Annotated in this window: 119 protein-coding genes, 2 tRNA genes and 1 other annotated feature; of the genes, 105 read left to right on the plus strand and 16 right to left on the minus strand. The window is 47.0% G+C overall.

Annotated features, from left to right (window positions below):
* Nucleotides 1-194 precede the first annotated feature (194 nt).
* From CHI10_RS14460 to CHI10_RS14555, 22 genes are all read left to right on the plus strand, one after another.
* Nucleotides 195-659 (plus strand): acyl-CoA thioesterase, encoded by a 465-nt coding sequence (locus CHI10_RS14460; RefSeq protein ID WP_095244943.1) that lies wholly within the window; start codon nucleotides 195-197, stop codon nucleotides 657-659.
* Nucleotides 660-806: 147 nt separating this feature from the next.
* A complete protein-coding gene (locus CHI10_RS14465) occupies nucleotides 807-1,031 on the plus strand; it encodes a helix-turn-helix domain-containing protein (RefSeq protein WP_009333184.1) in 225 nt (74 codons plus the stop codon).
* A 161-nt stretch (nucleotides 1,032-1,192) separates the two neighbouring features.
* A complete protein-coding gene (locus CHI10_RS14470; RefSeq protein ID WP_035330244.1) occupies nucleotides 1,193-1,651 on the plus strand; it encodes a MarR family winged helix-turn-helix transcriptional regulator in 459 nt (152 codons plus the stop codon).
* Between the two features lie 10 nt (nucleotides 1,652-1,661).
* A complete protein-coding gene (gene racE, locus CHI10_RS14475) occupies nucleotides 1,662-2,456 on the plus strand; it encodes a glutamate racemase (RefSeq protein WP_095244944.1) in 795 nt (264 codons plus the stop codon).
* A gap of 139 nt (nucleotides 2,457-2,595) precedes the next feature.
* Entirely contained in the window at nucleotides 2,596-4,737 is a 2,142-nt protein-coding gene (recQ, locus tag CHI10_RS14480) for a DNA helicase RecQ (protein WP_095244945.1), read from the plus strand.
* A gap of 160 nt (nucleotides 4,738-4,897) precedes the next feature.
* Nucleotides 4,898-5,965, plus strand: a complete 1,068-nt coding sequence (locus tag CHI10_RS14485) for a GerMN domain-containing protein (RefSeq protein WP_095244946.1) — start codon at nucleotides 4,898-4,900, stop codon at nucleotides 5,963-5,965.
* A 147-nt stretch (nucleotides 5,966-6,112) separates the two neighbouring features.
* The gene (gene rph, locus CHI10_RS14490; protein ID WP_095244947.1) at nucleotides 6,113-6,883 is read left to right on the plus strand and encodes a ribonuclease PH; all 771 of its coding nucleotides are present in this window, start codon (nucleotides 6,113-6,115) and stop codon (nucleotides 6,881-6,883) included.
* Between the two features lies 1 nt (nucleotide 6,884).
* Entirely contained in the window at nucleotides 6,885-7,496 is a 612-nt protein-coding gene (locus CHI10_RS14495) for an XTP/dITP diphosphatase (protein ID WP_095244948.1), read from the plus strand.
* Nucleotides 7,493-8,011 (plus strand): metallophosphoesterase family protein, encoded by a 519-nt coding sequence (locus tag CHI10_RS14500; protein WP_095244949.1) that lies wholly within the window; start codon nucleotides 7,493-7,495, stop codon nucleotides 8,009-8,011. The genes CHI10_RS14495 and CHI10_RS14500 overlap by 4 nt, the downstream gene beginning before the upstream one ends.
* Nucleotides 8,012-8,157: 146 nt before the next feature.
* Nucleotides 8,158-8,234: transfer RNA gene (locus CHI10_RS14505), tRNA-Arg, on the plus strand.
* A gap of 156 nt (nucleotides 8,235-8,390) precedes the next feature.
* Nucleotides 8,391-9,317 (plus strand): tyrosine-type recombinase/integrase, encoded by a 927-nt coding sequence (locus tag CHI10_RS14510; RefSeq protein ID WP_483294955.1) that lies wholly within the window; start codon nucleotides 8,391-8,393, stop codon nucleotides 9,315-9,317.
* 212 nt (nucleotides 9,318-9,529) lie between these two features.
* Nucleotides 9,530-9,757: a helix-turn-helix domain-containing protein gene (locus CHI10_RS22880; protein WP_353615973.1), complete on the plus strand. Its 228-nt coding sequence runs from the start codon at nucleotides 9,530-9,532 to the stop codon at nucleotides 9,755-9,757.
* Nucleotides 9,758-9,971: 214 nt separating this feature from the next.
* A complete protein-coding gene (locus CHI10_RS14520; protein ID WP_095244951.1) occupies nucleotides 9,972-10,370 on the plus strand; it encodes a hypothetical protein in 399 nt (132 codons plus the stop codon).
* Between the two features lie 112 nt (nucleotides 10,371-10,482).
* Nucleotides 10,483-11,355: a hypothetical protein gene (locus CHI10_RS14525; RefSeq protein ID WP_095244952.1), complete on the plus strand. Its 873-nt coding sequence runs from the start codon at nucleotides 10,483-10,485 to the stop codon at nucleotides 11,353-11,355.
* A gap of 26 nt (nucleotides 11,356-11,381) precedes the next feature.
* Nucleotides 11,382-12,164: a P-loop NTPase family protein gene (locus CHI10_RS14530; RefSeq protein ID WP_179289039.1), complete on the plus strand. Its 783-nt coding sequence runs from the start codon at nucleotides 11,382-11,384 to the stop codon at nucleotides 12,162-12,164.
* Nucleotides 12,165-12,168: 4 nt separating this feature from the next.
* Nucleotides 12,169-12,333 carry a hypothetical protein gene (locus CHI10_RS22400; protein ID WP_179289040.1) on the plus strand — a complete coding sequence of 55 codons (165 nt, stop codon included), beginning with the start codon at nucleotides 12,169-12,171 and terminating at the stop codon, nucleotides 12,331-12,333.
* Nucleotides 12,330-12,995, plus strand: a complete 666-nt coding sequence (locus CHI10_RS14535; protein WP_095244953.1) for a hypothetical protein — start codon at nucleotides 12,330-12,332, stop codon at nucleotides 12,993-12,995. Before CHI10_RS22400 ends, CHI10_RS14535 begins: the two co-directional genes overlap by 4 nt.
* Nucleotides 12,992-13,186, plus strand: coding sequence for a hypothetical protein (locus CHI10_RS14540; RefSeq protein WP_095244954.1), 195 nt, complete (start codon nucleotides 12,992-12,994; stop codon nucleotides 13,184-13,186). Before CHI10_RS14535 ends, CHI10_RS14540 begins: the two co-directional genes overlap by 4 nt.
* Nucleotides 13,187-13,307: 121 nt before the next feature.
* On the plus strand, nucleotides 13,308-13,517 hold the full coding sequence (locus CHI10_RS14545) for a hypothetical protein (protein ID WP_095244955.1): 210 nt from the start codon (nucleotides 13,308-13,310) through the stop codon (nucleotides 13,515-13,517).
* 50 nt (nucleotides 13,518-13,567) lie between these two features.
* Nucleotides 13,568-14,968, plus strand: a complete 1,401-nt coding sequence (locus CHI10_RS14550) for a DnaB-like helicase C-terminal domain-containing protein (RefSeq protein ID WP_095244956.1) — start codon at nucleotides 13,568-13,570, stop codon at nucleotides 14,966-14,968.
* Nucleotides 14,969-15,008: 40 nt separating this feature from the next.
* Entirely contained in the window at nucleotides 15,009-15,134 is a 126-nt protein-coding gene (locus CHI10_RS22705; protein WP_286137372.1) for a hypothetical protein, read from the plus strand.
* Between the two features lie 62 nt (nucleotides 15,135-15,196).
* The gene (locus CHI10_RS14555) at nucleotides 15,197-16,144 is read left to right on the plus strand and encodes a toprim domain-containing protein (RefSeq protein ID WP_095244957.1); all 948 of its coding nucleotides are present in this window, start codon (nucleotides 15,197-15,199) and stop codon (nucleotides 16,142-16,144) included.
* Here CHI10_RS14555 and CHI10_RS22885 read toward each other — a convergent pair.
* Complete coding sequence (locus CHI10_RS22885) at nucleotides 16,101-16,421, minus strand: helix-turn-helix domain-containing protein (protein ID WP_095244958.1); 321 nt, start codon at nucleotides 16,419-16,421, stop codon at nucleotides 16,101-16,103. The two genes, CHI10_RS14555 and CHI10_RS22885, sit on opposite strands and share 44 nt — an antisense overlap.
* Before the next feature lie 103 nt (nucleotides 16,422-16,524).
* Here CHI10_RS22885 and CHI10_RS14565 point away from each other — a divergent pair, with 103 nt between their 5' ends.
* From CHI10_RS14565 to dcm, 29 genes are all read left to right on the plus strand, one after another.
* Nucleotides 16,525-17,094 carry a hypothetical protein gene (locus tag CHI10_RS14565; RefSeq protein WP_095244959.1) on the plus strand — a complete coding sequence of 190 codons (570 nt, stop codon included), beginning with the start codon at nucleotides 16,525-16,527 and terminating at the stop codon, nucleotides 17,092-17,094.
* A gap of 280 nt (nucleotides 17,095-17,374) precedes the next feature.
* The gene (locus CHI10_RS14570; protein ID WP_095244960.1) at nucleotides 17,375-17,851 is read left to right on the plus strand and encodes a hypothetical protein; all 477 of its coding nucleotides are present in this window, start codon (nucleotides 17,375-17,377) and stop codon (nucleotides 17,849-17,851) included.
* Between the two features lie 203 nt (nucleotides 17,852-18,054).
* A complete protein-coding gene (locus CHI10_RS14575; protein WP_095244961.1) occupies nucleotides 18,055-18,861 on the plus strand; it encodes a single-stranded DNA-binding protein in 807 nt (268 codons plus the stop codon).
* Nucleotides 18,862-18,903: 42 nt separating this feature from the next.
* Complete coding sequence (locus tag CHI10_RS14580; protein ID WP_095244962.1) at nucleotides 18,904-19,302, plus strand: group I intron-associated PD-(D/E)XK endonuclease; 399 nt, start codon at nucleotides 18,904-18,906, stop codon at nucleotides 19,300-19,302.
* 242 nt (nucleotides 19,303-19,544) lie between these two features.
* Entirely contained in the window at nucleotides 19,545-20,570 is a 1,026-nt protein-coding gene (locus tag CHI10_RS14590; RefSeq protein ID WP_095244964.1) for a hypothetical protein, read from the plus strand.
* Between the two features lie 16 nt (nucleotides 20,571-20,586).
* Nucleotides 20,587-22,881 carry a DNA polymerase gene (locus CHI10_RS14595; protein WP_095244965.1) on the plus strand — a complete coding sequence of 765 codons (2,295 nt, stop codon included), beginning with the start codon at nucleotides 20,587-20,589 and terminating at the stop codon, nucleotides 22,879-22,881.
* Nucleotides 22,882-22,984: 103 nt separating this feature from the next.
* Nucleotides 22,985-23,239: a thioredoxin family protein gene (locus CHI10_RS14600; protein ID WP_095244966.1), complete on the plus strand. Its 255-nt coding sequence runs from the start codon at nucleotides 22,985-22,987 to the stop codon at nucleotides 23,237-23,239.
* 2 nt (nucleotides 23,240-23,241) lie between these two features.
* Nucleotides 23,242-23,421, plus strand: coding sequence for a hypothetical protein (locus tag CHI10_RS14605; RefSeq protein WP_142301777.1), 180 nt, complete (start codon nucleotides 23,242-23,244; stop codon nucleotides 23,419-23,421).
* On the plus strand, nucleotides 23,422-23,739 hold the full coding sequence (locus CHI10_RS14610; protein WP_286137373.1) for a hypothetical protein: 318 nt from the start codon (nucleotides 23,422-23,424) through the stop codon (nucleotides 23,737-23,739).
* A gap of 22 nt (nucleotides 23,740-23,761) precedes the next feature.
* Nucleotides 23,762-24,763 carry a hypothetical protein gene (locus tag CHI10_RS14615; protein ID WP_095244968.1) on the plus strand — a complete coding sequence of 334 codons (1,002 nt, stop codon included), beginning with the start codon at nucleotides 23,762-23,764 and terminating at the stop codon, nucleotides 24,761-24,763.
* Nucleotides 24,764-24,813: 50 nt separating this feature from the next.
* The gene (locus CHI10_RS14620) at nucleotides 24,814-25,341 is read left to right on the plus strand and encodes a RuvC family protein (RefSeq protein ID WP_286137374.1); all 528 of its coding nucleotides are present in this window, start codon (nucleotides 24,814-24,816) and stop codon (nucleotides 25,339-25,341) included.
* Nucleotides 25,341-25,562 carry a hypothetical protein gene (locus tag CHI10_RS14625; protein WP_095244970.1) on the plus strand — a complete coding sequence of 74 codons (222 nt, stop codon included), beginning with the start codon at nucleotides 25,341-25,343 and terminating at the stop codon, nucleotides 25,560-25,562. Before CHI10_RS14620 ends, CHI10_RS14625 begins: the two co-directional genes overlap by 1 nt.
* Nucleotides 25,559-25,726: a hypothetical protein gene (locus CHI10_RS22405; protein ID WP_179289042.1), complete on the plus strand. Its 168-nt coding sequence runs from the start codon at nucleotides 25,559-25,561 to the stop codon at nucleotides 25,724-25,726. The genes CHI10_RS14625 and CHI10_RS22405 overlap by 4 nt, the downstream gene beginning before the upstream one ends.
* Nucleotides 25,726-28,209, plus strand: coding sequence for a vitamin B12-dependent ribonucleotide reductase (locus tag CHI10_RS14630; protein ID WP_095244971.1), 2,484 nt, complete (start codon nucleotides 25,726-25,728; stop codon nucleotides 28,207-28,209). The genes CHI10_RS22405 and CHI10_RS14630 overlap by 1 nt, the downstream gene beginning before the upstream one ends.
* 241 nt (nucleotides 28,210-28,450) lie before the next feature.
* On the plus strand, nucleotides 28,451-29,152 hold the full coding sequence (locus CHI10_RS14640; RefSeq protein ID WP_095244973.1) for a PhoH family protein: 702 nt from the start codon (nucleotides 28,451-28,453) through the stop codon (nucleotides 29,150-29,152).
* On the plus strand, nucleotides 29,152-29,334 hold the full coding sequence (locus CHI10_RS14645; RefSeq protein ID WP_095244974.1) for a hypothetical protein: 183 nt from the start codon (nucleotides 29,152-29,154) through the stop codon (nucleotides 29,332-29,334). The genes CHI10_RS14640 and CHI10_RS14645 overlap by 1 nt, the downstream gene beginning before the upstream one ends.
* Before the next feature lie 16 nt (nucleotides 29,335-29,350).
* Nucleotides 29,351-29,539 carry a hypothetical protein gene (locus CHI10_RS14650; RefSeq protein ID WP_095244975.1) on the plus strand — a complete coding sequence of 63 codons (189 nt, stop codon included), beginning with the start codon at nucleotides 29,351-29,353 and terminating at the stop codon, nucleotides 29,537-29,539.
* Entirely contained in the window at nucleotides 29,536-29,730 is a 195-nt protein-coding gene (locus tag CHI10_RS14655) for a hypothetical protein (RefSeq protein ID WP_095244976.1), read from the plus strand. Before CHI10_RS14650 ends, CHI10_RS14655 begins: the two co-directional genes overlap by 4 nt.
* Nucleotides 29,730-29,927 (plus strand): hypothetical protein, encoded by a 198-nt coding sequence (locus CHI10_RS14660; protein ID WP_095244977.1) that lies wholly within the window; start codon nucleotides 29,730-29,732, stop codon nucleotides 29,925-29,927. Before CHI10_RS14655 ends, CHI10_RS14660 begins: the two co-directional genes overlap by 1 nt.
* Entirely contained in the window at nucleotides 29,928-30,185 is a 258-nt protein-coding gene (locus CHI10_RS14665; protein WP_095244978.1) for a hypothetical protein, read from the plus strand.
* A complete protein-coding gene (locus CHI10_RS22410) occupies nucleotides 30,186-30,362 on the plus strand; it encodes a hypothetical protein (protein ID WP_179289043.1) in 177 nt (58 codons plus the stop codon). It begins immediately after the preceding gene.
* Complete coding sequence (locus CHI10_RS14670) at nucleotides 30,359-30,910, plus strand: dUTP diphosphatase (RefSeq protein ID WP_095244979.1); 552 nt, start codon at nucleotides 30,359-30,361, stop codon at nucleotides 30,908-30,910. The genes CHI10_RS22410 and CHI10_RS14670 overlap by 4 nt, the downstream gene beginning before the upstream one ends.
* A gap of 124 nt (nucleotides 30,911-31,034) precedes the next feature.
* Nucleotides 31,035-31,310, plus strand: a complete 276-nt coding sequence (locus CHI10_RS14675) for a hypothetical protein (RefSeq protein WP_095244980.1) — start codon at nucleotides 31,035-31,037, stop codon at nucleotides 31,308-31,310.
* Nucleotides 31,307-31,531 (plus strand): hypothetical protein, encoded by a 225-nt coding sequence (locus tag CHI10_RS14680; protein WP_095244981.1) that lies wholly within the window; start codon nucleotides 31,307-31,309, stop codon nucleotides 31,529-31,531. The genes CHI10_RS14675 and CHI10_RS14680 overlap by 4 nt, the downstream gene beginning before the upstream one ends.
* Before the next feature lie 2 nt (nucleotides 31,532-31,533).
* Nucleotides 31,534-32,340, plus strand: coding sequence for an FAD-dependent thymidylate synthase (gene thyX, locus CHI10_RS14685; RefSeq protein ID WP_483294956.1), 807 nt, complete (start codon nucleotides 31,534-31,536; stop codon nucleotides 32,338-32,340).
* A 35-nt stretch (nucleotides 32,341-32,375) separates the two neighbouring features.
* Nucleotides 32,376-32,954, plus strand: a complete 579-nt coding sequence (locus CHI10_RS14690; protein ID WP_095244983.1) for a 3D domain-containing protein — start codon at nucleotides 32,376-32,378, stop codon at nucleotides 32,952-32,954.
* A gap of 18 nt (nucleotides 32,955-32,972) precedes the next feature.
* Nucleotides 32,973-33,683, plus strand: a complete 711-nt coding sequence (locus CHI10_RS14695; protein WP_095244984.1) for a DUF3310 domain-containing protein — start codon at nucleotides 32,973-32,975, stop codon at nucleotides 33,681-33,683.
* Nucleotides 33,684-33,862: 179 nt separating this feature from the next.
* Nucleotides 33,863-34,258, plus strand: a complete 396-nt coding sequence (locus CHI10_RS14700; protein WP_286137375.1) for an HNH endonuclease — start codon at nucleotides 33,863-33,865, stop codon at nucleotides 34,256-34,258.
* Nucleotides 34,259-35,620: a DNA (cytosine-5-)-methyltransferase gene (gene dcm / locus CHI10_RS14705; protein WP_095244985.1), complete on the plus strand. Its 1,362-nt coding sequence runs from the start codon at nucleotides 34,259-34,261 to the stop codon at nucleotides 35,618-35,620.
* On the opposite strand, the gene CHI10_RS14710 is transcribed toward dcm, so the two are convergent.
* Nucleotides 35,601-35,996, minus strand: coding sequence for a hypothetical protein (locus CHI10_RS14710; RefSeq protein WP_095244986.1), 396 nt, complete (start codon nucleotides 35,994-35,996; stop codon nucleotides 35,601-35,603). The genes dcm and CHI10_RS14710 overlap by 20 nt on opposite strands.
* A gap of 46 nt (nucleotides 35,997-36,042) precedes the next feature.
* Here CHI10_RS14710 and CHI10_RS14715 point away from each other — a divergent pair, with 46 nt between their 5' ends.
* Together CHI10_RS14715 and CHI10_RS14720 are read left to right on the plus strand one after the other, a co-directional pair.
* A complete protein-coding gene (locus tag CHI10_RS14715; RefSeq protein ID WP_095244987.1) occupies nucleotides 36,043-36,354 on the plus strand; it encodes a sigma factor-like helix-turn-helix DNA-binding protein in 312 nt (103 codons plus the stop codon).
* A complete protein-coding gene (locus CHI10_RS14720; protein WP_095244988.1) occupies nucleotides 36,344-36,766 on the plus strand; it encodes a hypothetical protein in 423 nt (140 codons plus the stop codon). The genes CHI10_RS14715 and CHI10_RS14720 overlap by 11 nt, the downstream gene beginning before the upstream one ends.
* A 43-nt stretch (nucleotides 36,767-36,809) precedes the next feature.
* Here the strand turns inward: CHI10_RS14720 and CHI10_RS14725 are convergent, their stop codons facing one another.
* The 13 genes from CHI10_RS14725 to CHI10_RS14785 form a co-directional block, all read right to left on the minus strand.
* The gene (locus CHI10_RS14725) at nucleotides 36,810-37,469 is read right to left on the minus strand and encodes a hypothetical protein (RefSeq protein WP_095244989.1); all 660 of its coding nucleotides are present in this window, start codon (nucleotides 37,467-37,469) and stop codon (nucleotides 36,810-36,812) included.
* Between the two features lie 135 nt (nucleotides 37,470-37,604).
* The gene (locus CHI10_RS14730; RefSeq protein WP_095244990.1) at nucleotides 37,605-37,802 is read right to left on the minus strand and encodes a hypothetical protein; all 198 of its coding nucleotides are present in this window, start codon (nucleotides 37,800-37,802) and stop codon (nucleotides 37,605-37,607) included.
* A gap of 379 nt (nucleotides 37,803-38,181) precedes the next feature.
* Nucleotides 38,182-38,418 carry a helix-turn-helix domain-containing protein gene (locus CHI10_RS14735; protein WP_286137376.1) on the minus strand — a complete coding sequence of 79 codons (237 nt, stop codon included), beginning with the start codon at nucleotides 38,416-38,418 and terminating at the stop codon, nucleotides 38,182-38,184.
* Nucleotides 38,419-38,658: 240 nt separating this feature from the next.
* Nucleotides 38,659-38,799 (minus strand): hypothetical protein, encoded by a 141-nt coding sequence (locus tag CHI10_RS22415; RefSeq protein ID WP_179289044.1) that lies wholly within the window; start codon nucleotides 38,797-38,799, stop codon nucleotides 38,659-38,661.
* A gap of 186 nt (nucleotides 38,800-38,985) precedes the next feature.
* Nucleotides 38,986-39,516 carry a hypothetical protein gene (locus CHI10_RS14745; protein WP_095244992.1) on the minus strand — a complete coding sequence of 177 codons (531 nt, stop codon included), beginning with the start codon at nucleotides 39,514-39,516 and terminating at the stop codon, nucleotides 38,986-38,988.
* Nucleotides 39,513-39,692 carry a hypothetical protein gene (locus CHI10_RS14750; RefSeq protein WP_095244993.1) on the minus strand — a complete coding sequence of 60 codons (180 nt, stop codon included), beginning with the start codon at nucleotides 39,690-39,692 and terminating at the stop codon, nucleotides 39,513-39,515. The genes CHI10_RS14745 and CHI10_RS14750 overlap by 4 nt, the downstream gene beginning before the upstream one ends.
* Nucleotides 39,693-39,718: 26 nt before the next feature.
* Nucleotides 39,719-40,255 carry a hypothetical protein gene (locus CHI10_RS14755; protein WP_095244994.1) on the minus strand — a complete coding sequence of 179 codons (537 nt, stop codon included), beginning with the start codon at nucleotides 40,253-40,255 and terminating at the stop codon, nucleotides 39,719-39,721.
* Nucleotides 40,252-40,455 (minus strand): hypothetical protein, encoded by a 204-nt coding sequence (locus CHI10_RS14760; RefSeq protein WP_095244995.1) that lies wholly within the window; start codon nucleotides 40,453-40,455, stop codon nucleotides 40,252-40,254. The genes CHI10_RS14755 and CHI10_RS14760 overlap by 4 nt, the downstream gene beginning before the upstream one ends.
* A 7-nt stretch (nucleotides 40,456-40,462) precedes the next feature.
* Nucleotides 40,463-40,654 (minus strand): hypothetical protein, encoded by a 192-nt coding sequence (locus CHI10_RS14765; protein ID WP_095244996.1) that lies wholly within the window; start codon nucleotides 40,652-40,654, stop codon nucleotides 40,463-40,465.
* A 107-nt stretch (nucleotides 40,655-40,761) separates the two neighbouring features.
* Nucleotides 40,762-41,328 (minus strand): antirestriction protein ArdA, encoded by a 567-nt coding sequence (locus CHI10_RS14770; protein WP_179289045.1) that lies wholly within the window; start codon nucleotides 41,326-41,328, stop codon nucleotides 40,762-40,764.
* 447 nt (nucleotides 41,329-41,775) lie between these two features.
* Nucleotides 41,776-42,033 (minus strand): hypothetical protein, encoded by a 258-nt coding sequence (locus CHI10_RS14775; protein ID WP_095244998.1) that lies wholly within the window; start codon nucleotides 42,031-42,033, stop codon nucleotides 41,776-41,778.
* A 103-nt stretch (nucleotides 42,034-42,136) separates the two neighbouring features.
* Nucleotides 42,137-42,625: a hypothetical protein gene (locus tag CHI10_RS14780; RefSeq protein WP_095244999.1), complete on the minus strand. Its 489-nt coding sequence runs from the start codon at nucleotides 42,623-42,625 to the stop codon at nucleotides 42,137-42,139.
* Nucleotides 42,626-42,713: 88 nt separating this feature from the next.
* On the minus strand, nucleotides 42,714-42,938 hold the full coding sequence (locus CHI10_RS14785) for a hypothetical protein (protein ID WP_142301778.1): 225 nt from the start codon (nucleotides 42,936-42,938) through the stop codon (nucleotides 42,714-42,716).
* 1,897 nt (nucleotides 42,939-44,835) lie between these two features.
* On the opposite strand from CHI10_RS14785, the gene CHI10_RS14790 reads away from it, so the two are divergent.
* The 45 genes from CHI10_RS14790 (at nucleotide 44,836) to CHI10_RS15005 (ending at nucleotide 90,846) form a co-directional block, all read left to right on the plus strand.
* Nucleotides 44,836-44,909 (plus strand) — tRNA-Trp (locus CHI10_RS14790).
* An 80-nt stretch (nucleotides 44,910-44,989) separates the two neighbouring features.
* Entirely contained in the window at nucleotides 44,990-45,340 is a 351-nt protein-coding gene (locus CHI10_RS14795; protein WP_095245001.1) for a hypothetical protein, read from the plus strand.
* Nucleotides 45,341-45,365: 25 nt separating this feature from the next.
* Nucleotides 45,366-45,800 (plus strand): phBC6A51 family helix-turn-helix protein, encoded by a 435-nt coding sequence (locus CHI10_RS14800; RefSeq protein WP_095245002.1) that lies wholly within the window; start codon nucleotides 45,366-45,368, stop codon nucleotides 45,798-45,800.
* Between the two features lie 27 nt (nucleotides 45,801-45,827).
* Complete coding sequence (locus CHI10_RS14805; protein WP_095245003.1) at nucleotides 45,828-46,094, plus strand: hypothetical protein; 267 nt, start codon at nucleotides 45,828-45,830, stop codon at nucleotides 46,092-46,094.
* Nucleotides 46,094-47,812: a phage terminase large subunit gene (gene terL / locus CHI10_RS14810; protein WP_095245004.1), complete on the plus strand. Its 1,719-nt coding sequence runs from the start codon at nucleotides 46,094-46,096 to the stop codon at nucleotides 47,810-47,812. The genes CHI10_RS14805 and terL overlap by 1 nt, the downstream gene beginning before the upstream one ends.
* 165 nt (nucleotides 47,813-47,977) lie before the next feature.
* The gene (locus tag CHI10_RS14815) at nucleotides 47,978-49,942 is read left to right on the plus strand and encodes a phage portal protein (protein WP_095245005.1); all 1,965 of its coding nucleotides are present in this window, start codon (nucleotides 47,978-47,980) and stop codon (nucleotides 49,940-49,942) included.
* Nucleotides 49,943-50,050: 108 nt separating this feature from the next.
* Nucleotides 50,051-50,671 (plus strand): DUF4355 domain-containing protein, encoded by a 621-nt coding sequence (locus CHI10_RS14820; RefSeq protein ID WP_095245006.1) that lies wholly within the window; start codon nucleotides 50,051-50,053, stop codon nucleotides 50,669-50,671.
* 26 nt (nucleotides 50,672-50,697) lie between these two features.
* On the plus strand, nucleotides 50,698-51,084 hold the full coding sequence (locus CHI10_RS14825; RefSeq protein ID WP_095245007.1) for a hypothetical protein: 387 nt from the start codon (nucleotides 50,698-50,700) through the stop codon (nucleotides 51,082-51,084).
* Between the two features lie 56 nt (nucleotides 51,085-51,140).
* A complete protein-coding gene (locus CHI10_RS14830; protein ID WP_095245008.1) occupies nucleotides 51,141-52,157 on the plus strand; it encodes a major capsid protein in 1,017 nt (338 codons plus the stop codon).
* A 6-nt stretch (nucleotides 52,158-52,163) separates the two neighbouring features.
* Nucleotides 52,164-52,379, plus strand: a complete 216-nt coding sequence (locus CHI10_RS14835) for a hypothetical protein (RefSeq protein WP_095245009.1) — start codon at nucleotides 52,164-52,166, stop codon at nucleotides 52,377-52,379.
* A gap of 17 nt (nucleotides 52,380-52,396) precedes the next feature.
* On the plus strand, nucleotides 52,397-52,783 hold the full coding sequence (locus CHI10_RS14840; RefSeq protein ID WP_095245010.1) for a hypothetical protein: 387 nt from the start codon (nucleotides 52,397-52,399) through the stop codon (nucleotides 52,781-52,783).
* Between the two features lie 13 nt (nucleotides 52,784-52,796).
* Nucleotides 52,797-53,684 (plus strand): hypothetical protein, encoded by an 888-nt coding sequence (locus CHI10_RS14845; RefSeq protein ID WP_095245011.1) that lies wholly within the window; start codon nucleotides 52,797-52,799, stop codon nucleotides 53,682-53,684.
* Nucleotides 53,685-54,077, plus strand: a complete 393-nt coding sequence (locus tag CHI10_RS14850) for a hypothetical protein (protein ID WP_095245012.1) — start codon at nucleotides 53,685-53,687, stop codon at nucleotides 54,075-54,077.
* A complete protein-coding gene (locus tag CHI10_RS14855) occupies nucleotides 54,077-54,442 on the plus strand; it encodes a hypothetical protein (protein ID WP_095245013.1) in 366 nt (121 codons plus the stop codon). Before CHI10_RS14850 ends, CHI10_RS14855 begins: the two co-directional genes overlap by 1 nt.
* Before the next feature lie 20 nt (nucleotides 54,443-54,462).
* The gene (locus tag CHI10_RS14860) at nucleotides 54,463-54,906 is read left to right on the plus strand and encodes a hypothetical protein (protein WP_095245014.1); all 444 of its coding nucleotides are present in this window, start codon (nucleotides 54,463-54,465) and stop codon (nucleotides 54,904-54,906) included.
* A gap of 23 nt (nucleotides 54,907-54,929) precedes the next feature.
* Nucleotides 54,930-55,316, plus strand: a complete 387-nt coding sequence (locus CHI10_RS14865) for a hypothetical protein (protein WP_095245015.1) — start codon at nucleotides 54,930-54,932, stop codon at nucleotides 55,314-55,316.
* Nucleotides 55,317-55,429: 113 nt separating this feature from the next.
* Nucleotides 55,430-55,777 carry a hypothetical protein gene (locus CHI10_RS14870; RefSeq protein ID WP_095245016.1) on the plus strand — a complete coding sequence of 116 codons (348 nt, stop codon included), beginning with the start codon at nucleotides 55,430-55,432 and terminating at the stop codon, nucleotides 55,775-55,777.
* Between the two features lie 269 nt (nucleotides 55,778-56,046).
* Entirely contained in the window at nucleotides 56,047-58,212 is a 2,166-nt protein-coding gene (locus CHI10_RS14875; RefSeq protein ID WP_095245017.1) for a phage tail protein, read from the plus strand.
* Nucleotides 58,212-59,075 carry a phage distal tail protein gene (locus CHI10_RS14880; RefSeq protein WP_095245018.1) on the plus strand — a complete coding sequence of 288 codons (864 nt, stop codon included), beginning with the start codon at nucleotides 58,212-58,214 and terminating at the stop codon, nucleotides 59,073-59,075. The genes CHI10_RS14875 and CHI10_RS14880 overlap by 1 nt, the downstream gene beginning before the upstream one ends.
* A 13-nt stretch (nucleotides 59,076-59,088) precedes the next feature.
* Nucleotides 59,089-60,048: a complement C1q domain-containing protein gene (locus tag CHI10_RS14885; RefSeq protein WP_095245019.1), complete on the plus strand. Its 960-nt coding sequence runs from the start codon at nucleotides 59,089-59,091 to the stop codon at nucleotides 60,046-60,048.
* Between the two features lie 13 nt (nucleotides 60,049-60,061).
* Nucleotides 60,062-65,563 (plus strand): Gp37-like protein, encoded by a 5,502-nt coding sequence (locus tag CHI10_RS14890; RefSeq protein ID WP_095245020.1) that lies wholly within the window; start codon nucleotides 60,062-60,064, stop codon nucleotides 65,561-65,563.
* On the plus strand, nucleotides 65,556-65,720 hold the full coding sequence (locus CHI10_RS22420; RefSeq protein WP_179289046.1) for a hypothetical protein: 165 nt from the start codon (nucleotides 65,556-65,558) through the stop codon (nucleotides 65,718-65,720). The genes CHI10_RS14890 and CHI10_RS22420 overlap by 8 nt, the downstream gene beginning before the upstream one ends.
* On the plus strand, nucleotides 65,713-65,994 hold the full coding sequence (locus CHI10_RS14895; protein WP_095245021.1) for a hypothetical protein: 282 nt from the start codon (nucleotides 65,713-65,715) through the stop codon (nucleotides 65,992-65,994). Before CHI10_RS22420 ends, CHI10_RS14895 begins: the two co-directional genes overlap by 8 nt.
* 12 nt (nucleotides 65,995-66,006) lie before the next feature.
* A complete protein-coding gene (locus CHI10_RS14900; protein ID WP_095245022.1) occupies nucleotides 66,007-66,237 on the plus strand; it encodes a holin in 231 nt (76 codons plus the stop codon).
* Nucleotides 66,237-67,034, plus strand: a complete 798-nt coding sequence (locus tag CHI10_RS14905; RefSeq protein ID WP_179289047.1) for an N-acetylmuramoyl-L-alanine amidase — start codon at nucleotides 66,237-66,239, stop codon at nucleotides 67,032-67,034. Before CHI10_RS14900 ends, CHI10_RS14905 begins: the two co-directional genes overlap by 1 nt.
* A 316-nt stretch (nucleotides 67,035-67,350) precedes the next feature.
* Nucleotides 67,351-67,536 carry a hypothetical protein gene (locus CHI10_RS14910; protein ID WP_095245023.1) on the plus strand — a complete coding sequence of 62 codons (186 nt, stop codon included), beginning with the start codon at nucleotides 67,351-67,353 and terminating at the stop codon, nucleotides 67,534-67,536.
* Between the two features lie 104 nt (nucleotides 67,537-67,640).
* Nucleotides 67,641-67,901: a hypothetical protein gene (locus CHI10_RS14915; protein ID WP_095245024.1), complete on the plus strand. Its 261-nt coding sequence runs from the start codon at nucleotides 67,641-67,643 to the stop codon at nucleotides 67,899-67,901.
* Nucleotide 67,902: 1 nt separating this feature from the next.
* Nucleotides 67,903-69,087 (plus strand): FtsK/SpoIIIE domain-containing protein, encoded by a 1,185-nt coding sequence (locus tag CHI10_RS14920; protein ID WP_095245025.1) that lies wholly within the window; start codon nucleotides 67,903-67,905, stop codon nucleotides 69,085-69,087.
* The gene (locus tag CHI10_RS22890) at nucleotides 69,002-69,619 is read left to right on the plus strand and encodes a replication-relaxation family protein (RefSeq protein WP_095245026.1); all 618 of its coding nucleotides are present in this window, start codon (nucleotides 69,002-69,004) and stop codon (nucleotides 69,617-69,619) included. Before CHI10_RS14920 ends, CHI10_RS22890 begins: the two co-directional genes overlap by 86 nt.
* A gap of 605 nt (nucleotides 69,620-70,224) precedes the next feature.
* Nucleotides 70,225-70,481 (plus strand) — a binding site (T-box leader).
* A 79-nt stretch (nucleotides 70,482-70,560) separates the two neighbouring features.
* Nucleotides 70,561-72,282: an acetolactate synthase large subunit gene (gene ilvB, locus CHI10_RS14930; RefSeq protein ID WP_095245027.1), complete on the plus strand. Its 1,722-nt coding sequence runs from the start codon at nucleotides 70,561-70,563 to the stop codon at nucleotides 72,280-72,282.
* Nucleotides 72,279-72,797, plus strand: a complete 519-nt coding sequence (gene ilvN / locus CHI10_RS14935) for an acetolactate synthase small subunit (RefSeq protein WP_095245028.1) — start codon at nucleotides 72,279-72,281, stop codon at nucleotides 72,795-72,797. The genes ilvB and ilvN overlap by 4 nt, the downstream gene beginning before the upstream one ends.
* Nucleotides 72,798-72,845: 48 nt before the next feature.
* Nucleotides 72,846-73,868, plus strand: a complete 1,023-nt coding sequence (gene ilvC / locus CHI10_RS14940) for a ketol-acid reductoisomerase (protein ID WP_076257316.1) — start codon at nucleotides 72,846-72,848, stop codon at nucleotides 73,866-73,868.
* Nucleotides 73,855-75,393: a 2-isopropylmalate synthase gene (locus CHI10_RS14945; RefSeq protein WP_095245029.1), complete on the plus strand. Its 1,539-nt coding sequence runs from the start codon at nucleotides 73,855-73,857 to the stop codon at nucleotides 75,391-75,393. Before ilvC ends, CHI10_RS14945 begins: the two co-directional genes overlap by 14 nt.
* A 127-nt stretch (nucleotides 75,394-75,520) precedes the next feature.
* Nucleotides 75,521-76,633 (plus strand): 3-isopropylmalate dehydrogenase, encoded by a 1,113-nt coding sequence (gene leuB / locus CHI10_RS14950; protein ID WP_095245030.1) that lies wholly within the window; start codon nucleotides 75,521-75,523, stop codon nucleotides 76,631-76,633.
* 90 nt (nucleotides 76,634-76,723) lie between these two features.
* The gene (leuC, locus tag CHI10_RS14955; protein WP_095245031.1) at nucleotides 76,724-78,139 is read left to right on the plus strand and encodes a 3-isopropylmalate dehydratase large subunit; all 1,416 of its coding nucleotides are present in this window, start codon (nucleotides 76,724-76,726) and stop codon (nucleotides 78,137-78,139) included.
* Nucleotides 78,140-78,155: 16 nt separating this feature from the next.
* Nucleotides 78,156-78,749 (plus strand): 3-isopropylmalate dehydratase small subunit, encoded by a 594-nt coding sequence (leuD, locus tag CHI10_RS14960; protein WP_095245032.1) that lies wholly within the window; start codon nucleotides 78,156-78,158, stop codon nucleotides 78,747-78,749.
* Nucleotides 78,750-78,850: 101 nt separating this feature from the next.
* Nucleotides 78,851-79,879 (plus strand): tetratricopeptide repeat protein, encoded by a 1,029-nt coding sequence (locus CHI10_RS14965; protein ID WP_095245033.1) that lies wholly within the window; start codon nucleotides 78,851-78,853, stop codon nucleotides 79,877-79,879.
* A 161-nt stretch (nucleotides 79,880-80,040) separates the two neighbouring features.
* Nucleotides 80,041-81,327: a trigger factor gene (gene tig, locus CHI10_RS14970; protein ID WP_095245034.1), complete on the plus strand. Its 1,287-nt coding sequence runs from the start codon at nucleotides 80,041-80,043 to the stop codon at nucleotides 81,325-81,327.
* A 670-nt stretch (nucleotides 81,328-81,997) separates the two neighbouring features.
* The gene (clpX, locus tag CHI10_RS14975; protein ID WP_095245035.1) at nucleotides 81,998-83,263 is read left to right on the plus strand and encodes an ATP-dependent protease ATP-binding subunit ClpX; all 1,266 of its coding nucleotides are present in this window, start codon (nucleotides 81,998-82,000) and stop codon (nucleotides 83,261-83,263) included.
* Nucleotides 83,264-83,421: 158 nt separating this feature from the next.
* Nucleotides 83,422-85,089 (plus strand): ATP-dependent protease LonB, encoded by a 1,668-nt coding sequence (lonB, locus tag CHI10_RS14980; RefSeq protein WP_095245036.1) that lies wholly within the window; start codon nucleotides 83,422-83,424, stop codon nucleotides 85,087-85,089.
* A 261-nt stretch (nucleotides 85,090-85,350) separates the two neighbouring features.
* Nucleotides 85,351-87,678, plus strand: coding sequence for an endopeptidase La (gene lon, locus CHI10_RS14985; protein ID WP_095245037.1), 2,328 nt, complete (start codon nucleotides 85,351-85,353; stop codon nucleotides 87,676-87,678).
* On the plus strand, nucleotides 87,675-88,256 hold the full coding sequence (gene yihA, locus CHI10_RS14990; RefSeq protein WP_095245038.1) for a ribosome biogenesis GTP-binding protein YihA/YsxC: 582 nt from the start codon (nucleotides 87,675-87,677) through the stop codon (nucleotides 88,254-88,256). Before lon ends, yihA begins: the two co-directional genes overlap by 4 nt.
* A gap of 326 nt (nucleotides 88,257-88,582) precedes the next feature.
* Complete coding sequence (locus CHI10_RS14995) at nucleotides 88,583-89,365, plus strand: transporter substrate-binding domain-containing protein (protein WP_095245039.1); 783 nt, start codon at nucleotides 88,583-88,585, stop codon at nucleotides 89,363-89,365.
* An 82-nt stretch (nucleotides 89,366-89,447) separates the two neighbouring features.
* Nucleotides 89,448-90,095 carry an amino acid ABC transporter permease gene (locus CHI10_RS15000; protein WP_076257328.1) on the plus strand — a complete coding sequence of 216 codons (648 nt, stop codon included), beginning with the start codon at nucleotides 89,448-89,450 and terminating at the stop codon, nucleotides 90,093-90,095.
* Nucleotides 90,096-90,108: 13 nt separating this feature from the next.
* Nucleotides 90,109-90,846, plus strand: a complete 738-nt coding sequence (locus CHI10_RS15005; RefSeq protein ID WP_095245040.1) for an amino acid ABC transporter ATP-binding protein — start codon at nucleotides 90,109-90,111, stop codon at nucleotides 90,844-90,846.
* A gap of 47 nt (nucleotides 90,847-90,893) precedes the next feature.
* Here CHI10_RS15005 and CHI10_RS15010 read toward each other — a convergent pair whose 3' ends face one another.
* Nucleotides 90,894-91,379 (minus strand): LiaI-LiaF-like domain-containing protein, encoded by a 486-nt coding sequence (locus CHI10_RS15010; RefSeq protein WP_095245041.1) that lies wholly within the window; start codon nucleotides 91,377-91,379, stop codon nucleotides 90,894-90,896.
* Nucleotides 91,380-91,606: 227 nt separating this feature from the next.
* Between CHI10_RS15010 and hemA the strand changes: the two genes are divergently transcribed.
* From hemA to spoVID, 7 genes are all read left to right on the plus strand, one after another.
* Entirely contained in the window at nucleotides 91,607-92,956 is a 1,350-nt protein-coding gene (gene hemA / locus CHI10_RS15015) for a glutamyl-tRNA reductase (protein ID WP_095245042.1), read from the plus strand.
* 14 nt (nucleotides 92,957-92,970) lie between these two features.
* Nucleotides 92,971-93,804: a cytochrome c biogenesis protein gene (locus tag CHI10_RS15020; protein ID WP_076257332.1), complete on the plus strand. Its 834-nt coding sequence runs from the start codon at nucleotides 92,971-92,973 to the stop codon at nucleotides 93,802-93,804.
* A 168-nt stretch (nucleotides 93,805-93,972) separates the two neighbouring features.
* Nucleotides 93,973-94,908, plus strand: a complete 936-nt coding sequence (hemC, locus tag CHI10_RS15025) for a hydroxymethylbilane synthase (RefSeq protein WP_095245043.1) — start codon at nucleotides 93,973-93,975, stop codon at nucleotides 94,906-94,908.
* A complete protein-coding gene (locus CHI10_RS15030; RefSeq protein ID WP_095245044.1) occupies nucleotides 94,905-95,684 on the plus strand; it encodes a uroporphyrinogen-III synthase in 780 nt (259 codons plus the stop codon). The genes hemC and CHI10_RS15030 overlap by 4 nt, the downstream gene beginning before the upstream one ends.
* Nucleotides 95,684-96,658: a porphobilinogen synthase gene (gene hemB / locus CHI10_RS15035; protein WP_095245045.1), complete on the plus strand. Its 975-nt coding sequence runs from the start codon at nucleotides 95,684-95,686 to the stop codon at nucleotides 96,656-96,658. The genes CHI10_RS15030 and hemB overlap by 1 nt, the downstream gene beginning before the upstream one ends.
* 60 nt (nucleotides 96,659-96,718) lie before the next feature.
* Nucleotides 96,719-98,005, plus strand: a complete 1,287-nt coding sequence (gene hemL / locus CHI10_RS15040) for a glutamate-1-semialdehyde 2,1-aminomutase (RefSeq protein ID WP_095245046.1) — start codon at nucleotides 96,719-96,721, stop codon at nucleotides 98,003-98,005.
* A 145-nt stretch (nucleotides 98,006-98,150) separates the two neighbouring features.
* Nucleotides 98,151-99,407, plus strand: a complete 1,257-nt coding sequence (gene spoVID / locus CHI10_RS15045) for a stage VI sporulation protein D (RefSeq protein ID WP_095245047.1) — start codon at nucleotides 98,151-98,153, stop codon at nucleotides 99,405-99,407.
* Nucleotides 99,408-99,467 lie beyond the last annotated feature (60 nt).

A 99,467-nucleotide genomic window follows, 5' to 3' on the forward strand; every position in this document is an offset into this window, starting at 1 on the left:
GCATCCATCCCTCCCCGCGGAAAGCAAGTGCCTGCAGCGGAAATCAACGGGCAGAATTCATAAACCAAAAACAACAATCATTGAAAAAAGATCCTTTATTTTACATGAGGAAAGGTTTTCAAACAATTCGAAAAACACTATAATGAAATTCAACAGAGTGAATGCTCATTCATAAATAACCGGGAGGCACCAGCATGAAAAAATTGAGCTATATAGACGATTTTAAAAAATGGGAAGAAGAATTCATTTTTTTTCATCCAGTAAAAGTCAGATTTTCCGAAACTGATATGTTTGGACATTTGAACAATACCATTCCATTTACATACTATGAAGAAGCAAGGATAGAATTTTTCAAAAGCAATGGCTTTATGCAGGACTGGGTAAAGCATGATAGTGGAACCATACCAGTCGTAGCAGACCTCCAATGCGATTTTATCAGCCAGGTTTTCTTTGATGAAGAGATACAAATATACGTAAAAGCTGCTTCAATAGGGAATTCTTCTGTTGATCTTCATTATATGGGCAGGAAATCAGACGGTTCAGTTTGCTTCACCGGCAGGGGGACGATGGTGCAGATATCAAAGGTGACGGGCAAGGGTGTGCCTTGGACCGAAAATATGAAAGAAATGCTGAAAAGCAGGGTTAAAGTCCGAGCCTAGCGGCACAATAGCACATTTCCTGAAAATAACTTTCTCCTTTCACTAAATATAGTCACTTCGGCTGTTTTGCTGACATATGATATGGTGACTAAATATATACCCATCCCGCGGTTCATAGCTGGCGAAAGGCAAGGAGGGTTACAATACTTGAAGGAGAATGAATATACTCACAAGCCGTTACTCACCAAACGAGAAAGAGAAGTATTCGAATTGTTAGTACAAGATAAAACAACAAGGGAAATCGCTGGTGAATTGTTTATAAGTGAAAAAACGGTTCGGAACCACATTTCTAATGCCATGCAAAAGCTTGGTGTAAAGGGGCGATCACAAGCTGTTGTAGAGCTCCTTCGAATGGGAGAGCTAGAACTTTAATTTAGACCGGCTATCCTTCTGGGAGGCCGGTTATCACATTTATATATAAGGAATATTTCATTATTGGATTTATTTCTGTCTTGAAATTTGTACGGAAAAAGGTGAAAATAAATGCACAAGGGCAGAAAACATCGTAAAAGCTTAAATGGGAGTGTTTATGAATGAAGCTGGAAGATCCTAAAACAAATGAAATAAATGATGTTGTAGCTGATATTGAAAAAGACTTAAGGTACATATCCGGCATTATTAAGCAAAAAGGAAGGGAAATTCTAAGTGACTTTACTATTACCCCTCCTCAGTTTGTGGCATTGCAATGGCTGTTTGAAGAAGGCGATATGACCATTGGCGAGCTGTCAAATAAAATGTATCTTGCTTGCAGCACGACAACCGATCTTGTTGACCGAATGGAGAAAAACAGCCTTGTGAAAAGAGTGAAAGACCCAAATGACCGAAGAGTAGTCCGGATTCATCTGCTTGATGAAGGAGAACGGATTATTGAAGAAGTTATTAAAAAACGCCAGGATTACCTAAAAGAGGTCCTTAAAAATTCTTCACATAATGAGGTCTTGTTCTTAAAAGATAACTTAATGAAATTACACCATGATATGCGCGGAGAATGAGGCGGTACTTTTGAAACAACCTATAGGAATAATTGACTCCGGAGTGGGGGGCTTAACGGTTGCAAAAGAAATCATGAGGCAGCTGCCAAATGAAGATATTGTATACCTCGGAGATACAGCACGATGCCCGTATGGCCCGCGGCCTGGTGAAGAGGTAAAATCCTTTACCTGGCAAATGACGGAGTTCCTGCTTAAAGAAAACATTAAAATGCTTGTTATAGCCTGTAATACAGCTACTGCTGTCGCTCTGGAGGAAATACGCAGGGAACTGCCGATACCGGTTATCGGTGTCATTTTCCCAGGCGCAAGAACAGCTATTAAAGTGACGAAAAATCATATAATTGGTGTCATTGGCACAGAGGGCACTGTCAAAAGCAAGGCATATGAAAATGCGCTGATCCAGATAAACAGCAGGTCTGCCGTGCATAGTCTGGCATGCCCAAAATTCGTTCCTCTGGTAGAGAGCGGGGAGTACGAAGGCTCAGTTGCCAAAAAAATAGTGGCTGAGACGCTTCAGCCCTTAAAAGGAAAAGGAATGGATACACTCATTCTTGGATGTACTCATTATCCTTTATTAGAACCAATTATTAAGAATGTAATGGGTAAAGAGGTAAAGGTCATCAGCTCAGGTGAGGAAACAGCAAGGGAAGCCAGTACCATTCTGCACCATCATGGCCTGCTTAAAGCTGTAGATGAAAATCCGGAATATAAATTCTGTACAACTGGCTCCACGGCTATTTTTTCTAAAATTGCCTCAAAGTGGCTTGGATTCTCTGTAAATGATGTTGAAAAAATTTCGCTTTAATAATTGCAGACACCTTCTGAACCTTTTCAGAAGGTGTTTTTTAAAGAAATTTGCACGATGCTTTTAGATTACTTTTTAAAAAAGCTCTGGTATCATGTAATTGAAAGAAAAACTATACTTAATTGAGTTGGTGGTCAATTTGCTGGCACAAGCCGAAAACTATTTAAAGAAATATTTTGGATATACTTCTTTCCGCCCAGGCCAACAGGAGATTATTCAAAATATCCTCTCACAAACCAATACTCTTGGAATTCTTCCAACTGGAGGCGGAAAGTCAATCTGCTTTCAAATACCCGCTCTTGTACTCCCCGGAACGGCCATTGTGATTTCTCCCTTAATTTCCCTGATGAAAGATCAAGTAGATGCCCTTAGCACTGCAGGCATCCCGGCTGCTTATATAAACAGCACATTGTCTTCTGCCGAGTATCAGCACATTGTGGCTGGAATACGCAATGAAGAATATAAGCTCGTGTATGTGGCGCCGGAACGATTTGGGTCCATTGCCTTTTTGCAATTATTAAACGATATTTCAATCAATGCGATCGTCTTTGATGAAGCCCATTGCATTTCACAGTGGGGGCATGATTTCCGCCCGAGTTATCGTTCCGTTGTCTCAGAGCTTAGCAATCTGCATCAGAAACCTGTAATTGCTGCTTTGACTGCAACAGCAACACAGGATGTCGCAGAGGACATCCGCAGGCTTCTAAACATCGGCGGGGAAAATACGTTTATAACTGGTTTCGCAAGGGACAACCTCTCCTTTCAGGTAGTGAAAGGTGTTAACAAAAGAGATTTTCTATTGCAGACCATAAACAAACATAAAAACGAAGCGGGAATCATTTATACTTCAAGCCGCAGGGAGACAGACCAGCTGTACCAGTTCTTAAAAGGCAAGAACTGCTCAGTTGCCAAATATCATGCAGGCTTAAAGGAAGAAGAACGAAAAAAAGCACAGGATGCCTTCGTATATGACGAATCAAATATTATGGTCGCAACAAATGCTTTTGGAATGGGGATTGATAAATCCAATGTCAGATATGTGATCCACTATAATCTTCCGCGGAACATTGAAGCTTATTATCAGGAAGCGGGAAGGGCAGGGAGAGATGGAGAGGATAGCATATGTTATTTGCTGTTTGCTCCTCAGGATATCCAGCTGCAGAAATTTTTGATTGAGGAGAGCAGTCTGGATCCGCGGAAAATGGAGCAGGAATACAGCAAGCTAAAGGATATGGTTAATTACTGCCACACAGAGAAATGCCTTCAATCCTATATCATTGATTATTTTGATGAGACTGCCGAACCTATCATCTGCGGCAAATGCAGCAGCTGTCTGGATGAACGGACAAGCATCGATATTACTCAGGAAGCTTTAATGATTTTTTCGTGCATTAAGCGGATGGAAGAAAGATTTGGCGTTACTTTGACTGCACAGGTTTTGAAAGGATCAAATAATAAAAGAATCCGCGAGCTTAATTTTAATAAACTTTCCACATTTGGGCTGATGAAAAATCGCAAAGAAAAAGAGATTGCCGAGATGATCAACTATCTGCTGGCTGAGGATTATCTGATTTTAACAGATGGTAAATATCCGACCGTAAGGCTGTCAGCAAATGCAATTCCTGTCTTAAAAGGACAGAAAAAACTATCTATGAAAATTAGTGTGCCTGTATCTGTTCAGGAAGAAGATGAAAATATCGAACTTTTTGAGATCCTGAGGAAGCTCAGGAAAAAGATTGCAGATGAAGAAAATGTTCCTCCCTTTGTTGTGTTTGCCGATACCGCATTAAAAGAAATGTGCCGTTATTTTCCCGTGAGCAAAGACATGATGTTAAATATTAAAGGTGTAGGGCAAATGAAATTTGATAAGTATGGGGAATATTTTATTCAGGCAATCAAAGAATTTGCTGAAGAACATAATATTCGCCCTATGCCTGCAGCAGGTATGCCTTCAATGTCAGAGGAAATACAAGATGACCGTCCAAGCTACCAGATTTCCTTTGATTATTATAAGAATGGAAATACTATAACGGAAATAGCCAAAAAGCGAAACTTTTCCCCTATAACGATTCAGGAGCATATCTTCCGCTCGATCAAAGAAGGCAATGAGATTGACTGGTCAGATATTTTCAATGAAACGGAAGAAAAGCTTATTTTACAGGCAGCTGAAAAAACTGGAAGGGATATGCTCAAGCCAATTAAAGAAGAACTTCCGGATGAAATAGATTATTTTAAAATCAAAGCTGTCCTGGTAAAAGACGAACTGCAGAAGCAATATTGAAGCTCCTTATTGGGGCTTTTTTTCTATGTTTTTATGGCAGCCGTACATCAGATTGTCCAAATTTGTCAAAAATCTATTCACACTTTTATCCCAAAAGACGGTCTAAATTACAGATAGGCTCGTATACATGTAGTACAAACTGTCTCAGGGGGGATTATGTATGTCTATAAATAAAAAAACGTCGATAGTGTCAGCGGTGCTGGTTTCATCTGTATTATTATCAGGCTGCGGATTGTTCGGAAGCCAGGGGAAAGAAAAGGTCGATCCGCCAAAAGCAGTATCTTACACCGATGAAGGCGAAAGTGTTGCTGAAGAAACAACAGGAAAAGAAACAGCTGAAAATGAAGAGGGTGTTACGGCAAATCTTAAAACAGAGCTTTACTTGATTGATAAAAATGGGTATGTTGTTCCCCAGACAATCGATCTTCCGAAAACGAACTCAGTTGCTACACAGGCGCTGGAGTACCTGGTGGAGAACGGTCCTGTTACAGAGCTTCTCCCTAATGATTTCAGAGCAGTCCTTCCGGCTGATACAAAAGTTTCTGTAAATATTAAAGATAAAGTGGCAACCGTCGATTTTTCAAAAGAATTTCAGGAATATGCTAAAGAGGATGAAAAGAAAATTCTCCAATCCGTTACCTGGACACTCACACAATTTGATTCCATTGATAAAGTTAAGCTGACATTAAACGGACATGAACTAAAAGAGATGCCAGTGAATGGAACTCCGGTCAGTTCGGCATTAACGAGAGCCAATGGAATAAACATGGATACAACGGAAGTAGTAGATATCACGAATACAAAGCCGGTGACCGTTTATTATCTGGGCGGGGATGAAGAAAACTATTATTACGTGCCCGTTACCAAGCGTGTAAGCAACGAGATGGAAAATAAAGTTGAAGCGGTTGTATCCGAATTGATTAAAGGGCCGAACTATGCTTCCAATCTGGTGACAGATTTCCTTCCGGATGTAGAGCTGCTTGAAGCTCCAAAAATTGAAGAAGGAAAAGTCACATTAAACTTCAATGAAAATGTGTTCAGCAGCTTCGAAGAGAAAATGATCTCCAAGCATTTGCTGAACGCACTTGTCCTTTCCCTAACTGAACAAAAGGGCATCGAAAGCGTGGCTGTTACTGTGGATGGCAAAGCAGAGATTGTTAATGAAGATGGGGAAAAACTATCAGAGCCTGTAACACGCCCTGAAAATGTGAATACAGGAAGTTTTTAATATATCAGATTTTGTTATACTATATAGTAACGGGAAAAAGAGGTTGGCATATAATGCCGCCTCTTCTTTGTTGGTAAAATAGGCATGCCAATATTACTGGGCAAATGCCCAGGTTCAATATAAGGAAATGAAGGGGGAAATCAGCTTATGCGCGCAGATGGACGTGAACCAAAGCAACTTAGGCCAATACATATTGAAACTGATTATTTAAAGCATCCTGAGGGCTCTGTACTCATTACGGTGGGAGACACAAAGGTGATTTGTACAGCAAGCATTGACGAAAGGGTCCCTCCTTTTATGAGAGGACAGGGGAAAGGCTGGATAACAGCTGAATATTCCATGCTTCCGAGGGCTACAGAACAGAGAAACATCAGGGAATCAGCAAAAGGAAAAATTTCAGGGAGAACAATGGAAATTCAGCGCCTGATCGGCCGTGCACTCCGCGCAGTAGTGGATCTTGATGCACTTGGCGAAAGAACGGTATGGCTTGATTGCGACGTGATACAGGCTGATGGAGGGACACGGACTGCTTCCATAACAGGAGCCTTTATTGCAATGGCGCAGGCGATGGATAAGCTTTACAGCAGCAAGAAGCTTTCAAGCTATCCAATCAATGATTTCCTTGCTGCCACAAGCGTGGGGATTCTTACTGATAAGCAGGCTGTTGTGGATTTGAATTATATTGAAGATTCCTCTGCTGAAGTGGATATGAATGTCGTCATGACCGGCAGCGGGGAATTTGTAGAGCTTCAGGGAACTGGAGAAGAAGCGACTTTTTCTTATGCGCAGTTGCAGGAAATGCTTAGTGCCGCACAGGGAGGGATATCAGAGCTGCTTGAACTTCAGAAATCGGCACTGGGAGAGAATATCTCAGGAAGCATTCAAAGCAAAAAAGAAAAGCTTGCGGGGAGGATATAGTATGCAGGAAGTCATAATTGCAACTAAAAATGCAGGCAAAGCGAGAGAATTTGAGCGGATGTTCAAGCCTCTTGGCTATCAAGTAAAAACCCTGCTGGATTATCCGGATTTTCAGGATGTTGAGGAGACAGGCAGCACGTTTGAAGAGAATGCCATTCTTAAAGCGGAAGCCGTGTCTAAAGCTTTTGGAAGAATGGTCATTGCCGATGATTCAGGCTTGATCATTGATGCGCTTGGAGGGAAGCCGGGCATCTATTCCGCCCGCTATGCAGGCGAGGAAAAAAATGATCAGAAAAATATGGACAAAGTTCTCGGTGAGCTCGAAGGCGTTCCGGATCATAAACGGCGGTCACGGTTCTATTGCGCTCTTGCCATCGCTGCTCCCGGTAAAACGACTGAAACCGTTGCAGGAACTTGTGAAGGGCATATTTTAAGAGAAAGAAGAGGGACTTATGGATTTGGCTATGATCCTATTTTCTTTGCAGAAGAAAAAAACAAAGCAATGGCTGAATTAATGCCTGAGGAAAAAAGCCAGATCAGTCACAGAGCGAATGCTCTCCAAAAACTTGAGGATCTGCTGCCTTCTTTCGTGGCAGGAGCTGAAAACTCATGAAAGTTCTGATTGTCAGCGATAGCCATGGATTAACTTCTGAACTCAGCCAAATTCGTGATACACATCCTGATATGGATCTAATGATTCACTGCGGAGATTCGGAGCTTCAAGCAGGTGATGAATCACTAAAGGGCTACGCTGCAGTAAGAGGAAATTGTGACTTTAACGCAGACTTTCCGGAGGACAGAATAGAAGAGGCTGGAGGATTCCGCTTTTTCGTCACACACGGTCATAAATATTCCGTTAAGTCCACATTAATGAATCTGTCATACAGGGCGCGTGAATTGAAGGCAGATATCGTATGTTTTGGCCATTCACATAGTCTGGGAGCTGAAATGTCTGAGGGGATATTATTTATCAATCCTGGAAGCATAAGGCTTCCAAGAGGAAGAAACGAAAAGACATATATCATACTGGAAAAACGGGGAAAAGATGTTACACTGGATGTGTATGACGTTTCCAATGGGAAAATTCCTGATCTGACACAAGAATTTTCTCTGGTAAAAAGCGATTAATTTGAATATAATAACTGAGGGAAGCCAGTCTTCCCTCAATAATAATAAAAAAAAATTTACAAAGTGTTGACTTCTTAACATTTGTTTAATATAATAAATCTTGTCGTTGAGTTAATAAATCTCAATCAGGTAAATAATTTCAAAATGTCCCAGTAGCTCAGCCGGATAGAGCAACGGCCTTCTAAGCCGTCGGTCGGGAGTTCGAATCTCTCCTGGGACGCCATTCGATTGCTAATAAACGTTGATATAGCGCCTTTTATACGTTTGGTTGATACGGTCAGTGATACGGTCAACTAACGGATAGGAGGCGTTTTTGCATTTGGGCAAACGGAAAGCATCATTACACGTTAAAACGGAGCTAGCGCATGGCTTAAAGGGGCTGTTCGGGGGCGGTGGCGTAGAGAGTACGAAGCCCGGTCGTAACATAACCGTTGAGCATGCGTTGAGCAACGTACTGCAGCAGATGGCCGCGCAAGGTATGCGACCGAGAACGATTAGCGATTACGAGATTCACGTTAAACACTTCGCTTCAATCGTAGGAGATAAAGAACTTGATACGGTCACCGCCGATGATATTTACGAGTGGCTGTCGTCAATGGACGTGAGCAACCAAACGAAGCTAACGCGTTTGAAGTGTTTAAAGGCATATTTAGGGCGTTGTTTTGACAACGGGTACTTACCCCTTAACTTCTGGAAATCGATTAAAATACGCGTGGATTCCCCGGTAAAACAAGGCGCAACAGACCGGGAAGTCATGACGCTGTTACAAATACTCGACTTAAGTAAATTCGTAGAGCTCCGGGACGCAACGGCTGTGCTGCTGATGTACCAAACGGGGATCCGTGTAGGCACGCTGACTCAGCTGAAAACGAAGCATGTCGACCTGCAGTCGAAGGTGCTCCGGATTGACGGCGGGCTGCTAAAGAACCATAACTCGCTACAGGTACCGTTTGACGATACGCTGACTCAACTGCTATCGGTGCTGATCGAGCAGAACGAGTTGATCCGCCAGGAGAACCGCGCGAACAATGACCTCGTGTTTATAACGAAGCAAGGAGGACCTATCGCAACTAGCCCGACCAATAATAACGTAATTAAACGGCTAGGCAAATACGCAAGGGAATACGGATTGCAAAATATTAACCCGCACGCATTACGTAGGGGATTCGCGAAGAATTTGCTCGCCAAAGGAGCGAACATAGCGCTAATATCGAAGGCACTCGGGCATAGCGACCTGGCCGTGACCACTCGATACTTACATTTAGATACGGAAGAAGTCGCGGATAGCCTTCGCGATTACTTATAATTAACGTCGGCCTTTCGGGGTCGGCGATTTTTTTTTGAAAAACTTTCGCAAAAATGTCCCACGAAATGTCCCTCGTGGTCTATTAGTAAGTGTAAGGCGAACACAACGAAAGGAGGAAACGGATGGAGGAGATAACGCTAATTGATTTTCGGGAAGCACGGTACACTCGAATCCACAACAAGGTACTCGAGGACACCGAGAGGCTAACGTTGATGTCGGACATAGCCGTTTACATTGCGATATGTAAGCACGCCGATAATCACGAGCCTAAGTGTAACCCGAAAATAAGCACGATAGCAAAATACGCAAGGTGTAGCGAGCGAACGGTGCGCAGGACAGTCGAGAGACTAGTGGCGGCCGGACTCCTAAAGGTGGAACATCGGTACAATAATCACGGTCATCGGGCATCGAGTATTTACTACTTATTGGAGCCTAAGTGACATGATGTCCATTACTACCGGTCATGGTGTCACAGCCTACCGGTCATGGTGACCGAATATAAACTAGACTTTAAAGTTAACTATACTTTAAAAGAACTAGACTTTAAAAACCTTTACGAGCTCATTCGCTAACGCTCAGCATAACCTTACTTCGTAAGAACATGCAAAAGTATTACCGAAGGTAATCTAACGAATATAAAGGAGTGAACGATTAATGCCGAAAATAAGCACGAAAGATTGGCGAAACCTATCGATTGAAAAATGGAACACTAGCACAATCCACGCTTACCTAATCGACCGTAACAAAGAACTGTATGGCGTAACTTACGAGCCGTTCGGTTCTGGTCCGGTCAGCAGGCGATGGGCAACCGAGAAAGGTCAGATAAAAAACGCGCTAACCACCTACGGTGCTCCGGTGGTTAAGGAGTACATCGACAGGTGTTTCGCTTCACATAAATTAAACCCGAAGTATCCCGTACTGTCATTCGGATTCATGTTCTCGTACTTGAGGACGGAACTACAGCAGGCGGAGCTATCGGTAAAGCGCAAGCAGCAACGGGCGGAAGCAGTAGAGGCCGAAGAGGCAAACGGAGTAGACGAGGAGTGGTTCTAACGGCCTGTAGGCGGTCATACTCGGTCGATAGCAACCGCCGAGGGTTATGGTAGCCAAACGAATTAAACACGAAAATACACGGCGAAACGCCGAGGAAATGGAGCGATGTAAAATGGCAAAGAAAATCGTAATCGAACGATTAGAAGGTAAAGGGATCAAAGCGAAGGTAATTAAGGCAGGAGAGCGCTACAGTACGTATGGTAAATTCGCGAATGCTGCGGGATACCCTAATTCCGTGAACAATAGCATTGTGTGTTCCGAAATACGCGGAGAAGTAGTTGACGTTCTTGCGAAAGGCAACCACGAACAATACAACGATACTATTTACGTGTGCCAACTAGAAGACGGACGTCAATTCCTTATCGGGGAAGACGGCATTGACTTGTTCTCTATCCCAACGTTGAAAACCGCAACATTCGAGGCTCTTTTGGATGAACTAATGGAGCGCATCAAAGGCGGCGAGGGTGAAATGCCTGCGGTTGGGCCGGTTCTTAATCGGGCTGATATCGTTGCCCAGGCGAAGGCAGACATCGAAGGGCTTAAAACCGGACGTTATTACGACTTACAGGACCCCGCAGATCCGATGTTTCCGTTCAACTGTAAAGTCGAGTTCATCGTCAATGCCGAGAAGAGAACGGTAGTTGCGTTACTGAGAGGCGCAGGCTCCGGAGTAATACGAGGTCGAGGCATCGCGAAGTGCGACCCGTCCGATTGCTTCAACGAGCACATAGGCAAGGCTATCGCGTTACGTAGGGCGCTCGGGCTTGACGTGCCAAGCGAATACCTAAACGCACCGGAACCGGAAGGCGTGCAGGTCGGTGACGTTGTCCGCGTACATTTCACCGGCGAAACTGAGTACTTCGAAGGTACCGTATCTGTAGCCTGCGACGTATTCGAAGGTATGCACCAACTTCACAACATAGGACCTACTTCGATGGATTCGAGAGACGGTGACCGAGTAATCAACGATTCCGCACGATACTAACCGAACACTCGAAAGGAGGCGACTAAATGCGCCATTGCTTATTACGAAATCTAAACGGCAATCACCTATGCGCCCCGACGAACCCTATTTACGTAGGCCTTCACGGGGTGGACGGCAAGGGCGGTAGGGTCGGTGCAGCAGGGGTGCCTCGGGATTACGCCGGGATCCTGCTCGCTGACTCGCCGGCAGCTACGGAACAAGCGAAGGTTTACGCTAAACTTGATGCTTACGTTAAGTCATTCGAAAAGCACTTTGACGATGTGCAATCGAAGCTGGCTGAGGCTGGCAAGACCGACGAGGAAATCCGTGTCAAGTCGCTGTACCTGTGGTCGGAGTCGCCAGGCACCGGCAAAACAACGACAGCTATTGCGTTGCTACACGAATGGCTGCTCCGGGTGTACATCGGATACCTCAAGCGCAAGCAAACGCCGCCTCAACGGCTGGGGTACTTCCTCGATGCTAACGGGTTGCAGACGGACTATAACAATTTTAATAGACCGAAGGTACCGGACTCTATCGCTGAGCCTGCTGCTGAACGTTACTACAGTAGCCTCGAGAAAGCCCGTCACACGCCGTTTGTTGTGATGGACGATATAGGCACTCGAGACGCCACGGAGGGGTTTAGAGACGACCTGAGAAGCGTTATAAACCATAGAGTCATGAACGAAATGCCAACGATTTACACGTCAAATATACCGATTTCCGAGTTGCACACGGTCTACAACCAAGCGAGTATGGTCGACCGTATTAGAGACATGACATCGTCGATGCACTTCACGGGCGAGTCAAAACGAGGAGCGAGGAGGTAACGGGATGATTTCGATCAATAAAATGCGCCTGATAACCGCTATTTACGAAGCCTCGGACCATTACGGAATAGATAAGGAAAACGAAAGTATCGGCTCATTAGTCGACCGTTTGCTACTCGACTACGCCGAGGAAATCACAGGCAAAAAGGCAGAGGGGGCGAAGCAATGAAACGACTTTTAATCGGTCTTGTATCGGCAGTTGCGTCATTCGCAGCCGTTCGGTGGGCTCGAAAAGAAAAGAAATTCGAGGAGGGATTCGAGTGGATCGACGCTGACGATGGCACCGAACTCAAGCCGGCATACTCGCCAGGCGGCAAGGTACTAACGTGGAACCCTTATACGGAAGATTACGTTGACTACGACATTGAGTCAGGTCCGTTCGTATACATCATCGAATCCGTACAATGGGACGACGAGGACAGTTGCTACCGATACAAGCTGCGACACAACGACGACTTAATCGCTGAGTGCTGGCTAATCGAATTGGAATATCCGACGATGACTGTTTGGGGTGAAGAAACCGAATCAAGCGAAAGGGGAGCGATGGAAATGTCAAATCAAAACGGTAAGCAAGTCCAGCCGAAGGGGCACAGAGCTGCGGAAAAGGCGGAGGTAGCGCGTAGGAAGGCGTGGGCAAAACGAGCTGACGAGCTACTCGACATTTTCAACGAGTATACGAAGGAAGGCGACGTCGAGGCCGCCGAGGCCACTATGAAACTGTACAAATCGGAGCAGGCGCTGTTTAACGCAGGCACAGCGATTCGTGAAGCAGGCGGAGATCTCGGGGGCGAACGGCCTGAGCCGGAGTTAATCGAGGAGGACGGGGCATGAAGAAGGTATTTATCGTGGAAGTAGAGTACGAGGAGCTTCCGGAGAATGTAGAACGAGATGCCCACGTATTTAACGAGACTGCGCTAGAATGCGCCATCGAGGACTTGATGTTCGGGTACCATCAGTACAAATCGATAATCCAAGGAAACTACGAGGTAAACGTTAGGCAGATCGAAGGTGACGGGGCCTGACCGCGCTAATCGTTATCGCTTGCCTCGCCGCCGTCGGGTGGGGGCTCGCGTGGGCCGTCGATAAGGCTAACGGATTTAAAATGTGACGTAGTAGACATAAAATGCGAAGGAGCGAAAAACGATGAATTGTTATGAATCAGAAAGAATAATTAAACCTTTTGATTTACTTGTTGCGGAAGATACTGATTTTGATTTAACTCGCAATAGAGTTTATGTGGCAAAGGATATGGGTTACGGAAATTTTGTAAATGTCGTAAACGACAAAGGTGTTGAGGAAACTTATAGTACAGAATATTTCCGATTTTATGATGGTGAAACAATAGGCTTTTAATGTCGCAGTACGAACATACTTTGCAGCAAAACGAAAAGGAGGGCGATTAGATGCCGGCATATGGCGAGCAGTTTTTATCACGCTTACTAGACGATGGTTCAACGATGGCGGTACGGGAGTTCAACGTGGATCGCACGGACTTCCCTACCGACCTTGAGCGTCAAGTATACGATTTTATCATGGAATACTCGAAATCAAACCGACATAAAACACCAGATTATCGAACAGTTGTCGAAAAGTACCCGGACTTCTACTACCGTGAAAATGTTACCGACTCGTATCGTTACATGGTCCAGGAGCTCAAGTCGTTCTCGGCGAAAAAGGGTATTATCGATATTATCGAGGGGCAGCCGGACGCAAAGGGAAAATCGAAGAAGCCGACGCTTGAAGACGTTATCAATGAAAAAGATGGAAATGTTGCCATCGACTACTTGATTTCGGAACTCGAGCAGGTTAAAATGAGAACAAGCGTTCGAGGGCAATCGGGAATTGACGTTAAGAAAGATGCCGAAAAGATTATCGAGGAGTACAAAAGTCGCAAGTCGGGCGAGTCTTTCAAAGTGTGGAACTCGGTGCTGCCGACCATTAACGAGGCGTCAGGCGGGTATGTTTCGTCCAATGTGTACGTTATCTACGGCAAGTCAGGCCGAGGCAAGTCCGCATTCTCACTGAGGGAAGCGCTGTACCTCGCGGAGCAGGGCGCTAACGTGCTTATCTGGTCGATGGAAATGGGATGGTACGAGGTAATCGTTCGCTTGTTCACGATGTACTCGCAGTCCGTAGGGGACGTTGCTACTGCCGAAATCAACGGGGTTAATATGGATGTAGGGTTTAACTCCCGTGACATGCGTATGGGCCAGCTGAGCGAGGCATTCGAAGAAAAGCTATTCGACTTTATCCGGTCGCTCAACGATACTCTGGCCGGAAACATCATCGTAAAGGGCGTTGACGACGAGGACTTTGACGACCGCAGTTTGCGAGCATTAGAGTCCGATATTATCCAAAATGAAGCCGACGTTGTGCTACTCGATCCTTTCTATTACCTCGATTACGAAGTGAACACCTCGAAGACGAAAGGCGGGGATGCAGCGAAGACATCCGAATTATTGCGTAAGTTAGCCGGCCGTACAGGCATCACGGTACTAACGATCACCCAGGCGGACGAAACAGAAGAAACCGAAGATGACGCAGGTAACCGGGAACTACGCTTACCTAAACGTAAGGAAGTATCGAAGACAAAGCAACTACTGCAGGACGCGGCGTTATTGATCGCAGTTGATACGAACTATATGGAAGGACGCGGACTTGTCGGATTAAACAAGGGACGTGACGGCGGAGAAGGCGTAGTCGCCGAAATCATGTACCTACCGCAATACGGGATCATTAAAGAGCTCGAAATCGACGAGCGTGAAGCGATGGACCTTGCGGAACAAATCGAAGGGGCGTTCTAGTGCGCCCTTGACATAAAATACGAAACAAGGAGGAATTATTATGGAACCTTTGGATTTATTGATGGAAATCGGTAGGTTTATGGATAATAAAGGTTTGAATAGCTATGATACATCGGTTTTAGACTTAGAAAACTTACTAATCGAGGAAATGAACAAAGAAGATTAATACACTATCCGAACAAAATACGCAACAAGGTATCCTATTTTGCGGCAAGGGAGGTAAAAATTGTGAATAAAGTAAGTATTGACGGGCACTTACTAAATATGGATATAATAGAATTGCTTACAAATTTTACTTGGCACAGAGCAACGTGGAAATCCGACAGGCTAATCGCGGCTTCCCCGTTCCGAGACGAGCATCATCCGTCCTTCTTCGTATTCTACGAGAATGGAGCGTGGGGAGACTCGGGTGCGTTCGATGAAAACTACGCGTCTGGCAATCTCGCAAAGCTCCTCGCTTTCCTGCGAAATGAAACCTATGACGAAACTATTGAATACCTATGCAATACTTACGGAGTGCGGGATCTGCGCCCAGGTGAGCGTATTGAGGTCCCCTCCGTATCTTTGCGCACTCAACGTAGTCGAATAGTCTTAGAGGAAAAGTACCTCGAACCGTATCGCTACCGGAACCCGTACCTGAGAGGGCGGGGAATCACCGAGCAGATACAACGGTTTGCAGGTATCGGTTACTGCCGAGATTCGAAAGCGATCACAATACCGTGGAGACACGCCGATGGATCCCTCGCCAACACAAAGTTCCGTACTATTAACGGTAAGCTGTTTTGGTACGTTCAGGGCGGGGCACCTATCGGCACACTCGTCTATGGAATCGATAAGGCATACGCCCGCAATTGGAAAACGGTCGTAGCGTGTGAGGCAGAAATCGACGCACTTAGTTGGCTCAGCTGCGGAGTGCCTGCGATTGCCCTCGGTGGTACAGCAGTAACTCGTGAGCAAATCGATATCATTCGGCGCAGCCCGATTGAGCGAATCATTAAAGCCGAAGACAACGACGGTCCTGGCGCTAAGATGGGACGTCTGCTACGGGCAGGATTACGGGGCTACATGGCAGTAGAATCCGTTAAGATCCCCGACCCGTACAACGACTCTAATGAAGCGTATGTAAAGGGCGTCAATCTTCGTCAGTTAGTAGAACCTCGACTACTTGCTCGATAGGCACGTCGAGGAACTTACATATCTTAGCGATAGATTCGAGATTCATAGTTTTATCGTTACGTAACTTCGAAACTGTGCGCGTGTTTAACGGTCCGCCTTTAACGCTGTCCAGGTCGGTCATCGTCATCCCCTTGTGAACAAGAGTCAATCTTAAAGGTTTATAACTAATCACCGGAAAATATTCTCCTCCTTTGGAACTATTTTCATTAATTGGGTCTTTGTCCTCATTACGAACATACCTGTTTACCTGTACTATCGTAAGTGTGAAGGACAACATTTTCCATCCCAGGAAAACTTCTTCAAAAAAGTTAAAATTAAATGTCCCACACGGTGGCTGAATTGGTCTATTAGTAAGTGTAGGACAAAAGGAGACGATGAATATGAACAAAACAAAGCTAAACGAATTGGTATTGGCGTACCAAAACGGAAGCGAACTAGCATTAGCCGATCTTTTCAACGCAGTTAACCCGTTAATCGAGCGAGCATCAAAAGAGGTTGAGCCGTTTGTAGACGATTTCACCAAGTTTGACTGCCGGGTAGTAAGAGAGATTCAACGACAAATTGACAGCTTCGAATACGGAAAACACGATTTCCTCGCAGCTGTTAAAACAATTATTTCTCAAAGTAAAGCACGATTCATCCGACGAAACAGTCGAAAGAAAGATAATTATGTATCGATGGTAGCCCTCGAAGGAAATGGAGACGAGGATCTCGGCTATCAATTCGAAGCTGACGGACGAACCGAAGATTATGTAATGTTCAAAGAAAGAGTCACCCTGTTGGCGCAGGGCAACCCGAAAAAGGAAACCATTCTACTACAGTGGTCACGAGGCGCAGAAGATAAATCAATCTCCGAACTGTTGGCGCAGTTATACGGAGGTAAGGCGGAATCTCACCGCAAATTTATTCAACGCTTCAAGACCGATTGCAAAGAATTATTATCAATATGAGACCACGAGGGGCTAGCGCTCCTCCGGTTCATCTACTATTATAACCTAATTATACAAAACGTAAACAATAAATATGCTTAAAATGCAAGCAAAACTCATTACATTTTTGTTACAAAATCGTGAAGGAAGTGGCGGACATGAACAATTTAAACGCAAGTAAGGCGATTTTAGACGAAGAGTTATCGAAAAGTCAACCGGATTACCTGTACGAAGGCGAGATTCCAGCCGATAATGACGCGATGGACTACGTAACTTTACCGTTGAAAGGAGTTCGATTAGCATGACGATGAAGCTACGTATCTCTGACCACGCTAAAACTAGATTAAGACAACGATTCGGTATCGACTCTGAACGGGCGGCGTATTCTTGGGCACAGTCGAAGATGACCGATGGGACATTAGTCAAAACGGAGCCAAATGGAAAGTTGTACTACCGATGCGGAAACGCTGAGCTAATCGTAGCTAACGGGGTGCTAATCACGGTACAGTTCTCGGATGGCGAGCAAAAGTTCCTAGAAAAGTTCGGTAACGTATTAGCGAAGGAAGTATCGAAGCTACTAGCGGTCAATGAACGAGCATTGCGTAAGGCCGAAATTACGGTCGCTGAAATCAACCTTAACATGCTAAAGGCGCGTAATCCGAAAATAAAGGCGATGTTGGGCGATAAGTTAACGAAAGCCATCGATGAAAAAGATAAAATCGTTACGGAACTAAAATTGATTCGTAAAGCTGCGAGTCAGTACGGGGTGGAAGTGTAATGGACCTGGCGAGTTAACCTCGCCCGCCTGCCGGAGAACACGAGGACAGTCGTTAAGTAAACAAGTCGCTATGACGCTGTGCATCACTTAAGTCGCCGTTGTAGTTTCGGCTGTAGAGACTCGTGTTTTGCGACAGGTGATAAAACGGTGCGCACCGAATTACCTGCGAAAATAAAACGTAACTACCGAAAGGGGCAATTTTAATGGGCTTAAGAGATCGATTGAAAAAACGTGAGGAACAACGTGAGAAAGCAGCATCAGGCGGTATCAACGCGGGCTTGCCCGAGGGTGTTACTCGTTACGTACGTCTAGGACAGGAGTTAGCAAATGGTAAGGACTTCGTTATCCTACGTGATCCCAACCTGTGGTTCTTCTACTACGTACATGAAGACGGGGACTTCGCTACTCGAGCAACTTACGTTAAGAAACATACGTGCTTGAACTCGCCACGTAAAGCTCCGGATACTGAGAAGGAAGCAGACGAAATGTTCACGAAGTTCGCGAAGCCTAACCCAAAGGTGTGTATCTCGGACAAAGCGAAGGCCAAGCGCGTGCTGTACTTCATGGTGCCGGTGTACGACGTTGCGCTCGAGACATGGCGTGTGCTCGACTTAAAAGAGTTCCACGTTAATAACCTCATGGACGACATGGAAAAAGCCGAGAAAGCCGTACGTAAGTTCGATAAGTCGTACACGATGGTAGGCGACATCGTAACGATTAGCAAGGCGGATAAAACGTACACTATCGGAAGCTCCGACCTGGACGACGAGGCTAAAATCGACGCTATCAAGGCGGCAGCTGCGAAAATCGACCAGACGGAAATCGACTACGAAGAGCTAGCGAACTTCCGCGAAGAGTCCGATATCATCGAGATTCTACGTGAAGCTACCGAAGGTAAAGTCGATAAGTCGGTACTGCCGGCAGCCGAGGAGGAGGAAGACGAAGCAGTCGACGACAGCGCCGAGCCAATCGAAGATGATATGCCGGAGGAAGACGACTTAGGTTTTTAATCGACGTATAAGACACGGCAATCAAAACGAGGAGGTTTTACTATGGCGCACGAGACGCAAGTTAAAGGCACAATCTCCGAGTTAACCGCGGCAATGGCACTCCTATCCAACGGATGGGAAGTGTCGTTCCCCGCAGTTGACGAGGTATACGATTTGGTGATAAGGGATCCGTTAACAAACGAGTTTAAGACAGCGCAGGTCAAAACGATTAGACGTCGTGAAGATCGAGGCAACGAAATGGTCGTTTACTCAAAGAAAGGCAACGGTGAAGCGTACACACCCCAGGATTCCGATTACATTATTGGTGTTGAGGGTCAGGACGTTTACATGTTCGAATGCAGCGGAAAGCGAGAGTATTGGGCGAAGGATTCATCGGCAGCCAAACGTTGGATACGGTTCACCAACGACGAATGGGTGGAGCCGACGGGGGTAGCGCAATGACGCATATCCCCGACATCACAGAACGAGGAGGCTTCGAGGCTGAGCCGGTTAACCACTGCGCGGTAGCCTCGTGCAATAGCCCAAACCCGCAGATATATGACGATAACTTCGAGCAGTATTACTGTGACAGCGAGTGCCTGGCGACTTACATCGCGGAGAATCCCGATAGAGTGGCGGAATGGTACGCACGGCTAAATGTATTCGAGGTCTAACGAATATTAAACGAAATGGAGCGATGTTAAATGGCAAACTTAAACGTTGGAGATAAAGTAAAAGTGGTAAACGCAATGTTTCCGTTCGGTAAGTACGAGAACGGAGATGTGCTAACGGTATCCCGAATCGATGAGGACCCGGAGTTCCTATTCGTAGAAGAACACGGCACTATTATGTATATCGATGAAGTCGAGTTAGTCGTTGAGGAAGCGACGGAACCGTTAAAAGTCGGAGATTACGCGAAAGTGGTAGGTAATTGGCCTTCCGGAATTAACCCAGGGGAGCACGACTTTGCAATCGGTCAAATCGTCAAGTTAGACAAAAAAGCGACTATGTGGGGCGACGGGTTCATGTGCGACTCACTTGACGGTAAAGAGCGTTGGAACGTAGCACGTAAAGACCTCGAGAGGGTTTCCGTGGAAGAAGCACACGAGCCGGTGAAGGTCGGGGACTACGTTGTCGTAACGAATTCCATTAACGAGCACAAAGAAGGCGACGTGCTCAAGTTGGTAGGCGGGCGTAGTCCAAGTGGGTGCTTCGAGTTTTCGATCCATAATCTTACGACGGGACGCGATAGAGGGTATATCGACGGTGAGAACGTGCGTAAAGCAACTGATGCGGAAGTGGAATCCGTTATATCGAAGCCGGAGTACGAAACGGTGAAACGTCACGCTAAAGTTGGCGAGCGTATCCTAATCGTTAATGCAAATCCGATCAACGGCCAAGACTTCGAGAACGGCGACGTGTTCACAGTTACAGGACTATGCAGTACGTTCGAAGGAGACGTTGAGGTATCCGGACAGCCGGACATGATAGATAAGCGAGAGTACGAGGTAATCAGCGAGCCTGCGCCGATGGCGATCGAGGGGACTATGAAGATCGAGGAAGGCGACCTCGTGCGCGTTGAGGGCCACACTTCCTACTTCGGGGTTATCGAAGACGGCCTAGACGAGGACGGCGAATACTTCATCGTTGATGGAGATGGCGAAGGCGAGTATGTTGACGATAAAAACGTAATCCTAGTCGCGAAAGCAACTGACCGCAAAGACCAGTAATTAGCGAGGTGGTTCGATGGGTAAACGAATTAAAATCGGCGAAATCAAATTGAAAGGTGACGTAAGCGACGCGGGCAACGAAGGTAAGCAACGGGCCCGCGAAGCTGAGTCCCGTAAGCGTAGCAACGATGAAACGTTGGAAGAAGCGTGGGCACGAATCAAAGCATCGAAAGCCTACACCGGGGGTGGCCCGAAGCAACAACGGCTAACCGAGGTATACGAGGCGCTACAGTCCGGAGACATCGGCCGTGAACCGGTAAAGCCTGGCAAGAAACAGGGAAAGTTGTCAGCTGCCGAAATGGATCGCCTGTACGAGCAACTCCGTGAGCGCAAACGAGAAGAAACGTTGACCAACATGGTGAAGAACATGCCGGCCAATTACTTCCTAATAACGGCAGAAGCGCAGCTAGACGAAGTGTGCTCGGATTGGTCGCGGGAGCCTATCGTAGCTATCGATACTGAGACAACGGGAGTAGACGTGTATTCTGACGTAATTGTCGGGATCTCGATTACATTCCCGACTATCAGCGTCGTGCCCCTGGCGGAAATCGGCAAGCACGTTTATATTCCTGTAGCCCATAACGTAGAAGGTCCGCAGCTAAAACGTGATTACGTGCTCAAGCGACTTAGGCCGTTTCTGTACGATAAGTGTAAACACAAAGTCGCACACAACGCCATATTCGATATCGCGATGTTCAGACGACACGGCTCGGACTTACTCGGGGTTGTTTGGGATACGATGACCGCGATGCACTTGCTGAATGAGAACGAGGATTCGTTTAAGTTAAAGGACCTCGCGCCTAAGTACCTCCTAGCTGAATCCGACACCTTTGCGGAGCTATTCGGCAAGAACGCACAGTTTGCTGATGTTCCCCTCGACATAGCCCTTGTGTACGCAGCGAAAGATACGCACTTAACGTGGCGACTGTATGAGTTCCAACGTGAGCACCTTCTTAAGATGCCTTCAATCTACGACTACTATGCGACCGTGGAAATACCGTTGCTGTACGTTATTGTAGCACTCGAGGCTAACGGGTATGTGCTCGACCTGGACTTCGCTAAGGAGTACGGGGATCAGTTGAACAAACAGGCTGACGAGCTACTTGCGGAATTAATCGAGCTACTAACGCCATACCACGACAGCGACGAGCCGATTAACATTAACTCCACGCAGCAAGTACGACCGGCCATGTCGAAAGCAATCAAGAAGAACTTACCGAATATGGACGCGAAGAAAACGTTAAAGCCGTTGCGTAAAAAGCACGACATTGTCGATAAGTTTCTATCGTACAAGGAAATAACGAAGCTAACCGGCACGTATATCAACGCCTTGCCTACGAAGCAGAATCCGACTACTAAACGTTGGCATTCACGATTCAATCCGATGGGCACCGTAACAGGTCGCTTCAGCTCCGGCAAGGACGAGGAAGACAAAACGAACCAAGGGTTCAACGTACAGAACCAACCGCAGGAAGCACGTCCGATGTTCGTAGCACCGCCAGGCAAGGTACTCGTAGGTGCCGACTTTAAGGCGCAGGAAATCCGATGCGTTGCGTACATGTCCGGCGAGCCTGTGCTAATCGATGCGTTCCTGACCAATCGTGATCCATACGCAATGATGGCAGCAACGTACTACAAGCGACCGTACGAGGAAGTCTACAAGAATCCGGACGGCAGTGATACGAAAGAGCGTAAGCAGATGAAAGTCGTTTGGCTTGCGACCCTCTACGGAATGTCCGATTTCTCACTCGCAGAAATGCTAGGCACCGATAAGGATTCGGCAACCAAGTTCAAAGAGGAAATCTTCGGTTCCATGCCGAAACTAGCCGCCTGGCTCGAAGCGAATAAGGAATTCGTTAAGAAGTACGGATACGTATGGGCCGATAAAAAGGCGAGGAAACGCCGTTTACCTGACGGTAAGTTATCCCGGAAGAAAATACCGTGGGGCAAGTACAACGACCCTAAGTTCGAGGAAGCTCGTAAGCACAACGCCAGAATCGGCAGAGCAATGCGTCAGGGTACGAATGCGCGAGTCCAGGGTAGCTCCTCGATTCAAACGAAAGTAACGATGATTCGAGCCCACGAGGAGTGCGAGAAACGCGAGGGCTGGGCGCTATGGGCATCGGTGCATGACGAGTTGATATTCGAGATCCCCGAGGACTTCACTCGTGAGGATATCGGAGTTATCCGAGACATCATGTTAAACAGCTATCCGTGGGGCGACGTTGTGCCGAACGGTACAGATATCGAGATAATGCGCAGATGGGGCGAGGGCGTGACAGTCGACGATTGGTTCGCAAATAAATCGTAATCAATGTCCCACGAACGCATCGAAATGGTCTATTAGTAAGTGACGGTGCGTTAAGCAGGGCAAATTAAACGGCAACAAGCCGAAGGATAGGGAGCGATGTTAAATGGCAAAAGTAACACTAATTAAGAGGTCCGCGCCTGGGTGCCCGGCGTGCCTTACCCTTCAAACGATTCTAAACGGTGAGGGTATCGAGCATACAACGGTAGACATCACAACTGACAAAGGGGCCGTCGAAAAGTACGATGTGACTTCGGTCCCTACGTTGGTCATCGAAAGGGACAACGGATCCACAGTGAGAATGTACGGCGTGCAGCCGTCAGAAGCGATTAAAGAAGCGATAGGGGGCGTTGGTGAATGAAAATGAGCAGACGTGAGAGACGTGCAGAAGCGAAGAGATTCGGGCTTGACTTCAAACCGCAGTACAACGGTCAGGGGAATGAGCCGTTAACCCACTTGCAGGCGAAAGGTGTCGGTTACGAGCGATTTGATTCGAAGTACGTAACGGTAAGTACTAAAACTAATTCTCCGGAGGTCGAATAAATGCCGTACAAAATCGAACAGAGCGTTAAGGTTGAAAACGGTCGTACTTACATCTTAAAAGAACGTATGCAAGACATCGTCTGGGGGTGCGACATCGGAGGATCCCACGTAATTTACGACAAAATAACGGACACAGGTAGATGGTCGGAATACCATGAATGTGTATTCGAACTGAACGGTAAAACCTACATGACCGATTATTCACGCGGAGCTACGGAAATGCAAGACGAATCTCCTTATGAATACGACGGCGAGTGGATTGAGGTAACTGAGGTAGTCCCGAAAGAGGTAACGGTTATCAAATACGTGGCGAAGTAAAAAACGAAAGGTGGACGATAATTTGACGAAAATTAACCCGCAGGAAATTGCAGACGATTTAATACGACACTTAGACGAGTGGTACTCTCTTCCGGAAGTTTGGGATAACGAGCTCGACCAACAGATAAACAAGTGGTACGTAAATGCGCCGAACGTGTTCCCGAAGCGTCCTTACTTTTCACCGTCGGCAGCGACGTCTTGTAAACGGGAGCTATATTACAAAGCGATTCGAGCCGATAAGGATCAGCAACGTAAGCAACCGCACATGGGGCGGTGGCAGGACATCGGTACCCGAGTCGGAGACATGATTCAGCGAACCGTACTCGCAATGGAGCGTAACCTCGGCAATAAGGGTTCGTTCCCCTCCCGGTTCCGGTTCGAGCGTACAAGGAAAGGCGAGCCAATGTTCGAGGAATTCTCCAAGCGTAACAAAAAGGTAACTCACGGTGGTTGGTCGTTCTACTTGTTCGGAGCTACCGATGGAATCATGGAATACGCCCATCCGGAAACAGGCGAAATCATACGAATTGGACTCGAAATAAAGACGAAGCAAACGTCAGCAGCTAAGACATCGCTATACTCTATGCGAGAGCCGGAGGAAAAACACGTTAAGCAGTGCGTAAGTTATGCCGAAATGTTTGACGTTGACTACTTCATTATCTTATACGTTAACACCTCGCATAAGACGTGGGAATACACGGCTGAGGATTACGAGAAGACGCCGGACATTCGGGCGTTTGGTGTCGAAATCACTCAGGCGATGAAAGACGAGGTATTCGATTACTTCGTTGAGGTAATGGTCGCAGTTAACGATATGTGCCCGCCGGAGTTAGATCCCGAGAAATTTACATTCAATAACTATAAGACAATCATTGCTATCGAGATGACTGAGGACGAGGTTGAGGAGGTACGGCGAAAGAAAAACCGTATCATGCGGTCAGGTAGGCCGCAGTTCGTTAAGAACGCGTACATTCGATGCCTCGAAGAGATTGAACGCATACGAAATGAGCGTGACAATCGATGACCCGTATCCTCAGTTTTGACACTAGTCTTGGATCTCCCGGGGTGGCGCTCGTGGAATTCAAAAAAGGCAAACCGAAGATAATCGATGTGTCACACGTTAAGACCACGTCGAAGCAACCGTTAGCTCTACGGTCCGACATCGTAGAGGCGTGGTCGACGCTGTTCATCGCTAAGCATGTCTCGAAGGGATTCGATTATATCTACCGCGAGGATTTTAGAGGCATGTCGTCGAAACAGGATTACCCGGTAATGAGCGCATGGGCAGCCACCGAGCGTGCCGTTTACAAGCACGACCATGAGTTCGATACCTTCGTTTACTACGATAGCAAAGGCAAGAGAAAGACCGGTCACGGGATCAGTCAATCGCGAGCCAAGTCGTTAGTCGTCGGTAAAGGCAATAAGGTATCGAAGGATGAAACGGAGGCAGCCGTCAGGGCCATAACGGGATACACCGGCGAGTTCAAAGCTGATGACGAATCAGATGCGGTGTGTATCGCATTGGCCTGCGGGATTCAGCTCGGGTTGATGCCGGATATCCACGGCAAGTTAAATAAATACGATTTGGGGGCGATTAAATAATGGGCGTGTTAATCAGTTTACTGCTTCTACCGTTCATCATCATGTTAATGGGGTTACTCGGTTACTTCGTCGGGGTGGTCATCGCGTACATCCCGTTCTTCTCCGACTTGTTAACGGTCGGACTCGGGCTGCAAGCCGGTTCTATTCCGACAATCATGGCGTGGATCTTCGTGCTAGTGTTCCTGGTGGCGCTGTACACGCATAAGAGTGATGCTAAATGAACGAAAAGCAGCGAGAGCATCTATTGACGTTGTTGGAGCTGTCACTTCGGGAGATACGCCGTCTGCAGGCGATTAGAAAGTCGCAACTTAACGAACTAGAACGCGAGGAAGACATGACGTTGCTCGCGATTAAAGACTTAGAATCAAAACGGGAGGGCATTTAATGAACGTAAACATCGCACAGTTAAACAAAGACATCGAATTATTTCCGCAGGTGACGGCAATCACCGATGACATGACACTAACCTTCGAGGGCGTGTCGAGGCTAATCATGCTCGACCGTTACTCGTTCAAGGATACGAAGCATAAGACAACGAAAGTCGGCGACCTCGTGGTTCTGACGATTAACCCAGACCCGAACTTCCCGGCTAGAGGCATCGGTAATATCACTCACATCGAGGGCAGTCACGTTACGGTTAAGCTCGAGGAAGCATACGCCAATCAAATCGGCAACGAAGAGATCGTAGTTCACCGAAAGGTAGTCGACAAGCCACTTGAAATCTACTACGAGCAAATCGCTGCTCGTAATGCTCGCGGATTAGCATCGGTTGAGTCAACGGAAGAGCTACGCCAGGAATGGGCCGAGAAGTTCTACGAGGAACTCGCGTCGCTAAATTTTATACCGGCCGGCCGTGTTATCTACGGAGCAGGCTCGGGCACTGACGTTACCTACTTTAACTGCTACGTAATGCCATACCCGCAGGACAGCCGTGAGGGTATCGGAGCTCACCGAAACGAAGTAATGGAAATCATGTCACGTGGTGGTGGCGTTGGCACAAACGGTTCTACACTACGACCGAGAAACGCCTTGGCTCGAGGTGTTAACGGTAAATCCTCGGGGTCCGTCAGCTGGCTCGATGACATCGCTAAGTTAACGCACCTTGTCGAGCAAGGCGGGTCCCGGCGTGGCGCACAGATGATAATGTTGCAATCGGACCATCCGGATATCCTCGAGTTCATTATCTCGAAAATGCAGAATCCGAAGATCCTACGATTCATCATCGAGACAACTAAGGACGATGAAATCCGTGACCTGGCGCAACAAAAGTTGAAGTTCGCGCCGTTGAGCGATGACGAGCATGATGCGATGGCATCTTCGCTGACTTACTACGACGAATTGAGAACGTATACGACCCTTAACGCTGCTGAAGAAAAAACCATCAAGTACGCACGGGAACTACTTGACGATGGCGGTCGTTATTCCGTCCATAACCCGGAGTTCTTGTCCGGCGCTAATATCTCCGTGGCAATCACGCACGATTTCATGGAGGCCGTTGAGAATGACGATGACTACGAACTACGCTTCCCTGACGTTGAGAACTACACGCCGGAGCAAATGGCGGACTACAACGAGAATTGGCACAAGGTCGGCGACGTGCGAGAGTGGCACCTGCCGGTTAAAACTTACCGTACGATCAAGGCGAAGGCGCTGTGGGATCTGATTAATATCTGTGCAACTTACGCTGCCGAGCCTGGCGTATTCTTCATTGACAACGCTAACGGCGATACGAACGCGGTAGCCTACGGGCAGAAAGTCGTATGTACGAACCCATGTGGAGAGCAGCCGTTGGCGCCTTACAGCGTTTGTAACTTAGCCGCCATTAACCTAGCGAACATGGTCGACAAAGAAACGAAGAAAGTTGATGTTGACAAGCTGCGTAATACAGTTCGAGTGGGCGTCCGAATGCAGGACAACGTAATCGACAGCACGCCGTACTTCCTCGAAGCTAACAAGAAGCAAGCGTTAGGCGAGCGACGTGTCGGCCTGGGCGTAATGGGACTCGCTGACATGCTGATTTACCTGGGCGTAGAGTACGGTAGCGACGAGTCCTTGCGCGTGATTGACAAGGTATTCGAGATTATTTCCCACGAAGCATACCGTATGTCCATCGAACTAGCGAAGGAAAAAGGTAGCTTCCCGTTCTTAGAGGACGATGAGAACGGTACTGAGTTACAGAAGCGTAAAGCATTCATAAACTCCGGTTACATGTCGAGAATGCCGGAAGACATCCGTCAGGGTGTACTTGACCACGGCATCCGTAACTCTCACCTATTGACCGTTGCTCCTACAGGCAGTACCGGAAGCATGGTCGGGGTATCCACCGGACTTGAGCCGTACTTCGCGTTTAAGTATTACCGTTCGGGCCGACTCGGAAAGTTCATGGAGGTTAACGCAGCAATCGTTGATGAACTCGGATTCGATGCGGATAACTTGCCGGATTACTTCGTCACTGCGATGGACCTCGCACCTGAGGCGCACGTAGACGTCCAGAACGCCATACAGAAGCACGTTGACTCCTCGCTGAGTAAAACGGTTAATGCTCCGAAAGGTTACAGCGTTGAACAGGTGCAGGCCGTGTATGAGCGACTATATGCAGGCGGCGCTAAGGGCGGTACGGTATACGTCGACGGATCTCGTGATGCCCAGGTATTGTCGTTAACAGCCGATGAGAACACTCGGGAAGACAGTGCAACTAGCGAGCCGAAGAAACAATACGAGGCACCTGTCAAGCCGTTAGGAGACACGGTAGTTTACGGCACCGAAGAAGGTAATACGTGTCCGATATGCCGTCAAGGTAACGTTATCGAACGCGGTGGCTGTATGGAATGCGATAACTGCGGAGCACAGTTGAAATGTGGCTTGTAAGCGAGCAGAACAAACGTGTCTACGTAAAGACCGACATGTTCGAAGGGTGGGCAACGATAGTAGGCGTGGAAAACTGCGCCTTCTACCCGTTGACTGTCGTACTTGACGAGGGGGACTCAGATGGACATCGGTATAAACGTATTCATAAAAACGATATTCATGTCCCACCGAGCGATTAAATTGGTCTATTAGTAAGTGACGGGGCGTTAAGCAAGGCAAATAAACACTAGGAGGCTACCAAATGTCATTCTTCGGAATCAGCTCACGTAACGAAGAACAAAAGAGAGCAATGCAAGCCTTATGTAACGATAAGCCATTCACGTTCATCACCGGTCCTGCCGGCGGAGGCAAAACGTTAATCGCACAGGCAGTCGGACTTGAGCACACGATTGAGGAACGTCGCTACCGCAAGATCGTTTACACTCGATTGCAGTCGCAAATGGGTAAGGATGTCGGCGCTATTCCCGGCGACCTTAACGAAAAGACGTACCCGTTCATGCGACCGTTCATCGACAACCTCGAGGTAATGTCCGATAAGCCTGCGCAAATCATGGCGTACCACATGGGCAAGACGATATTCTTCGACCCTGTCCAGACGATGCGAGGCGGAACACAGCACCGGGCGTTTGTACTCGCCGATGAATGTCAAAACTTCGATGCACATACGATGCATGGCCTGGCAACGAGAATCGGTGAAGGTAGTAAGTTCGTGTTCTGCGGTAACTTCTCGCAAATCGACGTTAAGTCGCTGAGGGATCCGAGGCAGAACGGATTCTACCGACTTCTTCAAGGGTTGTACGACGAGAACGCACACGAGTACTTCGACCATATTAACTTTACGGAAACGCAGCGACACCCGGTAGTCGACGTAGTTGAGGGTATTCTACGGAATCACGAAATGGCACCGGAGTTCGCAGCGCTAGAAGCGAGGGGGAATCTTTAATGCTAACGTTACAAGAACTAATCGAAAAGCACGGCATTGACATATTCGAGGACACGTTAGTAATCGCCGGGGACGGCGTGCTGCTAATCGAGTACGGCGAGGAAGGTCCGATGCTGACGCTACTCAAGCCGGACATGGTCGTGGTCGACGAAGAGTTATCAGTCGAGTATCTATTTAATTAATCGAGGAGGGGTTCGGATGAAGGAGCTGTATGTCCTTGCGTATGTAAACGAAAAAGGCGAGGTAACGGGATTCCCTACCGGCGGGGGATCATCGACTCAGCCGAGAATTAAAGCATACGATAACCTGGCGTCAGCTAAACGAGGTAAACGTCATCATACGGGAGTTATCGTAAAGGTAACCGGAATGGAGGTCGTTGCGAGATGAGCGACGATAAAACGTGCTGGACTTGCGGTCACTACATTATAGGCGGAGGCTGCTGGAAAGATGGCGGAATGGGAGAAGACGGATGGCGTAACGTCGGACCAAACGATTCCTGCGGTAGTTGGGTCGACGAATTAACGCCTGGGACAGTTTGCGGGGAAATGCACGCAGTATTAAACGAGGAGGGCGAGTGATGGGCGAGTTCAACGAAAAGGTAGCGGCGATGATCGGAAAGAAACCGGCAGACGAGGAGCTAGTCGCGATTACGAAGTCGCACTATCGTCAGCTAATCGATGACCAATACAAACTCGAGTGCCTCGAAGCAGCAGGCGTTGACAATTGGCAGGGCTTCGACGATGCAATGGAAATGTACCATGAGGGGGACGAGTAAATGCGATTCAACTACGTGTTCCCTGACGGGACGCAGAAAGAGTTAACGTTAAGGTTGACGCAAGAGGGGCAGAGAATCCGTGTGGAAATACGTGAGTCATCTTCGACTCTTCCGACTCCACCTGCAATTATCGACCGATTGAACTCGAGGTACGTAACGGATATGATCCACGCCTGCTTCACGCGGCTTTCCATTGCGAAGCCGGAGGAGTTCGAAATAGGCCCGATAGCTATAACGATATTATTGGAGGACGAGTAAATGAGACGATTAATCGGGCTAATTCTGGCCTTCCTCGGGAGTTTCCTCGCGAGTGCTCTCGGAGATAACGTATGGATGATATTGCCTTCAGCGATGCTCTACCTCGGAGGGGTCATGTCCGGGATGTACTACGCAGAAAAAGAGCTTAAGTCACTCTTCGAGGAGGTTAGCGAATGAACATTAAACGATTCAGCGATAAAGCAGTAGTGCCTCGATATGCAAAAGATAAAGATTCCGGATTCGACCTCGTATCAACCGAAGATACGCTAATCGGACCAGGCGAAACAGGTAAGATACCGACCGGTTGGGGCTTCGAGATTCCCGATGACGAAGAGATCCAAGTTAGATTGCGGTCAGGTATTACGTCAAACACGAAGCTACGCGTGCAGTTTGGGACGGTGGATGCCGGGTACATCGGAGAAGTCGGGGTCACAGTCGATAACATAGCGTTCCCTACGATTATCGGCTTTAATCACACGGGAGTTCAGTTAGACTGCACGCTGTACCCTCGAGACATTGAAGGTAATTTCATCGAAGAGGAGGCGCTGATGGGCACGTACGTTGAGCCAACGTATCTTATTCGCAGAGGAGACCGAGTGGCTCAGGGAGTGCGGGCGAAGGTTGTAAGAGACGAGGAAGGAGAAGGATTCAACGAGGTGGACGAATTACGCGAAACCGAACGAGGCGTGAACGGTTTTGGAAGCACCGGGGTGGCGTCGAAATGAAGGTGTTAAAGTCCGTGATTCGCACGACAATCACACGGTTGGTAAGCGAAGGTCATCGAAAGCAGAACATTGAAATCGAGCTGATTCACTTTATAAAAGACGTGTTATACAAGGAGGGCGACGAATGACAGTCGTATTAGAAGTATGGGGAGACGGTGATTACGGAGCTATGTTCGTTGAGGACGAATACGGCGTGAAGAAAGCGTATGAGGAAGCGAAGGCAGCCGGGGGATACCTCGAAATTAAAGAGGAAGACGACCCGGATTGGGCAGCAGCGTACGTAAAGATTCACGAGTTCGGACCGGTTGATCCCGAGTTTATCGGCTTCATCGTCAACGAGTTTATGGACTACGACCGGATGAAGGCCCACGATTTCCACGTAATGGAGGCGAGCGAATGAGCGACAGCAACGAGCTAGTATTCAAAGCGACAATCGAGGTTTACTATCGGCCGAAGCCGGAGTTCACCGAAGAGTTTCGAGGCTACGAAGGTCCGGAGCAGGCCGAGTTCCTGACGTACATGAAAGACGAGTTGCAAGGCGCTGTATCCGAAACATTCAGTACTTTAGACGACTACCACATCGACGTAAATATACAGGAGGTGCCGGAATGGCCGAAGTAAAAATGAACGTTAAGTTAATGGCACATACGAAATTAAGCGAGGAATTTTACGAGAGTTTCGATAAATTTGACGAGTTCTTAAACTACGACGGGAACACGCTAGATGCCACAGGCGCAACAGACGGCCAGGCAATCGCGCTAACCGCGATCCGTACGTGTTACAGCCCGAATAAGCCAACCGAAATCGTAGCGAAGGAAGGCGAAAAGTACTTCGGTCGTACAGCCACGGACGGCAACGGCGGTTCAGAGGCAGACCGGCTTTTCCGTCACATCGTGGGGTCAGGTCATACGTCAACCCTCGAACATATTAGCTTCACGTTTGCTATCGAAGGGGTTTCTCGGGCGTTGCTGGCGCAGCTAACGAGGCATCGCGTCGGGTTTAGTTTCTCGGTACAGTCGCAGCGTTACGTGAGACTCGGCAGTGGCGACAGGTCAGGCGGAATGGATTACGTTGTACCTGATAGAGTTACGCCGGATAAAACGGCAGATATGTACGACTTCGTATACGGGACTCCGATGTCTAACCGTCCCTCTACGGACATATTCGAGGAAGCTATGAGGATGTCACAGCAGGCATACGACAAGCTGCGTGAAGCAGGCGTGTCAGCCGAAGATGCTCGAGCTGTCCTGCCGAACGCAACCGCAACTAATCTCGTAATGACAGCGAACCTGACGGCATTGCTCGGATTCTACCGTAAGCGAAAGCCGGGCAACGGGGCGCAAAAGGAAATCACCGACCTGGCAGTCGCATTAAAGGACGCAGTGATCGCGGTCGAGCCGTGGACGGAGGCTTATTTCAACGCAGCATAACGCAGAGGAGGCTAACTATCTTATCGATACTAACGATGTACACGTTTTTAACGCTAGCAGAAGACCAATCGAAAGTAAAGATCGAGGCCACACGGGAGACACCGTATGAGCAACGCATCGAACGCGAGCAAGCCGAAAGGAGGGCGGCGGAAATTGCACGGACAAAAGCGAGGCAAGCGCAGCAGGCAAAGTCAAATCGAGCAGTACGAGGAAAAGGCGCTAAAGCGAGTGGATCGAATGCTAATGACAATAGCAATCGGGTTGCTAACGTTTCTAACGACAGCGATAGCCCTAGCAATCATCGGACGATTACTGTAGAGGCAACGGCATACACGGCAGATTGCGAGGGCTGTTCCGGAATCACGAAGAGTGGCGTAGATGTACGTAGCACGATAACACACGAGGGTAAGCGAGTCATCGCAACGGATCCCTCGGTGATTCCCCTGGGTTCTACCGTCACCCTCCGGTTTAAGAACGGGAGCACGATGAAAGCCACAGCGCAGGATATCGGGGCAGCCATTAACGGGCATGAAATCGACATACTCGTAGGGTCGAAGAGCGAGGCGGTACAGTTCGGCAGACAGCCGGTGGAGGTAGTAATAAACGAAAATTAACGAAGGGTGGACGATAATATGGCGAAGTTTATTAAGATAACGAAGGGCAAAGCGTGGTCAACCGGTAAAGAAGGCGAGGTCTTCAAGACGTACGGCACAACAGAATCGAACGGATTCGAGTATTACTACGTGGATCCCCCGGGGTCTTCACGTCGGTTAGTCGAAAAGCCTAACTGCGTAGAGCTAACGCAAGTCAAACGCCAGGCCGAGGTAGGCGAGCACGTTGTTATCGTTAAGAAGGAATACGAAGGGGACGTCTACAGCGAAGGAGACTTGTTCGAGGCTGAGGGAGTTAATAGTAGGTACGTGTTCTCCACGTATGCAGTCGGAGATTATAACCGTGACGGGGTAATCCGGCACAGCGAATACGAGGTGCTAGTTGAGGATGGTGGGGCGGACACAGCTGACGAAATACCGGTACCTGACGGAATCGTAGGCGTATTCCCAGGCGAATCGAGTATTACGTTTACAGGCGAGTTGACGCCGCACTCAGGCATTCCGGTCGACTACGTTAATTCACCGTCGCATTACAACGCCGGGAAATTTGAGGTTATCGAAATCATCGAGCAGGTAACGTCAGGCTACGAAGATCCGTTCGTAGGTTATTGCGTCGGCAACACGCAGAAGTACGTCGCGAGGGCACCACACAAAGGGAAGCTCGTCGAGGATCTTAAAAAGAGTAGAAAATATCTTGACTTCGCAATAGCCCACCTCGAAGGGAAAGAGTAGTGATGGCGAGGACTGAAACTGACTGCTCTAGATGCGGTAAGAGATTCGTTAGCTACAATCCTAACCCTAAGTTCTGCTCACGTTCTTGTAAAATCGAAAGCCAAAAACAAGACGTACCTTTCTCGAGAATCGTTGAACTTTACGAGAGTGGGATGACTCAATCCGAGGTGGCAGAAGTCTTGGGGACGACACAAAAGGTCGTGTGGAGGCAAATGAAGGAGCACGGATATGTACCGAGAGTTGCAGCTAAGCGCGATCAGCGAGGCTCTAAAAACAACTCGTGGAATGGTGGCAGGACTGTCAACTACCACGGGTACGTGCTCTTGAAAACTACAGGTCATCCGAGGGCTACTTCTAATGGCGACTATGTATTCGAACATATCCTCGTTGCTGAGAGAGAAATCGGTAGGTATCTCGAGGCAGGCGAAATTGTTCACCACATCAACGGAGTGAAGGACGACAACCGACCTTGCAACTTATATATCACCAACCCTTCGGAGCATTCGGTTATGCACAACCATGGGTGGGCACACACTGTCACATCCAACCTAGACAAATTCAAGGAGGAATGCTGAATGAGCCTATTCACATACGTAAGCCTCTTCGCCGGATTGGGCGGGTTCGAATTAGCGTTAAATAAACTCGGTGGGGAGTGCGTCCTGGCTTCCGAGATTGATAAATTCGCTAGTATCGCTTACTCGGCAATCCACGGAGAGAGTAATCTTCGCGGAGACATCACGAAAGTAGACGCAGCTGACGTGCCCGACCACGACATTCTCGTCGGCGGTTTTCCTTGCCAGGCGTTCTCAGTTGCAGGCAAACGAGGGGGATTCGATGATGCTCGAGGCACGTTGTTCTTCGAAATGGCGCGGTTAGCAGCCGAGAAACAACCGAAGTTAATACTCGCGGAAAACGTGAAGGGGCTTGTGTCTCACGACAAAGGCAAAACGCTAGACACGATTGTCAAAACACTTAATGACATCGGCTACCGCGTGGACTTCGAAATCATGAACTCGAAATACTTCGGCGTTGCGCAGAACAGAGAGCGTATTTTTATCGTCGGAGTACGTGAGGACCTAATCGAGAACCAACCGTGGGTAAACGTAAAGGGGTCGACTGTTATTCCGAAGGGCAAGCGTCGCCTGGCTGAGTACCCCGACTTGAAGTCGTTTAACTTCGATTGGCCGAAACAAGACGAAGTTACGACGAAGTTGATCGATATACTCGAGCCGGTCGTTGATGAACGATATTACTTGTCGGACGAGAAGACAGCTGCGCTCGTCGGTCGCTTAGAACCGGAAGACACCGAAGATGCCCCGAATATCTTGCACAATATCTACGGAGGATTCGAGGAGAAAAAGCCGAGGGTGTTCAAGGACGAAAGCCCCACGATTAGAACGTCCGCAGGAGGCGGTCACTTGCCGTCATTGCTTGAGGAAGTCGAAGGGTTGCCGATTAAGGAAGCGACTAAGACGGGCTACGCAGTAGCCGAAGAGGGCGACGCAGTAAACTTCCGTTTCCCTAACAGCAATACCCGTAGAGGTCGGGTGGGCAAGCAAGTGGCTAATACGCTCGAGGCTTCGGGAATCAGTCAAGGCGTTGTTGAGCGAGAAGGTTGCGTGAACAACCGAGGCGCGATCGAGACACGTGAAACCTCGAACGCGCTTGACGCTAACTATGCGAAAGGCATGGTTAATCACGGACAGCGCACGCAGGTTCTCGAATCCCGGCCGTCCCCCCGTTACCGCATCCGTAAGCTAACACCACTCGAATGTTTTCGCCTCCAGGGATTCTCCGACGAGGTTCATCAAACGGTTGTCGACGCAGGCATTAGCGACTCGCAGCGTTATAAGCAAGCAGGAAATGCCGTGACGGTTAACGTTATCGAATCGTTAGGGCTACGGTTACTGCCGTTGCTCAACCGTCAGCAGGCGTAGAGCCGTCCAGGGTGAAAGCATAGCTGCCTTGCGGGTACTCGCTATAGTCACGGCCCTCGTATAGGAATCGAATAGGTAAGTCGCTTAAGTTCGCTCGCTCAACGAAGTGTTTCGCGTTTGAGTACCCGCGCTTGTCGAACTTGAACGGCTTGATATTCGTTACCTTAACGACCTCTGGCTTAGCCAGGACCACTCGGTCGTTAACGAAGTCATAGCCGGCAATCAACCGTACTCGCCCTTCGGGCAGCCCCATTAGTTCCCGTGCAGGCTTCGATAGGTACAGACGTCGTTGGTTGTCGATTGTGACGTAGGCTATCGTGGATTTATTCGTGATCCACTCAAATGTTTTACTTTTCTTCGTGTCCTTCGTTTCCATTCGTTATCACTCCTTTGCTTTAGATTATACCGAAAGGGCGGGTTTTATGTCAAGCAAGTATGAATTTTACGTTAAGGCCTTATTAGAGTTCCGGGATGAACTCGAAGAAAAGAAGTACCTCGGGCTGTGGCATCTGCCAGATGAACTCGCTGACCTCGATGAAGCGATTGAACTCGCGGAATTAACGATTAAGCAACGTGAGGTTATTGACTTGCTGTACGTGAAGTATTTTGACGGGGTCGAGGTTGCTGAAAAGCTAGGGGTCGAGCCCTCGACGGTCACCCGACACGCTCAAGCTGCGGTACGCAAGATAGCAAACATATACGAACAATGGGAGGCGCTAGAACATGTCAACTAATTACGAATTCTCCGGAGACTACAAGCAGAAACTAATCGCTTATATTGAAGAACTCGAGCATACCGCGGCTTCAACGAGCCGTGGTCAAAGGAAGCAGGCGATTCATGAATTAACGAATGCCTACGTTAAAGCAGTCGGTAAGTCACCGGACGGTAAAGCGTTGGAGCGTTTAGCAGACGTACTGTTACACGAAGAGTTAACCGATAGAAGACCGGATAAGATTACGCTTGAAGAGTACCCGATACTATCCGACCGTCAGTACGAGTTACGAGCCTCAGGTAAGCGAAGAGAGAGGCGCAAGGACGGCACGGTATTAACCGAAGTACCGATAAGCCACGGTGTTAACGTTGCGACCGATGGTGTCGACTATACGCCCCATAAACGCTCGTTCAATAATCAAAGCCCCCGTTAATCAACGGCGGGCTTTTTCTTCGGGCTTTTCGTTTGTTTATCGACTAAAACTCGACTTTAATGTCGATGTCATCACCGATTGTCTCGAAGTCTGCGTTACTAGGTGCGGTTACAATCAGGCGTACCCACTCGAGGTCCTCGGCTTTCGAGTTCTTGAGGAAGAAGAACACGGATCCTTGTTTCTTGACCGGTCCGATGAACTCACCGCCGACGTCGTCTGACATCATGAACTCTGACGTAACTTGTTCGCCAGTGCTCGTTGTAATCGTAGCCTGGTCGGGGTAAAAGTTAACGGTGTCTTCCGAAGTGTTCTCGACTTCCATGTCGACTTGAACGTAGTTAGCTACTTCCGAGTCGAACATCGCTTTCATTTCGCCTTTAAGTACGCCGGAGGTCTTGTTAACTTGCGTAATGTTCAGCTTCATAGGGCCGGTTGTTTGCGGCGCTACCTGGTCATTGCGCCCATGCAGCGTGAATGTTCCGCCTTCGTTCTCAACGGTTTCGCCTACTTCCGTTTCCCACTTGCCGTCAGCCTTCGCTTGTTCCTTAGCTTCCGTTTCCTCCTCGACTTTGGCCTTCGTTTCTTCCGCCTCTTTCACTGCTGCCGTGCTCGCTTTCTCCATTTGTTCCGTGTCTGGGTCACCGCATGCCCCGAGTAGTAACGTTAGGGACAGCGCCCCTGTTGCGATTGTTAGCTTGTTCATTGTTCATCGTCTCCATTTCCGTCGTTTAGTAGTTGTTTGAATGCGTTTAGATACGTCCCGTATTCGTCCTTCGTCAGATCCCCGTTGGCATAGTCCGCGTGTAGGTCGTCAATTTCCTTTGCTAGTCGTTTCATGTTAGCCACGGACTATCACATCCTGTGCACGCTTGAGTTCGATGTCAGCGAGTATCTGCTCGAGCGCTACCTTCGATAGGTACACCGGAGTTATCTGGCCGGAGTCTGTTTTGTATTGAACGAATGCGCCGTGAGTTAACGGTTGGTACCGGTCGTCCATGTGTATCTCGTCCATGAACTTGCGTTGCTTGTCGCTCATTTCGTTTCCTCCTCCGCGTTAGTTTGAAATTCTTCTCCGCAATTCCTACAGCGCCATGCGTCGCTATCAGCGTATGCGCCGATATAAGCGAGGTTCTTTGGTTCTTCTTCCCCGCAGTTACGGCAGTACAAATCGATCATTCCTGTGCCTCCTTCGCCTGGTCGTGGCAGAAATCGCATCCCCATTGCTTCGATTGCTCCGGCGTACTACCGCAGTATTCGCATGTTTCCTTTTTCATTTCGATTCCTCCTTAATATCAATCTTCGTTTAAACATTCTTCACAAGCGTTGCAGGACCAACAATACCTGCATCCACAATCGTTGCCGCCGCAATCACAGCAGTCATACATTTCACTACATCTACATTCGTCTTTCATACGCTACTCCTCCTTTGGTTGACGTTTGTCTGACGTAATAGTAAACAGATCATTCGGTGTTATCTTTAGCTCCGTACAGGTACGCTCGATCAACTCGACCGGGATCCGTTTAAGCTCGTTATTATGCAGCAGGCGTACGGCATCGAATCGATAGTCGATTCTTCGGGAGAACTCCCGGATAGACATACGCTTAGCTGCGAGCAATTCCTTTAAATTCGATTGTAACATTCTCGATAGCACATCCTTGCCTCCGTTTCCCTTAGTTTAGCATGCCGACTGCCGCGAAGACAACCGCCATTATTGACATTGCGATGAAAAATCCGTAGAATTGAAACGCTGTGACGACGTCAGTAGGACCCCCGAAAAAGTAGTCGTCCAGCTTAGCCTTAAATGTGACGAGGGGATGCCGTTGTTCCACGGCTGGCCCCGTCTTCTTAATGTATACGTCCCGTATCGTGGGATCCCCGCCAATTGCCCGCATTACTTCGTACCGCCCGTTGCCGATGCGATGAACTCGCGGACATCGTCGGGTCTTAGGCCCAGGCGCTTCGCTTCCTCCATCATGTCGACCCAATCCAATAATTCACCTTTTGCGTAGTATAGCTTTGTATCGTTTGCCATCGTTATTACCGCCTTCCGTTATATTGTCGTTATAATTATTACGGCTAGCATTACGCTAAACTCGTAGTAGAAATACGCTGTAAATCGTTGCTTCTGTAGAAATTCCGATGCGTTCATCGGGGTACGGCACAGCGCTATTGCCGTTGGCACCCCGATTAGCCAAAACAGTATCACCAACATGCGTTATCACTCCGATGTTACGTAGTACTCAGACGGTACACACGATCCGTCCTCGGCTTTTAATTCGTCTCGGGTACAAAGGGGTTCGGTCGTTACGTAGTCGCCTGTATTCGCATCCCAGACAGTCAGAAACCCGTCGATACACTCGAACTCATACTCGTCAGCGTATGGTACATGTGCGTAGTCACTCGGCTGACATGCGCTGCCTGTCGGTAGCTTCGTTACCTTCACGAATAAGTCCTCGCGCCCTTGTTCCCCATAGTGCGCTATAACGTGGTCACCTTCGATGATTGTCGCTTTACCTTCGAGGTCTTCTGTCGTGAAGTACAGCTTTGCCTTGTCAGTGCCGTCGTGAATATTCGTTGCTTCATACGTGCCTGTTTCGATGTCGTGGCTGATGACTACGAATTCCTCCGTGATTAGTGCCGGACTTGCTTCGGCGTTAATGCTCGCATACATAACGGCCAGGGCGATAATAGCCGTAGCCACCGCCCCGAATACTAGTAATACGACGTCATCAAATTTTAGCTTGTTCATTCATCGTCACTCCATTCGTTTATTTTCGCCAGTACCTCGCCGAAGTCCTCATCGAAAGGGTACCGGTCCTCGATGTATGTGCCGGCTGTTTCCTCGTACGGTACGTGCTCCCACGCTTCGTAAAGCGCGATGGCGGCCCGTTTAAATTCTGCTATACGTTTCTCAAGTTCGTTCATTTCGTCGCCTCCCTGGTGTTCGCTATTCACCCGTTATAGATTCGTCCGTCATCGTAAAACTCGAGCTCGTGCATGTCTGCATACTCGAGGCTGTCCTCGTCGTCGTTGATCGACTGCTCCGCGTTGTTCACGCATTCCTCGAGCATGAACGTTATGGCCCTTACGATGTCCTGCTTTACCGTTTCGGGCTTAGCTCCGCCCTGGGCTTTGAATACGTCGAAGAAATAGCAGTCGAAGTGGACGCCTGTGAACGGGCAGTGGCCGTTTACCCCGTCCTCGTAGCGCTCGTTAATCCACTGCGATGCGTGCTCGGCTTGCTCGTCGTCGAAGCCCTCGCGGTCTACTAACACGTGGCTACTATCGAATAGGTTAACGCTTGAGTCTATAACGCGCATTCCGAAGTGTTCGGCTGCCTTGCGCATTGACGTTAGAAGTTCCTCCGCGTCAAACTCCTGCCATTCCTCGGCACGTGCCCGGCTGATTTCATCGATTGCGTTGCGGTAGTTGATCCCCGTTAATTCGTTTAACTTGTATACGTTGAACTCGATTTTAATTTTCCTCATTTCGTCCCCTCCGTTATTTCCTCGATTTTAATGAACGTTATCTTGCGAGGTGCCTTCGATTGTACGTATGCCTCCACGTCTTCCTCCGTAATGCACCCGTTGAAGAACTCCGATACAGTACCTTTAAACACCCAGGTGCCTGCTGTCGCTTCGACTGCCCACTGTTTGCCTACCGGTGTGTCATCGAATAGTTTTACCATGCTACCGTCACTCCTCTTCGTTTTCAATATTGACAATCTCTACGTATTCCCCGTGGTCTGTTACGATGTAACCCCAGGCGTATCTGTCCTCGTTTAAGGTGTCGCCCAAGTAGTCCATAACCGCGAGGGCTTCATCGACCCCCGCGACTCTCACTCGTTGGCTGAGAGTCATGTGTAGTTCGGTTAGGTCTAAGTTCATGCTATCGCCTCCATTTGGTATTAAGCGCCTCCCAACGCTTGCACGATGCCCACGTTTAACTCATATGGATGCCGTGCAAGAGGCGGGAGGGGTCCGCCGTCTTTGCGTTAAATGTTGTTGCGTATTTCCTGCATTAGATCGTGCATAACGCTTTCTAATCGGTCGTTCGTTAGGCGTTCCACGTTGCCGTACCCGTTTAACCAGTGATACTCTTCGTTTATATCTGCGTCGGCTAAGAAGAACTTTACGAGCTCCCATTCGCCCTGCTCCGCATGATGTCGAACCATTTCGTTTATGAGGTCGTCGCTTATGATATCTTGGACGTATTCGTCCGCGTTAGGGACTATGTTTTCGTTGCAAAGCTCCATTGCGAAATTTATTACATCGCTTGGTTCGTATCTTCCGTGACGCTCTTCAGGTATCTCGATGTTTTCGAGTGCCTCGGCAAGTTCGTTCAACTCCCATACGTTCGAATACTCCTGGATTTTGATACCTAGCGGCGCTTCGTAGTCACTCACGAAGTATTCCTCGTATTCAGTGCCATCGTGCACTCCTATTACGTTGAACGCATCTTGAATGTCCGCCTCGTCCGCAGGCAACTCGACCCATTTGTATACGAGTTCACCTTCGTTGTACTTACCTAGATTCGTTAATGCGATTTTAATATTTGACATTTGCGTTTCCTCCCGCCTCATAGCGTATTTATTCGGGTTGCTTTGCTTGAGTAACCCATCGAGGGGCACACGTTGGTATGCCCGTCTAGCGTAACTCAAATCAATCTTATCGCGCCTTGTCGGACAGCTTCGGCCATTCGACTGTATACGGCTAACCTTTCAGCCAATGTCGTTGCCTTGTCGAGTTCCTGACGTAGGACCCTTGCGGATATATACCCCTGCATCATGCGTTAGCCCCCACTTGTCTCCGAAGCTCTTCCTCGCGTTCCTTCGCCTTTATGCGTTGCCACGTTTTATGGCGTCCCTCAACCGTTTTCATGCGCTCCATTTGTACGTGAAGCTCCGCTAAAGTGTAGTCTTTTTCAAGGTTTATCATTTGTCATCGTCTCCATTTCGTAAGGTTATTTCGAGTTTACCACGACTCGTTTACCGTGTCAATAAGATAAATTAAAAGTTAACGCGCATCGCTTCTGATAGCGATAGTTCAAGTTCCCCGAGTTTGAATCGTGGCTCGTGTACGGGCTCGTCACTGTCTTCGAAGAATTCATCGTTGTTGTTCTCGTCTATTGCGTAGTACACCTCGCACCACTCAGGCTCATGATCGTTGATGCCCGCAAGTACTGCGTCACCGCCGTTTAAGTCGTAAATTTGCACGCTTGCCACGTTTGTCAGTCCGATGTATGCGATTGGTTTACGTTTTTCCATTGCTTACCGCCTCCTTTAAATTACGCGCCTCCCAGCGCTTGCACACGGTACGACCGTTTATAAGTCATGCCGCGTGCAAGAGGCGGGAGGAATCCGCCTGGGCTTACTTCGTGTATTTCGCGATTGCCTTCCGTGTCAGCTCGGCTAGTTCCTCGATATCTGACGAGTGCCCTTCTTCTTCCCAATCGCCGTCTTCCTTGTTCCACATTAGCCACCACGTATTGCCCTCAGCTTTAATCATAAGCCACTCGCTGAAGTCGTCGTCCTCGCTTTCTGAGCACGGTTTCAGCTCGATTTCAACCGCGCTGTTCATTCCGCCTGTTTGCGCCATGACTGCGGGTATTCCCCGTTCCTGTAAGGCTTTTACTGCGTTATGCTCGCCGGCTACCTCGTCATCTAGCTGAATATCTTTTCCGCAGAAGTCGCAATAGGTTACGGCGCAGCCCTCGCTTAGTTCCGCCGGCTCCGGCTTGTTTAGCGGGCGCTTTCCCGTAAAATTGTACTTTGCTTCGTGACAGTCGTGGCAGATAACGTGTGCCGTCGGTGTCCAGATTCCATATTCATACTTCGCTTCGCTTACTTCGTTACCCATTACGGATCCCTCCAATTATATACGTTTGATGCGTTGTCTTTTCGGTTGCTTACCGCATCTTTAAACGAGCAAGCGCTGACTGCGCAAGTTACCCGTTCACCTCCTTAAGTTCCTCGATTGCTTTTTCGTAACTGCTCGTATGGAATTTTCGGTACAAGTCGATTCGCCCGTTTGCCGTGTATGCCTCGTAATCCTCTTCGTCTAGTACAACGAATATTTCTTTCGGTCGTTCCTTGTGGCCCCAATCCTCGATTAACGCCTCAACCGCTTGTAACTGCTCGGTTTTTGAGACATCGTATACATCGTCAAACATTCTGATCCCCTGTATTAGCTTGCTCATGCCCATGCTATCGCATCCCTTCGCTTGTTTTTCGATTTAACCTGTATCTTTACTTTCGTACCTACGTAATATACTCGTGTTTGCTGCATAATTCGCCCAGGGTATTTGCGCTGCGTGGCCGACTTTCGTCGTCACCTTCGCTTGCTCGCTTAAAGACGAGGTAAGCTATCGAATTGTCGGAATCTGTGCACCGCTAGACCGTCGCTCGTGCTTTCGCCGTCATCGCAACCTTTAGCTATCCGCTCCGCTTAATTCGTCCACTGATAAAGGGTTATTGTTCTTGCTTGTTGGCGTCCTATCCATTCCGTGTATTAGTCGGTACTCACTCGCTGAGTTTTCGCTCGCTATCGCTGTGTAAGCCGTAGGTCGTTGCGTTTGCTCGCTTATATTCCCGTCGGATTCAGATGCCTCAGTGGAAACCCGCTGTATTCGCTTGTCAAAGATCCATTAAATTGCCGTGACTATAGAGATAAGTGACTGTGTTGCCTTGTTGCTTGCGTTAACCTTAGTATAACTCAACTCGTTTACCGTGTCAACCGTTTGAAGGAACTTTTTTTCGTTACCACTCGAGCCATTTTCCGAACTCAATCGTACTAGCGAACTCAGCAGTGAAACCCCTTATTCGGTTGACCTTAGTATAACATGCCTCGTTTACCGTGTCAACTACTTTTTTTTAATTCGTTGTTACCGTTGTTTCACTCGGTTGCTACCCGATTGTTTCAAGCTATTAGGATGAACACCGCCAAACCGTGTTGCCGTTTGACTACCCTTAGTATAACACCGACTCTTAAACCGTGTCAACACTTTTTTCGATTTTTTTTCGAAGCCGTTGTTTCCGCCGTTACAAGCCGTTGTTTTATTAAGTTAACCCTAGTATACAACGACACTTTTAAAGAGTCAACAATTAATTTCGAAAAAATATCGATCAGACAACGTTAAAAAGCCGTCAACCCCTTGGGGCACAACGGTTGCAGCCGTTTTAACGAAAATAAAATAAACTTTTTTCTTCTATATACGCAATTTTAACCCGTTTAGTACGGCTATATATTGAGGGGGTAAGGCAACGTATACCATAACGCATATTAACGTTAACTATCGTTAATACAACGGCATTAACGGCAAACAAAGTTTGCCATACTCGTTACACTCGTATCAATAGATACTAACAGAAACAAACGTATAAACGTATTTACCGATAATAACAGCTAATAAACGATAGTAACGAATACAACGTTTATATGCGGTATTTAAAACAATCGTTGGGTAACCGTTAAAACCCCGTTAATATAGCGGTTTATTGTACGGCAGCCGTTTCGGATTCGGCAATTTTGACGAGTTTCTTCTTATATACGTTTTAACGGTGGCTGAGGGGGTTTCTCGTTTGCTATCGATTGACTACCGTTTGTTACTCGATATCGAACCGCTTGGCAAAATAGGGGTTATCGGTGGGTTAACGGTTTAGGCAACGAATATACTGCCGTAATGTATCGGGCAGGACGTTCATGACGGACACTGTCTGGAAACTTCAGGGGGTTATCGGTAACTATACGGCAATAACGATAGGGGTATATTATCGGTAACATAACGTTATTTATAACGGTGGTTAAGTGGGTAAAAACGGCTGCAACCGTTGGGGGAGTAAGGCCGAAGCTGTTCGGGGATCATACGAACACTAGTTTACATAATGAGGGTTATAGGAAGTAGTCGGTGCCTGGAAACGGCTTAAAACGTTGATATGACGGGGTTTTAGACCCCCGGGGGGTATGTCGTGGGGCCCGCGCTGCCGGGTGAACAATAATTTGCGTTAGAATTTTATAACTCGAGGGTCAAACGATGGCACCTCGTAATATTACCGAACTAAAGTTTACGTAGGGGCGCATGTTCCAAGGCTAGGCGAGACGGTCTCCAAAACCGTTTGGGCAGGTTCGATTCCTGTCGCCCCTGTTACGAAAGTACAGTTAACATAACGATAACACGCTTGCTGAAAGAGCGCAAGCTATTTCAGCGAAAGGGAGGGCGTCAACATGCTCGTTGTAAAAACGTTGGTGCTCGAGGAGCAAGCAGACGAATTCGAACGGGTTAACATCGATGGTTTCACGGTCGAAGAACTACATTTGAATTACGGTGCATCACTCGCAGGCCTACGCTACGACAGCGTGCATATTAACGTTGATCCCTCGAAACAAGACGAACACTACAATGCGTATGTCAAAGCGCACCAGGCATACCAAAACGGTAGTTTCGAGGGTCATTACGAGACTATGCGCGAGGTTGACGAGAGAAACGCTAAGTACCGTCAAGCAGCGCCTAAGACGCGTACAACCGAAGAGATGCGCGAATACTTAAGCAACGGGGGTGGCGATACCTCCGATTAGACACGACTGAAAGGAGGGGATAATCATGGCGAACAAACATAATTTCAAATATGACGAAAGTAAGCTGTTACCAGGTCAACGAGAAGCAGCGATTAGGCTCGTAGAGCACGAGTTCACACCGAAGGCACAGCGTAAGACACAGGACGCGCTAGCCGAGGAGCTCGGTATCTCACGTAAGACCCTTTACAATTGGGATAAACGAGATGCTAACTTTATCGCGTATAAGAACTACCTTGCGTCGGAATTCATGGATTCGCATCTATCGTTTGTTTACAAGAAACTTATCGATTCAATCGAGCGTGGTTCCGTTAAAGGCATCGAGCTTTACTTGAAGCGTATCGGCGACCTCGACACAGCAACGGAAGTAACGATTAAGCAATCGGGTGAGCAGTCGTTTGAAGAGCGTAAAGCAGCGTTGTTAGCGCGACTCGGCGCTGATGTAAATGAGGACGAAGAATAACGATTATAAACGAGGAGGACGATGAGGATGGAACGTATCGATCATTTACTAGCTTATTTACACGAGCTACAGAAGCTAGAACACGCGGGGCATAATTGCCACCGAGAAATAGACGAGGCCATTGCTGAGATACGCGACGAGCTCAGCCTAGCGGGCAGAGAGAAGAGAGGAAGCGTTGTTCGATTCAAACCGGGGTCAGGCTTGTACGACGGATTAGGACTTTTACTAAACGATAAAACAGGCGAGATTCTACACTCGTTTGAGTTACCGCCTAAGATGCGAGGCATGCGGTAATGGCGTTCGTTAACGGAGAATGGCTCGCGTATGACGAGCGAGCATCGTACATTCGAGAGTTAATCGAAGAACGCCGGCTGTTGCTCGCACTGCTAAAGGCGGGCCAAGCGGTTGAATCCGACTTGGTTCGACTGGAGACAGTAGTAGACGAACTTGAACGAGTGGAGCGCGTCCACAAGGGCGAGCACAACGTACTGTACTTCGGTATGACGTATTTCTCGGAAGACGGCAACCCGGGCAATCCGGACAATTTAATACCCGCAGGCGTCAACGTGCTAAACGCAGCATTCGTCCATAAAGAGCTATGCGGGCTATTCCACGATATCATGACGGGCCGGCAAACGAAGAATGTCGCCTGGGCGGTCCCTCGTGGGCATGCGAAGACAGCGTGGATCTCGAACATATTCCTCGTACATCAGCTCGTGTATAGGGCCCGCAGGTACATCGTATTGTTCTCGGAAACAACCGACGTAGCCGGCGATTTTATCTCGTGGGGCAAGTATCAGCTTAAGTTGAACGAGAAGTTACGTGAGGATTTCGGCGAGCTACTACACGTTAAGCCGTCAATGAACGAGCTTGACAATAAATACGAATTCATCACGAAGTCAGGCGCAAAGGTCGAAGGTAAAGGACTAGGCACGCAGACACGCGGACTACGCCACGGTAACACACGACCAGATATGTTCATTTTGGACGACTTGGAATCGAAGGACAGCACGAACACGCCGGAGTTAATCGAGAAGTCCAAAGCGTGGTTCCGCGAGGAAATGTTGCCTGCGATGTCTCGTAACGGTATCTGTATATACCTCGGTACTATCCTATGTTACGGCTCACTGTTGCATTACGTTATCGAGGAACGGCGGGACTTTGAATCACGTAAGATGTCGGCCATTAATTCGTATGCAACGCGCGAGGACATGTGGGAGCAATGGCGTCAGATTTATCGGTCTGACTCGGCTACTGCAGCGGACGATGCGCGGTCCTTCTACGAAGCGAATGAAACCGAAATGCTACGTGGCAGCGAAATCCTATGGCCCGGCTATTGGTCGTATTACGAGTTCATGGTACGCCGGGAAGAAAACGGGATCAAAGCGTTTAACCAGGAGTACCAAAATAACCCAACGGACGAAGAACGGCAGATATTCAAGCCGGAATACTTCGCGCAGTATCGTTTCCGTCGGGAAGACTTAGCCGAAGCTAACTTACGATTCTACGGAGCTATCGATTTCGCAATGGGTAAGGAAGCGGGGGATTATTCCGTTATTGTTACGATAGCTAAGAATCTAGACACCGGAAAGTGTTACGTCTGGGATGTTTATATGGAGCGAGTTCATCCGGATGTCCTATTGAGGATGGCGGTGCACTATACGCTTAAGTATCAGTATGATGCGATAGGCGTCGAGGCTCAATTCGCCCAGGAGTGGTTCGCGGATAAGCTTTCGGAGGAGCTCAGTAACAACGGATACCCTTCGCACACGAGACTAAAGAAAATAAAGCAAAGGACAAGAAAGGCGTTGCGGATTGAAGCGCTTCTGCCGGATGTCCAGAACGGTAATCTACGATTCTTCCAAAACGTAGAACTAGCTGCGATGGAACAATTCGAGATGTACCCTATGCACAAACACGATGACTTCCCGGATTGCTGCTCTATGGCGTATATGACAGCGAAAGCCGGAAATGCGGTTGTCCAAACGACCGGAAAGCGAGTGAGGTGGTAGGTTGAATAGACTTTCGTATAGTAGTGAAAAGCGTGTGGGTTTACGATGTTCCGTTTTTGGGAGACAGAAATAAAAACGGACGTCGAGGCGTGTGTCGAGGTTGTAATGGCGAATATAAACGAAATCGAAGACGAGAAAATATCTTAGCAGAGAGGAGGCGTTTGAATGGGACGTTTTGAACGATTCACAGCGGACTATCAGCTAATGAATCCGGAGGACATGGATGAGCTTTTGTTTAGCCCGTTCGAAGTAGCACTCGGAGAACAAACGGTTGAACGCTTGCAAAATCAATTCGAGAACTACGAGTATTACAGCGGTAAGCAACATCGGAATGAAACCGGTGAACTAGTTGCCTCGTCCGAACTCGAGCGACCTGCGGGCCTAGATTACGACCCTACACGGTACGCAACGAATTACTTCAAGGCGATTATCAACCGTAAGGCTCGATGGCAAATGGGCGGAAAGCACTCGGTGTCAGTCCCTCGGAAGAAAATCGTAAATGACGACGGCACATCACCGGTGCAAACAACGTCAGAACAAGCGGAAGGGCAAGCGCAAGGTTCTCCTACCCAGGCGAGCTCAGGAGCGCAAACAGCGGGTAATTCCCCGGCAGGACCGCAGGCACCGCAAGGGGCGCAGTCAGCCACGCAGCCAACGTTAGCGCCGAATGTCCAAGCGCAAGACCCGGCTCAGTTAGAGGCCGACAGAATCGCAGAGGGCTTCGAGAAGGTTTTACATCAGCTATGGCGCGAGAACAAAATGCGCAGTAAGTTACTGCAGGCAGCGCGTGACCGGTTAATCGCCGACAGGGTTGTCGCTAAAATCGTGTTCAATCCGTACACAGGTAAGCTACGATGGATCTTCCGTCCAGATACGGAATTTTTTCCGGTATACTCGGACGATGACTACGAAGAGATGATCGCGTGCCATTTTATCCGACAGATGATGGTGGAAGACGGGGACGAAGAAATCGAAGCATTCCGTAAGCAGACATTCACGCTAGAAGGCGGAGGCATCGGAGACAACGAAGGCACAGGCGAACGTCAATGCTTCGTAGAAGAGGCGATTTACTCAGCGGAAGACCTCGAAGTAATCGAGCAAGTACAGCCGAGGACACCGATGGGTATTCCGTTCATCCCGGTCGTAGCATTCGAGGTTAACGATTTACTAGCTGAGAACGCGCGAGACAGCGAGATTGCTAACTTACGAGAGCAGAACGATGTATTGAACCGAATGAACGAGGACGCAATCGACGCACTTAAGTTCGAAATGTTCGCGATGACTACTGTATTAAACGCACCTGAGGGCACAGCCGACCAAATGCAAATCGCACCTGGCGCAGTACTCGAGGCACGCGGATTCCAAGACGGTCAGAACCCGTCAATCCAAAAGCTAGAATCGAGCTTCAAGTGGGGCGCGGTATTTAAGGACCAATACATGCGAGTCAAAGGCGCAATGCACGAGGTATCCGGCCTTCCGCAGGTGGTTCCGCAGGAGCTTAACTTCGGAGGACTTAACGGGGATGCCCTACAGATTTTGTTCCACGACATAATCTCGGACACCGAAGAGCACTGGTTATCGTGGGAATACGGTCTGCAGGAGCTTCACGAGAAGTCAATCAAGTACTTGCAAGCTCGTTTAGGCGAAGGCAACTTCAATTACGATAAAGAAATCATCCGTAAAATCGAAGACTACGAAACAGAAATGAAATTCGTACTGCCGTTACCAGATAACCGTAAGGAACTTGTCGAGCTATTAACGGAGGAAATGACCGCGCAGTTAGAATCGCAGTCAGGCGCTCTTAAGCGACTAGGCGTTGAGGATATCAAAGCGAAGCAAGACGAAATCAATCGAGAGTTCCAAGCGATGCAAGCGATGATGGATCCGTACGGTGGAGACATGCCGATTAACCCGGACACTAAGCCGGCGCCTGGCCCGTTAACACCGGCAGCGGAGGAACTCGAGTTAGCGCTTGAACAAGGCACAGCACCGCGTAACGCTAAAGGTGAGGAAGTCGAAATGTGCAGTGAGTGCGGAGGCTCCGGTAAGGTAGTTAACGTAGCTGACGGCGACATTGCGACCTGTCAAAACTGCCGTGGAGACGGTGTTGTCCAAGTGCGCCAAAGGTAAGCAGTACAGGTAAGACAGCGGTAATTCAGTAAGTAACGGACCTACGATAAGTCATTAAACTGACGGCTCGTGCGAAAGCACAATAATACGCGAAAGGCGGAGTTAGTTATGAAAGCACCACGTAAGTTTTTAATGTCGTTAGATATTCAGAAGTTTAGCGCAGAAAACGGAGAAGGCGAACAACAAAACGAGCAGCACGAACAGCAAGGCGAAAACCAAGGTGAAAATAACACGGGAGGGGAACCCGGTACTAACCCCGAGCCTAAGTTTACGCAAGCTGATATCGACCGCATCGTTAGGGAACGTCTTGACCGAGAGAAGCGCAAGCGCGACGAAGCCCTCGAAGCTGAACGCAAAGAGGCCGAGCGCAAACGACTTGAAGAGGAGCAGAAGTACAAGGAGCTATACGATAACCTGCAAAAGGATCTCGAGGCTCAACGTGCTACGTCGCTTCAAGTCAAGAAAGAGTCGTTGTTAGCTCAAGCCGGCTACTCAGAGGAGCAAGCGAAGACTCTTACGAAATTAATCGAAGGTGACGATGACGAAGCGCTTAAGGCGTCGCTAGAAAGCGTGAAGGCGTTGTTCCCTCCGAAGCAAGAAAAGCCGTACGGCGACCCTAACCCGGGCAACGGCGGAAAGCAACCGCCGAAAACGAAAGACCTCGAGGACAAAGGACGCGCAGCTTTCGAGCGTCTGAAAAAGCTAGGCAAAGTCAAAGGCAAAAACTAAACCAATAACAAAGGAGACGATTCACAATGGCATACAACTTACAGCCAAGCCAAACAGGATTCACAGGCGGTAAAAATATTCTAGCGTCTGAGCACGTTCAATTCATCGAAGTAGGTGCGACTCTTGACGCAACTGCATTCCCGGCAGGAACTATCGAGTTAGGTACACTTATTGCACGTAACTCTACTTCCGGAAAATTCGAGCCTTACGCGGAGACTACTCCGGGCACAATCGAGCCAGGATTCGAAGACTTCTCGGTTCTTAACATCGATGTTGTAAACGACGGCGAGAACGACACTATCGTTGGTGAAGTAATCGTACGTGGATCTATTTACGTTGACAAGTTACCGGCAGCTCCGACTGACGCATTCAAAGCAGCTAACGATAACATTCGCTATATCCCAGCTCGCTAATTAACACGCATTTAAACGAAAACTAACGAAACCAAAATTAAAGGAGACGATATAAAATGGCAGGTATCACACACTTAGAGCAATTCCAAAAACCAGCATTACTAGGATTGGTGGACGCAACAGTCGAAGAGACAATGCCGACGTTCGCTGACCGATATATCCCGAATGAGAATACGTTCAGCACGAAGTTTGCGTACGACATCATCAAGTCGAACAAGTACATCGCTGCGATGATCGGACACGGCGCGGAGCCACCGGTTGTTGACCGTAATCAAGTCGCTTCTATGGCCGGCGAGATTGCGAAGATGGGTCTTAAGTACATCGCTACCGAAGAGGAGTTACTTGCGCTTCACCAAGCACGTTCTGGCGCCGAGTCCCAGGCGATGATCGACAACTTAACGTTTGAAGGCGTTCAGCTTGTTCAAGCGATGCAGCGTCGTATCGACGTTATCAAAATGGAAGCATTAACGAAAGGTCAATTCGCTTATAAGAAGCACGGCGTTGAAGTAACGGTTGACTTCGGTATCCCTGCGGAGAACAAAAAAGTATTGTCCGATTCAACATGGGCTGACGCTTCTCACGACGTAATCGGTGACTTGCTTGAGTGGAACCAAGCGTACGAAGATGCTAACGGTGAAGCTCCGGATGCTATCTACATGTCTCGTGAAGTTCAAGCGTTGCTACTAAAGAACACGACTATCGTAACGGAAGCTGCGGGATCTGGCTCCGGTCGTACTCGTGTATCTGTTGACGAGCTTAACTCCGTACTTGGTGGATACGGCTTACCGGCAGTTAACGTTGTTACTAACCGTAAGGTAACTGTTAAGAACGTTGCAGACGGTTCTGACGAAGTAATCGAGTTCTTCCCGGTTAACCGTGTAGTAATGCTGTCTGAGGGCGTTGGTAAATTCCTACTAGGCCCAACTGTAGAAAACGAATTCCAACCGGGTATCGTTCTTACTGCAGAAGACCTACGTGCTCCTATCCGTTCTGTACTAGAAACGGTAGCGGCCGGATTCCCAACTATCGAACAGCCTAGCCGTATCTTCCACGCTGACGTTTACGCGGTTTAATAGATAATGGCGAAAGTTAAGGTAATCGGGGCTTATGTCGATGGACACGGCCCCGGTTCTATCGTTGAGGTGAACGACAAAACGGCTGCATACCTAGAGCGCATCGGTTACGGCAAAATACAAGTGGAAACCGAGCAAAAGGAAGCGAAAGAAGAGCCGAAGTCAAAGCCGAAAGCGAAGGCAAAATCGAAATCGAAGAGCAAGCCGAAAGGCGACGAATAAATCGAGGGGGCGTTTAAATGGCGACTAAAGCCGAGTTAGCAACGACACTCCTCAGTCGATTTAAAGGCGTTCCGAACGTAGACCAAACGGACGTAGACGGATGGATCGAGAGGTCAATGCTGGAGCACGGTTTTAGGCTCGACCAGGACGTCCGAACAGAAGACCAATTACTCGTTCTCCTCTACGCTGAATGGGACGGGACGCAGCAAATCGCACTAAGGACAGCGTACTACTTCGAATACAAAGACAGCGAGGAATCGGTAGACAAACGGATGGTATCCGAGGCTTACCGAAACATGGCCGATCAGTTATTCCGAAAGTACGAGCGTAAAAAGAACGAAGCAGGACGGACAGCCGGACCAAGGTTCCGTGTCATGTCGAGAGCAGACCGACCAATTTACTAAGGGGGCGTATTAAGTGAGCGAACGGAAATTCAACGCACAACTCGATGAACTCCTCGAGCAAATCGAGAATACCCTGCCCCGTAAGTACGGTCAATTAACGAAGGCAGCCGACAGGGCCCGTTTGACAGTCGAAGATGTATTGGCTAAGCATGCGGACCTCAACGGCATTGTGCCACGTAACAAGCAAGGCGCTGTGATTCGTGAGGTACAACGGATTGAGGGCGAGATTTACCGTAGCATTCAAACGGAGCTGCAGTTGGTGTTTAATTCAACGGCTGAGGCTACGCTTATGGGCTTATCAACCGCAATAGCAACCGCGTTGAACGTGACGGCTTTACTTGCAGTCGCAGGACTAGCGAAAGCCCTCGCTGATATGACGTTGCTACTGCCGAGCCTACTAGGTAAATCAACCGATGCTTTTATTCGCGATTTAGCGAGAACACCGTTCAATCGTAAGGATTCCGACGGCTTAAAACTTAACGACAGGCTACGTGATATAGCACGACTACTAACCCGGGAAGTCTCGAGCACACTTCGAACAAGTATCCAAAAAGGCGAAGTCACCTCTCAGATGAACCGCAAGGTAGCTCGTAGCTTTAAAACGTTAGATTGGCGTATAAAGACGATAGTCGAAACGGAAGTTCTTTACTTGATGCGAAACGGCATCGCGCTATTCGCTGAGTATTCCGGCATCGCGAAGGGTCTTCGAATCGTTGACTACCCACACGGCAAGCCAGGCGAGCACGAACGTCACAAATGCCACATCTATGCTCACGCGGACGAGTACGGAATGGGCGAAGGTGTTTACCCCGTTACGACTCGAAAGATACGGCACCCGCACCCGCGCTGTCGATCAACGCTTCACCTAGTCCTACACGACAAGCTACGAGGGGGACGTTAAATGTTAGAACCGTGGGACATCGAACACATCAAACAAACCCGTGAAGAAATAACCCAGCACCGCACCGAGGATATTCTGCTTTACAAACGCACAATCATCGGAACTGACCCGTTTACCGGCGACAACAAGTACGGGGAGACAACAGAAACCGTACAAGGTACGTGGAAAACGCTCATATCGCAATCCGGAGGCGAGGGCGAAATCCAATACGTTAACGGCGTGCTGGCAGTGACGGATGACGCGATAATCAACCTGGACATCGGCGTTGATGTCGATGACGTTACGAAGGTACAGCGTGTTAGAACCGGCGAGCAGTACGTGATTAAAGCGCGTGACACACTCGGGATTGGCGAACCAAACCGGCACTATATCCTACTCGAGCTGATTAAGTAATGGTTAAATATCGGATTGAGTTCGATGATGGTATTAAAAACGTTAAGAGGAACGTAGGTCGTAGAGGTGCTAAGAAACTCCGGAAAAGGTTGGAGCTTGCCCTTGAGGAAGGTACTCACGCTATGGCCGATAGGGCAGCCGACTACTCTCCGAAAGATACCACAGCGCTTATGCACTCGATACTCGCGTCGGTTGAAAGGGAAGCGCCTCTAACGTACTACTTCGGGTCCACAATGCCGTATGCGCAGCGCCAAGAGTACGAGCATAAGACGAAGCGCTACTACTTCCGACGGGCAATCCGAAAGGAGCAGCCACATTTGTGGGGTAGGTTCGAGGACATCGTTAAGGACCAATTCAAAGGCTAAACGGAAGGGAGGTGTAAGCGTTGAGTTACGATGTTACGTATTCCCTCCGTAAGGCCCTCGAGTCTAGCGTGCCCGAGGCAAACGATGTGCAAATCATCTATGAAGGCGTAGAGCTGACGAATATCCCGAAGCCTTACTTGACTATCGAGTATATAACGGACTCAGTCGAGGAATTATCGGCTGGGCATCGGAGTTATTTCGATACCTACAACTTCCAAGTCGGCGTATTCGCTAACGATGTTAACGAGTTATTCCGATTGGAGTCGAAGGTTCGTAAAGTACTGCGGGAACCGAAGGGGCACACGTTGTATTCCTATGACGAATTAACCGAGTCCTTCGTCGATACCGGCAATAAGATACCGTTGTACGATAACGGGTTCACACCGATTAGAAACGAAGATAACTCGAACATTACCGACAATCACCGTGGCTACTTCGATGTATCAGTCGAGGTACTCACGTAATAACAAACGAAAGGATGACGTAAATGAAAGCGACAGGACAATACGCAAAAGTGGACATCACTGTCGGAGGTACTCCGGTTACCGTAATGGAGCTCCGCGAGTGGTCTGTATCCGGTTCTACGGAGAAAGTCGACTCTACCGTTGCAGGCAAGAAGTGGACAGAGCATGAAATCGGGCACGGCTCGTGGGAGGGCGAAGCAACTATCCTCGATGTGGATACGTTCTGGGTCGACCACCTATTCGAAAAGGTAACGATTAAGTTCTTCTTCCATGAAGACGACGTTGACGCGGCTTACGAAGGTGAAGCATCGCTAGACTTCGAAGTAGGTACGCCTTACGACGACATGATCGAAACTAGCCTTTCCCTCACGGGATCCGGCCCGTTGGCACACGTAGACACTACTCCTTAATCACGGCAGTTAACGCCCGTCTAGGTTAGCTACCGAAAAGCATAATCCGAAGTGCCTGGCGGGCGCTTTTATTAATTCGGGTAATCAAACTAAAACTATCGGAGGTTTTATAAATGGCGAAATTTGACGTTAAAGCATTACGAGAAAAGGTACTAGCAAGTGACGATATTCAATACGGTGAAGTTTACGTTGACGAATGGGACGTAACTCTGCCTATTAAAACGTTGGCTTCCAACGAGATGAAACAGGTCATGAAGTTTAGGTCGGACATGGTACGTATGATGAACCTTGCGGTTATTTACGGCTGCAAAACGAAGGAAGGCGAATCCGTGTTCAACGAAAAAGACCTGGCGAAACTCGAAGCAGAGAAGTCGTTCGGGGCGATTCAGAAGATTGCCGGCAAGATACTTGAAATGAGTGGATTCTATGATGGGGCGGAGAACGAGGCAAAAAACGACTAAAGGACGATGGTTACCTACGCTCGCTTTACGAATTAGCTGACGCTAAGGACACAACCGTAGGCGAGCTCGTGGGTTCACGTCGTCGTTATTCTATGATTCATTTGCCCGAGCGTGTTGCGCAGGCGTTCGGTCTTACAGCCGATGAATCCGTTATACGCATAGAACACCATGACGAAGGTATCTCTCCGAACGAAATTCCGTTTTGGTCGGCGTTCTACTCGATTAAAGCGAAGGAAGCCAAACGGAATAAGTAGAAAGGGAGGTACGACATGGCAGCGAAAAATAATAACAAAATGAACATAAGCTATACGATTCGTGCGGTCGATAGGTTTACGGACACACACGAACGGTTAGAGCGACAGCTTGAAGCATTAGAACGACAGGCAGCGGCGTTAGAATCGGTCGACCCGGACATCAACGTAGACGCGGACACAGCCAATGCTCAAAATCAGCTAAACGCAACGAACAACGCGGTTAACCGACTACCGTGGTATCGAAAGATTACGATATGGGTCGAGCAAAAAGGCGACATTGGTCGTTTGGCTACGAGGCTCCGTAATATCGATGAAATCCTGCTACAGCTTGGTCAAGGTATTATCTGGGCACTTATACCGACGTTAGGTCCCGCACTTGCTGTTGCAGCCGGTGGAGCCGGAGCGTTAGCGTCACAGCTTGTCGGAGCAGTCGTAGGACTCGGGGCATTCGCAATGGTCGCTGTGCCTGCGATTAAACACCTAAAGGACCTCGACGGTGAGGTTAAACGGGGGTCCGCCGAATGGAAAAAGCTAAGCGACGGTACGAGGGCCGCACTTACATCGCTGGATGCGCTTCGTGATACGTGGAGCAAAATGCAAGATACGTTCCGAGAGCCTACGTTACAAGTGTTCGCTTCCGCGCTTAATGGCGCTAACACAGCGTTAAAAATGTTCCAACCAACGGTTGAGGGTTCGATTAAGGCGATGCAAAACTTAGCGGACGCATTCAGCGCTAACCTCGGTGCAACGGACGTTAAGGAAATATTCGAATGGCTCGGTACGACAGCCGGACATTACCTCGAGGATTTAATGAAAACACTCGGTAACTTCACGGTTGGCTTATTCAACATGTTCGTAGCATTTGACCCGTTGACTCAGTCGTTCTCTGACGGGTTCTTGAAGATGTCCGAGAGCTTCCGTGAGTGGGCAGCTAACCTCGAGAACAATACGGCATGGCAGCGATTCCTCGAATATACTGCCGAGAATGGCCCGAAGTTGCTATCGTTCTTCGGCAGCTTTATCCAGGCGCTTACGCAGATATTCATTGCGATGGCTCCGGTCGGCGAAAAGGTACTCGAGGTAGCAACGAATCTATTCAAGTGGATTGACGCATTCCTCGAAGCGAACCCGCAGGCCGGTAAGTTCCTAGCGTACTTAATCCTATGGCGTGCGGCTCTAAGTATCGTAGGTGTCGCTATGGTTGCGTTATTCAGTACCCTCGGCTCGTTCATCGGATGGGTCGTTAAGATATGGGGATGGCTCGGTAAACTACGTACCGCGATTCAAGGGTTAGGTCCGTGGTTCACGCGTATCTGGGGCTGGCTCACTCGGCTAGGTTCCGTAATCGCATCGGTGCTTCCGTGGATCGGCCGTATCGGCATGGCGTTAATTCGTTTTGCAACCGGTCCTATCGGTCTTGCAATTACGGCTGTTATCCTTATCGCTACGGTCATCTACAAGAATTGGGATTCGATTAAGACGTGGACAATCGATACGTTTAATAAGATATCCGCGTGGATTAAAACGAAATGGAACGAAGCTAAAGCCGTTATTGAAGGCGTTAAGTATTGGGTTACAACGGTAGTTGGCGCAATGGGCGACATGTGGCGTGCTGTAAAGGATAAAATGCGCGAAATCTACGACTCCATTAAAACTAAATGGGACGAAGCCAAAGCGTTCCTCGAGGGCATCGACCTGTGGTCTATCGGTAAGAACATTATCCAAGGACTAGTAAAAGGTATATCTAGCGTTGACATCGGGAGTGCGGTCTCGAGTGTCGCAGGTAAAATCAAGTCCGGGTTCACGAACTTCTTTAAGATCCACTCGCCGTCGAAACTGATGAACAAGGACGTCGGTCGCTGGATTACTCTCGGAGTACTTGACGGGGTAGTATCGATGGCATCGAAGGCGGAACGGCAGGCCGAGATAGTCGCCAACGCTATTAAACGCCCGTTCGATCGCATGAACAAAGACTACACGTTCAACGCGAATGTGGCGGCCTCAAGGGGAGCCTATACGGCATCACGAAACACCTCGTACCAACAGCCGACTACACCGCAGGGAGGCGGAGGTCTAACGCAGAACCTACACTTCCATGGCGAGGCAGCGTCAAGCCCGGCAGCAACCGCCCGTAAACAAAAGCAAGCGCTTAGAGACTTTGCGATGGGGGCGAATTTCTAATGTTATACGAAATCAGCTACACAAACGAACGAGGGCAAACGATAGACTTCGACCTCTCTCCGCAACTTAAAGCGCTTAGCTTCGAAGGGTTCGGGGAAGTCGAGGCTGACGTTCAGTCTCACCGGTCACCGTATCAAGACGGCAGCCGATTCATAGATTCGATTCTACACGAAAGACCACTCGAGATAATGTTTATGATAACGGGCTCTAGCGATTACGATATCGCCCAAACTCGACGAAACTTATCACAGGTGTTCAATCCGAAGATCCCGGGCACTTTGACGGTTATTGCATCGGGCAGGACGTTTCTAATCAACGTTGTGCCTGAGCACGTACCGACGTTCCCTAGTGGGCCATCGAATCAAGGCGCTCGCTATCAAAAGGGAGCCATCGATTTAATCGCACACGACCCGTATTGGCGCGAGCCACAGCAAGTGTCCCATGCGTTGACCGCCTACGAAGGGCTGTTTAGTTTCCCGTTTAGCTTTCCGATTGAGTTCGGAACTGAGGGCGACTCGACTGTCGTACGTAATCGAGGCACCGTTGAAACATCGATCGAATTAAACATACAAGGACCGGTCGTGAATCCCGTTGTTACAAACGAGACTACCGGTGAGTACTTGAAACTAAACCGAGCACTCGCGGCTAACGAGGTTCTTCATATAAATACGAGCAGGCATAACAAACGTGTGGAGATTTACCGTGACGGCCTAGTAATCGAGAAAGCGTGGGGTTACCTCGACGAGTTCTCCGATTTCTTCTCGCTGATACCTGGCGACAACTTACTGTCGTATAAGGCGGACTCCGGAACGGACATCGCGATTGCGTCTGTAGTATGGCACAACAAATTCTTAGGTATATAAGGAGTTGAAATAAATGGAACGAAGTTACTTCTTTAACACACCGGATGGCGGCGCACCCGTCACGTACGGAGCCGAGGACTTCGCGCGGTTTCACGCACAAATTATCGGTAACGGCGTGTCTAACACGGCGACCCTCGATGATTTGCTCGTGCTCTCCAAGGTGAATATGACCGTTTCATTAACGGCAGGGTACGCATTTGCCAACGGCTATATGTACGAGAACACAGCACCACTTGACCTGACGTGTGAGGTCGCGGATCCATCGCTTGACCGTATTGACCGGGTGATTATCCGGTTTGACAATACGCCTACTGAGCGCAGGACTTACGCATATATCAAGCCAGGCACTCCCGCAACGAATCCGGTACCTCCGGCACTTACGCGGAACACAACTATTTACGAACTAAGCGTGGCACAAGTTCGAGTGGTGGCCGGCAAGTCATTTATCGCTGCAGGTAGCATTACGGACGAACGCACCGACGACACTGTTTGCGGGTATATCCCGTTGCATAATATTTACCGGGGCTTAGCCGTCAGCAGGGACGGAATCATTACGCTTCCTAATCAATCATTCGTTGAGGCTCGAGACACTGCGCCGACATACGACCTTGACGGCACGAACAGGATTATCCCGTTTGGTACGGTGTTAACCGACAATCAAAACGAAGCAGGCACGAACACCTTCAAACCGAAGGCAGCCGGGGTCTACCTCATATGGTTCCTAATTCGGGGCGACGGCAGGCTTAACGTAGGGCAGGCGGACATTCAGATCCACCTCGTTAAGAACGGAGTCAAGTACGAGTTCCCGTTCATCGCCGCGGTCGCATCGACTAAGGCAGACAACATGTGGGTCGGCAGCATGGTCGAAACTCTCGAGCCTGGCGACCAAATTCAGTTAAACGGAAAAGTATTCACAAGTGGTGCGGTTATTAACGTAGTCGACACTTGGACACGTATAAACAAACTATCTTAAAGGAGGTTCGGTTATGCAGCAACCGATTCGTGTATATAACGAGTTTCTCGACCTACAAATCGAGATTGACACGTACGGCAGTTTAATATTCACCCGCAGTTTCTTCGGAGTGGGCGAGTTCGAGTTGCACATCAACCGTTATGCTTACGGAGCTGAGGAACTTGACAAAGGGCGAATCATTATCCTCGATAAGCAAGCGCATAAAGCAGGCATTATCATGTCGAAGGAAATCGCCCTTGACTCCTCCGGTAAGGCCTCCGAGAATTGGAAGTTTAAAGGGTACACCCTCGACGGTTTAATCAGCCGTCGTTGGTCTGTGCCTGACCCGGGTAAGAGTCACAGCAGCTTTAAGGGTGACGGCGAGACGGTAATGAAGAAGTACGTCGAAAAGCACTTCGTAAACCCAACGGATCCTGACCGTAAAATGCCTCGAATGGAAGTCGCGCCTAATCAGTGGCGAGGCGAGCCTATCGAGTGGTCATCTCGTTACAAGGAGCTTTCTACGGAGTTTGAACAAATCGGAATGCTAACGGGGCTAGGCTGGCACGTCTACGCCGATGTTGTCGAAAAGAAATTCGTATTTGACGTTATCCCGCAGCGAGACATGACGAGGGGCAACGAACAGGGAAATACACCGATTATCTTCTCGCCTGACTTCGGGACTATTAAAGACCAATCGTTCACCGACAGCGACCAAAGCTACCGCAACGTAGGTTACGTAGGCGGGCAAGGCGAGGACGAGGACAGGGAAATCGTTGTAGTCGGCTCAGGGGCAACCGGGTTTGAGCGAATTGAGACGTTCATCGACGCAAGGGACGTAGGTGGGGACGGCGAGGAAAAGAAGACACCGGAAGAAATCCGCGACCTTTTAATCCAGCGAGGCGAGCGTAAACTTGCCGAGATGGGCAGGCTGCTATCGTTTGAATCGCAAATATTAACGCCGATCATCCGTGAAATCAATCGCATACCAGGCGGTCTTCCTATCGCTGAAACTCCATACGAATACGGCGTGGACTTCGACCTGGGCGACCGAGTTACCGTTCACAGCAAATCCTGGGGCATCGTACTGTCGTCTCCTATCGTTGAGTTCACCGAGGTACACGAGGAAGACGGATTCGCACTCGAGGCTACTTTCGGGGAGAAACGCCCTACCTTGCTTACGAAGATCGAGAAGAAGTTCGCGGAGTTATCCGGGGTTGAACAGCAGGAGCTTGCGACTAAGTATACGGCTACGCAAATCGATCAAGTAATCGAGTATACGGACGGTAAGCTATCAGCCGAGGAGCAAGCACGTATCGAGCAGGCGCAGGCAAACCTCGAGGCATCGAAAGAGTACACGGAAAACTACGCTGAGCCTAAGTTCTACCGAGGCGCTACGCCCCCTACGAACAAGCAGCTGATATGGGTCGATACTTCCAATCCGGAACATGACGTATGGAAACGTTGGGACGACGAGTTACAGGAGTGGCGTGAAGGTCCTGGCGGTCCGCAAGGTGTACGTGGGCCAGCCGGTGAAGACGGCATCACGTTGTTCACTTGGATTAAATACAGCGATGACGAAAACGGCACGAACATGAGCGACGACCCGACCGGGCGAGGGTTCATCGGTATCTCGTATAATAACGAAACGCCATACGAATCGGAAGACCCGTCTGACTATACGTGGGCAAAGATTGAAGGCGACCGAGGCGTTGAGGGGCCGGCAGGTGCCGACGGGACTACGTACTATACGTGGATTCGCTACGCTGATGATGCGCAAGGAAACGGAATGAGCGATGACCCTGCAGGCAAATCGTATCTAGGAATCTCGTATAACAACGAGAGTCAAACGGAATCTACGAACCCGTCGCACTATACGTGGTCAAAAATCGAAGGCCCGCAAGGTCCGCAGGGTACGCAAGGGCTGCAAGGCGATAAGGGCGACCAAGGGATTCAAGGCAAGCCGGGAGCAGACGGGGTGTCAAGTTATACGCACATTGCCTACGCCAACAGCGAAGACGGCACCGTGGGGTTCTCGGTTAGTGATTCGGTCGATAAGACATACATCGGTATCTACGTTGATAACGTGCCTAACGATTCTACCAATCCCGCCGATTATAATTGGACGCTAATTAAAGGAGCGGACGGCTCGCAAGGGTTGCCCGGGCCGAAAGGAGACGATGGTTTAACGCCGTACTTCCACACGGCGTGGGCGAATAACTCCACAGGAACTTCCGGCTTCTCTACGACCGACTCAACTAATAAACTCTACATCGGGACGTATACGGATTTCACTTCGGCAGACTCGACTGACCCGTCAATGTATTCGTGGACGAAGATTAAAGGAGATAAAGGCGAACAGGGCGTACAAGGCCCGCCGGGCGACGATGGGCAAACGCTATATACGTGGATCAAATACGCTGATTCAGCGACAGGCTCCGGCATGTCCGATTCTCCAACGGGTAAGGCGTACATGGGTATCTCGTACAATAACTCGAGTCCTACGGAATCCTCGACTGCAAGTGACTACACCTGGTCGAAAATCGAGGGCGATAAAGGGGTTGCGGGACCTGCGGGATCTGACGGTAAAACGTACTACACGTGGATTAAGTACGCTGACACAGCGACAGGTTCGGGGCTCAGCGACAGCCCAACGGGTAAGGCGTATTTAGGTATATCGTATAACAATCTAAGCCAAACGGAATCTACGAATGCTGCCGATTACACTTGGTCGCTAATCGAAGGTCCGAAGGGCGATAAAGGCGATAAAGGCGCTACGGGATCGCAAGGCCCGCAAGGCCCCGAAGGAGACCAAGGCCCGACAGGCCCGCAAGGACCCGAAGGTCCGGAAGGTCCACAAGGTCCAAACGTAGTAGACAGCGGAACATTCTTCGGAGAAGCGTTTAAAACACTCGGTAACAACTACTACTACCAAGCGAGCGTTGCCCCGGAAGGTTGGTACCGCATAGCTAAGTGCGAGGGCAGTCGAGCGTACGGGCGCTTTATCCTAAAGGACACCACCGCAAGTAACCATATGACTGCGGTTTTCGAAGCGTCGGTTAACTACGGGCAGAGACCGTTTGTTGCGGTTACCTCATCGTCATACTACTCGTCTCTTCCGTTCCACTCAGTGCGAATGGTAACTAAAGGTACTTACGATACCGTGTACCTCGAAGTCTGGGTGCCGGCGAACTCGGGGAATCCGTTGAGTCTGCACTGTTACATCACGGAGAATATTCAGACCTCCGGATGGGTCGGCATTGATTGGGAACCTTCGCCGGGAGTACCGACAGACTACAACGTATACACACGTCAAATCACGCCCGGTACCACGGCGCAAGACATCGCAGATGCAGCGAAAGGTTCAACGGACTTGTGGGTGCATCCGAATTCAACGTTAATCGACGGCGGTAAAATTTATACGAACTCGATTACGGCGAATCAGATTGCTGCCGGCACTATTACGGCTCAGCAGCTTGCTTCCCGTACAATTACGGCAGACCGCATCCAGACCGGTGTAATTTCCGCAGAACTACTCACAAGCGGAGATAGCCCGAACATCATCGCGCCAGGGTGGGATAACTTCGATCAGCTTGAAGGGACGCCGCCTGGTCAGGTCGGTGGTTTTTCGATATGTCAAGTCAGTGACGAAGTTGCAATGGTCGGCCACAAATCGTTAAAGACCGCCACATCAACGTCAGATGCTTATAAGTATATCGAGGACTCTGGCGGTATTGTTCCTGCCGCACCGGGCGAGAAATACGTCGTAAGCGGCTACGCTTTTCGCGACAACACGACGGCTGTTACAGTACGGATAAATCTGGTTTTTCGCGATGATTCAGGGAATCAGCTAGGTCTCCATACCGGCGAAACTACCGTAGGTGGCGGAAGCAACAATGCATCGTGGACGCGAGTGTTCACAACCGGAGTAGCACCTGCAGGTACAACTAAGGTCGCTGTATATCTGAGAACGCGCGAGACAGGCGGAAGGGTCGTCTATTGGGATTGTTTGCAACTCGAAAAGGTGACATCCGACAAGACCGAACCATCACCGTGGAAGCCGTCCGGAACGACGATCATTCACGGGGGAAACATCACGGCGGGCACCGTGGACGCGGGCGTGCTGAAGGCGAATTCCGTTATTGCGAATAACATTACATTCACGGGCGCACTATCCGGTGCATCTGGGACGTTCAAAGGGAAAGTGACGACATCAAATCTGCTGATCGATGGTGACGATTTATCTACCGGATACAGTTCGCAAATCACGTTGAACTCATTCGGGGCGTTGGGGCTGGCAGGACCGGTCGCAGTCATCGATTCCTATTCGTGGCAAAACGCTGCAGGATCGACAGTCCACAAAACGCAAATCGATATCGGTGGGAAGAATACGCTGGACAAAAGCCGGACCTTTGCGAACGTGGACAAAATCACGCTGTGGACGGATAACTTGCTTGTCGGAAGCGCCGGACATAAAGCGTGGCACGCCGGAAACGATGGCACAGGCAGTGGACTTGACGCGGATCTTTTGGACGGGTTGCACGAGAGTTCATTCACTCGGTCGGTTGGGGGGAATGCTAACTCTGTCACAGTCTCAGATACAAGAGATAATAACACAGGGCCAACAGACCGTGCTAGAGGGGTTTATTTCGACTTTAAAAATACATCCACGATAGGTATGAGCGGAGTGGGGACATATGCCGGAACGATTATGTTCAGACCTTATGGAAGTTCATCTTCTGATGTATCCGGGGGTCACGCTTATCAGTTAGCATTTCCCGGCTCGCAAGACGGCTTTTACTTCAGGCGCGGTGCTACAACTTCGACATGGGGAGCGTGGCATTCGGTTTATCATTCCGGAATGACTAATCTCGACTTAACCGGAAAGCACATCGAAAACGTCGATAACATCTACACACTGGGCGATCGTGTACGCATCCAATCGAATACAGGCTATTTCATGGCCAACGATGAAGCTGTACTTTCCAGCGAGTTGTCAAACGGTGCGAAACTTCGAGTCGGCGCTGACGGTACCGGGTCCCGCGTGTGGTCATACGAAATATACGACCGTACGTACTCCGGTTCATCTACGACCCTACCGATGCTTATAACGTCGTCAGGAACGTTCGGGCGTCAGTCGTCCGCAACTAAATATAAGTTGAACATCAAAGAAGCGAAAACCGAGGGCATTGCCGATCGAATCCTCGACCTTAAGCCGAAGACTTGGTTCGATAAGACCGCCACGGAACAGCACGCAGCCTACCTAACTGCCGTTACCGAAGGCGAGGATATCGCGGAAGGGCAATTCGACGACTTGCTACCTATCGAGGAAGTCTGGGGACTTGTTGCGGAAGACGTCGAGGAAGCCGGACTTGACATGTTCGTACAAGGCATATTAAACGAAGACGGCACGAAGGAAATCGAAGGTATCGCGTATGACCGACTATGGATTCTGCTGCTACCTATCGTAAAGGAACTCCGCGAGCGAGTGACGGAGTTAGAATCTAAATTAAACGGGGGAATGGGAAATGGATAACGGACAAAACGGAAGTAACGTAGGCTCGGAAATTAGCATAGAGGGCGTCGTACAGACGCTTTCTTCACGCATCGCACAGCTAGAGGTCGACAGGGCGGTGCTAATCGAGCAGGTTAAGAAACTACAGTCGAAGGTAGGGGAAGCCGAAAATGGATGAACAGGAGCGTGATAGGTACTTGTTGGAAATCCTCGACCGTCTCGCTCGTTTAGAAACGAAGTTTGACGAACAAGTTGACGTGAAGCACACGGCAAGGGCTGCACTTGACACGGCGAAGGATAATACGAAGGAAATCGAAGAACTAACTCGGCGGCTTGACGAGAACGACCGCAAATGGCAAGTCGACCGAAACGAAAAGTGGGGCTTATGGATTGCGATTATCGCCGGTATCTTTGCGGTTGTACCGTCGGTAATCAGCGCACTAATTAACTAAGGGGGAGTCGTAATGAAAATCAAATGGCAAAATTACGGTTTATGGACAGCACTCGGGGCTTTGGCGACGTTGGTATTAAACGATGCTTTCGGGATCGCGCCGGAGCAAACGAACTTATACGTCAATGCACTGCTGCTTACGCTAGTTGCTGCTGGAATCGTAAGTAATCCGGAAAAGGGTAAGTGGTTCCCTGACGAAAACGGCAACGGAATTGACGATAGACTCGAAGGAGGAAACGAATAATGACACTTAAAGTTGTAATCGACGCAGGCCACGGTTATTCCACGCCAGGTAAACGTAGCCCTAGCCCTGGTGTAATGAAAGAATACGAGTTTAACCGCGCAGTATCGCTTGCAATGCGCGACGAATTGAAGAACTACGAAGGCGTCGAAGTCAAGTTTACGCATTCAGATAGCCGAGACGTCCCGTTATCCGAGCGTACAAACAGCGCTAACGCCTGGAAAGCCGATGTCTTCGTATCTATCCATGCGAATGCCTTCAACGGCAAAATGGGTGACCACGGCGGTATCGACACGTTTGTGTTCGAATCCAAGCCGGCAGAAGCCGTTAAGTTAGCCAACGTTGTACAGAAGAACTTAATTAAAGCGACAGGTCTTCGGGATCGAGGCGTCAAATCGATAGACTTCCACGTTCTGCGCGAGACTCACATGACCGCAATTCTAATTGAGCACGGCTTCATGGACTCCAAGACGGACCTACCGAAGCTAAAATCCGATGCCTACCGTAAACTTTGCGGTGAGACAAACGCGAAGTCCCTGGCGGAGTTCTACGGGTTAAAACGTAAGTCGGCTCCGAAGCCTGCAGCGAAGAAAGAGAAGAAACCGAGTGCTGCGGAGAATAAGAAAGCAACGGGGTTCACCGATATCCCTGCGGACTTTAGCTACGTAGACTCCATTAAGTTCGTACAAGACAAAGGGCTTATCAAAGGTTACTCCGATGGCAGCTTCCGTCCGAATGAGCCGACGACTCGCGGTCAACTAGCGCGGATCCTACACCGATTGCTTGACGAAAAGAAATAACGTTAACAGCTCGCCCTAACCCGGCGGGCTTTTTTCGTTTACTTACAGCAGCCACAGTATACCTTGCCACCTCGCATATACGACTCGTGGTCCTCGAGTGTAATCCCGCAGTAATCGCAGGAATAGCGCTTGCCGTCGTAGTGGTCCCGGGACTTATCATCGTCCCAGCTCGGAGTATGAAATGGATCGTACATACTATCGCCTCCTTTCGGTAACTTGTCTTTAGTATTAACGTAATTTTTTCGGAATAAACGTGCATCTTTTCGGTATCTTCGTAATACATTGTAGTATTCAGCGAAGAGAGGAGTGCAGCGAAATGGACCCGTTTACTTTTGGGATTACCTTTGTTGGCGCTACAGGTGGAGGGCTGCTCGTGTTGACCGCGCTTGAGAAGGCCGGCTTACCTATAAACGAGACAGCGATGAAAGTCGTCATGGAATGCGTCAAACTCGGGGGCATTCTTTACTTCCTTGACTACGTGAAAGACATCTTCTTCTGGTGAATTCGTCATTGCAGTGTGCAACGCCTTGCTACGATTATTGTCCGGCTTGACCCGTTTTATTCATTTAAAGTCCGACTATACTACGTATATCATGGAGGTTCCCTATGTTAAATTCTGTGCTGCGCGGATTGATCGATGGCTACTCGGATGCCAAACGACCGAAGCGAAGGAAGCTACAATACGAGGGGTTAGATAATTCGCCTGTCCTGTTTAGCTCGGCCTATCTAAACGAGCTGTACGAAGGCGCGAAGTCCAAAGAGGAATACGACGCGATACTCGGCCACATCTATAATCACACGGCGAATGACGTGGACAGTTACGCGGAACTCGAGGAGAAAATAATCGAACGATATTGGAGGGCGTAATATGATCGAATGGTTAGCGATTCCTGCCGTACTAGCTGGCGCAGCGTTCATACCGAAACGAAAGCCGAGCGAAGCCGAAATCATCAAGCAGGTGTTTATGAATCGAAGGGTCGGGTTTGCCTCGAAAGACGGCGTGAAGATACCGAAGCTCATCCGCAAGTACGATAAGCCCGAGTATACAACGTACCTCTATTCGTTGCCTCACGGGTTGCCGTCGGAGATATTCGACGCCTTAACGCCTGCACTTAAGGATGCGTTGAACAAAGAAGTCGAGTACGAGTTTGACGGCGTATTAAAGCTACAGGTGTTCCGCGAACAGCTGCCGAAGAAATGGAACTACGACAACGGGCTGATACGTGAGGGTACGTGGGAAGTCCCGATTGGCCGTAACCATAAAGGCGTGCTATACCATAACTTCGAGCACTACTGTCACATGCTTGTCGGCGGAGTCACTCGGTTTGGTAAGACCGTATTTATGAAAGTCGTTATGCACACGCTGATTCAGAATAACCCGGATGACGTCGAGTTCTATATTCTCGATTTAAAGGCGGGGCTCGAGTTCTACAAGTACAAGAAGAAATACCCGCAGGTAAGGGAAGTCGCTTGCGATGTATACGAGTCAGCCGAATTGTTATTGAAGCTAACGGACGAACTAAAGCAACGGGAGCTCATGTTCCGCGAAAAGGGCTACACGAACATCGTGGATACCCCGATTAAGAAACGAACATTCATCATCGTAGACGAAGGCGCGGAGCTATCGCCGGACATCGTAAAGGATAAAGAAGCGAAGAAGTATGCGCAGTATTGCCAGGCGGCGTTAAGCGAAATAGCTCGTATATCAGGCGGGCTAGGCTATCGGCTTATCTACGCGACACAGTACCCAACGAAAGAAGCCGTGCCGATGCAGGTGAAAATGAACATCGTCGCAAGGGTATCGTTCATATGCGCTTCCTCGATTGCCAGCCGTGTGCTGCTCGATGATGTAGGTGCCGAAGACTTGCCGGCCATACCTGGCAGAGCGATTTACCTCGTGGAAAAGAAACGCACCGTGCAGGTGCCGTATATTGACGATGGAATGATGGAGAAAGGCGGTAGTACCGATGGAGCAAGCGCGATTAGAAAGTCTGTTAACGACGATAGATTCGTTGGGAGTGGCGAGCATCAGGCAACTAAGGCGGAAGCATGACCTAAAGAGCTACCGGAATGCCTGCCGGGTAATTACGCAGCTGGCCCCATATATAAACGAAGCATTTTACAACCGGGAGAAGGTCGTCTATTTAAATAAGAAAGGACGGGACCTAATCGGATCCACACGGGAAATCACGAGGTCCGCACAACTCGAGCATCACCTGCTACGTAATGAAGTATATTTGCATTACGGGTGCCCGCCGGATTGGAAAACGGAGCACACGCTAGAGGCGGAAAATCCGCCAGCGAGACGCGTCGATTACGTTGTGAAGGGGCTAACCCCCGCAACGAAGATTAAAGCCGTATGCGACGCTTATTTTAAGCGAGACGCCGTAGCCTACGTCATAGAAGTCGATAACACCCGGGATATGGCAGACAACAAACGAAAGGTTAGGTTATATGCGGAGCTCCTACGATCAATGCCAGGGCATACACTCGTTTACTTTACGAAGACGCCCGCCCGTAAAGCGCGATTAGCTGAGTGGGTTAACGGTCTAGGCTCGGTAAAAACATTCGACGAAATTCGGTAGGGAAGTAAACTTTAGTTTGACGGACAGCCCGTATAATAGTAGAATCTAGTTGTATCGGTCCTAACGGTCCAAGTTCGGATAGTGACCGTATCAACTAGCGATTAGGACGCGGTTTTTGAGCAATCGTTTAACAGTCGGTCGGGAGTTCGAATCTCTCCTGGGACGCCATTTACACATCTGGAAACACTACATATCTTACCGAATTTTACTCACCTTTCAGGTGGGTTTTTTTGTTTTCAATATTAATTTTTAATGGCAGGAACCTGCCAGCGGTCTTTAGATTGCCTCATTAAACCTCTTCAGCTATATTATCTCCATCATCAAAAAAATATAAAAAATTTTTTGTCCTATGAAATGTGAATATATCAACAATGTAAGCGGATACACAAAAACAGATTAATCTAAATTATCAAATAATTCATAAAAAGGGTGTTGACGGGCGATTAAAATGGGCGTAAGATAGTCCTCAATATAAGAAATTCACACCAGCAACTATAAACTTCAACCAAGTGAAATCTATCTCGCAATATAGAAATTTGGGTTTTTTTTAATCTGTCAATTCAATGATTTAAAGCGTTAGTGTATTGAGTTTAAATCTTAGAATAGGAAAAGCGTAGAAGAGGATAAGTAGTTTTATGACAGGCATTCCCAGAGAGCCGGATCTGCTGAAACCCGGTAATGCCCTCTTAAAATGAACTCACCTCTGAGCGCAGTCCTGAAAGTGAATCGACTAGGGGCTGCCGGGTGTTCTTCACCCGTTATCAAAACGAACAGCAAATCCGCTGTTCATGAGTGCACGCATCATAAGCGTGAATCAGGGTGGTACCGTGGAACAGGTGATCAAAGCCTTTTCATCCCTTATACCTACAATCGTTAGGTTTCTTTAGGGGTGGAAGGGCTTTTTATATTGGAGTTTAAAAACATGAGGAGGTTATCAACAAATGCTGCAGGAAGCTGCCTTAACAGAAACAAAAACGGAGACATATCCTGTCACCGGCGCTGATCTGTTATTAAGAGCCTTGGAGAAAGAAAATGTTGAAGTGATTTTTGGTTATCCTGGAGGAGCTGTTCTTCCACTTTACGACAAGCTGTATCATTCAAAGATTCTTCATGTGCTGCCGCGTCATGAACAGGGAGGAATTCATGCTGCTGAAGGGTATGCCCGTATATCAGGAAAGCCTGGTGTCGTAATTGCCACTTCAGGACCAGGAGCCACTAATATTGTTACCGGTCTTGCAGACGCAATGATGGATTCACTTCCGCTGATTGTATTTACAGGCCAGGTAGCAACGGGAGTCATTGGGTCAGACGCCTTTCAGGAGGCAGATATCCTGGGGATAACCACTCCAATTACAAAATACAATTATCAGGTCCGCAGCATTGAAGATATTCCGAGAATCGTTAAAGAAGCTTTTTATATAGCTTCAACCGGCAGGCCAGGACCAGTGCTGATTGATATCCCCAAAGACATCGCTGCAGGAGTTTCAGATCAGCCTGAGAAAGAAACGGAAGTGAATCTGCCGGGGTATCAGCCGACATTAAAACCAAATTACCTTCAAATAAGAAAATTAACTGAAGCAGTCAGCAGATCGAAAAAGCCTGTCATCCTGGCTGGTGCCGGAGTGCTTCATGGAAGAGCATCCAAAGAATTGAAAGAATACGCGGAGCAGCAGCAAATACCTGTTATCCACACACTTCTGGGCCTCGGCGGATTTCCTGCAAGTCATCCATTATTCATCGGTATGGCCGGTATGCACGGCTGTTATGCAGCCAATATGGGCCTTACAGAATGCGATTTGCTGATTAATATTGGAGCCCGTTTTGATGACAGATTAACAGGGAATTTACAGCATTTTGCACCACATGCAACAGTCGCCCATATTGATATTGACCCTGCTGAAATCGGCAAAAACGTTCCAACGTCCATCCCGATTGTGGCAGATGCAAAAGAAGCTCTAGAGCAGCTGATTCTGCAGGATGGAAAGCCGCCTGCCCATAAAGAATGGATGGAAACCATCTTGAGGTGGCAGGAGGAATATCCATATTACTATGATAAAGAATCCGTACAGCTGAAACCCCAGAAAGTCATGGAAATGCTTCATTCGAAGACGGAAGGGAATGCCATCGTCGTAACAGATGTAGGACAGCATCAAATGTGGGCAGCCCAATACTATCGCTTTAATAAAGCAGACAGATGGGTGACATCAGGAGGACTTGGAACAATGGGATTTGGTTTCCCGGCAAGCATCGGAGCTCAGCTGGCTGACCCGGAAGCATGCGTACTCGCCATTTGCGGAGATGGAGGATTCCAAATGTCAACTCAGGAGCTTGCTATCATTCAGGAACTGAATCTGCCGGTGAAAATTATTATTTTTAATAATATGGCCCTGGGCATGGTCCGGCAGTGGCAGGAGATCTTTTATGAATCCCGTTTCTCTCACAGCAAAATCCCGGTACAGCCTTCTTTCGTGAAATTGGCAGAAGCCTATGGGATAAAAGGATATGTCATCCAATCTGAAGCAGAGGCTGAAGAGGTATTGGATGAAGTGCTTCATAACGGCGAACCTGTGCTTATCGATTTCAGGGTGGATCCTGATGAAAACGTGTATCCGATGATCGCACCAGGAAAAGGACTTCATGAAATGGCAGGTGTAAAACCATGAAACGAATCATATGCCTGACTGTGATGAATCGGCCGGGTGTTCTAAACAGAATTACTAATCTATTTTCCAAAAGAAACTTTAATATTGAAAGCATTTCAGTCGGCCTGTCTGAACATGAAGGAATGTCGCGAATCACTTGTGTGGTCCATGTTGAGGACTCCGGTGCCAGCGAACAAATTACGAAACAGCTGAATAAGCAAATCGATGTGATAAAAGTAACGGATATCACGGACCAGTCAATTGTCGCTAGAGAGCTTGCCCTTATTAAAGTTCAGGCAGTCCCATATACAAGAAATGAGATTTATTCATTAATTGAACCTTTCAGAGCTTCTGTTATAGATGTCAGCAAGGATAGCATGACCATTCAGATTACAGGTGAATCTGATAAAGTTGAAGCATTCATTGAACTCATTAAACCATATGGAATCAAAGAGCTTGCAAGGACAGGAACAACGGCATTCCCTAGAGGAACACAGCGTACTTCCCAGCAGTCCAAGTCATACTCTATCGTTTAAATAAACTATTATAAATATAAAAAACTTATTCGGAGAGGGAGATAAAACATGGCGAAAATGTATTATAACGGAGATGCAAATGCAGCGTATTTAAACGGGAAGAAGGTAGCGGTCATCGGATATGGATCCCAGGGACATGCACATGCGTTAAACATGAGGGACAGCGGGGTTGAGGTTGTCATCGGCCTTCGGAAAGGGAAGTCATGGGAAAAAGCAGAAGAAGACGGTTTCCAGGTATATCCGGTCGGTGAGGCAGCAGCGCAGTCTGATGTAGTGATGATCCTATTGCCGGATGAACTGCAGCCAAAAGTATACAAGGAAGAAATCGAACCTAATTTATCAAACCAGGCATTAATGTTTGCCCATGGATTTAATATTCATTTTAATCAGATCGTGCCTCCAAAAGAGTGTGATGTACTGCTGGTAGCACCGAAAGGACCTGGCCATTTAGTCAGAAGAACATATGAACAGGATGCAGGTGTTCCAGCCCTGTTTGCAGTCCATCAGGACGTTACAGGGGAAGCAAAGGAACTGGCTCTTGCTTACGCTAAAGCCATTGGATCTCTTCGTGCAGGTGCTCTGGAAACGACTTTTAAGGAAGAAACCGAGACAGATTTGTTTGGCGAACAGGCAGTGCTGTGCGGAGGGCTGACTTCCTTGGTGAAAGCAGGATTTGAGACTCTGACAGAAGCAGGCTATCAGCCGGAACTGGCATACTTTGAATGTTTACATGAGCTGAAACTCATTGTTGACCTTATGTATGAGGGCGGTCTTGAAGGAATGCGCTATTCCATCTCAGATACAGCTCAATGGGGAGATTTTGTCAGCGGCCCGCGGGTAGTTGACGCAAGAGTGAAAGAAGAAATGAAGGCAGTGCTGAAAGATATCCAGGAAGGGAATTTTGCAAAAGGGTGGATTTTGGAAAACCAGGCAAATAGACCGGTATTCAATGCTGTAAATCAGAGAGAGAATGAGCATCCGATCGAGCAGGTGGGAAGAGAACTCCGCAAAATGATGCCGTTTGTTAATAGCAGCAAGAAGAAAGAAGTGGTCGTAAGTGGCAATAATTAAAATATTTGATACTACACTAAGAGATGGCGAGCAATCTGCCGGTGTAAACCTTAATTTTTCGGAAAAATTGGAAATCGCCAGGCAGCTGGAGCGTTTGAACGTTGATATTATTGAGGCAGGCTTCCCTGCAGCGTCGAAAGGGGATTTTGCATCCGTACAGAATATTGCCCAGACGATTAAAAATTGCTCGGTCACAGGATTGGCGAGAGCAGTTATCTCTGATATAGATGCTGCATGGGGAGCTTTAAAGGATGGAGCTGAGCCAAGGATACATACATTCCTGGCAACCTCTCCAATCCACAGGCAGTATAAGTTAAGAAAGACGAAAGAAGAAGTGGTTGAAACAGCAGTTGAAACTGTTAAGTATGCTGCTTCCAAATTCCCGATCGTCCAATGGTCTGCAGAGGATGCTACCAGGACAGAACTGCCTTTTCTTGCAGAGATCATAGAAAAGGTCATCCAGGCGGGTGCAGGAATCATTAACATACCAGATACAGTTGGATACACATCACCACAGGAGTACGGTGAAATTTTTCAATATTTAAGAAATCATGTTCCTTCTATAGATAAAGTATCCTTGTCAGCACATTGCCATGATGACTTGGGAATGGCCATAGCGAATTCACTATCAGCTATAGAAAATGGGGCAACACAGATTGAGGGCACGATAAATGGAATTGGTGAAAGAGCCGGGAATGCGGCACTTGAGGAGCTGGCAGTGGCCCTTTATATCCGGAATGATCATTATCAGGCTTCAACCCGTCTGAATCTTCAGGAAATCAGCAGAACGAGCAGTTTGATCAGCAAGCTGACAGGTATGGTGGTGCCAGCCAACAAAGCAATTGTTGGCAGGAATGCTTTTGCACATGAATCAGGAATACACCAGGATGGGGTATTGAAGGAAAAATCAACGTATGAAATTATTTCCCCTGACCTAGTCGGTTTTCAATCCAATTCCATGGTGCTTGGAAAACATTCCGGGCGCCATGCATTTAAAAACCGCCTGAGTGAACTGGGGCTTGAAGTAGCAGATGAAGAAGCAAATCGGCTTTTCACAGTTTTCAAAGATTTGGCCGACCGCAAAAAAGAGATGACAGACGACGACCTTGCAGCCATCGTACTTGAAGAGAAGCTCTCCAAGGAGCAGCGATTCTATGATTTGATCGGAATCCAAATCCAGTATGGCACGAACTCTGTTCCAACAGCAACTGTTACTCTGTCAGGGTCAAACAACGAAGTAATCCAGGAAGCCGGGACTGGAGCAGGTAGCATCGAGGCGCTGTATAACACATTGGAAAAATGCCTGAATGGAACAGCTAACCTTTTGGATTACCGTATCCAATCCGTAGGGGCCGGAAGAGACGCTTTAGCCCAGGTTTATGTAAAGCTGAACTATGAAGGAATGGAAACAAGCGGCCGCGGTTTGGCCCAGGATGTGCTTGAGGCTTCCTCAAAAGCTTACTTGAATGCCGTTAATAGAGTCATATATATGAGAGAAAAAGCGCAGGCGGTAGAGGTAAATTGATCTGAAGCGGGAGATTCTGCACACGAATGCGGAAAGTCTCCTGTCGTTCCCCCGAAAAGCAAATGCGCGGCAGAAATATAATAGGAAGAAAATTTATAAAACAATAAATCAGACGGAGGGATTAAAAATGAAAAAACGTATCGCAGTACTTCCAGGAGATGGGATCGGCAAAGAAGTGGTGAAGGGTGCAATTGAAGTCCTGCAGGCTGTTGGTGAACGGTTCGGACATCAATTCCAATTTTCATATGGCAAAATCGGCGGTTCTGCTATTGATGCAGCCGGAACTCCGCTGCCTAATGAAACGCTGGAGCTTTGCAAAGAAAGCGATGCGGTCATGCTGGGAGCGGTTGGCGGACCTAAATGGGACCGGCAGCCTCCCCACCTTCGTCCGGAAAAGGGTCTATTAAGGATCCGCAAGGAATTAAATCTATATGCCAATTTGCGGCCAACTCAATATTATTCAAGCCTTTCCGATACGTCTCCGTTAAAAAATGAAGTAATTGAAGGCGTGGATATGCTGATGGTCAGAGAATTAACCGGCGGACTTTATTTTGGAAAGCCAAGCGAAAGGACACAGCAAAACGGAAAAGATGCTGTCGTGGACACTTTGTTTTATCAAAAAGAAGAAATGCGCCGTGTCATTAAGCTGGCATTCGAACTTGCAGGAAAGCGGCGTGGCAAGGTGACTTCTGTTGACAAGGCCAATGTCCTGGAATCCAGCCGAATGTGGAGAGAAGTTGCAGAGGACATTGCAAAGCAATATCCTGATGTGGTTCTTGAACATATGCTTGTTGATAATGCCGCTATGCAAATGATTAAAAACCCGAAAAGATTTGATGTTGTCGTAACAGAGAATATGTTCGGTGATATTCTGAGCGATGAAGCCTCTGTATTGACCGGTTCTCTGGGAATGCTTCCTTCTGCCAGCATTTCGGAAAACGGGCCTTACTTATACGAACCTATTCATGGTTCAGCACCGGATATTCAAGGGAAGAATGCAGCTAATCCAATTGCCATGATTTTATCGGCAGCCATGATGCTCCGTTTATCCTTCGGAATGGAAGAGGAAGCTGAAGCAGTTGAGAATGCTGTTAATCAAGTTCTTGAAGCCGGCTATCGTACGAGAGATATCTTTTCATTTGGAAAAAAGGTTGTCACTACTTCTGAAATGATTGAAGAGGTAAAGGCTACCCTTTTGGATAACGAGGCTATTCTTAACATTATGGGGGCTTATGCATAAGAGCTGACTGCTGGGCACTGGTTCAGCTGATTTTAAACTTGAGACACGGCCATCATCGGCCGTGTTTCTTTTAAAAAGGAGTCGAGCAGAATGGGAAAATCAATAATAGATAAGATTTGGGAAAAGCATGTAGTCCACAGGGAAGAAGGAAAGCCGGATTTGATGTACATAGACCTCCACTTAGTACATGAAGTTACATCCCCTCAGGCATTTTCCGGTTTAAGAATGAAAAGCAGGAAAGTGAGAAGGCCTGATAAAACGTTTGCTACAGTTGATCATAATGTTCCTACTGATAACCGAAAAGTCATCAATGATCCTGTTGCATTAAACCAAATGACCACTTTGGAAAAAAACTGTCTGGAATTCGGCATCCCTCTTGCCGGGCTGGAAAGTCCTGAACAGGGTATTGTTCATGTGATTGGGCCGGAGCTGGGGCTTACTCAGCCAGGCATGACAATTGTTTGCGGGGACAGCCATACATCCACTCATGGAGCTTTTGGATCAATAGCCTTCGGCATCGGCACAAGTGAAGTTGAGCATGTCCTGGCTACCCAGACGTTATGGCAGAGCAAGCCTAAAACATTAAAACTGGAGATAAACGGCGAGCTGAAAAAAGGTGTCACTGCTAAAGATGTCATCCTTTATATTATTGCTAAAAATGGAATTGGTTTTGGCACAGGCCATATTATTGAATATTGCGGGGAGACAATTGCAAAAATGTCAATGGAAGAAAGAATGACGATTTGCAATATGTCCATTGAAGGAGGCGCAAAGGCGGGGCTTGTGAGTCCTGATGAAACAACGTTTGCGTATCTTCAAGGACGAAAGTATGCGCCAAAAGGAGCCGGATTTGCGGATGCAGTCGGGAATTGGAAGGAGCTTGTATCTGATCCTGATGCGCAATACGATAAAACCATTCAAATTGATGCTGCAGATATTGCGCCTATGGTCAGCTGGGGCACAAATCCATCAATGACTTCCAAGGTGAATGAACAAATTCCAAAACTTGAGGAATGCAAAAACGAGCTTGAACAAAAATCACTATCAAGAGCTTTGGAATATATGGGACTGCAGGAAGGCCAAAAAATTGAAGACATTCAAATTCAGCACGTTTTTATCGGGTCCTGCACGAATTCCCGGCTGGAAGACCTGAAACTGGCAGCTGAAATCATTAGAGGGAAAAAGGTTCATCCCCATGTCCGCGCACTTGTTGTACCAGGCTCACAGCAGGTCAAGAAGCAGGCAGAGGCAGATGGGCTGGACCTTATCTTTAAGCAGGCTGGGTTTGAATGGAGGGAATCAGGCTGCAGCATGTGTTTGAGCATGAATAATGATATTGTGCCAAACGGCGAGCATTGTGCGTCGACATCAAATCGTAATTTTGAAGGAAGACAGGGGTCAGGGGCCAGAACACACCTTGTCAGCCCTTTAATGGCGGCAGCGGCAGCTATATACGGACATTTTGTGGACGTAGGTGCTTTGCTAAGTGCAGAGACTGTCCATTAAGAAGGAGGAGAACTAAATGAGCGGATTCAAAACACTTCAGGGAAAAGCAGCTGCAATGGATAGAGCCAATGTGGATACTGATCAGATCATTCCCAAGCAATTTCTAAAAAGAATTGAGAAAACAGGATTTGGACAATATCTTTTTTATGACTGGAGATATACGAAAGAAGGGCTGCCTAACCCGGAGTTTGAGCTGAATAAGACTGAAAATCAGGGTGCTTCCATCCTCATTGCAAATGAAAATTTCGGCTGCGGATCTTCCCGGGAGCATGCGCCATGGGCTTTAGGGGATTATGGCTTCAAAGTAATTATTGCCCCTTCGTTTGCGGACATCTTCCATCAAAATTGCTTAAAAAATGGACTTCTGCCAATCACTCTGCCGGCAGAAACGGTCGAATATTTGCTCGAACGATCCCAAAACCAGCCGTATGATCTGAAGGTTGATTTGCAGAATGGAATAGTTGAAGATGAATATAATTTTTCAGCATCATTCACAATTAATGAATACTGGAAAAAAATGCTGATAAACGGCTGGGATGAAATAGAGATTACTCTTCAATTGGAAAGCAGCATTTCAAGTTTCGAAGAAAAACGGTTTGCGGTGCAGTAGGCACCTGTGAAAGATTCATGGCATGAAACCATGAATCTTTTTGTTTTTGAGCTATTTCATGCTACACTAACTTCAAAAATAATAGTTGAGGCGGTTTTAGCATGGGAAAGCGGGAACAGAAAAAACAAAAAAATAAAATCATTCTATTTCCCGGCCTTGAGAAACGGCTGCTGGAAAAGGGGCTTGAGTCCTTTCAGCAGAAAAGGTATAAAGAATCAATCCGGTTCTTTGAAGAAGCGCTGGATATGGAGCCTGAGAATACGGATGTTCATATTGGGCTCGTTTTGGCATATTATGAAGTCGGAGCTTTGGAAAAGGCAAAAGAACTGGCCAATAAAATGCTCCAGACAGGCATAGGGGATTACATACAAGTAATGGATCTTTATTTAATGATCCTTGTGCAGCTGCACCAATACAGGGAGATTGCAGCAACGATCGAGGTTTTGCTTGAAGAAAGAGAGATCCCGAAGGAAAAATTTGAGCATTTTAGCAGAATGCTTGAGTTCAGCAGAAAAATGGCTGCTTCACCTTCTGAAACTGAGATCGAAGCACCCGATCTGGAGGAATTTAACAGCAGGAAACTCAATCTGTTTTCCTACCAGGATCAGCATGAACAAATGCAGATTGCTGCACAGCTGGCAGAACATAACATCAGGCCTTATCTCGAAGATATTAAAGCCTATTTGGAAGCGGAGGATGGAAATCCTTTTTTTAAAACGATGCTGTTAAATGTACTTTCTGAGCATGGGTATGAAAAATATGTAACGATTCGGAAGTTTGATAAGAGCCTGCGGGTAAATCCTGCTGAACTGCCACCTGTTCATCAGCAGCCCATGCTGTTAAAGATAGTCAATAAACTGGAGAATCAGCTCGAACAGGAAGATCCGGTACTATTTGAAAATACAAAGAGCATTGCACAAAGACACTTCTTCCTGCTTTATCCGCATGAAGCCCCGCCGGAGAATGCTGTGTCCTGGGCTGCGGCATACCATATGCTTTCAAATGAGTATCATGGCTTAAACAGTTCGATAAGCAAGCTTGGTGATATTTATGATGCTCCTGAAGAGGAAATTGAAGAGGCTCTTGCCTTTATAAGAAAGATAGAAGAAATTTCTTATCCCAATATTTAGCCTTCAATGTTGAAAGACAGGGAGTGTATGTTATAATATAATGGTTGTATTATGTGTATATATACATTTTTATTAAATGGATATGGCTTGAAAAACAAGAGATATTCATAACATTCTGTCATGAATGAAATGATAATAGATTTTTGGAGGGAAATGATTGTATGTCTGCTAAATATGAAAAGTTAGAAGGGAACCGCGGAGTTCTTACAATTGAAGTAGATGCAGAGAAAGTAACCGAAGGTTTAGACGCTGCATTCAAAAAAGTAGTTAAGCAAGTAAACGTACCGGGATTCCGTAAAGGAAAAATGCCTCGCGGAATGTTTGAAAAGCGTTTCGGAGTTGAATCTTTATACCAGGATGCAGTGGATTATCTTCTTCCGGAAGCATATGCTAATGCAATTGATGAAACTGGCATTGAGCCTGTTGATCGCCCTGAAATCGATGTTGAGCAAATCGAAAAAGGCAAAAGCCTTATCTTCAAAGCTACAGTAACTGTTAAGCCTGAAGTAAAGCTTGGCGAATACAAAGGCCTTGAAGTTAAACCGCTTGAAACAAGCGTTACAGAAGAAGATGTTAACAATGAGTTAACTTCCCTTCAGGAAAGACAAGCTGAGCTGGCTGTTAAAGAAGAAGGCAAAGCGGAGAACGGCGATACAGTTGTTATGGACTTTGAAGGATTCGTTGATGGTGAAGCTTTCGAAGGCGGAAAAGCTGAGAACTACTCTTTAGAACTTGGTTCAGGACAATTCATCCCTGGATTTGAAGAGCAGCTGATTGGTACTGCTGCTGGAGAATCTAAGGATGTCGAAGTTTCTTTCCCAGAGGAATACCACGCAGCTGAGCTAGCTGGTAAGCCTGCAACTTTCAAAGTAACTTTACATGAAATCAAAACAAAACAGCTTCCTGAGCTGGATGATGAGTTTGCTAAAGATGCAGACGAAGAAGTTGAAACTTTGGATGCATTAAAAGAAAAAATTAAAACTCGCTTAGAAGAAAGCAAAAAGCATGAAGCTGAGCACCATGTCCGCGACACTGTTGTTGAAGCAGCAGCTGCTAATGCAGAAATGGAAATCCCGGCTGCAATGGTTGATACTGAAGTTAACCGCATGATGCAGGAGTTCGAACAGCGTCTTCAAATGCAAGGCATGAACCTTGAACTATACTTCCAGTTCTCTGGACAGGATGAAGCAGCTTTACGCGAGCAAATGAAAGAGGAAGCTGAAAAGCGCGTTCGCGTTAACCTGACTCTTGAAGCAATAGCAAAAGCTGAAAACATCGAAGTAAGCGATGAAGAAGTTTCAGAAGAACTGAACAAAATGACAGAAATGTACAACATGTCTGCTGAGCAGATCACACAAGCTCTTGGAAGCCTTGAAGGCCTAAAAGCAGATCTTCAAATTAAAAAAGCAGTAGATTTCCTTGTGGAAAATAGCAAGACTGTTGCATAATAAAAGAAAAGCGGAGCCGACTGCACTGCCCCGACAAGCATAAGACGAATTACGGAGGAGGTTGTTAAACCTCAGTAGTAATTTGGCTTATGACCTCGAGGGGCAAGGAGGCGGAGCTAGACAGCATTCTAGCTTCGAAAGCAGAAAATTTTCTCCCTTTATAAGAAACAAGGCGCGAGTTTATCGTGCCTTGTTTTATACCATCAAGACCATACATAATGAAAATCTCCCTTGTACCTTTTGCCTGGTGAAAAGTTTTACGGCATATTGCACATGGACAGGAATACAAATACATATAAATAGATAATTTAATTATCGGTCCAGAGGGCCGACTTAATTTAGCCATTTTTGGTTAAGCTTATGAAAGTACATATAAAATTCAGCCTGGTTTATCTTTGTGAAATCCCATCACATGCATGCATACATAATTGAAATGTTTTAAGAGTTATCATTTCCTGTCCACTGTAAAAATGTGTTACAATGCAATACATAACTGCTGAAGGTTTTGATTTTTTCAAAAGAGTGAATGATTAAAGAGGCCTGTCTTCAAGTGCAATGGCACATCATCCGCTTTAATTACTAACCTTTCTATGGCTGAATAAAGAACTAATTGCATGTGATTTCGCAAGCTTTATATATCGTTTTGAAGTTTTTTCAAGGGGTGAAGGATTTGTTTAAATTTAATGATGAAAAAGGGCAATTGAAGTGTTCTTTCTGTGGCAAGACACAGGATCAGGTCCGCAAACTTGTTGCTGGGCCTGGAGTATATATATGCGATGAATGCATTGAACTTTGCACTGAAATTGTGGAAGAAGAACTGGGAACAGAAGAAGAAGTGGAGTTCAAAGATGTGCCAAAACCGGCTGAAATCCGCGATATTCTGGATGAATATGTAATTGGCCAGGAGCAGGCGAAGAAATCGCTGTCTGTTGCAGTATATAATCACTATAAACGCATCAATTCCAACAGCAAAATTGATGAAGTTGAACTTTCTAAAAGTAATATTGCCATGATCGGGCCGACTGGAAGCGGTAAAACCTTGCTGGCTCAGACATTGGCACGTATTCTTAATGTTCCATTTGCCATTGCAGATGCGACATCATTAACTGAAGCCGGATACGTCGGGGAAGATGTTGAAAATATTCTCCTAAAGCTTATTCAGGCTGCAGATTATGATGTGGAAAAGGCCGAAAAAGGAATCATTTATATTGATGAGATTGATAAAGTTGCACGTAAGTCGGAAAATCCGTCCATCACTCGCGATGTATCAGGTGAAGGTGTGCAGCAGGCGCTGTTGAAAATTCTTGAAGGAACAGTTGCAAGCGTCCCGCCACAAGGCGGCCGCAAGCATCCTCATCAGGAATTTATCCAGATTGACACGACCAATATCCTGTTTATTTGCGGCGGAGCCTTCGATGGCATTGAGCAAATTATTAAACGCCGTTTAGGCCAAAAGGTAATTGGCTTTGGTTCCGACCAGAATCAAAAAGAAATCGAGCCAAAGGATCTTCTTGCAAAAGTGCTTCCTGAAGACCTGCTGAAATTCGGATTAATTCCTGAATTTATTGGACGTCTTCCAGTTATTGCAAGCCTTTCCCAGCTTGATGAAGCGGCTTTAATTGAGATTTTAACTAAACCTAAAAATGCACTGGTCAAACAATATCAGAAAATGCTTGAACTCGATAATGTTGAGCTTGATTTTGAAGAAGGCGCACTTGAAGAAATTGCTAAAAAAGCAATTGAAAGAAAAACAGGTGCCCGCGGACTGCGCTCCATTATTGAAGGAATCATGCTTGATGTAATGTTTGATCTTCCATCACGCGAAGATATAAAAAAATGCATTATTACCAAAGAAACGGTTATCGATAACGGTTCTCCCAAGCTTGTTTTGGAGGACGGTACAGTCGTAGAAGAAGAGCGCAAGACTTCAGCGTAATTTAAAAAATGGCCAGTCCCTGGTGGGGCATGGCCATTTTTTTGCACCTTTCCGACCCTTTTTCTTACCTTACTTTTAAATGAATTCCTTGTTTATTCCAACTCAGTCAGGGAGATACTAGCATTATTAACGAGAACAATAATGCAGGAGGGAACACAATGAGTTGGACGGGGATCGCTTTATTTATCCAATTGTTTTTTGGAATTGTCATTGGGCTATATTTTTGGAATTTGCTTAGGAGCCAGCGTACACAGAAAGTTTCTATCGACCGTGAATCAAGGAAGGAAATGGATGTATTAAAAAAGATGCGTTCCATTTCATTAACTGAACCTTTATCAGAAAAAGTTCGTCCATCCAGTTTTGCTGACATTGTGGGGCAGGAAGATGGAATTAAATCTCTGAAAGCAGCATTGTGCGGACCCAATCCTCAGCATGTTATTATTTATGGTCCACCGGGCGTGGGAAAAACGGCTGCGGCCAGATTGGTTCTTGAAGAAGCCAAGAAAAATGCAAAATCACCCTTTAAGGCAGCTTCTGTTTTTATCGAACTGGATGCCACTACTGCGAGATTTGATGAGAGGGGTATTGCGGATCCCCTGATAGGTTCTGTTCATGATCCTATCTATCAGGGGGCAGGGGCGATGGGACAGGCGGGAATTCCGCAGCCTAAACAGGGTGCTGTTACAAATGCACATGGCGGTGTCCTTTTTATTGATGAAATCGGCGAGCTTCATCCCATTCAGATGAACAAGCTCCTGAAGGTGCTTGAAGACCGGAAAGTCTTTCTGGAAAGCGCTTATTATAATGAAGAAAACACTCAAATACCAACCCATATTCATGATATTTTTAAAAATGGCCTGCCTGCGGACTTCCGCCTGATCGGTGCAACTACCAGAACTCCTAATGAAATTCCGCCAGCCATTCGCTCCAGATGCATGGAGGTATTTTTCAGGGAATTAGCTGAAGAAGAGATCATAGCTGTAGCTGGAAAGGCTTCTGCAAAGGTCAATGTCGCTGTTAGTGAAAAGGGGCTTGGCATTCTTGCTAATTATGCAAGAAATGGACGCGAAGCGGTAAATATGATTCAAATCTCTGCGGGTTTGGCAATCACTGAGGACCGTGATTACATAAAAGATGAAGATATTGAGTGGGTTGTCCAATCGAGTCAGCTTTCACCGAGAATGGAGAGAAAAATCAATACCCATTCTGCTGTTGGCCTTGTCAACGGCCTGGCGGTATATGGGCCGAACACAGGCGCTCTGCTTGATATTGAAGTTACTGTGATTCCTGCAAAAGAAAAGGGCAGCATTAATATTACAGGCATAGTGGAAGAAGAAAGCATTGGCGGCCAGGGAAAGTCAATCCGGAGAAAAAGTATGGCCAGGGGTTCAATTGAAAATGTTATTACCGTTCTGAGATCGATGGGCGTCCCGGCCGATGAATATGATATTCATGTCAACTTCCCTGGCGGAGTTCCAATTGACGGTCCTTCTGCCGGCATTGCTATGGCGACAGGAATTTATTCTGCCATTTATAAAAGGCCAGTTGACAATACTGTTGCCATGACCGGGGAAATCAGCATTCATGGGTATGTCAAGCCAATAGGAGGCGTTTATCCAAAGGTGAAGGCAGCCAAGAAAGCGGGAGCACAGACAGTAATCATCCCAAAAGAAAATATGCAATCCATCTTAAAGGAGATAACAGGAATTAAGATCATCCCGGTATCTCATTTGAATGAGGTATTTGAGGCATCGCTTCACAAAGAGTATCTTAAAGAGCAGGCTGTAACTGCTTCAATCGAATTAAAGAAAAAAGAAAGCATATGATGTGTGGCCCGGTTTGCAGTTGCTGAAAGCCCGCTGTATAAACGCCTCCGCTAATCGCGGTCAGAAACTTCGGTTTGCAGTTTAGGCTACAAACCGAAGTTTTATTTGCGTAAAGAAGGATAAAGTGTAATTATAAATGAATATCATTGAAATACGGCTTTTTCTCTTTAATAGACACTGCTATTTAAATGCGATAGAATTGTACAAAGAAATTATTAGCAATAATGGGGTTAAAAAGATGCATTTTGGAGGTGCAATGGAATGGCGAAAAAGAAAGAAATCATCGTCCCCCTCCTGCCGCTTCGGGGCTTGCTGGTTTATCCGACCATGGTTCTGCATTTGGATGTAGGCCGGGAGAAATCGGTTCAGGCTCTGGAAAAAGCAATGGTAGATGACCATTTAATTTTCTTAACAACACAAAAGGATATATCTATAGATGAACCATCAGAAGATGATCTATATGGAATGGGCACGCTCACACGTGTCAAGCAGATGCTCAAGCTTCCAAACGGTACAATCCGTGTTCTTGTTGAAGGGCTTAAGAGAGCGGAAATCATTGATTTTCAGGACGAAACTGAACATTATTCCGTAAGTGTGAAGGTTTTTGAGGATCCTGAGAAAAAGGACGTAGAAGATCAGGCATTGATGAGGACTATGCTTGAATACTTTGAGCAATACATAAAGGTATCGAAGAAAATATCAGCTGAAACTTATTCTTCTGTAGCAGATATAGAAGAGCCGGGACGTATGGCAGATATCATTTCTTCCCACTTGCCTTTAAAGCTGAAGGAAAAACAGGAAATACTTGAAACCATTGATGTTAAAGAGCGCATGAATCAGGTTATTGAAATCATCCATAATGAAAAAGAAGTTCTGAACCTTGAGAAAAAGATTGGCCAGCGTGTGAAAAAATCAATGGAACGCACGCAGAAGGAGTATTATCTGCGTGAACAGATGAAGGCAATCCAAAAAGAACTTGGGGATAAGGAAGGCAAGACAGGAGAAATCGCTGAGCTGACGGAAAAGATTGAAAACGCCGGCATGCCTGATCATGTCCAGCTTACCGCTTTAAAAGAACTGGATCGCTATGAAAAGGTTCCATCCAGTTCAGCCGAAAGCGCGGTTATCCGCAATTATATTGAGTGGCTTGTCACATTGCCCTGGTCGAAGTCAACAGAAGATGACCTGGATATTCAGAGGGCCGAGAGAATCCTGAATGAAGACCATTATGGCCTGGAAAAAGTAAAAGAACGGGTTTTGGAATACCTCGCAGTGCAAAAGCTGACGAACTCCCTTAAAGGACCAATCCTATGCCTGGCAGGGCCTCCAGGTGTCGGTAAAACAAGTCTTGCGCGTTCTATTGCAACATCGCTGAACCGCAATTTCGTCCGTGTATCCCTCGGCGGAGTCCGGGATGAGTCTGAGATTCGCGGACATAGAAGAACTTATGTTGGTGCCATGCCTGGCCGTATCATTCAGGGCATGAAAAAGGCAGGGACGATTAATCCTGTATTCCTGCTTGATGAAATCGACAAAATGTCCTCTGATTTCCGCGGGGATCCTTCATCAGCGATGCTGGAAGTTTTAGACCCTGAACAGAACCATAATTTTAGTGATCATTACATTGAAGAAACCTATGATCTTTCAAAGGTCATGTTCATAGCCACAGCCAATAATCTTGGCACAATCCCTGGCCCGCTGCTGGACAGAATGGAAATTATCACGATTGCAGGCTATACAGAGCAGGAGAAGATTCACATAGCTAAAGACCACCTGCTGCCTAAGCAAATTAAAGAGCATGGTCTATCAAAATCCCAGCTTCAGATTCGCGAGGATGGACTTCAGAAGGTAGTCCGCTATTATACTCGTGAGGCTGGAGTCCGCGGTTTGGAGCGCCAGCTGGCTACTATCTGCAGAAAAACGGCTAAAATTATCGTATCCGGGGAAAAGAAGAAAGTGATTGTCAACACAAAAAATGCTGAAGAGTTTCTTGGAAAGCCAAAATACCGCTATGGTCAGGCTGAGCTTGAAGACCAGGTTGGCGTTGCGACAGGTCTTGCCTATACAACAGTTGGCGGCGATACCCTTCAAATTGAAGTATCCCTTTCTCCCGGAAAAGGAAAGCTCGTTCTTACAGGCAAACTGGGGGATGTAATGAAAGAGTCTGCTCAAGCGGCATTCAGTTATGTTCGTTCAAAAGCAAAAGAACTTGGCATTGATGAGAATTTCCATGAAAAGCATGATATTCATATTCATGTTCCTGAAGGTGCTGTCCCGAAAGACGGCCCATCTGCCGGAATAACAATTACAACTGCCCTGGTTTCTGCTCTTTCAGGAAAACCAATACGTAAAGAAGTGGGAATGACAGGGGAAATTACGTTAAGAGGCCGGGTGCTTCCTATTGGCGGCTTGAAAGAAAAATCTTTGAGCGCCCATCGTGCAGGATTGACGAAGATCATCCTCCCTAAAGATAATGAAAAAGACATTGAAGATATCCCTGAAAGCATCAGGGAAGAACTTGATTTCGTTTTGGTATCACATGTGGACGAAGTCTTGAAACATGCCCTGAATGGCGGTGCACAAGCATGAAAGTAACCAGCTCAGAAATAGTCATCAGTGCTGTTAAGCCTGATCAATATCCTGAAAGTCATTTGCCCGAATTTGCCCTGGCCGGCCGTTCGAACGTCGGCAAATCTTCTTTCATTAATAAAATGCTTAATCGAAGAGGACTTGCCAGAATATCCTCTAAGCCGGGGAAGACACAAACCCTGAATTTTTACCTTATTAACGAAATACTCCACTTTGTTGATGTTCCGGGCTACGGGTATGCAAAGGTATCCAAAAAGGAACGTGAAGCTTGGGGAAAGATGATAGAAACATATTTAACAAACAGAGAGCAGTTGAAAGCAGTTGTGCTGATTGTTGATTTGCGCCATCCCCCTTCAAGTGACGATGTCATGATGTACAACTTTTTAAAGCATTATGAAATTCCCTGTGTGGTGATTGCCACAAAAGCGGATAAAATACCGAAATCCAAGTGGCAAAAACATATGAAAATCACGAAAGAAACATTGGATATCGATCCGAATGATCAGATCATTATGTTTTCCTCTGAAACAGGCTATGGGAAAGACCAGGCCTGGTCGGCATTAAAAAGCTATATGTAATAAAAAATCCCGCAGCATTTGCAGCGGGATTTTTTGTTTTCTTCATTCAGGTCTTTCGTCCTGGAAAAGGGTATTTGAGATACCCTGTATATCACTATACATTAGGAATTAATTGGATATTAATTTTGTCGAAAGGTAAGGAATATAAAGGATACAGGAGAATATGGGGTTATGTTGGAGTCTATAGAGGATCAGTTAATGAGAACAGCTTATATACTTTTATTTCATAAATTATCATAAAATATGAATTTTGAGAATATTCATAAATAGTGATAGAGTTAAAGGGCACATAAAAAAGAGAGATACTGAAGGGGGAATTTAGACTAGTGAGATATTGGTTAAAAGGAATCATGGCAGCTGCTTTTGTATTGGTCCTGGCTGCATGCGGATCAGAGGAAGCGTCTAAAAGCGGAATGGATCTAGTAGACGAAGACAAATTTACATATGCGGCTTCGGGAGAGTTCAAACCTTTTAGTTACACAAATGATGATGGAAGCATGAGCGGCTTTGATATTGATGTAGCAGAGGCTGTAGCAAAAGAACTCGGACTTGAACCGGTTCAGAATAAATTTAAGTTCGGCGGTATAGTGGAGGGAGTTAAGTCAGGCCGTTTTGATGCAGCGGTAGCCAGCCACACCATTACCGAAGAACGTTTAAAAGCAGTCAATTTTTCAACTCCATATTACTATTCAGGCCCGCAAATATATGTGCGACCGGATAGCACGATTGAGACACTGTCAGATCTTGAAGGCAAGGAGATAGCAGTATCAAAAGGATCTACATATACTTCAAATGCAGAGGAAGTGACAGACAACATTAAGTTTTATGACAGTGATGTGGTCGCCCTGGAAGCATTGAGCAAGGGAAAACATGATGCTGTTATCACTGATTTTGTTACAGGCAAAGAAGCAATTGGCGCCGGAATGAAAATTGAAGGCAAAGAGCTGCTTGGCCGCAGTGAGCAGGCAATTGCAGTTGCAAAGGATAATAAAGAGCTGCTCGAAAAAGTGAATGAAGCTCTTGAAACACTTCGCGAGAATGGAACACTCACAGAAATCAGCAAAAAATATATCGGTGAAGATATAACAGTTGATCCTGAGAAGGAATAACATTGCGGGCGGATGTGTATCAGACATTCGCCTGTTTTGTTTTTTTACACAAAATGAAATTGCCATCTGAAGGGGGATTTTTGTGGATTTATTTACAAAGTTTATTGATACATATCCCGTATTTTTAAAGGGGATGCTCTTAACCTTTCAATTAACCATTGTATCAGTGTTTATTGCTATTTTTATAGGGTTGTTTTTTGCTTTTTTAAAGATATCAAGAGTGAAAGTTCTGGAATGGATTGCAGACATCTATATTTTTCTTGTGAGGGGAACGCCTCTTGTTGTCCAGATATTCATTTTCTATTTCGGATTGACAGCTCTGGATATTTCACAGTTTTGGTCGGTTGTGCTAGGACTTGCTTTTCACAACGGTGCTTATATAGCCGAAATCTTCAGGGGCTCCATTCAATCCATCGACAAAGGTCAAATGGAAGCAGGACGTTCACTGGGTATGACTGCCGGCCTTGCGATGAGAAGAATCATTCTTCCTCAGGCATTCCGACGGGCTATGCCGCCTCTTGGGAATCAGTTTATCATTGCATTGAAGGATTCCTCACTGGCTTCCTTCATCGGCATGTACGAGCTCTTTAACGTGGCTACAACATATGGTTCCAATGAATATGACTACATGAGCTATTTGCTGATCGTAGCTGTTTACTATTTAGTACTTGTGCTTATTTTCTCCATCCTTGTAAATGTGATTGAGAAAAGAATGGCAAGCAGTGATTGAGGAGGAATGAGGAATGAGTGAATCGTACATGATCAAGGTAGAAAAATTGAACAAATCATTCGGGGATCTCCATGTCCTGAAAGATATTGACATAACAGTGAAGGAAAGTGATGTTGTTTGCCTGATTGGTGCCAGCGGGTCCGGAAAAAGCACACTGCTCCGCTGCCTGAACTTTCTTGAATTAAAGGATAGCGGCAATATCATTTTTGAGGGTGAAAAGGTTGAGAAAGAAACACATGACCTAAATAAAGTAAGAGAAAAAGTAGGAATGGTCTTTCAGCATTTTCATTTATTTCCTCATAAGACTGTTCTCGAAAATGTGATGGAAGCACCATTGCATGTGAAAAAGCTTCCTAAGGACCAAGTGAAAAAAGATGCCCAGGAACTATTAAAAAAAGTTGGGCTTTCTGACAAGGAGAATGTGTACCCATCAAAACTTTCGGGCGGACAAAAACAGCGTGTAGCCATTGCAAGGGCACTGGCTATGAAGCCCGATATTATGCTTTTTGATGAGCCGACATCTGCACTGGATCCGGAGCTGGTGGGGGAAGTGCTTTCCACAATGAAGGAACTGGCCCTCGAAGGCATGACAATGGTCGTCGTCACGCATGAAATGGGCTTTGCAAGAGAAGTGGCAGACTGGGCTGTCTATATGCATGACGGAAGAATTGTAGAAGTGGGACACCCGGAGGATTTGTTTAATAATCCAAAAGAGCAGAGAACCAAAAATTTCTTGGATTCGGTTCTCTAAACAGTTTGAATGGTAAAAGACAGGGAAAAGTAAAATATCCCTGTCTTTTATTTTTTCTTTGATAATAAAAAATATAATCCAATTAGCATTAACAGGATTGGCCAAAACTGCCAAACATCCGAAACACCATTGTCAAGAAGTCCCATCCACTCAGCTACTCTGTCATAAAACAGGAGCAATGCGGCAAGAATTAAGAATAAGATGCCCTGGAATAATCCTGCGCCTGTTTTCTGATGCCGAAGGAGGAAGCCGAGAGCAATTATAAGAATGAATGTACCAATATGATCCGGCCAAATTTCGAGGCGGTTCACCACATGAAAATGCAGGCCAAATCCGGTTAAAATAACCCCTGGCAATATGGAATCATAATCCCTTGCGCCATATCCCTGAATTAAAAAGGCTGCTCCGACGATAATTAGAAGAGTCGGCCAGGAATAAAAAGACTGTAAGGCAGTAAATCCGCTCTGCTGGAGAAAAAAGTAGGCTCCAAATCCGAGTAAAATAATTCCGGGGAAAATACGCTGATTTTTCATGAAAAACACCACTTCCAATAAGGTTCACTTGAATCCGGCAAGATTTTTTGTTACTGTACATAAGGGAGTATTTGTCTATTTTAAGATTATCTTATACAAGGCTCCTGTTTAAAATATAGTATCATATGTGTTCATTATCTGTTCACATTTAAGCATTAATTGAAAAAATAGAAATGATATAATTAATATTAATGAACTAGGCAATAATTCTGGGGGTGTCAATTTCAATGCATATCTTAGTCGTCGGTCTTAACTATAAAACTGCCCCTGTTGAAATCCGTGAACGTCTAACCTTTAATCCTTCACATTTGGGCGAGGCAATGAAGACTTTAAATGACAAAAAAAGCATTTTAGAGAATGTCATTCTGTCTACTTGCAATCGGACCGAAATTTATGCAGTTGTGGACCAGCTTCATACTGGCCGCTATTATATAAAGGAATTTTTGGCAGAACATTTCAATATGGATCAGAATGAATTTTCGCCATTCCTATTCATTTATGAAGGGGATGGGGCCATGGAGCATCTATTCAAAGTAGCATGCGGCCTAAACTCCATGATCCTTGGCGAGACACAGATTTTAGGACAGGTAAGGTCCAGTTTTCTGGGAGCTCAATCGGAAAATTCAACCGGTACCGTCTTTAACCACTTGTTTAAGCAGGCAGTAACGATTGCTAAGCGTGCACACTCCGAAACGGAAATAGGGGCAAATGCAGTCTCTGTCAGCTATGCAGCTGTGGAACTGGCTAAGAAGATTTTTGGATCACTTGAAAATAAACATGTTCTAATATTAGGAGCCGGTAAAATGGGTGAGCTGGCAATCCAGAATCTTCATGCCAACGGAGCCAGCAAAGTAACGGTTATTAACCGTACATTTGAAAAAGCGCAGAATCTTGCAAGCCGTTATGCGGGCCAGGCAAAAACACTGCATGAGCTTCAATGTGCTCTTGTTGAAGCTGATATTTTAATCAGTTCTACAGGGGCAAAAGAATTTGTTGTCACAAAAGATATGATGGCTTACGCAGAAAGAATGCGCAAAGGCAAGCCTCTATTTATGGTTGATATTGCTGTTCCAAGAGACCTGGATCCGAAACTCGCAGACCTGGACAGTGTTTTCCTTTATGATATTGATGATCTTGAAGGCATTGTTGAAGCGAACCTTCAGGAGCGTAAAAAGGCAGCCGAAAAGATTCAGCTGATGATTGAAGGAGAGATTGTTGAGTTCAAGCAATGGCTGAACCTGCTTGGTGTTGTTCCGGTCATTTCTGCCTTGCGTGAGAAAGCACTGGCTATACAGAGTGAAACCATGACAAGCATTGAAAGAAAGCTGCCGCATTTGAGTGATCGTGATAAAAAAGTGCTGAACAAGCATACAAAGAGCATTATCAATCAGCTATTAAAAGATCCTATTTTACAAGCTAAAGAAATGGCTGGGCAGAAAGATTCCGAACAGGCATTAGATTTATTTGTAAAAATCTTTAATATAGAAGAACTTGTTTCAGATCAGCAGAACGTGCACGCAGCAGCTAAACCAAAGCACGCATTCGCTCAATCACAGCAGACTTCCTTTCAATCATAAAAGGGGTTCTGTCCATGTTTGACATCTATATGACACGGCTGCATGAATTCACGGTGGTTCTGTACGCCTTATGTGTCTTATTATATTTTATTGATTTTCTTCATCATAACCGGAAGGCGAATAGAGTTGCCTTCTGGTTACTTGCATTTGTATGGGTGCTTCAAACGGTGTTCCTAATACTTTATATGATTAATACAGGAAGATTTCCCGTATTGACCATTTTTGAGGGCCTGTATTTTTATGCCTGGGTTCTTATCACTCTTTCCTTGGGAATTAACAGGCTGCTCAGAGTTGATTTTATCGTCTTTTTTACAAATGTTCTTGGCTTTATCATAATGGCGATCCATACATTCGCACCTGTGCAGATTGATTCGGCTGTCAAAGCGCAGCAGCTCATATCTGAACTGCTGCTCATTCATATTACAGTTGCGATACTTTCATATGGAGCGTTCTCGCTCTCCTTTGTTTTTTCATTGCTGTATCTTATTCAATATGATTTGCTGAAAAGGAAAAAGTGGGGAACGAGACTGCTCAGGATAACGGATTTGTCGAAGCTTGAACATATGTCCTATGTATTAAATGTAATCGGTGTACCTATGCTGATGATAAGTTTAATTTTAGGCATCCAGTGGGCATACATTAAGCTGCCGCATATGGTCTGGTATGACTCCAAGGTAATCGGTTCATTCATTGTCCTGGCTTTATATAGTATTTATCTCTATATGAAAGTCGGAAAGGGCTTATATGGAAAATCTTTAGCACTCTGGAATTTAGCATCATTTTTAATTGTATTAATTAACTTCTTTTTATTCGGCAAACTTTCATCATTCCATTTTTGGTATTCATAGAAAAGCGGAGGCGACTGTCCAGCCCCGACAAGCATAAGATGGTCTGCGGCGCGGCGCAATTTGCCGCAGAGCAGAACAGCTTATGACCTCGAGGGGCTAGGAGCCGAAGCTGGACAAAGAAAAACGGAGGCGGCTGTTCGCTGCCAGACATAATTGCAGGAGGCTGTCATGAGAAAAATAATTGTAGGTTCAAGACGAAGCAAGCTGGCATTAACTCAGACCAACTGGGTGATCAGCCAATTGAAAAACATTGATCCATCCTTTGAGTTTGAAGTAAAGGAAATTGTCACAAAAGGTGATAAAATTCTTGATGTTACCCTTTCAAAGGTCGGAGGAAAAGGTTTATTCGTAAAGGAAATCGAACAGGCCATGCTTAATGAGGAAATTGATATGGCTGTACATAGCATGAAGGATATGCCTGCTGTTCTTCCTGAAGGTCTGACAATTGGAAGCATTCCGGAAAGAGAAGACCATCGGGATGCACTCATTTCAAAAGGGCATATCAAACTGAATGACCTAAAGCCGGGATCTGTAATTGGAACAAGCAGCCTGCGCAGAGGGGCTCAGCTTCTGGCGCAGCGTCCGGATCTCGAGATTAAGTGGATCAGAGGAAACATAGATACCCGATTATCCAAACTGGAAACGGAAGAATATGATGCGATCATTCTTGCGGCAGCAGGTCTATCCAGGATGGGCTGGGCATCGGATGTTGTTACGGAATTCCTGGAGCCTGAAATCTGTGTGCCGGCTGTGGGCCAGGGAGCACTTTCCATTGAGTGCCGTGAAAGTGATAAAGAGCTTCGGGCATTGCTGGATAAATTCACATGCCCTGAGACGAACCAGACTGTGCGTGCAGAGCGTGCGTTCCTGCATAAGATGGAAGGCGGCTGCCAGGTTCCGATTGCAGGGTTTGCAACAATTAATGAAACAGGGGAATTGGAGTTAACAGGACTTGTAGGCTCCCCTGATGGTAAAGTGATTTATAAGGAGACCCTAAAAGGTTCAAACCCTGAAGAACTTGGTGATAAGGTGGCTGTTAAGTTAACCGGCCAGGGAGCTAAAGCGCTTATCGACAGGGTAAAAGAGGAGCTTGACGGGCAATGAAAGGGACTTCCCCTTTAGAAGGCATGAATGTTCTGGTGCCAAGAGGGAAAAAACAGGCTCAGTCCTTTTCAGCTCTTATACGAAGCTATGGGGGGATGCCGGTTGAGATCCCCCTGATTGCTTTCGAGCCTTTACGGAATAAAGCTTTAGTTCAGGCCCATAAGGAAATTCATACTTATGATTGGGTGATATTCACCAGCAAAACTGCTGTGGATGCTTTTTTTAATAATTTTAGTCTAAGCAGCCACTTCCCTAAAATAGCGGTTATCGGTGAGAAAACTAAAAAAGTGCTTGTTGACAAGGGATTAAAGGTGCAGTTTGTGCCCGGAGAATATGTTGCTGAAGTGTTTGCTGAAGATTTTTTGCCATTAGTAGAAAAAGGGATGAAGGTATTGATCCCTAAAGGAAATCTGGCACGTGGCTATATTGCAGCATCTCTCTCGGAAAAGGGTGCAAGAGTTGATGAAGTTATTGTTTATAAAACTGTTTTTCCACGTGAAAGCATCAGTCTGTTAAGAGATCAGCTTTCAGGAAAAGGGTTAGACATTCTTCCTTTTACCAGTCCTTCCACAGTGGATCATTTTATGGAGGCTGTTAAGGAGCTTGGAGTTCTGACTGCTGTAAAAGACAGTGTGGTGGGCTGCATCGGTCCTGTGACTAAAGAACGTGCAGAGGCGTATGGCCTGCAGGTACATGCAGTTCCGGAAGAATATACAGTACATAGCATGCTTAAGAGCATTATTAGATACTTAGCAGAAACCAGGAGGGGAAATTAATGGATCTTCAATTTAACAGGCATAGACGTCTTCGTAAAAGTCCGAATATGAGAGCGCTTATCCGTGAAAACTTCTTGCGTACAGAGGATTTAATTTATCCGATTTTTGTGGCTGAAGGAGAAGGCATTAAGAGAGAAATACCTTCAATGCCGGGCATCTTCAACCTATCGCTGGATCATCTCGAAGAGGAGATGAACGAAGTCGTTTCTCTTGGAATAAAATCCGTTCTCTTATTTGGAATTCCAAAAGAGAAAGATGCATGCGGGCAGCAGGCTTATCATGATCATGGAATCGTACAGGAAGCTACAAGATTTATTAAAGCTAAATTTCCGGAAGTCATCATTATTGCTGATACTTGCCTTTGCGAGTATACCGACCATGGCCACTGCGGTTTAATTGAAAATGGGGAAGTGCTGAATGATGCATCTCTGGAACTGCTTGTGCAGACGGCTGTAAGCCAGGCTAGAGCAGGAGCAGACATTATTGCCCCATCAAATATGATGGATGGGTTTACAGCAGCCATCCGTGCAGGTCTTGATGAAGCCGGATTTGAAGATATCCCTGTTATGTCCTATGCAGTTAAATATTCATCTGCATTCTACGGTCCTTTCCGTGATGCAGCTGACAGCACACCGCAGTTTGGCGACCGAAAGGCATATCAGATGGATCCTGCCAACCGAATGGAAGCCATGCGCGAAGCTGAATCTGATTTAATGGAAGGGGCAGACTTCCTGATTGTTAAGCCGGGAATGCCTTATTTGGACATTGTACGGGACGTTAAGAACAACATCAATCTGCCAATTGTGATTTATAATGTAAGCGGTGAATATTCAATGGTTAAAGCTGCGGCACAAAACGGCTGGATAGATGAACAAAAAATAGTTATGGAAATGCTTACAGGCATGAAGCGTGCAGGAAGTGATTTAATCATTACTTACCATGCAAAAGATGCGGCAAGGTGGATTAAAGAATAAGAATAAAACTGCAGATCATTAGTTAATGAAACTCCTTATTAAATAGAAAAGAGGGATGACATGCGATCTTATGAAAAATCTAACAAGGCTTTTAAAGAGGCAAGCGAATTGATGCCTGGAGGAGTAAACTCTCCTGTACGTGCCTTTAAATCGGTTAATATGGATCCCATTTTTATGGAACGCGGAAGCGGCTCAAAAATCTACGATATCGATGGCAATGAATATATCGATTATGTTTTGTCCTGGGGCCCTTTAATTCTGGGTCATACAAACGAACGTGTGGTCGAGGGTATTAAGAAAGTTGCTGAAATGGGGACAAGCTTCGGAGCTCCAACTGAAATTGAAAATGAGCTTGCCAAGCTTGTTATTGAGCGCGTTCCTTCCATCGAAGTGGTTCGGATGGTTTCTTCCGGAACAGAAGCTACCATGAGTGCTTTAAGACTTGCACGAGGATACACTGGCCGAAATAAAATCATGAAATTTGAAGGCTGCTATCACGGCCACGGCGATTCCCTTTTAATTAAAGCCGGCTCCGGTGTAGCAACACTGGGGCTGCCAGACAGTCCGGGAGTGCCTGAAGGTGTAGCTAAAAACACGATTACAGTTCCTTATAATGATCTTGAAAGTGTAAGATATGCTTTCGAGCAATTCGGAGATGATATTGCAGGTGTGATTGTGGAGCCGGTAGCTGGAAATATGGGAGTTGTTCCTCCACAGCCGGGCTTCCTTGAAGGCTTAAGAGAAATTACAGAGCAAAACGGATCCCTGCTTATCTTTGATGAGGTAATGACCGGATTCCGCGTTGGCTACAATTGTGCGCAGGGCTATTTTGGGGTGACACCGGACATTACATGCCTTGGCAAAGTTATTGGCGGCGGTCTCCCAGTCGGTGCATATGGCGGAAAAGCTGAAATAATGAAGCAGATTGCACCAAGCGGCCCAATTTACCAGGCAGGAACATTATCAGGAAATCCTCTTGCCATGACAGCAGGTTTTGAGACTTTAAGCCAGCTGACACCGGATTCCTACAAAGAATTTGAAAGAAAAGCAGACAGACTGGAAGAAGGGCTTAAGGCAGCTGCTGAAAAATATGATATCCCGCACACCATCAACCGTGCCGGATCCATGATCGGCATCTTCTTTACAAATGAAGACGTTATTAACTATGAAAAAGCTAAAACATCCAACCTTGAATTTTTTGCGGAATATTATAGGGAAATGGCAAACCAGGGAGTCTTCCTGCCGCCATCCCAATTCGAAGGACTCTTCCTCTCTACTGCACATACAGATGAGGATATCGAAAAAACGATCCTGGCTGCTGAACAGGCATTCTCCAAATTAAAATAAGCAAAACCTGACACTCATCATTTTAGATGAGTGTTTTTTGTATTCCCTTAAAGCGTGATTTTTCTAATCATAAAGTACCCTCATCCCTCATAGGATTGTTAATGACATAGTGATTAAACGCAAAGATTCGAAGGGAGGAGTCGCTTTGTCTCAGGGGAATCCATCGTGCTTACGATTTTCTTTAGAAGAATCAGTATGGTTTCAAAAAGGACAGGAAGTATCAGACCTGATTTCCATCTCGTTAGACCCCAATATAACAATTCAGGAAAGCGATCAATATGTAACAATCCAGGGAGCATTGGAACTGGCAGGTGAGTATAGACGCAGCGAAGAAGAAGCATCCGAGGAAGAACAAGAGGATTTTGCAGTAACCAAGTTCGTTCAGACAATCGAAGAACGGGGAGAAGGAATTTGTGAATTCAAACATTATTTTCCTGTCGATATCACCATTCCGAATAATAGAATCCAAAATATTTACGATATTGACGTTGCGGTAGAGTCCTTCGATTATGTTCTGCCGGAAAGAAGCTGTATGAAGCTGACAGCTAATTTAACGATTACAGGATTATATGGTGATCAGCAGCATGTGCCTGTTCAAGTGTGGGAGGAAGAACCTGAACCTGAAACTGAAGACTTAGAGCCTCTGTACAGATCTCCTGAAGCGGTGGAGGAGACAGAGGAAGAAGAGCCGATTCTGCAGGAATGGCCGTCTTATCAGCAGGAAGAACAGGAGCAGGAGGAAGAAAGAGAGGAACAGGTATCCGCTGAACAGGTTTTCGCTGTTGCCGAGGAAGATATTCGGGAAGAGGAACAGCTGGAAGAGCATCTGGAAACAGCTGAGGTATATATTCCATTTGAGGCAGAAGCAAGAAAGCAGCCTGAAGCGGAAGAGCAGGAAGTCATCAAACCTGCAGTGCCGGCAGCGCTTGAAGTAACTCAAGAGCAGCCACAAGAAGAACAGACGCAGAAAACTGCGCCGGAAGTATCTTTCTCTTCTCAGCGAAGTGAAGAGGAAAAACCGCCAACTGCACAGGAAATTTATCAAATGACGGAAGCATCCGAATCGGATAGCCCCTCTTTTGAAAAGAAACCTGTCCAGGCAGCTGCACAGGAAACTGGTGAGGAAACCGAGGAATCATCCTCATCAGAACAGGAAGCTAAGAAAAAGAAACTCTCCAAAAAGAAAAGCATGTCGTTAACTGAGTTTTTTGCGCGCAAGGAAGAGTCAGAAGAACAGGTTAAACTCAAGGTTTGCATTGTGCAGAACGGCGATACAATTGATGCCATTGCTGAAAGGTATGACATACCGTCCCAGCAGCTTTTAAGGGTGAATCATCTGGAAATTAATCAGGATATTTATGAAGGGCAAGTGCTGTACATTCCTGTTGCGGTAGCCCATTAAAAGGTTAGAAGGCTGAGCAGGTATTGATAACCCGCTCAGCTATTTTCGTTTCACCAATAT

Origin of the sequence: Bacillus sp. 7894-2 (assembly GCF_002272225.1) — a bacterium.
Lineage (GTDB): Bacteria > Bacillota > Bacilli > Bacillales > Cytobacillaceae > Cytobacillus.

Bases quoted from the DNA above. Each gene is read 5' to 3' on its own strand.
- CHI10_RS14580 (WP_095244962.1), top strand. From the start codon at position 18,904: ATGGCGCACGAGACGCAAGTTAAAGGCACAATCTCCGAGTTAACCGCG.
- CHI10_RS14710 (WP_095244986.1), bottom strand. From the start codon at position 35,996: ATGGAAACGAAGGACACGAAGAAAAGTAAAACATTTGAGTGGATCACG.
- CHI10_RS14805 (WP_095245003.1), top strand. From the start codon at position 45,828: ATGGAACGTATCGATCATTTACTAGCTTATTTACACGAGCTACAGAAG.
- CHI10_RS14605 (WP_142301777.1), top strand. From the start codon at position 23,242: ATGAGCAGACGTGAGAGACGTGCAGAAGCGAAGAGATTCGGGCTTGAC.
- CHI10_RS15030 (WP_095245044.1), top strand. From the start codon at position 94,905: ATGAAAGGGACTTCCCCTTTAGAAGGCATGAATGTTCTGGTGCCAAGA.
- CHI10_RS14915 (WP_095245024.1), top strand. From the start codon at position 67,641: ATGTTAAATTCTGTGCTGCGCGGATTGATCGATGGCTACTCGGATGCC.
- CHI10_RS14745 (WP_095244992.1), bottom strand. From the start codon at position 39,516: ATGAACAAGCTAAAATTTGATGACGTCGTATTACTAGTATTCGGGGCG.
- CHI10_RS14680 (WP_095244981.1), top strand. From the start codon at position 31,307: ATGAGCGACAGCAACGAGCTAGTATTCAAAGCGACAATCGAGGTTTAC.
- CHI10_RS22885 (WP_095244958.1), bottom strand. From the start codon at position 16,421: ATGTTGTCCTTCACACTTACGATAGTACAGGTAAACAGGTATGTTCGT.
- CHI10_RS15010 (WP_095245041.1), bottom strand. From the start codon at position 91,379: ATGAAAAATCAGCGTATTTTCCCCGGAATTATTTTACTCGGATTTGGA.
- CHI10_RS14795 (WP_095245001.1), top strand. From the start codon at position 44,990: ATGCTCGTTGTAAAAACGTTGGTGCTCGAGGAGCAAGCAGACGAATTC.
- CHI10_RS14665 (WP_095244978.1), top strand. From the start codon at position 29,928: ATGCGATTCAACTACGTGTTCCCTGACGGGACGCAGAAAGAGTTAACG.
- CHI10_RS14765 (WP_095244996.1), bottom strand. From the start codon at position 40,654: ATGAACTTAGACCTAACCGAACTACACATGACTCTCAGCCAACGAGTG.
- CHI10_RS14755 (WP_095244994.1), bottom strand. From the start codon at position 40,255: ATGAGGAAAATTAAAATCGAGTTCAACGTATACAAGTTAAACGAATTA.
- CHI10_RS14660 (WP_095244977.1), top strand. From the start codon at position 29,730: ATGGGCGAGTTCAACGAAAAGGTAGCGGCGATGATCGGAAAGAAACCG.
- CHI10_RS14835 (WP_095245009.1), top strand. From the start codon at position 52,164: ATGGCGAAAGTTAAGGTAATCGGGGCTTATGTCGATGGACACGGCCCC.
- dcm (WP_095244985.1), top strand. From the start codon at position 34,259: ATGAGCCTATTCACATACGTAAGCCTCTTCGCCGGATTGGGCGGGTTC.
- CHI10_RS14800 (WP_095245002.1), top strand. From the start codon at position 45,366: ATGGCGAACAAACATAATTTCAAATATGACGAAAGTAAGCTGTTACCA.
- CHI10_RS14470 (WP_035330244.1), top strand. From the start codon at position 1,193: ATGAAGCTGGAAGATCCTAAAACAAATGAAATAAATGATGTTGTAGCT.
- CHI10_RS14630 (WP_095244971.1), top strand. From the start codon at position 25,726: ATGAACGTAAACATCGCACAGTTAAACAAAGACATCGAATTATTTCCG.
- CHI10_RS14535 (WP_095244953.1), top strand. From the start codon at position 12,330: ATGAAACGACTTTTAATCGGTCTTGTATCGGCAGTTGCGTCATTCGCA.
- CHI10_RS14525 (WP_095244952.1), top strand. From the start codon at position 10,483: ATGGCAAAGAAAATCGTAATCGAACGATTAGAAGGTAAAGGGATCAAA.
- CHI10_RS14690 (WP_095244983.1), top strand. From the start codon at position 32,376: ATGTACACGTTTTTAACGCTAGCAGAAGACCAATCGAAAGTAAAGATC.
- CHI10_RS14460 (WP_095244943.1), top strand. From the start codon at position 195: ATGAAAAAATTGAGCTATATAGACGATTTTAAAAAATGGGAAGAAGAA.
- ilvB (WP_095245027.1), top strand. From the start codon at position 70,561: ATGCTGCAGGAAGCTGCCTTAACAGAAACAAAAACGGAGACATATCCT.
- ilvN (WP_095245028.1), top strand. From the start codon at position 72,279: ATGAAACGAATCATATGCCTGACTGTGATGAATCGGCCGGGTGTTCTA.
- hemA (WP_095245042.1), top strand. From the start codon at position 91,607: ATGCATATCTTAGTCGTCGGTCTTAACTATAAAACTGCCCCTGTTGAA.
- CHI10_RS14575 (WP_095244961.1), top strand. From the start codon at position 18,055: ATGGGCTTAAGAGATCGATTGAAAAAACGTGAGGAACAACGTGAGAAA.
- lon (WP_095245037.1), top strand. From the start codon at position 85,351: ATGGCGAAAAAGAAAGAAATCATCGTCCCCCTCCTGCCGCTTCGGGGC.
- CHI10_RS14780 (WP_095244999.1), bottom strand. From the start codon at position 42,625: ATGGGTAACGAAGTAAGCGAAGCGAAGTATGAATATGGAATCTGGACA.
- CHI10_RS14500 (WP_095244949.1), top strand. From the start codon at position 7,493: ATGAAAGTTCTGATTGTCAGCGATAGCCATGGATTAACTTCTGAACTC.
- CHI10_RS14840 (WP_095245010.1), top strand. From the start codon at position 52,397: ATGGCGACTAAAGCCGAGTTAGCAACGACACTCCTCAGTCGATTTAAA.
- CHI10_RS14885 (WP_095245019.1), top strand. From the start codon at position 59,089: ATGGAACGAAGTTACTTCTTTAACACACCGGATGGCGGCGCACCCGTC.
- CHI10_RS14910 (WP_095245023.1), top strand. From the start codon at position 67,351: ATGGACCCGTTTACTTTTGGGATTACCTTTGTTGGCGCTACAGGTGGA.
- CHI10_RS22880 (WP_353615973.1), top strand. From the start codon at position 9,530: ATGTCGGACATAGCCGTTTACATTGCGATATGTAAGCACGCCGATAAT.
- leuB (WP_095245030.1), top strand. From the start codon at position 75,521: ATGAAAAAACGTATCGCAGTACTTCCAGGAGATGGGATCGGCAAAGAA.
- CHI10_RS14540 (WP_095244954.1), top strand. From the start codon at position 12,992: ATGAAGAAGGTATTTATCGTGGAAGTAGAGTACGAGGAGCTTCCGGAG.
- CHI10_RS14530 (WP_179289039.1), top strand. From the start codon at position 11,382: ATGCGCCATTGCTTATTACGAAATCTAAACGGCAATCACCTATGCGCC.
- CHI10_RS14520 (WP_095244951.1), top strand. From the start codon at position 9,972: ATGCCGAAAATAAGCACGAAAGATTGGCGAAACCTATCGATTGAAAAA.
- CHI10_RS14725 (WP_095244989.1), bottom strand. From the start codon at position 37,469: ATGAACAAGCTAACAATCGCAACAGGGGCGCTGTCCCTAACGTTACTA.
- CHI10_RS22410 (WP_179289043.1), top strand. From the start codon at position 30,186: ATGAGACGATTAATCGGGCTAATTCTGGCCTTCCTCGGGAGTTTCCTC.
- CHI10_RS14785 (WP_142301778.1), bottom strand. From the start codon at position 42,938: ATGTTTGACGATGTATACGATGTCTCAAAAACCGAGCAGTTACAAGCG.
- CHI10_RS14695 (WP_095244984.1), top strand. From the start codon at position 32,973: ATGGCGAAGTTTATTAAGATAACGAAGGGCAAAGCGTGGTCAACCGGT.
- CHI10_RS14670 (WP_095244979.1), top strand. From the start codon at position 30,359: ATGAACATTAAACGATTCAGCGATAAAGCAGTAGTGCCTCGATATGCA.
- CHI10_RS22405 (WP_179289042.1), top strand. From the start codon at position 25,559: ATGAACGAAAAGCAGCGAGAGCATCTATTGACGTTGTTGGAGCTGTCA.
- CHI10_RS14730 (WP_095244990.1), bottom strand. From the start codon at position 37,802: ATGAGCGACAAGCAACGCAAGTTCATGGACGAGATACACATGGACGAC.
- leuD (WP_095245032.1), top strand. From the start codon at position 78,156: ATGAGCGGATTCAAAACACTTCAGGGAAAAGCAGCTGCAATGGATAGA.
- hemC (WP_095245043.1), top strand. From the start codon at position 93,973: ATGAGAAAAATAATTGTAGGTTCAAGACGAAGCAAGCTGGCATTAACT.
- CHI10_RS14655 (WP_095244976.1), top strand. From the start codon at position 29,536: ATGAGCGACGATAAAACGTGCTGGACTTGCGGTCACTACATTATAGGC.
- CHI10_RS14820 (WP_095245006.1), top strand. From the start codon at position 50,051: ATGAAAGCACCACGTAAGTTTTTAATGTCGTTAGATATTCAGAAGTTT.
- CHI10_RS14625 (WP_095244970.1), top strand. From the start codon at position 25,341: ATGGGCGTGTTAATCAGTTTACTGCTTCTACCGTTCATCATCATGTTA.
- thyX (WP_483294956.1), top strand. From the start codon at position 31,534: ATGAACGTTAAGTTAATGGCACATACGAAATTAAGCGAGGAATTTTAC.
- CHI10_RS14875 (WP_095245017.1), top strand. From the start codon at position 56,047: ATGGCAGCGAAAAATAATAACAAAATGAACATAAGCTATACGATTCGT.
- CHI10_RS14600 (WP_095244966.1), top strand. From the start codon at position 22,985: ATGGCAAAAGTAACACTAATTAAGAGGTCCGCGCCTGGGTGCCCGGCG.
- CHI10_RS14895 (WP_095245021.1), top strand. From the start codon at position 65,713: ATGGATGAACAGGAGCGTGATAGGTACTTGTTGGAAATCCTCGACCGT.
- yihA (WP_095245038.1), top strand. From the start codon at position 87,675: ATGAAAGTAACCAGCTCAGAAATAGTCATCAGTGCTGTTAAGCCTGAT.
- CHI10_RS14495 (WP_095244948.1), top strand. From the start codon at position 6,885: ATGCAGGAAGTCATAATTGCAACTAAAAATGCAGGCAAAGCGAGAGAA.
- CHI10_RS14770 (WP_179289045.1), bottom strand. From the start codon at position 41,328: ATGTCAAATATTAAAATCGCATTAACGAATCTAGGTAAGTACAACGAA.
- CHI10_RS14750 (WP_095244993.1), bottom strand. From the start codon at position 39,692: ATGAACGAACTTGAGAAACGTATAGCAGAATTTAAACGGGCCGCCATC.
- CHI10_RS14870 (WP_095245016.1), top strand. From the start codon at position 55,430: ATGGCGAAATTTGACGTTAAAGCATTACGAGAAAAGGTACTAGCAAGT.
- terL (WP_095245004.1), top strand. From the start codon at position 46,094: ATGGCGTTCGTTAACGGAGAATGGCTCGCGTATGACGAGCGAGCATCG.
- CHI10_RS14830 (WP_095245008.1), top strand. From the start codon at position 51,141: ATGGCAGGTATCACACACTTAGAGCAATTCCAAAAACCAGCATTACTA.
- CHI10_RS22400 (WP_179289040.1), top strand. From the start codon at position 12,169: ATGATTTCGATCAATAAAATGCGCCTGATAACCGCTATTTACGAAGCC.
- CHI10_RS14720 (WP_095244988.1), top strand. From the start codon at position 36,344: ATGTCAACTAATTACGAATTCTCCGGAGACTACAAGCAGAAACTAATC.
- CHI10_RS14900 (WP_095245022.1), top strand. From the start codon at position 66,007: ATGAAAATCAAATGGCAAAATTACGGTTTATGGACAGCACTCGGGGCT.
- CHI10_RS14640 (WP_095244973.1), top strand. From the start codon at position 28,451: ATGTCATTCTTCGGAATCAGCTCACGTAACGAAGAACAAAAGAGAGCA.
- hemB (WP_095245045.1), top strand. From the start codon at position 95,684: ATGGATCTTCAATTTAACAGGCATAGACGTCTTCGTAAAAGTCCGAAT.
- CHI10_RS15020 (WP_076257332.1), top strand. From the start codon at position 92,971: ATGTTTGACATCTATATGACACGGCTGCATGAATTCACGGTGGTTCTG.
- CHI10_RS15005 (WP_095245040.1), top strand. From the start codon at position 90,109: ATGAGTGAATCGTACATGATCAAGGTAGAAAAATTGAACAAATCATTC.
- CHI10_RS22420 (WP_179289046.1), top strand. From the start codon at position 65,556: ATGGATAACGGACAAAACGGAAGTAACGTAGGCTCGGAAATTAGCATA.
- tig (WP_095245034.1), top strand. From the start codon at position 80,041: ATGTCTGCTAAATATGAAAAGTTAGAAGGGAACCGCGGAGTTCTTACA.
- CHI10_RS14650 (WP_095244975.1), top strand. From the start codon at position 29,351: ATGAAGGAGCTGTATGTCCTTGCGTATGTAAACGAAAAAGGCGAGGTA.
- CHI10_RS14545 (WP_095244955.1), top strand. From the start codon at position 13,308: ATGAATTGTTATGAATCAGAAAGAATAATTAAACCTTTTGATTTACTT.
- CHI10_RS14855 (WP_095245013.1), top strand. From the start codon at position 54,077: ATGGTTAAATATCGGATTGAGTTCGATGATGGTATTAAAAACGTTAAG.
- ilvC (WP_076257316.1), top strand. From the start codon at position 72,846: ATGGCGAAAATGTATTATAACGGAGATGCAAATGCAGCGTATTTAAAC.
- CHI10_RS14965 (WP_095245033.1), top strand. From the start codon at position 78,851: ATGGGAAAGCGGGAACAGAAAAAACAAAAAAATAAAATCATTCTATTT.
- CHI10_RS14890 (WP_095245020.1), top strand. From the start codon at position 60,062: ATGCAGCAACCGATTCGTGTATATAACGAGTTTCTCGACCTACAAATC.
- CHI10_RS14715 (WP_095244987.1), top strand. From the start codon at position 36,043: ATGTCAAGCAAGTATGAATTTTACGTTAAGGCCTTATTAGAGTTCCGG.
- CHI10_RS14905 (WP_179289047.1), top strand. From the start codon at position 66,237: ATGACACTTAAAGTTGTAATCGACGCAGGCCACGGTTATTCCACGCCA.
- CHI10_RS14865 (WP_095245015.1), top strand. From the start codon at position 54,930: ATGAAAGCGACAGGACAATACGCAAAAGTGGACATCACTGTCGGAGGT.
- CHI10_RS14850 (WP_095245012.1), top strand. From the start codon at position 53,685: ATGTTAGAACCGTGGGACATCGAACACATCAAACAAACCCGTGAAGAA.
- CHI10_RS14550 (WP_095244956.1), top strand. From the start codon at position 13,568: ATGCCGGCATATGGCGAGCAGTTTTTATCACGCTTACTAGACGATGGT.
- CHI10_RS14570 (WP_095244960.1), top strand. From the start codon at position 17,375: ATGACGATGAAGCTACGTATCTCTGACCACGCTAAAACTAGATTAAGA.
- CHI10_RS14590 (WP_095244964.1), top strand. From the start codon at position 19,545: ATGGCAAACTTAAACGTTGGAGATAAAGTAAAAGTGGTAAACGCAATG.
- CHI10_RS14645 (WP_095244974.1), top strand. From the start codon at position 29,152: ATGCTAACGTTACAAGAACTAATCGAAAAGCACGGCATTGACATATTC.
- CHI10_RS14775 (WP_095244998.1), bottom strand. From the start codon at position 42,033: ATGGAAAAACGTAAACCAATCGCATACATCGGACTGACAAACGTGGCA.
- CHI10_RS22415 (WP_179289044.1), bottom strand. From the start codon at position 38,799: ATGGCAAACGATACAAAGCTATACTACGCAAAAGGTGAATTATTGGAT.
- CHI10_RS14880 (WP_095245018.1), top strand. From the start codon at position 58,212: ATGTTATACGAAATCAGCTACACAAACGAACGAGGGCAAACGATAGAC.
- CHI10_RS14815 (WP_095245005.1), top strand. From the start codon at position 47,978: ATGGGACGTTTTGAACGATTCACAGCGGACTATCAGCTAATGAATCCG.
- CHI10_RS14825 (WP_095245007.1), top strand. From the start codon at position 50,698: ATGGCATACAACTTACAGCCAAGCCAAACAGGATTCACAGGCGGTAAA.
- CHI10_RS22890 (WP_095245026.1), top strand. From the start codon at position 69,002: ATGGAGCAAGCGCGATTAGAAAGTCTGTTAACGACGATAGATTCGTTG.
- CHI10_RS14595 (WP_095244965.1), top strand. From the start codon at position 20,587: ATGGGTAAACGAATTAAAATCGGCGAAATCAAATTGAAAGGTGACGTA.
- hemL (WP_095245046.1), top strand. From the start codon at position 96,719: ATGCGATCTTATGAAAAATCTAACAAGGCTTTTAAAGAGGCAAGCGAA.
- CHI10_RS14675 (WP_095244980.1), top strand. From the start codon at position 31,035: ATGACAGTCGTATTAGAAGTATGGGGAGACGGTGATTACGGAGCTATG.
- CHI10_RS14760 (WP_095244995.1), bottom strand. From the start codon at position 40,455: ATGGTAAAACTATTCGATGACACACCGGTAGGCAAACAGTGGGCAGTC.
- rph (WP_095244947.1), top strand. From the start codon at position 6,113: ATGCGCGCAGATGGACGTGAACCAAAGCAACTTAGGCCAATACATATT.
- leuC (WP_095245031.1), top strand. From the start codon at position 76,724: ATGGGAAAATCAATAATAGATAAGATTTGGGAAAAGCATGTAGTCCAC.
- CHI10_RS14565 (WP_095244959.1), top strand. From the start codon at position 16,525: ATGAACAAAACAAAGCTAAACGAATTGGTATTGGCGTACCAAAACGGA.
- CHI10_RS14485 (WP_095244946.1), top strand. From the start codon at position 4,898: ATGTCTATAAATAAAAAAACGTCGATAGTGTCAGCGGTGCTGGTTTCA.
- lonB (WP_095245036.1), top strand. From the start codon at position 83,422: ATGAGTTGGACGGGGATCGCTTTATTTATCCAATTGTTTTTTGGAATT.
- CHI10_RS14610 (WP_286137373.1), top strand. From the start codon at position 23,422: ATGCCGTACAAAATCGAACAGAGCGTTAAGGTTGAAAACGGTCGTACT.
- CHI10_RS22705 (WP_286137372.1), top strand. From the start codon at position 15,009: ATGGAACCTTTGGATTTATTGATGGAAATCGGTAGGTTTATGGATAAT.
- CHI10_RS14920 (WP_095245025.1), top strand. From the start codon at position 67,903: ATGATCGAATGGTTAGCGATTCCTGCCGTACTAGCTGGCGCAGCGTTC.